At 70.8% G+C, this 107,159-nt stretch carries 110 protein-coding genes, 10 tRNA genes, 1 other RNA gene and 2 pseudogenes (1 of these 123 only partly in view); 41 read left to right on the top strand and 82 right to left on the bottom strand.

Going from position 1 to position 107,159, the window contains the following annotated elements:
• From AC07C1_RS08960 to AC07C1_RS09185, 46 genes are all read right to left on the bottom strand, one after another.
• On the bottom strand, positions 1-743 hold the 5' end (the start) of the coding sequence (locus AC07C1_RS08960) for a beta strand repeat-containing protein (protein ID WP_478937922.1). It extends 2,569 nt beyond the left edge of the window; only the first 743 of its 3,312 coding nucleotides appear in the window; it begins with the start codon at positions 741-743; its stop codon lies off the left edge, out of view.
• Positions 744-749: 6 nt separating this feature from the next.
• Complete coding sequence (locus AC07C1_RS08965) at positions 750-1,838, bottom strand: hypothetical protein (RefSeq protein WP_478937923.1); 1,089 nt, start codon at positions 1,836-1,838, stop codon at positions 750-752.
• 1 nt (position 1,839) lies between these two features.
• Positions 1,840-2,769: a hypothetical protein gene (locus AC07C1_RS08970; protein ID WP_478937925.1), complete on the bottom strand. Its 930-nt coding sequence runs from the start codon at positions 2,767-2,769 to the stop codon at positions 1,840-1,842.
• Between the two features lie 9 nt (positions 2,770-2,778).
• Positions 2,779-3,675 (bottom strand): phage distal tail protein, encoded by an 897-nt coding sequence (locus AC07C1_RS08975; RefSeq protein ID WP_478937926.1) that lies wholly within the window; start codon positions 3,673-3,675, stop codon positions 2,779-2,781.
• A complete protein-coding gene (locus AC07C1_RS08980) occupies positions 3,672-8,477 on the bottom strand; it encodes a phage tail tape measure protein (RefSeq protein WP_478937927.1) in 4,806 nt (1,601 codons plus the stop codon). The genes AC07C1_RS08975 and AC07C1_RS08980 overlap by 4 nt, the downstream gene beginning before the upstream one ends.
• Positions 8,478-8,759, bottom strand: a complete 282-nt coding sequence (locus AC07C1_RS08985; RefSeq protein WP_478937928.1) for a hypothetical protein — start codon at positions 8,757-8,759, stop codon at positions 8,478-8,480.
• A 50-nt stretch (positions 8,760-8,809) separates the two neighbouring features.
• Positions 8,810-9,421 carry a hypothetical protein gene (locus AC07C1_RS08990; RefSeq protein ID WP_478937929.1) on the bottom strand — a complete coding sequence of 204 codons (612 nt, stop codon included), beginning with the start codon at positions 9,419-9,421 and terminating at the stop codon, positions 8,810-8,812.
• 17 nt (positions 9,422-9,438) lie between these two features.
• Entirely contained in the window at positions 9,439-9,927 is a 489-nt protein-coding gene (locus AC07C1_RS08995) for a phage tail tube protein (RefSeq protein ID WP_478937930.1), read from the bottom strand.
• 146 nt (positions 9,928-10,073) lie between these two features.
• Complete coding sequence (locus AC07C1_RS09000; protein ID WP_478937931.1) at positions 10,074-10,517, bottom strand: hypothetical protein; 444 nt, start codon at positions 10,515-10,517, stop codon at positions 10,074-10,076.
• On the bottom strand, positions 10,518-10,772 hold the full coding sequence (locus AC07C1_RS09005; RefSeq protein WP_478937932.1) for a hypothetical protein: 255 nt from the start codon (positions 10,770-10,772) through the stop codon (positions 10,518-10,520).
• Complete coding sequence (locus AC07C1_RS09010; protein ID WP_478937933.1) at positions 10,769-11,209, bottom strand: HK97 gp10 family phage protein; 441 nt, start codon at positions 11,207-11,209, stop codon at positions 10,769-10,771. Before AC07C1_RS09010 ends, AC07C1_RS09005 begins: the two co-directional genes overlap by 4 nt.
• Entirely contained in the window at positions 11,209-11,592 is a 384-nt protein-coding gene (locus AC07C1_RS09015) for a hypothetical protein (protein WP_478937934.1), read from the bottom strand. The genes AC07C1_RS09010 and AC07C1_RS09015 overlap by 1 nt, the downstream gene beginning before the upstream one ends.
• Before the next feature lie 51 nt (positions 11,593-11,643).
• On the bottom strand, positions 11,644-12,093 hold the full coding sequence (locus AC07C1_RS09020) for a DUF6093 family protein (protein ID WP_478937936.1): 450 nt from the start codon (positions 12,091-12,093) through the stop codon (positions 11,644-11,646).
• 100 nt (positions 12,094-12,193) lie between these two features.
• Positions 12,194-12,511 (bottom strand): MazG-like family protein, encoded by a 318-nt coding sequence (locus AC07C1_RS09025; RefSeq protein ID WP_478937937.1) that lies wholly within the window; start codon positions 12,509-12,511, stop codon positions 12,194-12,196.
• A gap of 24 nt (positions 12,512-12,535) precedes the next feature.
• Positions 12,536-13,333 (bottom strand): endonuclease/exonuclease/phosphatase family protein, encoded by a 798-nt coding sequence (locus tag AC07C1_RS09030; protein WP_478938404.1) that lies wholly within the window; start codon positions 13,331-13,333, stop codon positions 12,536-12,538.
• The gene (gene tmk, locus AC07C1_RS09035) at positions 13,215-13,958 is read right to left on the bottom strand and encodes a dTMP kinase (RefSeq protein WP_478937938.1); all 744 of its coding nucleotides are present in this window, start codon (positions 13,956-13,958) and stop codon (positions 13,215-13,217) included. Before tmk ends, AC07C1_RS09030 begins: the two co-directional genes overlap by 119 nt.
• Positions 13,955-15,073: a radical SAM protein gene (locus AC07C1_RS09040; protein WP_478937940.1), complete on the bottom strand. Its 1,119-nt coding sequence runs from the start codon at positions 15,071-15,073 to the stop codon at positions 13,955-13,957. The genes tmk and AC07C1_RS09040 overlap by 4 nt, the downstream gene beginning before the upstream one ends.
• Before the next feature lie 120 nt (positions 15,074-15,193).
• Positions 15,194-15,568 (bottom strand): DUF6415 family natural product biosynthesis protein, encoded by a 375-nt coding sequence (locus AC07C1_RS09045; protein ID WP_478937941.1) that lies wholly within the window; start codon positions 15,566-15,568, stop codon positions 15,194-15,196.
• Complete coding sequence (locus tag AC07C1_RS09050) at positions 15,565-16,212, bottom strand: hypothetical protein (protein ID WP_478937942.1); 648 nt, start codon at positions 16,210-16,212, stop codon at positions 15,565-15,567. Before AC07C1_RS09050 ends, AC07C1_RS09045 begins: the two co-directional genes overlap by 4 nt.
• Before the next feature lie 80 nt (positions 16,213-16,292).
• Entirely contained in the window at positions 16,293-16,475 is a 183-nt protein-coding gene (locus AC07C1_RS09055; protein ID WP_478937943.1) for a hypothetical protein, read from the bottom strand.
• A complete protein-coding gene (locus AC07C1_RS09060; protein ID WP_478937944.1) occupies positions 16,472-16,870 on the bottom strand; it encodes a recombinase family protein in 399 nt (132 codons plus the stop codon). Before AC07C1_RS09060 ends, AC07C1_RS09055 begins: the two co-directional genes overlap by 4 nt.
• Before the next feature lie 97 nt (positions 16,871-16,967).
• The gene (locus AC07C1_RS09065; RefSeq protein WP_478937946.1) at positions 16,968-18,197 is read right to left on the bottom strand and encodes a helix-turn-helix domain-containing protein; all 1,230 of its coding nucleotides are present in this window, start codon (positions 18,195-18,197) and stop codon (positions 16,968-16,970) included.
• Positions 18,198-18,297: 100 nt separating this feature from the next.
• Positions 18,298-19,134 carry a hypothetical protein gene (locus tag AC07C1_RS09070; RefSeq protein WP_478937948.1) on the bottom strand — a complete coding sequence of 279 codons (837 nt, stop codon included), beginning with the start codon at positions 19,132-19,134 and terminating at the stop codon, positions 18,298-18,300.
• Positions 19,134-19,475, bottom strand: a complete 342-nt coding sequence (locus tag AC07C1_RS09075) for a hypothetical protein (RefSeq protein WP_478937949.1) — start codon at positions 19,473-19,475, stop codon at positions 19,134-19,136. Before AC07C1_RS09075 ends, AC07C1_RS09070 begins: the two co-directional genes overlap by 1 nt.
• A 78-nt stretch (positions 19,476-19,553) precedes the next feature.
• Positions 19,554-19,802 (bottom strand): hypothetical protein, encoded by a 249-nt coding sequence (locus tag AC07C1_RS09080; protein WP_478937951.1) that lies wholly within the window; start codon positions 19,800-19,802, stop codon positions 19,554-19,556.
• Between the two features lies 1 nt (position 19,803).
• A complete protein-coding gene (locus AC07C1_RS09085) occupies positions 19,804-20,853 on the bottom strand; it encodes a major capsid protein (protein ID WP_478937952.1) in 1,050 nt (349 codons plus the stop codon).
• A 13-nt stretch (positions 20,854-20,866) separates the two neighbouring features.
• Positions 20,867-21,277 (bottom strand): head decoration protein, encoded by a 411-nt coding sequence (locus AC07C1_RS09090; RefSeq protein WP_478937954.1) that lies wholly within the window; start codon positions 21,275-21,277, stop codon positions 20,867-20,869.
• Between the two features lie 115 nt (positions 21,278-21,392).
• Complete coding sequence (locus AC07C1_RS09095) at positions 21,393-22,148, bottom strand: hypothetical protein (RefSeq protein ID WP_478937956.1); 756 nt, start codon at positions 22,146-22,148, stop codon at positions 21,393-21,395.
• Between the two features lie 20 nt (positions 22,149-22,168).
• Positions 22,169-22,786: a hypothetical protein gene (locus tag AC07C1_RS09100; RefSeq protein WP_478937957.1), complete on the bottom strand. Its 618-nt coding sequence runs from the start codon at positions 22,784-22,786 to the stop codon at positions 22,169-22,171.
• Positions 22,787-22,793: 7 nt separating this feature from the next.
• Positions 22,794-24,728 carry a hypothetical protein gene (locus AC07C1_RS09105; RefSeq protein WP_478937958.1) on the bottom strand — a complete coding sequence of 645 codons (1,935 nt, stop codon included), beginning with the start codon at positions 24,726-24,728 and terminating at the stop codon, positions 22,794-22,796.
• Positions 24,729-24,784: 56 nt separating this feature from the next.
• A complete protein-coding gene (locus tag AC07C1_RS09110; protein WP_478937959.1) occupies positions 24,785-25,087 on the bottom strand; it encodes a hypothetical protein in 303 nt (100 codons plus the stop codon).
• 77 nt (positions 25,088-25,164) lie between these two features.
• Positions 25,165-26,718: a terminase large subunit domain-containing protein gene (locus AC07C1_RS09115; protein WP_478937960.1), complete on the bottom strand. Its 1,554-nt coding sequence runs from the start codon at positions 26,716-26,718 to the stop codon at positions 25,165-25,167.
• Positions 26,702-27,295: a hypothetical protein gene (locus AC07C1_RS09120; protein ID WP_478937961.1), complete on the bottom strand. Its 594-nt coding sequence runs from the start codon at positions 27,293-27,295 to the stop codon at positions 26,702-26,704. The genes AC07C1_RS09115 and AC07C1_RS09120 overlap by 17 nt, the downstream gene beginning before the upstream one ends.
• Positions 27,296-27,331: 36 nt before the next feature.
• Complete coding sequence (locus AC07C1_RS09125) at positions 27,332-27,676, bottom strand: hypothetical protein (RefSeq protein ID WP_478937962.1); 345 nt, start codon at positions 27,674-27,676, stop codon at positions 27,332-27,334.
• Between the two features lie 78 nt (positions 27,677-27,754).
• On the bottom strand, positions 27,755-28,195 hold the full coding sequence (locus AC07C1_RS09130; protein WP_478937963.1) for a hypothetical protein: 441 nt from the start codon (positions 28,193-28,195) through the stop codon (positions 27,755-27,757).
• Between the two features lie 105 nt (positions 28,196-28,300).
• Complete coding sequence (locus AC07C1_RS09135) at positions 28,301-29,746, bottom strand: ParB N-terminal domain-containing protein (protein WP_478937964.1); 1,446 nt, start codon at positions 29,744-29,746, stop codon at positions 28,301-28,303.
• Complete coding sequence (locus AC07C1_RS09140; protein WP_478937965.1) at positions 29,743-30,507, bottom strand: ParB/RepB/Spo0J family partition protein; 765 nt, start codon at positions 30,505-30,507, stop codon at positions 29,743-29,745. Before AC07C1_RS09140 ends, AC07C1_RS09135 begins: the two co-directional genes overlap by 4 nt.
• Before the next feature lie 59 nt (positions 30,508-30,566).
• A complete protein-coding gene (locus tag AC07C1_RS09145; RefSeq protein ID WP_478937966.1) occupies positions 30,567-31,481 on the bottom strand; it encodes a DUF2637 domain-containing protein in 915 nt (304 codons plus the stop codon).
• A gap of 247 nt (positions 31,482-31,728) precedes the next feature.
• Positions 31,729-32,133, bottom strand: coding sequence for a hypothetical protein (locus AC07C1_RS09150; RefSeq protein ID WP_478937967.1), 405 nt, complete (start codon positions 32,131-32,133; stop codon positions 31,729-31,731).
• Positions 32,130-32,471: a zinc finger domain-containing protein gene (locus AC07C1_RS09155; RefSeq protein WP_478937968.1), complete on the bottom strand. Its 342-nt coding sequence runs from the start codon at positions 32,469-32,471 to the stop codon at positions 32,130-32,132. Before AC07C1_RS09155 ends, AC07C1_RS09150 begins: the two co-directional genes overlap by 4 nt.
• Positions 32,468-32,944 carry a hypothetical protein gene (locus AC07C1_RS09160; RefSeq protein WP_478937970.1) on the bottom strand — a complete coding sequence of 159 codons (477 nt, stop codon included), beginning with the start codon at positions 32,942-32,944 and terminating at the stop codon, positions 32,468-32,470. The genes AC07C1_RS09155 and AC07C1_RS09160 overlap by 4 nt, the downstream gene beginning before the upstream one ends.
• Positions 32,893-33,237, bottom strand: coding sequence for a hypothetical protein (locus AC07C1_RS09165; protein ID WP_478937971.1), 345 nt, complete (start codon positions 33,235-33,237; stop codon positions 32,893-32,895). Before AC07C1_RS09165 ends, AC07C1_RS09160 begins: the two co-directional genes overlap by 52 nt.
• A gap of 261 nt (positions 33,238-33,498) precedes the next feature.
• The gene (locus AC07C1_RS09170; protein ID WP_478937973.1) at positions 33,499-33,849 is read right to left on the bottom strand and encodes a hypothetical protein; all 351 of its coding nucleotides are present in this window, start codon (positions 33,847-33,849) and stop codon (positions 33,499-33,501) included.
• 64 nt (positions 33,850-33,913) lie between these two features.
• Positions 33,914-35,008, bottom strand: coding sequence for a ParB/RepB/Spo0J family partition protein (locus AC07C1_RS09175; RefSeq protein WP_478937974.1), 1,095 nt, complete (start codon positions 35,006-35,008; stop codon positions 33,914-33,916).
• A gap of 166 nt (positions 35,009-35,174) precedes the next feature.
• Positions 35,175-35,348, bottom strand: a complete 174-nt coding sequence (locus tag AC07C1_RS09180; protein ID WP_478937976.1) for a hypothetical protein — start codon at positions 35,346-35,348, stop codon at positions 35,175-35,177.
• Positions 35,349-35,460: 112 nt separating this feature from the next.
• Positions 35,461-35,649, bottom strand: coding sequence for a hypothetical protein (locus AC07C1_RS09185; RefSeq protein ID WP_478937978.1), 189 nt, complete (start codon positions 35,647-35,649; stop codon positions 35,461-35,463).
• Between the two features lie 315 nt (positions 35,650-35,964).
• Between AC07C1_RS09185 and AC07C1_RS09190 the strand changes: the two genes are divergently transcribed.
• Entirely contained in the window at positions 35,965-36,810 is an 846-nt protein-coding gene (locus AC07C1_RS09190; RefSeq protein WP_478937980.1) for a hypothetical protein, read from the top strand.
• Here AC07C1_RS09190 and AC07C1_RS09195 read toward each other — a convergent pair.
• Together AC07C1_RS09195 and AC07C1_RS09200 are read right to left on the bottom strand one after the other, a co-directional pair.
• Positions 36,807-37,778 carry a recombinase zinc beta ribbon domain-containing protein gene (locus AC07C1_RS09195; RefSeq protein ID WP_478937981.1) on the bottom strand — a complete coding sequence of 324 codons (972 nt, stop codon included), beginning with the start codon at positions 37,776-37,778 and terminating at the stop codon, positions 36,807-36,809. The genes AC07C1_RS09190 and AC07C1_RS09195 overlap by 4 nt on opposite strands.
• Positions 37,779-37,811: 33 nt before the next feature.
• The gene (locus tag AC07C1_RS09200; protein ID WP_478937983.1) at positions 37,812-38,039 is read right to left on the bottom strand and encodes a DNA-binding protein; all 228 of its coding nucleotides are present in this window, start codon (positions 38,037-38,039) and stop codon (positions 37,812-37,814) included.
• 147 nt (positions 38,040-38,186) lie between these two features.
• Here AC07C1_RS09200 and AC07C1_RS09205 point away from each other — a divergent pair, with 147 nt between their 5' ends.
• On the top strand, positions 38,187-39,755 hold the full coding sequence (locus AC07C1_RS09205) for a tyrosine-type recombinase/integrase (protein ID WP_478937984.1): 1,569 nt from the start codon (positions 38,187-38,189) through the stop codon (positions 39,753-39,755).
• Between the two features lie 90 nt (positions 39,756-39,845).
• On the opposite strand, the gene AC07C1_RS09210 is transcribed toward AC07C1_RS09205, so the two are convergent.
• From AC07C1_RS09210 to AC07C1_RS09235, 6 genes are all read right to left on the bottom strand, one after another.
• A tRNA-Lys gene (locus AC07C1_RS09210) sits at positions 39,846-39,918 on the bottom strand.
• 99 nt (positions 39,919-40,017) lie between these two features.
• Positions 40,018-41,523, bottom strand: a complete 1,506-nt coding sequence (locus AC07C1_RS09215; RefSeq protein ID WP_478937985.1) for an amino acid permease — start codon at positions 41,521-41,523, stop codon at positions 40,018-40,020.
• 265 nt (positions 41,524-41,788) lie between these two features.
• On the bottom strand, positions 41,789-41,926 hold the full coding sequence (locus tag AC07C1_RS09220; protein WP_478937986.1) for a hypothetical protein: 138 nt from the start codon (positions 41,924-41,926) through the stop codon (positions 41,789-41,791).
• A gap of 140 nt (positions 41,927-42,066) precedes the next feature.
• Entirely contained in the window at positions 42,067-44,217 is a 2,151-nt protein-coding gene (locus tag AC07C1_RS09225) for a DEAD/DEAH box helicase (RefSeq protein ID WP_478937987.1), read from the bottom strand.
• Between the two features lie 245 nt (positions 44,218-44,462).
• Entirely contained in the window at positions 44,463-44,972 is a 510-nt protein-coding gene (locus tag AC07C1_RS09230; protein ID WP_478937988.1) for a hypothetical protein, read from the bottom strand.
• A gap of 89 nt (positions 44,973-45,061) precedes the next feature.
• Entirely contained in the window at positions 45,062-45,412 is a 351-nt protein-coding gene (locus AC07C1_RS09235; protein WP_478937989.1) for a metallopeptidase family protein, read from the bottom strand.
• A gap of 115 nt (positions 45,413-45,527) precedes the next feature.
• Here AC07C1_RS09235 and AC07C1_RS09240 point away from each other — a divergent pair, with 115 nt between their 5' ends.
• The 4 genes from AC07C1_RS09240 to AC07C1_RS09255 all read left to right on the top strand — a co-directional run bounded on the left by AC07C1_RS09240 (position 45,528) and on the right by AC07C1_RS09255 (position 47,485).
• Positions 45,528-47,123 (top strand): metallophosphoesterase family protein, encoded by a 1,596-nt coding sequence (locus tag AC07C1_RS09240; protein ID WP_478937990.1) that lies wholly within the window; start codon positions 45,528-45,530, stop codon positions 47,121-47,123.
• A gap of 80 nt (positions 47,124-47,203) precedes the next feature.
• Positions 47,204-47,276, top strand: a tRNA-Glu gene (locus AC07C1_RS09245).
• 36 nt (positions 47,277-47,312) lie between these two features.
• Positions 47,313-47,387, top strand: a tRNA-Asp gene (locus tag AC07C1_RS09250).
• Between the two features lie 24 nt (positions 47,388-47,411).
• Positions 47,412-47,485, top strand: a tRNA-Phe gene (locus AC07C1_RS09255).
• A 159-nt stretch (positions 47,486-47,644) separates the two neighbouring features.
• On the opposite strand, the gene AC07C1_RS09260 is transcribed toward AC07C1_RS09255, so the two are convergent.
• From AC07C1_RS09260 to AC07C1_RS09275, 4 genes and pseudogenes are all read right to left on the bottom strand, one after another.
• Positions 47,645-48,205, bottom strand: a complete 561-nt coding sequence (locus AC07C1_RS09260; RefSeq protein WP_478937991.1) for a VapC50 family PIN domain-containing toxin — start codon at positions 48,203-48,205, stop codon at positions 47,645-47,647.
• Positions 48,206-48,208: 3 nt separating this feature from the next.
• Positions 48,209-48,670: a helix-turn-helix domain-containing protein gene (locus AC07C1_RS09265; RefSeq protein WP_478937992.1), complete on the bottom strand. Its 462-nt coding sequence runs from the start codon at positions 48,668-48,670 to the stop codon at positions 48,209-48,211.
• A 404-nt stretch (positions 48,671-49,074) separates the two neighbouring features.
• Complete coding sequence (locus AC07C1_RS09270; RefSeq protein ID WP_478938405.1) at positions 49,075-49,347, bottom strand: tyrosine-type recombinase/integrase; 273 nt, start codon at positions 49,345-49,347, stop codon at positions 49,075-49,077.
• A gap of 41 nt (positions 49,348-49,388) precedes the next feature.
• Positions 49,389-49,998: pseudogene (locus tag AC07C1_RS09275) on the bottom strand (DUF3631 domain-containing protein); the annotation flags it as partial.
• A gap of 288 nt (positions 49,999-50,286) precedes the next feature.
• On the opposite strand from AC07C1_RS09275, the gene AC07C1_RS09280 reads away from it, so the two are divergent.
• Both AC07C1_RS09280 and AC07C1_RS09285 read left to right on the top strand, forming a co-directional pair.
• The gene (locus AC07C1_RS09280; RefSeq protein WP_478937993.1) at positions 50,287-50,421 is read left to right on the top strand and encodes a hypothetical protein; all 135 of its coding nucleotides are present in this window, start codon (positions 50,287-50,289) and stop codon (positions 50,419-50,421) included.
• A gap of 566 nt (positions 50,422-50,987) precedes the next feature.
• Positions 50,988-51,302, top strand: a complete 315-nt coding sequence (locus AC07C1_RS09285) for a hypothetical protein (protein ID WP_478937994.1) — start codon at positions 50,988-50,990, stop codon at positions 51,300-51,302.
• Between the two features lie 15 nt (positions 51,303-51,317).
• On the opposite strand, the pseudogene AC07C1_RS09290 reads toward AC07C1_RS09285, so the two are convergent.
• Positions 51,318-52,356: pseudogene (locus AC07C1_RS09290) on the bottom strand (ABC-2 transporter permease).
• A 145-nt stretch (positions 52,357-52,501) separates the two neighbouring features.
• Here AC07C1_RS09290 and hrpA point away from each other — a divergent pair.
• The 3 genes from hrpA (at position 52,502) to AC07C1_RS09305 (ending at position 56,955) form a co-directional block, all read left to right on the top strand.
• Positions 52,502-56,446 carry an ATP-dependent RNA helicase HrpA gene (gene hrpA / locus AC07C1_RS09295; RefSeq protein ID WP_478937995.1) on the top strand — a complete coding sequence of 1,315 codons (3,945 nt, stop codon included), beginning with the start codon at positions 52,502-52,504 and terminating at the stop codon, positions 56,444-56,446.
• 97 nt (positions 56,447-56,543) lie between these two features.
• Positions 56,544-56,618 (top strand) — tRNA-Asp (locus AC07C1_RS09300).
• Positions 56,619-56,763: 145 nt separating this feature from the next.
• A complete protein-coding gene (locus AC07C1_RS09305) occupies positions 56,764-56,955 on the top strand; it encodes a DUF6274 family protein (protein ID WP_478937996.1) in 192 nt (63 codons plus the stop codon).
• A gap of 459 nt (positions 56,956-57,414) precedes the next feature.
• On the opposite strand, the gene bldC is transcribed toward AC07C1_RS09305, so the two are convergent.
• Positions 57,415-57,621: a developmental transcriptional regulator BldC gene (gene bldC, locus AC07C1_RS09310; RefSeq protein ID WP_003949541.1), complete on the bottom strand. Its 207-nt coding sequence runs from the start codon at positions 57,619-57,621 to the stop codon at positions 57,415-57,417.
• 563 nt (positions 57,622-58,184) lie between these two features.
• Positions 58,185-59,027 (bottom strand): DUF8083 family protein, encoded by an 843-nt coding sequence (locus AC07C1_RS09315; RefSeq protein ID WP_478937997.1) that lies wholly within the window; start codon positions 59,025-59,027, stop codon positions 58,185-58,187.
• Positions 59,028-59,227: 200 nt separating this feature from the next.
• On the opposite strand from AC07C1_RS09315, the gene AC07C1_RS09320 reads away from it, so the two are divergent.
• Together AC07C1_RS09320 and AC07C1_RS09325 are read left to right on the top strand one after the other, a co-directional pair.
• Positions 59,228-60,334 carry a Leu/Phe/Val dehydrogenase gene (locus AC07C1_RS09320; RefSeq protein WP_478937998.1) on the top strand — a complete coding sequence of 369 codons (1,107 nt, stop codon included), beginning with the start codon at positions 59,228-59,230 and terminating at the stop codon, positions 60,332-60,334.
• A gap of 307 nt (positions 60,335-60,641) precedes the next feature.
• Positions 60,642-60,893, top strand: a complete 252-nt coding sequence (locus AC07C1_RS09325; RefSeq protein WP_478938000.1) for a DUF3073 domain-containing protein — start codon at positions 60,642-60,644, stop codon at positions 60,891-60,893.
• 66 nt (positions 60,894-60,959) lie between these two features.
• Here AC07C1_RS09325 and purM read toward each other — a convergent pair whose 3' ends face one another.
• The 8 genes from purM to purS all read right to left on the bottom strand — a co-directional run bounded on the left by purM (position 60,960) and on the right by purS (position 68,823).
• Entirely contained in the window at positions 60,960-62,030 is a 1,071-nt protein-coding gene (purM, locus tag AC07C1_RS09330) for a phosphoribosylformylglycinamidine cyclo-ligase (protein ID WP_478938001.1), read from the bottom strand.
• Positions 62,031-62,072: 42 nt separating this feature from the next.
• Complete coding sequence (purF, locus tag AC07C1_RS09335) at positions 62,073-63,602, bottom strand: amidophosphoribosyltransferase (protein WP_478938003.1); 1,530 nt, start codon at positions 63,600-63,602, stop codon at positions 62,073-62,075.
• 200 nt (positions 63,603-63,802) lie between these two features.
• Positions 63,803-64,258, bottom strand: coding sequence for an META domain-containing protein (locus tag AC07C1_RS09340; protein WP_478938005.1), 456 nt, complete (start codon positions 64,256-64,258; stop codon positions 63,803-63,805).
• A 35-nt stretch (positions 64,259-64,293) separates the two neighbouring features.
• Positions 64,294-65,091: a maleylpyruvate isomerase family mycothiol-dependent enzyme gene (locus tag AC07C1_RS09345; protein ID WP_478938006.1), complete on the bottom strand. Its 798-nt coding sequence runs from the start codon at positions 65,089-65,091 to the stop codon at positions 64,294-64,296.
• Positions 65,092-65,124: 33 nt separating this feature from the next.
• Complete coding sequence (locus AC07C1_RS09350; RefSeq protein WP_478938008.1) at positions 65,125-65,475, bottom strand: hypothetical protein; 351 nt, start codon at positions 65,473-65,475, stop codon at positions 65,125-65,127.
• A 143-nt stretch (positions 65,476-65,618) separates the two neighbouring features.
• Positions 65,619-67,877, bottom strand: a complete 2,259-nt coding sequence (purL, locus tag AC07C1_RS09355; protein ID WP_478938009.1) for a phosphoribosylformylglycinamidine synthase subunit PurL — start codon at positions 67,875-67,877, stop codon at positions 65,619-65,621.
• On the bottom strand, positions 67,874-68,554 hold the full coding sequence (gene purQ, locus AC07C1_RS09360) for a phosphoribosylformylglycinamidine synthase subunit PurQ (protein WP_478938010.1): 681 nt from the start codon (positions 68,552-68,554) through the stop codon (positions 67,874-67,876). The genes purL and purQ overlap by 4 nt, the downstream gene beginning before the upstream one ends.
• Complete coding sequence (gene purS, locus AC07C1_RS09365; RefSeq protein WP_478938011.1) at positions 68,551-68,823, bottom strand: phosphoribosylformylglycinamidine synthase subunit PurS; 273 nt, start codon at positions 68,821-68,823, stop codon at positions 68,551-68,553. The genes purQ and purS overlap by 4 nt, the downstream gene beginning before the upstream one ends.
• 311 nt (positions 68,824-69,134) lie before the next feature.
• Here purS and AC07C1_RS09370 point away from each other — a divergent pair, with 311 nt between their 5' ends.
• The 8 genes from AC07C1_RS09370 to AC07C1_RS09405 all read left to right on the top strand — a co-directional run bounded on the left by AC07C1_RS09370 (position 69,135) and on the right by AC07C1_RS09405 (position 73,814).
• Positions 69,135-69,452 carry a histone-like nucleoid-structuring protein Lsr2 gene (locus tag AC07C1_RS09370; RefSeq protein WP_031164632.1) on the top strand — a complete coding sequence of 106 codons (318 nt, stop codon included), beginning with the start codon at positions 69,135-69,137 and terminating at the stop codon, positions 69,450-69,452.
• A 169-nt stretch (positions 69,453-69,621) separates the two neighbouring features.
• Positions 69,622-69,693: transfer RNA gene (locus AC07C1_RS09375), tRNA-Gly, on the top strand.
• Between the two features lie 82 nt (positions 69,694-69,775).
• Positions 69,776-69,848: transfer RNA gene (locus AC07C1_RS09380), tRNA-Gly, on the top strand.
• A gap of 127 nt (positions 69,849-69,975) precedes the next feature.
• The gene (locus AC07C1_RS09385; protein WP_478938012.1) at positions 69,976-70,914 is read left to right on the top strand and encodes an ABC transporter ATP-binding protein; all 939 of its coding nucleotides are present in this window, start codon (positions 69,976-69,978) and stop codon (positions 70,912-70,914) included.
• Between the two features lie 32 nt (positions 70,915-70,946).
• The gene (locus AC07C1_RS09390) at positions 70,947-71,771 is read left to right on the top strand and encodes an ABC transporter permease (protein WP_478938013.1); all 825 of its coding nucleotides are present in this window, start codon (positions 70,947-70,949) and stop codon (positions 71,769-71,771) included.
• A gap of 22 nt (positions 71,772-71,793) precedes the next feature.
• A complete protein-coding gene (locus tag AC07C1_RS09395) occupies positions 71,794-73,104 on the top strand; it encodes a sensor histidine kinase (RefSeq protein ID WP_478938014.1) in 1,311 nt (436 codons plus the stop codon).
• Positions 73,101-73,715: a response regulator gene (locus AC07C1_RS09400; protein WP_478938015.1), complete on the top strand. Its 615-nt coding sequence runs from the start codon at positions 73,101-73,103 to the stop codon at positions 73,713-73,715. Before AC07C1_RS09395 ends, AC07C1_RS09400 begins: the two co-directional genes overlap by 4 nt.
• A gap of 23 nt (positions 73,716-73,738) precedes the next feature.
• Positions 73,739-73,814 (top strand) — tRNA-Gly (locus AC07C1_RS09405).
• Between the two features lie 45 nt (positions 73,815-73,859).
• Here AC07C1_RS09405 and AC07C1_RS09410 read toward each other — a convergent pair.
• From AC07C1_RS09410 to ffs, 6 genes are all read right to left on the bottom strand, one after another.
• Positions 73,860-74,759: a phosphoribosylaminoimidazolesuccinocarboxamide synthase gene (locus tag AC07C1_RS09410; protein ID WP_478938017.1), complete on the bottom strand. Its 900-nt coding sequence runs from the start codon at positions 74,757-74,759 to the stop codon at positions 73,860-73,862.
• A gap of 93 nt (positions 74,760-74,852) precedes the next feature.
• The gene (locus tag AC07C1_RS09415; RefSeq protein ID WP_478938018.1) at positions 74,853-76,355 is read right to left on the bottom strand and encodes a N,N-dimethylformamidase beta subunit family domain-containing protein; all 1,503 of its coding nucleotides are present in this window, start codon (positions 76,353-76,355) and stop codon (positions 74,853-74,855) included.
• A 221-nt stretch (positions 76,356-76,576) separates the two neighbouring features.
• Positions 76,577-78,487, bottom strand: coding sequence for a M48 family metalloprotease (locus AC07C1_RS09420; protein WP_478938019.1), 1,911 nt, complete (start codon positions 78,485-78,487; stop codon positions 76,577-76,579).
• Between the two features lie 303 nt (positions 78,488-78,790).
• Positions 78,791-80,074 (bottom strand): phosphoribosylamine--glycine ligase, encoded by a 1,284-nt coding sequence (gene purD / locus AC07C1_RS09425; protein ID WP_478938020.1) that lies wholly within the window; start codon positions 80,072-80,074, stop codon positions 78,791-78,793.
• Between the two features lie 177 nt (positions 80,075-80,251).
• Entirely contained in the window at positions 80,252-82,522 is a 2,271-nt protein-coding gene (locus AC07C1_RS09430; RefSeq protein WP_478938021.1) for a DNA polymerase III subunit gamma and tau, read from the bottom strand.
• A 54-nt stretch (positions 82,523-82,576) separates the two neighbouring features.
• Positions 82,577-82,675: signal recognition particle sRNA small type (ffs, locus tag AC07C1_RS09435), an RNA gene on the bottom strand.
• 72 nt (positions 82,676-82,747) lie between these two features.
• On the opposite strand from ffs, the gene AC07C1_RS09440 reads away from it, so the two are divergent.
• Together AC07C1_RS09440 and AC07C1_RS09445 are read left to right on the top strand one after the other, a co-directional pair.
• Positions 82,748-82,835, top strand: a tRNA-Ser gene (locus AC07C1_RS09440).
• Between the two features lie 365 nt (positions 82,836-83,200).
• Complete coding sequence (locus AC07C1_RS09445) at positions 83,201-85,633, top strand: helicase C-terminal domain-containing protein (RefSeq protein WP_478938022.1); 2,433 nt, start codon at positions 83,201-83,203, stop codon at positions 85,631-85,633.
• A 304-nt stretch (positions 85,634-85,937) separates the two neighbouring features.
• Here AC07C1_RS09445 and AC07C1_RS09450 read toward each other — a convergent pair whose 3' ends face one another.
• From AC07C1_RS09450 to AC07C1_RS09470, 5 genes are all read right to left on the bottom strand, one after another.
• Complete coding sequence (locus tag AC07C1_RS09450) at positions 85,938-87,806, bottom strand: copper resistance CopC/CopD family protein (protein WP_478938406.1); 1,869 nt, start codon at positions 87,804-87,806, stop codon at positions 85,938-85,940.
• A 26-nt stretch (positions 87,807-87,832) separates the two neighbouring features.
• Positions 87,833-88,594 (bottom strand): SDR family NAD(P)-dependent oxidoreductase, encoded by a 762-nt coding sequence (locus AC07C1_RS09455; protein WP_478938023.1) that lies wholly within the window; start codon positions 88,592-88,594, stop codon positions 87,833-87,835.
• The gene (locus AC07C1_RS09460; RefSeq protein ID WP_478938407.1) at positions 88,591-89,049 is read right to left on the bottom strand and encodes a cupin domain-containing protein; all 459 of its coding nucleotides are present in this window, start codon (positions 89,047-89,049) and stop codon (positions 88,591-88,593) included. Before AC07C1_RS09460 ends, AC07C1_RS09455 begins: the two co-directional genes overlap by 4 nt.
• Before the next feature lie 164 nt (positions 89,050-89,213).
• Positions 89,214-89,801, bottom strand: coding sequence for a GNAT family N-acetyltransferase (locus AC07C1_RS09465; RefSeq protein WP_478938025.1), 588 nt, complete (start codon positions 89,799-89,801; stop codon positions 89,214-89,216).
• Positions 89,794-92,055: a penicillin acylase family protein gene (locus tag AC07C1_RS09470; protein WP_478938026.1), complete on the bottom strand. Its 2,262-nt coding sequence runs from the start codon at positions 92,053-92,055 to the stop codon at positions 89,794-89,796. The genes AC07C1_RS09465 and AC07C1_RS09470 overlap by 8 nt, the downstream gene beginning before the upstream one ends.
• Positions 92,056-92,326: 271 nt before the next feature.
• On the opposite strand from AC07C1_RS09470, the gene AC07C1_RS09475 reads away from it, so the two are divergent.
• From AC07C1_RS09475 to AC07C1_RS09495, 5 genes are all read left to right on the top strand, one after another.
• A complete protein-coding gene (locus AC07C1_RS09475) occupies positions 92,327-92,920 on the top strand; it encodes an HhH-GPD-type base excision DNA repair protein (RefSeq protein ID WP_478938028.1) in 594 nt (197 codons plus the stop codon).
• Between the two features lie 97 nt (positions 92,921-93,017).
• Positions 93,018-93,689, top strand: coding sequence for an HdeD family acid-resistance protein (locus AC07C1_RS09480; protein WP_478938030.1), 672 nt, complete (start codon positions 93,018-93,020; stop codon positions 93,687-93,689).
• Positions 93,690-93,858: 169 nt separating this feature from the next.
• A complete protein-coding gene (locus tag AC07C1_RS09485; protein ID WP_478938426.1) occupies positions 93,859-94,341 on the top strand; it encodes a hypothetical protein in 483 nt (160 codons plus the stop codon).
• 321 nt (positions 94,342-94,662) lie between these two features.
• A complete protein-coding gene (locus AC07C1_RS09490) occupies positions 94,663-94,959 on the top strand; it encodes a type II toxin-antitoxin system VapB family antitoxin (RefSeq protein ID WP_004943146.1) in 297 nt (98 codons plus the stop codon).
• 98 nt (positions 94,960-95,057) lie between these two features.
• Positions 95,058-95,696: a LytR C-terminal domain-containing protein gene (locus AC07C1_RS09495; protein WP_478938031.1), complete on the top strand. Its 639-nt coding sequence runs from the start codon at positions 95,058-95,060 to the stop codon at positions 95,694-95,696.
• A 7-nt stretch (positions 95,697-95,703) separates the two neighbouring features.
• Here the strand turns inward: AC07C1_RS09495 and upp are convergent, their stop codons facing one another.
• Positions 95,704-96,339 carry a uracil phosphoribosyltransferase gene (gene upp / locus AC07C1_RS09500; protein ID WP_478938033.1) on the bottom strand — a complete coding sequence of 212 codons (636 nt, stop codon included), beginning with the start codon at positions 96,337-96,339 and terminating at the stop codon, positions 95,704-95,706.
• Positions 96,340-96,433: 94 nt separating this feature from the next.
• On the opposite strand from upp, the gene AC07C1_RS09505 reads away from it, so the two are divergent.
• The 9 genes from AC07C1_RS09505 (at position 96,434) to AC07C1_RS09545 (ending at position 102,052) form a co-directional block, all read left to right on the top strand.
• Positions 96,434-96,712 carry a hypothetical protein gene (locus AC07C1_RS09505; protein WP_478938034.1) on the top strand — a complete coding sequence of 93 codons (279 nt, stop codon included), beginning with the start codon at positions 96,434-96,436 and terminating at the stop codon, positions 96,710-96,712.
• Between the two features lie 324 nt (positions 96,713-97,036).
• Complete coding sequence (locus tag AC07C1_RS09510) at positions 97,037-97,576, top strand: tRNA adenosine deaminase-associated protein (RefSeq protein WP_478938408.1); 540 nt, start codon at positions 97,037-97,039, stop codon at positions 97,574-97,576.
• 65 nt (positions 97,577-97,641) lie between these two features.
• The gene (gene tadA, locus AC07C1_RS09515) at positions 97,642-98,073 is read left to right on the top strand and encodes a tRNA adenosine(34) deaminase TadA (RefSeq protein WP_478938035.1); all 432 of its coding nucleotides are present in this window, start codon (positions 97,642-97,644) and stop codon (positions 98,071-98,073) included.
• Positions 98,074-98,118: 45 nt separating this feature from the next.
• Positions 98,119-98,203 (top strand) — tRNA-Ser (locus AC07C1_RS09520).
• Between the two features lie 191 nt (positions 98,204-98,394).
• Positions 98,395-98,574: a hypothetical protein gene (locus AC07C1_RS09525; RefSeq protein WP_103817756.1), complete on the top strand. Its 180-nt coding sequence runs from the start codon at positions 98,395-98,397 to the stop codon at positions 98,572-98,574.
• A 10-nt stretch (positions 98,575-98,584) separates the two neighbouring features.
• Complete coding sequence (locus AC07C1_RS09530) at positions 98,585-98,878, top strand: Dabb family protein (RefSeq protein WP_478938038.1); 294 nt, start codon at positions 98,585-98,587, stop codon at positions 98,876-98,878.
• A 174-nt stretch (positions 98,879-99,052) separates the two neighbouring features.
• A complete protein-coding gene (locus AC07C1_RS09535; protein WP_478938409.1) occupies positions 99,053-99,889 on the top strand; it encodes an RNA polymerase sigma factor SigF in 837 nt (278 codons plus the stop codon).
• Positions 99,890-100,235: 346 nt separating this feature from the next.
• Positions 100,236-101,174 carry an RNA polymerase sigma factor SigF gene (locus AC07C1_RS09540; protein WP_478938039.1) on the top strand — a complete coding sequence of 313 codons (939 nt, stop codon included), beginning with the start codon at positions 100,236-100,238 and terminating at the stop codon, positions 101,172-101,174.
• 38 nt (positions 101,175-101,212) lie between these two features.
• Positions 101,213-102,052 (top strand): hypothetical protein, encoded by an 840-nt coding sequence (locus AC07C1_RS09545; RefSeq protein WP_478938040.1) that lies wholly within the window; start codon positions 101,213-101,215, stop codon positions 102,050-102,052.
• A 3-nt stretch (positions 102,053-102,055) separates the two neighbouring features.
• Here the strand turns inward: AC07C1_RS09545 and AC07C1_RS09550 are convergent, their stop codons facing one another.
• Positions 102,056-102,250, bottom strand: a complete 195-nt coding sequence (locus AC07C1_RS09550) for a hypothetical protein (RefSeq protein WP_478938041.1) — start codon at positions 102,248-102,250, stop codon at positions 102,056-102,058.
• Positions 102,251-102,456: 206 nt separating this feature from the next.
• On the opposite strand from AC07C1_RS09550, the gene AC07C1_RS09555 reads away from it, so the two are divergent.
• The 4 genes from AC07C1_RS09555 to AC07C1_RS09570 form a co-directional block, all read left to right on the top strand.
• The gene (locus AC07C1_RS09555; protein ID WP_478938042.1) at positions 102,457-102,948 is read left to right on the top strand and encodes a MarR family winged helix-turn-helix transcriptional regulator; all 492 of its coding nucleotides are present in this window, start codon (positions 102,457-102,459) and stop codon (positions 102,946-102,948) included.
• 85 nt (positions 102,949-103,033) lie between these two features.
• Positions 103,034-105,490, top strand: coding sequence for an MFS transporter (locus tag AC07C1_RS09560; RefSeq protein ID WP_478938410.1), 2,457 nt, complete (start codon positions 103,034-103,036; stop codon positions 105,488-105,490).
• A 101-nt stretch (positions 105,491-105,591) separates the two neighbouring features.
• Positions 105,592-106,413, top strand: a complete 822-nt coding sequence (locus tag AC07C1_RS09565) for a YceI family protein (RefSeq protein ID WP_478938043.1) — start codon at positions 105,592-105,594, stop codon at positions 106,411-106,413.
• Positions 106,414-106,780: 367 nt separating this feature from the next.
• Positions 106,781-107,159 (top strand): PPOX class F420-dependent oxidoreductase (locus tag AC07C1_RS09570; protein ID WP_478938045.1); only part of this gene is annotated, 379 nt, incomplete at its 3' end.

Below are 107,159 nucleotides of genomic sequence, written 5' to 3' on the forward strand. Positions count from 1 at the left end.
GCAGCGAGCTTCGCTTCGGTGACCGCCAAGTCGGCCAGCTTCAAGTCGGTGACCGCGCCGTCGGCGAGCTTGCCGACCGAGACAGCGGCCTGGGCCAGCTTCGCCTCAAGGACCGCGCCGTCAGCGAGCGCGACACTGCCCACCGCGCCCGTAGCGAGCTTCGCTTCGGTGACCGCACCGTCGGCCAGCGACAGGTCGGTGATGATGCCGTCCAGGACCTCGTCCGCGACGACCGGCGCGGATGAGGCAGGGCCCGCCACCCCGGACGGCGCGGAGGTGGCTCCGGACGTCGAGACGCACACCAGGCGCACCCACACCGGCACGTCAGCACCCGTGGGCACCGTCATGGAGCCGCCCGAGGCGGCGTAGAACCCGGAGAACAGGGAGTCGTCTGCGGTGAAGTCGGCGCTGGTGGAGTAGTGCACGCCGACGTAGGCGAAGTCCGTGGGGGCCGGACTGCCGTCCGTGAACGTGCCGTCCCAGGTGACGGCCACACCGCCCGTGACGGAAGCCACGGTGGGCGTGGACGGGACAGGCGGAGGCGGGCCGTTGACGGCGGCCATGCCCACCGTGCCGTCCTCCTGCAGGCCGATGCTGCCGCGCAGCAGGCCGTCGCCGTCGTAGATGCCTATGGAACCGTTCTCGATCGAGGAGTTTGCCAGACGACTCGACCGCGCCAGGTCGCGCACCAGGCGCTCCAGGTTGGCGATCCTGGCCGCCAGAACAGAAACCGTGTCAGCCAACGAGGTTCAGCCTCCGTAGATGAAGGAGTCGGCGGGCGCGAGACTCACCGCCATCCGCTCCTGCTGGTCCCCCTGTGCCGGCGTGAGCGTCCATCCGGTCACTCGCGCCCATCCGTCGTAGTCGGTCCACTCGTCGTGGACCTGCACCCACACGTCGTCACCCACCTGGAACGAGCCGAAGCGGGCCGCGGGGTGGTCGATGAGGTTGACCTGCTCGACCGAGCCGCGCTTCTGCCGGGCAACCCGCCCCTGCCGGGCCCTCGCCGCCAGCTGGTCCTTCCCCTTGATCGTCGGCAGGTCCAGCACCTCCTCAAGGCGCAGCCGGCCGTCCCGGACCGCATCCGTCGCCCGGCGCCGCGCCTGCCCCTCACCGGAGCCGAGAGCGGCAACGACCTGCGCGTAGGCGTCGCCGTCGTAGGTGACCGGCTGCGCGTCGACGATGTTCACGCCGGTCGAGAACGAGACGTCGCTGCGGCGGGCGCCCAGGCGGGGCCAGCCGAGCCGGATACGCCGCTCGGGCAGCCCGCCCGCCCACTTCACCTGCTCGGTCCACTCAGGGCCGCCGAAGACCGCTACGGCATCGGAGACGACGTCCGCGAGGGCGGGCGCTTCCCACCAGGTCGTCGCGTACGGCTCCTCCGGGGTGCCGATCTTCGCCTTCGAGGTGGTCGCGTCGACGACCACGCCCAAGTCGCCGTCCGGCTGGGACTGGCAGTACGCCCACACGTCCCGGATCACCTTGCATGGGTCGCCGTACGTGTACGGGCCGCGCCCGTTCAGGTTGCCGTGCATGTCGTGCCGCTTGTTCAGGTAGGAGCCGAACCCGGCGGCCTCGATCGGGTACTTGCCGCCCTCCGGCTCCGCCCGCCAGATCAGGCCGCCCCACATCAGCCGCGAGTCCCGCTCGGCGAAAACCAGCGTGTTGCCCGGGTCGACCATCGAGCCCAGCACGTGCGCCAGGTGCGGCTCCAGCGTGGCCTGCAGCGCGCCAGGCCCGTTCAGCTCGGGGCCGTAGGACACGTCGCTCAGCGGCAGATCCCACGCCAGGACGCTGCCGCTGACCGCATTGCACGTCAGGTACCGGTAGGCGGGCACCTCAGATCACGCCCTCTTCGAACTCGACGTCCGCGATCAGGGAGGTGCTGCCGTCCACACCGAGGTCGCCGGTCTCGCTCTTGGACATGTAGGTCTGCAGGGAGAGGGTGTGGGTGGTGCCCCGCATGTCCGCGGGGATGGTCATGCTGTCGGCGAGCACCACGGTGCTCCGGCGGGTGACGGTGCCCTGGTCGTCATCGATGGCGGTGTCCTGGCCCGTCGTTGACCCGAAGACCTGCTGCATGTGGGCGTACACGTCGGCCCTGGTGAGCCGCAGCCCGGCGATGGTGGTGACGATCTTCGCGCTGACCGCCCAGCTCGGCACGAGGATGGACCAGCTGGCCTGGGTCGGCCAGTTGTGCCACTTGTTGTCCGAGTAGGTCAGCGAGCTGAGGGCGCCGGGGAAAGCGGTGTACAGCTGTCGGTCCCGCCTCGGGTTCGCGATCCGCCGAAGGTCCGTGATCATCGCGTTCGTGACGGTCGCGCAGTTGGCGGGCAGCGCGATCCTGGCCAGCGGTATCGCGCTCATCCCCGCCGGCGGCAGCGTCGCCGTCGCCGACACGTTCGACACCACGTCGAAGAAGCCGATGTCGTCCGTGGCCGGGTTCAGACTGCCCTCGTACTCGGGGTCCAGGACCCGCAGCACCACCATGTCCGTGCGAGGCGTCGCCCCGGTCGGAGCGATGTCCACCAAGGCCGTGCCCACGTTGTACTGGGTGTAGGAGCCCTGGCCCCAGGCGGAGCCGCGCACGACCCCCGAGCCGTCGCCGACCGCCACCCCGGCACCGGGGGTGGTCTGCTGGGTCACCTTCAGGTCGTTGCCCTCGGTCACGCCCTGCGCGCCGCGCGACAGATCGCGGATCATCATGCGCATCGTGCGGGCCGGGTGCGTACCACCGTTGATCATCATCGGCGGCTGTATCAGCGTCATCTCATGTCCTCACAGGGCGGTGTAGGCGTCGCGCCACGACACAGTTAGGCGGCAGGTGTTCGTGTAGTCCGTGGCCGTCCAGCGGATCTCGCTCCTCCCCGACGGGATCTGGAACAGGTCCATGCGGGATCCGGCCGTGAGCGCCGGCGCCGCGTTCCCGGACCCGTTGCGCAGCACCCACCGCGTACCGGGCCGGGTGTCGATGTCGATCCGCTCCCCGGCAGCGAGGCTCGTCTGCAGCTGCAGGTAGCGGCCGGTCTCCACCACCCACACCTTCGGGTTGGTGACTGGGCCGTCGAAGCGCACCGTCGGCCACGCCGGCTGGTCGCCGCCGTTACTCACCCAGCCGGGCCGCTCCGATGGGTTGGACACGCCGGTGGTGATCGGGGCGACCACGGGCGCCGTGAACCCCTGGGAGTCGTCGGAGATGTCCAGCGGCAGCACCAGGGCCTGCAGGGTGTCGGCGTGCCAACGCGGGTCAGTCGCCGTGAACTCCAGCGTGAGCGGAATCCACCCGTACACGGCCTGCGACATCGACGCGGCCTCCACCCGACGCCACCGGCCGAACACGCACTTCGTGTCCCTCCCAGGCAGCTTGGCCCGCAGCATCGCCCGCGCGCCCGCCACCGTGCGGATGCTGTCGGCGCCGGTGACCTGCTGCAGCTGGGCCAGCAGGTCGAGAGCCGCTCCCGGGTCGTCGGGAGTACGGATACCGGCCTCGATCGACAGGGTGCGCATCCCGAACAGGTCCACACCCGGAAAGCCGCCGTCCCCGGTCGGGTTGTCGACGTCGGCCGTACGCCGGTCCGGGGCCGCCACCCCGCCCAGGTCACCGACCGGCACCAGTGTGCCCTTGCCGATGACCATGCCGCCCAGGTCCAACTGGTAGTCCTGCAGGACCGTCACAGCTTGCCTCCTCGCTGCGCGGCACGAAGGCGCCGCATCACCTCCGCGCCGATCTCCTGCGCCACGCCGCGCCCGTCCCCGCCGGCGGCGACGTGCACGGGCATGGTTCCGATCAGCGGCTTTGACGTCTCCCTGACGACCACCACCTGCACCCCGCCGGACGGCTTGGCGTCCACCCGCATGGGGCCGGTCACCCCCTGCGGGGTGAGGGCGTATCCGAAGCGGTGGGCGACGTCCTCGAGCACCTGTGTTGCCGAGGGCCGCTTGGTTTGCCCGAGCGGGATGTACGCCTCCCCGCCTGTGGACGGCTCCGCGAAGCGCACCAGGCCGTTGCTCGTCGCATACAGGCCCGGTGTCAGCACGCCGCCCATGTCGTACGACAGGCCCTTGTTGGCCCGCTTCAGGTCGGAGAGGAAGCCATCGGCCCGCTTCCCGAGCGCCTTAGTCAGCCGCGTCTTGCCCGCGTTGGCGACCTCGATGACGCGGTCCTCGCCGAGCTTGGTGGCGTCCGCCACCTCGTGGATGCCGGTCGTCGGCTTCTTGATCGCGGCAATGATCTTCAGCAGGTCGGCCAGGTCCTCGTCCGACAGCGTCGCCGACGCGTCCTTCGACGCCTTGTTGGCCTTCGTCGCCTTCTTCTTGCTCTTGACCGCCTCGGCCGCCAGGTCCTGCGCGGCCTGGTCGCCCTGCGCGGCGAGCCGAGACGCCAGGTCGCCGTACCCCTCCGCCGCGAGCTTCGTGAGGTTCGCCTGGAACTGGGAGGTCTGCTTCGTGGCGTTGCCGAGCTGGCCGGTGAAGTCCGCCAGGGACGCCTTCGCGGCGTCGGCCAGCTTCTTCAGGTCAGCCGACATGCTCTTGATGTACTTCGAGCTGCCCGTGGCCATCTTGTGGGTGAGGCTGATGCCGTCGGCGCCCATCGCCTCCAGGGCGTCCGCGACGTCCTGGCCGGCACGGTGGGCGACCGTCGACAGGTCCTTACGCCACCGCTCAGCCTCCTTCACCGACTGGTGCAGGTTCTTGGAGAACTTGCCCAGGTCGAGGCCGGTGCCCTTCTTGTTCATCGAGTCGGAGGCGATCGAGGACAGGGAGAACACGCCGTCCGAGCCGCCCGCCGGCGTGTACGTCCACCCCGACAGGCCACCGTCGGCGTGGTACTGCACGGTCGCCCCGAACCGGTGCGCCACCTCGTCCAGGATCTGCTTCGAGCGGGCCCGCTTGGACTGCGCCAGCGGGATGTACGCCTCCCCTGGGGCGGTCTCCGGCTCCGCCCACACCCGCCACGAGCCGGCGGGCGCGATCTGCGCGACGTGATTCTCCCGGCGGACTCCACCGTCGGCGTAGAACGACAGCAGACCACCATCGGCCTGCGGCAGCGGCTTGCTCGCCCACATGCCCGTGCCGCCAACCCGCGGGATCACCGTCACCGACACCGGCGCGGGCGGATTGATGCTGACGGAGATGTTCTTCGTGCCGGGGATCTCCCGCACGCTCGCGCCGATGTTGTCCAGCTGCGTCTCGACAGCCTTCATGTCCCCGGACAGCAGGGCGGAGGTCAGCGCGGACGCGGCCGCGGTGCCCTTCGTCTTGGCGACCTGCTGGATCAGGTCCAGCATCGCCGACCATTCGCTCTTGGCCTTGCCGCCCGTCGTGTGGAACGCGGACACCACGCCCCGCAGATCCTTTTCACTGATCGGCGGGTCCGCGCCCCAGATCGCGCGGATCTGGTCCATCGCCGAGGTCACGTCACCGGACATCAGCGCCTGGTGCAGGGCGTTCGCCGCGTCCGAGCCCTTCTCGGCGGCAACCTGCGCCAGCAGGTTCATGCCGCGCGACATCTGCGACCGAGCGGCCGTACTGCCCGCCCTGACGGCGCGGCTCATGTCGCTGACGGCCATCTTCTGCATGACCCGCGCGAACTTGCCGCTGTCGTTGGTCTCCGCCGCGTCCGCGAACTGCTTGGCGATCCTCTTGCCGTAGCGGGCGGCGATCGCAGGCAGCTGCGCCAGGGCCGCCCGGAACGCCGGCTGCGAGCGGGCCGCCGCCTCCGTGATGATCGACTCCAGCTCGTCGGCGACCTTCGTCTTGCCCTTGGCGAGCTGCCTCACGAGCTGGTCGAGGATCGGCGCCGACGACACACCCAGCTTCGCGAAGTGGTCGCTGAGGTCCCCGTACCCGGCCATGGCCAGCTTCGACAGGTTGCCCTGGAAGCCGCGCTGCGCCCTCAGCTGGGAGCGCAGCTCCCGCAGGTAGTCCTCCAAGGTGGCCTTGGCGTTCTTGTTGGACTTGGCGACCTTGTTCTGGGCGTCCTGCCACGCCTTCGCCGGGTCGACGATGGAGCCGAGGGCCTGCGCCATCGCCTTCATCTCGTCGGTGTACTGCGGTAGCCCGTCCTTCCCCGTCGGCACGAGCGTGTCGAGCGTCCACGCCTTCGCCCTGCCGACCTTGGCCTGCTGGATCTTCGCGTTGACGATCTCCATCGCCGCCGCGAGCTCGGCCTCCTTCTTGACCGCGCCCGACCAGATGCCGTGCTGCTTGTTCAGCACGTCCATCGCGTGCTGGCCGTCGGTGGTCAGGATCGAGCTGACCTGGCCGGACACGTCCGTCGAGGAGAAGGAGGCGTTCTTCCACACCTCCTTCTTCAGGTCGGCCAGCTTCTTACCGCCCGAGGTGATGGCGTCCAGGGCCTCCGACATGCCGATGCCGACCTTCTTCAGCTTCTCGGCGTCGTCGGAGTTGGTCAGCGACTCTGTCAGCGCCCGCAGGCCCGCGCCCTGGTCCCCTTGCTCCCGCTCGGCGCGCAGCGCCGTCACCAGGTCGTCGGTGGCCTGCTTGGCCTGCTCCTTGGACGCCGAGTACGCCGAGTAGGCGAGCACGCCCACCGTCAGCAGCGCGGTCAGCCCCGACACGGCCAGGCCCGCGCCCTTCAGCACCGCCGGCATGATGGCGCCGCCCGCCGACGCCTCCGCCTGCGCCACCCGGAACGCCGCCCACTGCGCCTGGATGCGGGTCAGCGCGGCCAAGGCCAGCGCCCCACCCGCCGAGATCGCCAGCAGGCTGGCACCGAGAGTCTTCAGCGGGCCCGGCGCGTCCGCGACCGCGCCGGCGAACACCGACAGGGCGTTGCCGAAGGTCTGCAGCACCGGCAGCAGCGCCCGACCGAGGTCGATCCCCAGCGCCTTCGAGCGGTTGACGAACATCTGCCACTGCCCCGAGGCGGTGTTCATCTGCATCTCGAACGCCTTGTGCGCGGCTCCCGCCCGCTCTACCTCGTTGGCGATGCCCTGGTAGGTGTCGGCGTAGTTCTTGCCGTCGTTCGCGGCGAGGGCGAGCATGGCCCGGGAGGCCCGCACATCGTGGAGCAGGCCAGTGATCGCCTCGGCGGAACCGTGCGTGGCCCTGGTGATCTTGCCCACCACGACGTAGAGGCCGTCCTGCTGCACCGCCGATGCCGCCGACTCGTAGCCGAGCTTGTGCATCATGTCGGCCAGCTCTTGTGTCGGCTGCATCATCCGCGTCATCAGCATGTTCAGGCCGGTCGCGGACTCCGCTGCGGGCACACCCGCCAGAGTCACCGCGGCGTACGCGGACGCCAGATCGTCGAAGGAGATCCCGGCGGCAGCGGCCATCGGCACGATGTCGCCCAGGTGCAGGGCCAGCTGCTCGAAGGAGATGACGCCCTTGTTGACGGTCTGGAACATGATGTCCATGACGTCGGACGCCTTCGACGCCGGCAGGCCGTACGCCTTCAGGACGCCCAGTAGAGCCGTCGCGGATATCTCCGTCGTCGTCAGGCCCGCGCTGGCGCCCTTCGCGGCCACGCCCAGGATCGTCATCGCGTCCGCGCCGTCGTAGCCGGTCGACACGACCTGGTACAGGCCCTCGGCGAGCTGGTCAGCGGACTGCGTCATCCCCTTCGACAGGGAGATGATCTGGTCGGTGAACCCGCCCACCGTGGACGCGTTGATCTGCTGGGAGATCGTCATGACGTTCGCCATGTGCTTCTCCAGCGACACCGCGCCGACGACGCCGGCGGCGAGGACGGCCGACAGCACCAGGCCCGTCTTCATGTAGCCGTCGACCCGGGCCTGGGAGGCGACGCGGGCCTCCGCCACCGCTGCCGCCTGCGCCTGCCGCACCGCGCGGGCGTTCGCCGAGGCGCGCGCCGCCGCGGCGGCCTCCGCCTCATCCCGTGCGGCCAGCGTCTGCGTGGCCCGGGCATCGGCAGCCGCCCGGGTCTGGGTGGCGCGCGTCGACAGGGCGGCCGCGCGCGCGGCCGCGGCCTGAGCGGCGGCGGCCCGCTCCTCCTGCAAGGTCTGTGCCTGCGCGGCCCGGGTCGCCGCGGCGGCGGCCGCGTTCGCGGTGGCCTGCGCCGCCGCCGCACCCTGACCGGTCGCCGCCTGCGCGCGGGCGGCCATCGTCGCGGCCACGGCTTGGGCGCGCAGCGTGCGCTCGCCGGCCGCGGCCGCCGCAGCGCGTTCCGTCTCCGCCCGGGCGGCCAGGTTCGCTGCCAGCACCGAGGCCCGCCCGGACCGTTCGGCCGCCGCGGCGGCCGCCGTCTGCGCGGCCCGCGTGCGCTCCACGGCCGCCGTGACCCGGGTCTGGGCGATCACCGCGTCAGCGGACGCCGACGCCTGCAGGCGGGCCAGGCGCTGCGTGGCCGTGCCGGTCTCCGCCAGCGTCCGGTTGACCTGCTGCAGCTGCCCGTCGAACTGGCGCAGCTGGTTCGCCGACTGGCGCAGACCGCCGGTCAGGCCACCGGTCCGCGCCGTCAGGTCGACGTACAGGTTGTAGGCGCTGCTCACCTACAGCTCCCGTCTGGGCCTCAGCCCGATCTTGACCCCGCGCCCCTCCGGACCGTCCGGTACCTGCTCCCGCTCCATGGCCAGCAGCTCGCACCCCGGACAGGTGGTGCTGTCGGCGACGTACGCGAACCGGTCCCCTCCCAGTTCGGGCCGCCACTCGTCCGCCCTGGTGCCGCAGCCCGCGCACACCACCCGCGTGTAGGCCAGCCACGCGAGGGCCTTCGCCCGGTCCAGCGCCGTCCACCGGCCGTCACCGGCTCCCGCGAACTGGCTGTGCGGCATTCCATAGGTGTGGCACAGCTCCATCTCCGCCCGGAACGCCGGGTCGGAGATCAGCCTTTTCCCAGGTCCGCCCGGATCGTCTGGTTGACGACGAGCGCCCCCGTGAACAGGGCCTTGGCTTCCGCGTCCGGCCAGGCGTCCAGCAGCTCCTGCGCGTCGGCGACGCTCATCCCGTCGACCTCGGCGCCGGTCTCGTCGCGTTCGACGTGGCAGGCGGAGATCACGGCGGCCGGGAACGTGTCGACGTTGTACTCCATGCCCTTGTCGGCCTGCGCCTCCGTCGGCGCGTGGTCACGCAGCAGTTGCTCCCACACTGGGCGTGGCAGCGCCCGGAACGTCAGCGTCACCGTCGCCTCCGCCAGCGCATCCTGAGCCCGCGTGAGGGCCGCGTCGGCGGCCAGCACAGCGGGGTTGGAGGCCACCCAGGCGTCCCGCTTGTCCTCCCCGATGCCCTGCTCGGTGCACTCGGCCATCGCCGCGGCGCGGGCCTTGGCCAGCTCCAGTGCCGCGTCGGTGACGGCCATCTTCGCGTCCTCGTCGTCACAGATCGACAGCGTCGACTCGGGCAGCTTCCTGGCCCGGAGCCGGGCCATCTTCGCGGCCCAGTGCGCGTCCTTGGCGACGGCGGTCGCCGGCGGCTGAGCCTTGCTTCGCGTGGTCATGCGGCATCCCCTTCAGATCAGGTCGCGGCCGGGATCGCGGCGTCGAGCGTCGGCTGGCCCGCGATGGCGAACGTGACGGTGAACTTCGCCGGGTCGTTGCCGGCGGTGTAGGCGGGGGCACGGCCCGCCACCCGGACCGGGAAGACGTCCATCGACTTCGAGGACGGCACGTCGCCCTTGCGCATGATGGCGATGTAGCCGACGGTGCCCTTCGACAGCAGCGTCTCGATCGTCTCGACGGCCTGGTCCTCGTAGAAGGTCAGGCTGGAGGAGTCCGCCTTGTCCTCACCCGGGATGTTCGTGGTGAGGGTCGAGCCCATGTCGGGGGTGTCGATGGGGCTGTTGGCCAGCGACCAGCCGGCGACGTCGGAGACGAACCCCGACAGGTCGGTGGCGTTGGTCGCGGCCAGCTCCGTACGGGTCGGCACGTTGCCCGCGTCGGCGATTGTCTTCAGGAAGTAGAACTTGGTGACGCCGCGGCGCATGAACCGCTGCTGGGTGGTCACGAGGGAACCTCTGCTCTCCGGGGACCCGAAGCCCCCGGCGAGTGGCGGAGGCCCGTCCCCAACAGGTCGCATCAGCGAGCCAGGGGGTCAGCCCGTGCCGGTCTGGCCGGGCGTCCGCGAAAGGGCCTCCGCGGTGAGGTGCGCTTCTAGCTGGCCGGCTGGGACACCGTCAGGGCGAAACGCTGCACGTAAGTGTAGGTGCCGGACGTGACAGTCGTACCGTCCTCCTGGTCCAGGGCACGGTCGATGACCCTCGCCCCCTTCACGTCGATCGGGTTGAGGAACGCGCCGCTGCCCGTCTTCCGCGCCAGGAACGCGGCCCGCACCTTGTCGGCGTGCAGCGACACCTGCTCGGCGGTCGTCCCCACCGAGGACACCTGCAGGTACACGCGGGCGTCCGCATCCGCGTCCCCGAACGGCGGCCCGAACCCGGCGACCTGCCCCAGCTCGTACAGCACGCTGTACGGGATCGTCGCCCCAGTCGGCTGCGCATCCGACGCCGGCGCGGTCCCGTACCCGCAGGAGCGGCCCGTCACCGAGGTCAGCATCGCCTGCACTGCCAAAGCCACCTGACGGCCCGACACGCTCATTTACTCGCCCTCCTCCTCGTCGCCTGCCAGCTTGGCGGCGTGGACGACCGCCTCGATGTCCGTGACCGCGTACCGGTGCAGGCCAAGTTCGTCCCACACCGGCATGCTCGTCGGGATGGAGCCCCGCAGCAGGCCAAGCTGCCCGGTGCCCTCCTCGACCAGCTCGACGGCGAACACCATCCGCGACACCAGCCCGTAGCCGTGCGCGCTCATCACACTGGAGACGGCCTGGTGCAGGTCCTCCGCCAGGCTCACGACAGGCCACCGTCGACAACCCGGCCGAGCGCCTGCAGGAACGCCGGCTCGATCGTGTGCACGGCAGGCCCCAGGTGCGGGTAGGGCGGCTGGTCGAAGATCCGGCCGAGGCTGTCGGGGCCGATGTACCCGTACTCTAGGCGGCGGCCCTGCGGCTTGTTCGTGCCGACCGTCCCCGACACCGTGCCGCCCCCGACGTGCACCTCGTGCGTCCACGACCGCCGGTAATCACCCGTGATCACGTTCGGGCCCGGCCTGCCGCTCGCATTCGCCTTCACCTGCGTCTCCAGCAGCATCGTGTAGTGCCGCACCACCGCGAGGGCCCGCGGCAGCACCTGCGCCGCCCGCTCATCGAGGAGCGCCGCCAGCTCGGCCGCATTGGTGTACGCACCCGATCGCGGGTGCGCGTTGGGGTGCGGGTTCGCACTGGACGCCATCAGCCAGACACCTCCTGCTGCCACTTCCCGGACGCCCACTCCACAAGGAGCTGCAGCAGCGCCCGGGTGTACTCGTTGGGCCCGCCGTCCATCAGGTCGTGGCGGGCCATTACCTGCCGCTCCAGCTCCCCGGCGTCCATCGCCTGCAGGAACGCCGCGGTGGCCGGGCCGGGGTCCGGCGGCACGCCGACCGTGACCCGGGCCAGGCCCTCGAAGTCGTCCTTCACCATCGGCGACAAGAACAGCACCAGCTCTGCCGCGCGGCCGGCAACCTGCCGCAACTGGTAGCCGCTGACGGCCTTGGAGATGTCGCGGCCGTCGAGGGCCACCGTGCCCGCAGCCTGGTCGGCGGTGATTCGCACCTGGTGCAGCTCGTCATCCATGCAGATCAGCGTACGGACCTGCGCCGACAGCCTGTTGGGGCCAGCGAGCGGCTAGAACGGCGGGGTCGGCCCGGACTGTGCGGCCTGCGTCGCCTGGGTGACCTCGTCCATCCAGGAGATCCGCACCACGCTCAGCGTGTTGGCCTGCGACAGGTCCAGCACCCGCCACACACGCCCCAGCAGGCCCTGGTCCTGCGTGGCCCGCGTGACCCGCACCAGGTCGTCACGGGAGGCCACGGGCGCCTCCAGCGGGGTCAGCAGCTGGTACCGGTTGCGGGTGTCGTCCTGGTACGCCTGGCCCGCCAGGGACATCACCATGCCGGGCCCGCCGGCGGCGAACACCGCACCCAGCCCCTGCCACAACACGGCGTCCGGGCCGGGCTCGTACACGCCGGTGTCCTCGTTCAGGACCTGCGGGCCGGGCCGGAAGATCTCCACGTCATCGACCATGATCCGCTTCAGGACCGGCTGCAGCGCGGCCAGCGAGATGGGGCTGCTCATGCCTTCGAGCGTAGGCGCCCGCGCGGACACCCTCAGGAGCACAGGGAAGCCCCACCCTCCCGGACGGGGGGCCGGGGGGGTGGGACAGTCTCAGCGGCCGTCAGCCCGCGTTCACGCGCTCCACGAGGTGCTGCAGACGGTCGTCGAGCAGCTTTTCCGCGTCCGGGTTGATGGTGGCCAGAGCCACCATGGCAGTCACGATGACGTCGCTCAACTCCTTCTCCACGTCTTCCCACGTGTGGGAGGAGCCCTTACGCGGATTCGCACCGAGTGCCCCGTGCAGGGCTTCGGCAACCTCCCCGTACTCCTCCCCGATCTTGAGCACTCTCAGCAGCCGGACGTCACCAGCTTCAGCGGGGACGGCCTCCGCATCCAGCCACCGCCGCAGCGACTCCACGCGGTCCCACGTGGTCTCCATGCGCTTCTCCTCGTCGTCGTACTGTCAGAACAGTGCCGGCGTCAGAGCGTCGGCCTGAGTCGGGTCAGTGATGTCCAGCGGGTCCACCGCAGCGAGCTGGAGGGCCACCGTCAGCGCCGAGTGGTCGGTGAGGCGGTCTGCTCCGGTGCGCGGCTCGTGCACGTACCGACAGGCGCCCACGCGGGCCGCAAGCAGGCGGGAGACGTGGGCGTGGTCGTAGCGGTAGCCGTCGCCGGTGCGCCCCACCCACGAATACTCGTGGGCTTCTGGCGCCAGCAGCCGGAAGGCGTCAATCCATCCAGTGCCGGCGAGCCCGGTGTAGAAGCCGTACTCCCATTCCTGGAAGGTCCGGTAGTGGGGCACGTGTGAGGGCTCCAGGAGGTTGAAGTCCCCGATCAGTAGCCGCTGCCCCACCTGGCCGGCGGGAAGCGCGGCGGCCAACTCCTCCAGGAACCGCCGCTTGCGGGTCACCTTGGCCTCGGTGGCGTCTCTGGAGGGCACGTAGGCCCCCACGACGTCCAGCGGCCCTGTTTCGGTCTGGACGGTCACAGCCGCCACCCGGTACGGCAGGTAGTCCACGGCCAGCCGCTGGGTTACGGCCGCCAGGCGGGACACGATCATCACACCACGCTCGCGTGTCCCCGCCTCAGGCCGATGGAAGACCACGTGGCACCCGGCCGCCTTGAACCGCTCGGCCAGCAGGTCACATCCTGAGCTGCGCGCCGTCTCGGTCAGCACGAGCACCGATTCCGGCCGCCCCGCCAGATAGCGGAGCTGTCTCTCCGCGCGCTCCCGGGAGGGATTGTTGAGGTTGAACGTCAGCACGTCCAGCGTCATCAGGCTGGTCCTTCAGCAGTCGGTTGACGGCCGCCACGACCGTACGGGCGATGGCGTCTGCATCATCGTGCGAGGCATCCACGTCCATGACGCGCAGCCCCTTGTTTCGCAGGAACCTACCGGCGTCAGAGAAGTGCGCGCACTCGATGTAGCTGGAGCCGTCCAGCCGTTCGTACCGGCTGTGCGCGCCACGGGCCGCGAGCCGGGCTGCGATCACCTCCGGCTGCCCGGACACCATGACGGTCAGGTCTGGCCAGATGACCCGCTCGTTGAGCAGCCACACGAACTCCGGGGCGACGCCGTCCATACCCTGCAGGGCCAGGCTGCTGGCGATGTAGCGGTCGCACAGGACGACCTCACCTCGTTCGAGCGCGGGCCGGATCTCCTCGCCGTGCTTGAAGCGGTCGGCAGCTATCAGGCAGGCCATCGCCTCGCCCTGAATCTCCTCGGTGCCGTGCCGGGCAAGGTCACCCATCGGGGTGTCGGTCGGCTCTCGGGTGGCCAGCACCTTCACTCCCTGCTGGCGTAACAGCCGTGCGACGGCGGCCGTCACCGTGCTCTTGCCGACCCCGCCCGGCCCCTCTACGGCGACGAACAGTCCGGCCGTCACGAGACGGCCACCACGGGCAGCATACGGCTCTGCTGGGGCACCACGGGGCACTGCTCGGTGTCCACGGCGCCGATCCTCTGCCCGGAGGCCACCACGGCGGCCGGGCAGCCCTTCCCGCACCCCTCGGACAGGGAGCAGCTGCCGCACGTCGGGTTGCCGCCCACGGACCACCGCTCGTGGAAACGGTAGGCGTCAAGGCGCGCGGCGATGTCGCCGTGCTTCCACACGTTGCCGACGATGAAGTCGCTGTCCGGGTGCTGGGAGACCTTCGTCCGGGCCGCGAACACGAGGTACGGGCACACGGTGACTTCACCCTTGGTGAAGACGTAGATGATGGTTCCGGCTTCGCAACCGGCCAGCGGCTTACCGTCGTTGGGGAAGCGGATGTGGACCATGTCCAAGCCCTCGTCAGCGAACGGCATGGTCAGGTGGTGGATCTCTCGCATGTGGTCGTCCGGGCGCCTGAGCTTCTTCTGCGAGTTGGCGCCGCGCCCCATCGGCCCGAGCGGGTTCATCAGCACGTACTTGGCGCCCTGGTCACGGGCAAACTCGCACAGCTGCCGGTACTCGTCGTCCTCGGCCAGGTTGTTCGGCGTGCACAGCAGGCCTTGCAGGATGCCGGCGGCAGCGAAGCGCCGTACGGTGCCCACGGTCTCCTCGAAGCCCTCCGGTCGGCCACGGAACCGGCCGTGGGAGTCGGCGGAGAACCCGTCCAGGGACACGTTCATGTGGGCGTCCAGGTCGGCCAGGGCATGGATCTGCTCGTCGGTGACCATGGTCGCGTTGGTGCACACACCCACGCCCATCCCGGCCTCGCGGAACGCGGCAGCGATCTCCAGCAGGTCCTGGTGCATGAAGGGCTCGCCACCGGTGAGGGTAATCCGCGTCACGCGGGCCTCGGCCAGCTGCGGGATGAGCCTGTTCTTCACCTGGTCGAGCGGCATGTAGTCCCCGCGCTTCGTGGCGGACACGAAGCAGTGAGCACACTTCTCGTTGCACGGCTCGCAGATCTGGATGAGCGCCTTGCGGTTGGGGTGGTCGACGGTCGTGCGGAAGTAGCAGGACGCCGCCTGCTCGATGCTGCGGATGGGGCGCGCCGTCGTCGGCGTTGCCATGGTGCCCTCCGAATTGGTCGGATTGCGTGGACCGGACGCCGGCTGGCGGCCGGGGCCTGCGCCGCGCCCTCAGGGCAGGAGCATGAGGCGAGCGCAGGTGATGGATCGCAGGAACGGCCGTCAGCCGCAGGACGTGCCCGGCGGCAGTGTGGGCTGCAGGTATTCGTGCAAGGCCAGCAGCGACCTGGACAGCACCGCCAGATCGAAGACGGCCTCGGCCGACAACTCCCCCCGCACGGGCACGTCCAGGACGTCTTTGGCACGTGCCGTGACGTGCCGGGCGGCGCTCCGGTTGAAGGTGTCCGGCGTGCGCGACACCCACTGCTCTACAGCAGGCATCAGTAGCCGCATCTGCCCGCGCAGCAGCCCGGCGAGGTGCGCGCGCTGCTCGGCGTCGGGCAGGCTCGGCGCCCCGGTCCGCACGTCACCCAGGACCGCCTTGTACGTGCGGCGTACCCGGTCGGCGCTAACGGCCGGCGCCCCGAGCGCGGTCATCGGCTTACCTCCGCTCGGGGCGCCGGGGTGTGGGTGCCCAGCTGGGGCACGTCCACGATCGTGACGTCCAGGAGAGTGGCCGCCACCTGCCCGCCGAGAATCCAACGCAGCCGCGGGTCGCCGGCGAACAGGACCGTCCTCCTGCCGGGGTCCGGGGTGCGGGAGGGGGCGTACAGCCGCCCATACACGCCGTCGATGAGGACCCGGCCGACGCGCACCGAGACGAAACGGCCCCGGTTCGGGACGCACTCGGTAGCGGCCACGGGCTGACACTCCGGGCACACCGGCGGATGCGTCGTCACCTCCCGCTCGGGCCAGTTCTGCTCCCCGCGGTGGTCCTCCAGCAGCCAAGGCCAGCCGAGCTTGTCGTCCCGCTCGACCTTGCGGCCGCACACCTGGCACAGCAGGTGCTGCATCGCCATGCGCTGTCGCGGCCCGTGGACGTCGGCGAACCCGGGCTCACCCGCCCCGGGCCGCTCCAGCCACGGCTTCCACGAGACGCCCGCCGCGTCGCGCGGATAGCCCTCCACAACGAGGCCGCCCCGGGTGCCGATCAGGCGCGGCAGCTCAATGCGCTCACCGCTCCACGCTGCGATGAAGGGGACGGGGTGGCCCTTGTAAGTCAGTGCTGTCGGTCCGGACATGGCTCTCTTCACGGTGGCGAGACGGAAGGGTGGAAGGCGCCGGCCGTGCGAGACGAGGGCACACGCACGGCCAGCGCCGGTCATGTGGCGCCCTGACCGGGAGGCAGGTCGGGCTGCGGGAGCGGCGTGTCGGGGGTGCTCGCGGTGGTGTCGGATCCCACGGTGTCGTCGTAGACAGCGATACCGAGGAGGGTGAAGGCGGCGAGGTGACACGCCACGAACATCCCGGTCCACATCACCTCTAACCGGTCCGAGCGCGTCATGCGATCACCGGCCCGGCAGCCAGTCGGCCGTCAGGGACCGCGCTCAGACGCACGCTCTGCCCGCCGAGCGTCTCCAGCCACGCGCCAGCCCCGAGGACGCGGTGAGAGAAGTGCTGCAGCTGCTCTTGGTCGTGGGACAGACGGCCCCAGTCATGCACCAGGCACACCCGCTCCACGCCACGCGGTGTCTCCTGCACCGCGTGCAGCAGCTTGTCGAACTCCGGCCGGACGTCGTTGGTGAGCGCGTCATCGCCGTAGTCGACGAACCAGCCAGCGAACTGCCAACCGCGCTCGGTGACGTACTCGCCGAGCGCGGCGAGACGTAACTCCAGGTTGACCAGGTTCTCCGTCACGCAACGGTCGTAGACGTACGCCTTGGGCGGCGCGGGACTCATGGGAAACCCCCTGGCCGGGAATCGGTGACGATTACGCAACCGAAGGTAATGACCAGGGGGTGACACAAGTGCTACAGAACGTATTACCTCTGCACGCTCAGACCACGCCGAGCCGGATGCCCAACTCGACCAGCTCGCCGCGCTTGCGCGTGCGGATCATCGTCCCAACGGTCTCGCGGACACCGGCGTGCATGCGGGTCGCCTGCGGGGCCAGCCGCTCCGCCTTCAGGAACGCGCCCAGGGCCTCCTCCCGCTGCCCGTTGTAGAAGTAGGCGCGGCCAACGTCGATGTAGTGGTGGCTGTGCCTCTCCGGGCTGAACTGCTTGGGCAGCCGCACCTGGCCGGCCCGGTCGACGGCGACACGGCCCCGGCCAAGCTCCACCGGCAGACTCACGCCCCAGATGGCGCAGTTGGTCGGGCCGAACTGCAGCTGGTAGTCGTTGCGGTCGTCACCCAGCTCCTCCGCCTCGGTGCACGCCTTCTCCCAGTGCTGCTCGGCCGTCTGCGGGTCTGCCGCGCGGGCCGAGTTCAGTGCGGCCTTCAGATGGAACGCACCCCGCAGCGACACGACTTCCGGCCGCCGTTCACGCACCGCGCCCAGCTCGGTGAGCGCGTCGTCGATGATGGCGCCGGCCTCGTCATGCTCCCCTATGGCCAGGAACTCGCCGGCGTCGTACCACTGCGCGGCCAAGATGCGCAGCGGGTCTCCGGTCTCCTGCGCCGACCACAGCACCCGCTCTGTCGCCAGGGTGGCGTCGGAGGTGTGGCCAAGCTTGTAGAGGTACTGCATGGCGCACTCGTAGCCCGAGCTGAGCAACCCGAAGGCTTCCCGCCGCTGGTCGCCCTCCAGCACTTCGGCGGCCACCTGCAGATCACGCAGCAGCGTCGGCAGGATCGGGCCGGACTTCGCCAGCGCGGCAGCCTGCCGTAGGGCGTTGGCCTCGGCGACACGGCGCCGCAGCTCGGGGAGATCCACCGAGGCGACCTCGTGCTCGGTCGGCCTGGTGGGTCGGCCGTGCCGCAGTAGCGCGCGGCGCACCGCGGCGACAGACGCGACCGCGGCCTGCCCCTCGGTGTCGGTGGAGACGGGCATGTAGGGGCCGCCGGTGATCTCGGTGGGATGGCAGTCCAGGGCGCGGGCGAAGGCCAGGACCACGGCGGACCGGTCCAGGCTGCGGCGCCCTTGTTCGAAGGCTCGCACGGTGGCGAGAGAGTACCCGGCTTCGGTGGCCAGGCGTTGCTGTGTCCATCGGCGGCGCGCACGGAGGCGGGCGAGACGCTGCCCGTTGCTCTCCGCGCCCCCGCCGGTGTCGGCGTAGTGGGGCATACTGGCTCCATTCTCAGCATCCACTGAGGACGGTACCCCTGTCCGGCCGGCGGGAGACCAGCAAAGCCCCTTACGTACCTGTGACGTGAGGGGCTTTTGCCTACCGCGAGTTGGCGGCCGCGGCCGGGGCGGTGACGTCCGGCCGTGCACCGAACGCACGCCTGCAGCGCGGATGGGAGATCGGCCACGCGGCCGCCTCCTCGACGGTGCGCAGCGTCCCGTTCGGCTTGTCGGTGTCCCGGTGGCTGGACCAGCCGCAGTCGGCGCCGTCGAACACCTCCATCCACTGAACGCCCGCCTCCCGGGCCCGGTTCAGGGTGCCCGCGTTGTAGGCGACCGCGCTCTTGGCGAGCGTCGCAGCCTCCGCCCACGCCCGTACCGGCATCCGGGCGCCGTTGCGGTAGATGACGTAGGCCAGCTGGTGTTCGGCGGCCAGCCGGTCGGCGAGGGCCTTGGCAGCCTGCAGGGCGGTGGTGTGGCCGGCGGCCAGCAGCGGCACCTCACGCCGTGCCGCGTCCCGTACGGCCCGGTAGAACACCTGGGCCATCCGCTGCGCCTCCTCGGACCGGCGCAGGAAGTCGGCGTAGGAGTCCGACGCCAGCGACTGCAGGGCCTCGGTGTGGATCAGCGTCCACGAGAAGTGCCCGCCGACCGCTTCGGCTGCGGCCCTCGCCCCCTGCTCGTACAGGTACGGGAGTTGACGGGCCACGAACGCGCGCGCCTCGGCGTCCACGCGCCCCCGGAAGTCGATGATCGCGGCCTGGAACTGGGCGATGCGGTCGGCCACCATCCGAGTGCGCTCATTGTCGCCGACCGCGGCGATCACGGCGGCTTGGTAGTCGGCGAGGCGCTGCCAGGCGTCATCGAGCACCGCGGCGACCCGCGCGGCCACGATCGCCGCATCCCCGGGCGTCAGCGGCGGGAACTCGTACGCCATCACGGGCACCAGGGCAGGCGGTGGTGACGCCGGCGGTGCGCCGACTCCAGCGGGGCTATGACCAGGGTGTCCCCGCCGTTCGGCTCGTCCGGGGCGGTCGCATCCTCCACGGAGGCGATCTGCCGTTCCAGGCCGGTGAGGTTGGCGGACTGGTCGAGGGTGGCGACACCGTTGACGGTCAGCTGCAGCGGCTCGGACAGCAGGTTGGCACGCCGCTCGTACAGCACTTCCAGTGCTACGGCCCGCGCGGTGCCGAGCCGGGCGTAGCGGGCCTGCAGGTCGGTCTGGTCGGTGGTGGGGCCGAGCTGCGCGAGGAGCCAGGCCAGAACGGCAGCATCCACGGGAGGGTCCTTCCGGGTAGCGGTACGGCCCGACACCCCTGGAGCGCCAACAGGGGTGCCGGGCCGAGCCTGGCTGGGTTACTCGTCGGCCGGCTTGCGGGCGCGCGGCTTGGTCTTCGGCTCGGCCTTGTCGCCGGCGTCCGGACCGCCGTCCTCTCCCCCGCCCTCTCCCTCGTCCTCGACCTCGACCTCGTCGGGCTCCCAGGCGTCCGGGTGAGTGATGGCCGCGGCCACAACCTCGTCCGGCTCGTCACCGGGCTGCAGGATCAGCGGCTCGTGCGTCTCCGGGTGCGTCAGGTGCACCGCTGCTGCCAGTCGTCGTCCCATGTCAGAGCACCTTCGCAGTGATGTGGCAGTCCGGGGAGTACAGGATCGGCATGGCCACGGCCGCGCCCTTGGTCCACAGCTGCACGGGGTCGTCCTGGCCGCCACGGGTGATGATCAGGCCCGGCGCGTCCTGGCGGGTGATCTGCGGGTTCCCGCCCTGCGACAGCACCAGCGACTCCGCCGTGGTGCCGTACAGGGTCTGCCCCCACTTCGACCGGTCCGGCGGCAGCATCACCCACCGGTCGTCGGGCAGGCACTTCGTGGAGGTGCCGTCGACGCGGACCTGCGCCCGGTACAGGGTGATCGGCGGCAGGCCGTAGTTGTCGCGGACCACGTTGATCTGCTGCGGCGTCAGCGAAGCAGTCGGCGTGGTCGACGGGTTCACCGATCCGTAGTAGGCCGCCCGGTAGGCGTTGTTGCCCGCCAGGTACGAGTAGACGCGCCGCGAGGTGAGGACCATCTCCGGCATGGGCGCGCTGATCGAGTCGAGGTAGGAGATCCAGCCCAGCTCGTCGGCGATCGGGTCCGAGGTGGGGTCAGACCACACCTTCGGCGCCGTCGGCATGTTCGCCGCTGGCACGCTGAAGTCGACGTCGAGGGTGAGCCCGTTCTCCGCCGACAGGGAGAACTTCCCGTCGGTGAGAACGTCACCGGCGGCCAGCTCCAGCCGGGAGTTGATCGCCTCGACGTGCCGCTCCACGTCGTCGTACAGCAGCTGCTCCAGCCGGGACGCGTCCTGGCCACGGGATGCCTCCTGCAGCAGCAGCTCCACCTCGCCGACCATCAGCTTCTGGCCGAGGGCGGGCAGCATGCCCTGCGTGGACGTCTGCCAGGCCTGCCGGTCCGCGAACGGCACCGAGGCGTCGAAGCTGCGGTACTTCGCGGCGTTGACGTAGCGGCCGGTCTGCTTGATTCGCCACATGACGTCCTGCACCGAGACCTTGGCGAACACGGTCTGGGTGAGCAGGAAGTCGGCGGGGGTGGGGATGTAGCGGGCGAACGTCGTCAGGTCCGCCGTGCTGATGTCCTTGATCAGGTCCTGAACAGTCATCTGCAGGCCCTCCTTACACGAAGCGGATCTGGCAGGTGGCGGACGGGGCGACCGGGGCGACGGTGACCGGCAGCTTCGCGGTGATCACCGAGCCGTGCCACAGCAGCGCGGCCGGGACCTTCGTCTGCGACGGCGCGAAAAGCACCTCCGCGAAGACGAACCCGGCCAGCGTCTGCCGGCCATCTGCGGCACCGGTCGAGTAGAGCCCGTACAGGCCAGAAGCGGTGATCTTCCCGACCGGGATGCCGGACAGGAACCGGCTGTAGGGGATGCTCGTGTCGGTGGACGGCTTGTAGTGCGTGCCCGACGTGAAGGTGGACATGTCGAGGGTGATCGAGTCGACCGAGTCGTGTCCGTGCCTGCTGTGCAGCCAGGACCGGTCGGCCGTCAGGTTCTGGGTGGTGGTGACCGGCTGAACGGTCATGAGTCCTCCCGTGGACGTGACGAAGCGGGTGATCGTCCGCTCACCGACTGGTGGCGTCGTCCACGGGATGGGGCGTGGTCCCCGTACGTCCGGCCTTGACCCGCCGGTGGGAAGCTCAGGAGCTGGCCAGGAATCCGCGCTGGCGGGCCATCTCGGCGCCGTGCGATCCGGGCTTGGGCATGTTCGCCCCACGCGGAGGCGGACCGCCCGCAGGGGAACCACCGGGCGCGGCCGGCGACACCGCGGCGGTGGACGACCCGAACAGCTCGGGCCTGCGCACCTTCAGCGCCTCGGCGGCCTCAGTGATGGCCGACTCGTCGGCGCCGTCCTCGACGGTGAGGAGCAGTTCGGCGTCGGCCAGATCCGCGCCCGTCGCACCGAGCCCCACCAGGACGGCGCGGCGAGCTGCAGCCCGCTCACGGGCGACGGCCTGCGCCTCACGCTGCGCCGCGTTGGCCTCCCGCTCGGCGGCGGCCTGCTCGCGGCGCTCCAGCTCGGACAGGGACGCCTGCTGCGCCTCGCGCTGCTGCTCCACGAACGCGGTCAGGTCGTCCGCCTTGGAGAAGCCCAGCTGCTCGATGAGCCGGCGCATCCCCGCGCGTTCGCCCTGCTGCTTCTCGCGGGCCAGCAGCCGGTTCAGCGCCTCCTGGTCCAGGCCCTGCCCAGGCGCCGGCGGCGCGGCCGGGTCAGCGGACGGGGTGGGCGGCAGCTGCAGGTTGGACGGGTCGGTGGGGTCCGCGCCCAGGATGGGGAAGATGGGGCGGCCGTCGCGCCGGTAACCGACGGGTGTACGGGGGTCGGGCAGCAGCCTGTCCATGCGGATCCAGTCCTCCAGCAGCAGCGCCCCCGCGCCGTCGATCAGTGTAGCCACAGCGCCCGATAGTGCCCCGCTCAATCGCCCTCTGGACTCTCCCGCAGCCGATACTCAAACGCCGTCAGCGCCTCCCACACGTTCACGGCGGCGTCTACATAGTCACGCCCTGCTTCCTCAGTCAGCGGCGCGACTTCCCCACGAGGATGAGCCACTTGGTTCCGCAGAGCGAGGAGACGGCGGATCGACCTAACCGTCGCGCCCGGCAAGCCCTCACCTTCTAGCACCTGAAGGGAGAACAACCCCGACCCGTCGTCAACCCATCCACGGTGCTTCACAACACTGGCCATGTTGATCAAGCGGCTCCGGATGTAATCCCAGCCGCTCACTACAGCGATGGCAGGACTTATGGACAGCATGTGCTCCAGCACCTCGTGAAGGGGCATCGTCACGGCGTCTTCGGAGCTGGGCAACTCACGGCCAACAAACGCCTGCTGCTCGGCCGCAGCGACTTCTGTCTCTACTCGAAGGTCTGCAGCCGCCTCTGCGAACTCTGCTTCGGCCACGCCTCCCCGCAGGATCCTGAGCCGCCCAAACAGCCCCCCGATCTGGGTCTTGAACGTCAGCGTCGCGAAGACGAACGCTGCGGGCCAGATCAGGGCTTTGACGTACTCAAGAACCAACTTGGCTATCTCCACCCCGGCATCATGGCGCACTGCGCTGGGTGGCGGCACCGACAGTTCTGGGTCCCTCGTGTCCGGGCACCTCAGGCTGCGGCCCGGCGGATGTCTGCGCGCCACTGGTCGGCGGCTTACCCGGATCCTGCGGGTTGACGAGGGGCACCTGCTGCACCGGGTCGGCTTCGGGCAGGCCCAGATACTCGCGGACGGCCCCGTTGTCGCCGGTGGCGTCGGCGAGGCGGGCGGCCTGGTCGAAGGCCCGCTTCTGGATGCGTTCGATCTCCTCGGCGATGTCCTCGATCGGGTACCCGGCCTCCTGCAGCATGCGGACCGCGGTCTCCAGGGAGAACACGCCCGCCTCGAAGCCCTGCACGACGTCGTTGAGGACGGTGGTCCGGTCGGTGGGGGTGTGCGCACCCCACACGATGCGGGCGGGCAGCGACTCGCCTGCGGGCCACTCCTGCCCGGCCTGGTGCAGGCGCTGCACCATGCGCAGCAGCAGCTGGTACTTGTGGTCGCGGGCCAGCCGCATCCCGGCGACGAGGGAGTCGAGCGGGCCGAGGGCGATCTGCAGCGAGTACCCGTTGGGCAGCTTCGCCGGGTCGAGACTGCCGAGCCCGGCCGCAGTCAGGCGCGTGTTGGAGGCCAGCCGGTCGAGTAGGTGGTCAACGCGCTGGCGGAGTTCGGCGAGCTGCGCTGAGGTGTCCAGGGTGTCCATGCGGCCGCTGTCGGACAGCTGCCACACCGTGCCCGCCTCGACCCGTACGGGCAGGGGCTGGCCGGTGGAGCGGTCGATTGGGAGCCGCGCCCCGGCGAGGGCCACGATCGGCGTGCCGGTGGTCGAGGAGGCGGACGCGCTGTCGGTGTCGGTGGCCTGCAGCTCGTCCAGCAGCTGCAGTACGGCCGCCAGTGTGGGCTTGCCCCAGTGCTCGCCGACGTCCGGGATCGAGTTCGGGATGTGGACCACGGGGATGAAGTCCACCATCAGGTCCAGGCGGTCGAGGACTTGGCCGTCGGAGCGCGCCCGGTAGGTGGCCTTGCCAAGGGGCAGGCTGAACACGTCGTGGGCGGGGCCGAGGTCTTCCAGCAGCCATTCGGCGTCGGTGAGGTAGCAGGTCGTCGCCGAGGGCTTGCCCGGCGCCCACGGGTAGGTGCGGGTGACGGTGCCGGTGAGCGGGTCGAGGGTGTCGCCGACGATCAGCGCCGGATCGCCGTCCGCGCCGGCGACCTGCTCACGGATCGCCAGTCCCTCAGGGGTGCGGCCGGGCGCTGTGGCGGGCCCGATCGGGCCCAGCTCGTAGGTGATGCGCCGTACCCGGTCCTTGAGGCCGCGTACCGGGTCGGCGGCCAGCTCCCACGCGAAGTGCACGCGCTGCGGGTACTCCTGCGCGTCCTGCTCGCCCTCGTCCCACTCGGGGAAGTACCAGCCGGGGTCGTAGGTGCGCAGCAGCACGCGCCGTTTCGCCGGCTCCCACGCCAGGGTGTAGACGCTGTCCCCGCAGCGCACCGCGCACCGTTCGGCCTGCTGCATGCGCAGCGGCAGCAGCTCCTTGCCCGCCCAGTCGCGCAGCTTGTCCTGCAGCTCGGCCGCCGCTCTGGCCTCGGCGCTGGGCGGCTTGCCCGCCTGGTCGAGGTGTTCGGCGCCGGGAACCACGATGGTCTGCTCCGGGCCCAGCAGGTAGCTGAGGGTGGTGTCGATGAGCTTGGAGGGGTCGCCCAGCTCGCGGCGCTCCACGCCGTGGTTGTCGTCGCCGGTGACGGAGGCGAGCTGCCCGGCCTGGTTGGAGTCGTACGCGGCGAGGAACTTGTAGGCGGCCAGGCGGCGCAGGTCCTCGGCCGGCACCCACGAGGTGTTCAGCTCGGGGAACGCGTGGTGGCCGGGCCTGCTCGGGTGGGCCATCGCCTGCTTGTAGTTGAGCCATGACCAGGCGTCGATCAGGAGTTCACGCAGGTGCCTCACGGCTGCCCCTCCAGGCGTGCAAGGCCCCGCGCCCGCGCCGACCAGAATACGCAGCCCTACGGAGCGGCAGGGTCCACGCAGGCGTGCATCCACGTCCCGTGCAGCAGCGGCTTCCGCTCGGAGGGCAGCAGGTTGTCCCACGCGGCCTGGCAGGTCTCCTCGCCGGGCGTCTTCGCGGTGGCCTTGAGGTTCGCCCGGGCCACGCGCCCCGCCTGCGTCGAGGCGTCCAGGCGGGCCTGCGCGGAGGCTTTGATCTGGTTCGAGGTGGGCGCTGCGGGCGCCGCCGAGCTGCAGCCGGCCAGCAGCAGGATCACGCCGGCGGTGACGGCTGCGGCCGCCACTTTCCCCCTGATCGACATGGCCCGGAAGGCTAGCAGCCGGGCCCGGATTCGGGACCCCGCTGTGCCGTTGGCCTTTATGGGGCCGTTTCCGGGGGTTATCGGCGCCCTCCGAGGCGGTCGTCGTGGATGTGCCCGGCGACGGCGGCGAGCTGGTCGGGGTCGGCGAGTTCGGTCAAGCCGTGCACCGCGGCGTCCATGCGGTCGGGGCTGTCCATGCCGACGACCCAGGTGACCATCTGGTCCTCCAGGGCGACGTGCGCGCCGACGTGGTGGACCAGGCCCTGCTCGTACAGCTGGGCGATCGGTTCGGCCCGCAGGCGTTTGCCGACCTTGGCGGTGACTTCGAGGACGCGGGGCATGAGGGCTCCGTTCGTGGAACCTTCGCGGCGCAGCTGCTCCCACGCCTGGGAGAGGACCTGTCTGGCCATGTCGCCGCCGTAGTTGGACTCGACCACGATCGCGTCGGCCTTCAGGGCGAGGGCGAGCATGCAGGCGGTGCGGCCCCAGTCGTTCGCGCCCATGCTCCCGGAGCGATCCTCGAGGACGTACAGGTGGCCGTCGTAGCCGCGTGCTGCGCCGATGATGCCGGTCTCGTCGCCGATCGCGGACTCTCCGCCGGCGGGGTCGACGGCGACGATGACGCGGGCCATGTCGAGGCCGCCGAACTCGATGGTGGTGAGCCGGTGGTCGGTGATCCAGGCCCGCTGCCACACGCCGCCCTCGGGCGGGCGGGGCTTTTGCTGGTAGAGCGCGGCCCAGACGCGTTCGCCGACGCGGCGGCGGGTGGTGGCGTGGTGCTCGGCGTCGAAGCGTTCGGGCCACAGCGGTTCGCCGAGTGTGCGCCCGAGCGGGTCGGTGTCGCTGTCGGCGAGCGCGGGCAGATCGATGATCTTCCACTCGTTGGCCTGCGCGTCGGCGAGGATGCGGCCGGCGAGGTCGTCTTCGTTCCAGCGGGTCTGGATGACGCAGATCGCGCCGTCCGGCTCCAGGCGGGTCTGTAGGACGCTCTGCCACCATTCCCAGGTCTTGCGGCGCATGCTCGGGGAGTCGGCGGAGGCCATGTCCTGCACGGGGTCGTCGACGAGTGCGATGGTGGCGCCCTTGCCGGTGAGGCTCCCGCCAATGCCGGCTGCGACGAGGCCGCCCTGGTGCCCGGCGATGTCGAAGCGCATCGCTGCCCGCGACGAGGGGTTGAGGTGGATGCCGAGGTCGTCGCCCCAGGTCTCGATGGCGTCGCGGATCCACCGGGAGTGCTCTTCGGCGAGGTCGCCGCTGTAGCTGGCGATCATGATGCGGCGGTCCGGGTGCTGGCGCAGGTACCACAGGGGTGCCCAGCGGGAGGCGCGGCGGGACTTGCCGTGCCGGGGCGGCATGGTGATCATCACGCGGTCGGCGCGGCCCTCGGCCATGTCGATCCATGCCTGGTCGATGAGGTGGAGGTGGCGGGCCTGCATCTCGCGGCGCTCGGTGAGGACGGCGGCGAGTGCGCCGGGTGAGGCGTCCATGGCGATGAGGCGTTCGATGCGGGCGAGCTGGCCGCGCAGCTCGGGGGATGCCTTCGCGGCGATGGCGCGGCGCTCGGCCGGCGCCTTGCCGCGGTAGGCGGCGAGCAGCGCGGCTTCGCGGTCGGCGCTACTCGTCCGAGCCATGCGCGGCCTCCTCCGAGATGCCGATGAGGGCTTCCAGCTCATCGAGGGCGACGGCGGTCAGCTCGCTGTCGGTGGCGGCCGGGGTGACGATCTCGGTCTTGGACGGCTTGTCGAGGCCGTTCATGCGGGCGCGGCGCTCCATGATCCGCAGCGCGCGGTCGATGGCGGGGAGGTCGCCGTCCTTGACGGCCTGCCGGTAGGCGACGAAGAACAGCCGGTCGAGGCGGAGATTCTCCACGGCGCGCAGCTCGTCGGCCTTCTCGTCCTGCTCGGTGGTGCGCTCCTTGAGGGCTTGGCGGACGTCCTTGCAGGCGGCGTTGATGAGCTGGTCGTCGCTGGGCGGTTCGAGGCCCTTGTTGTACCGGTCGATGCCGTAGCCCTGGGGGTAGGCGACGCGGTCACTGTTGACGGCTGGGTCGGCGGCGAGCTTGCGGCCGACGGTGAGCCAGTCCACACCGGCCAGGCGTAGGTCGATGGCGTCCGCTCGCCGCTGTGCGATGGCGGCGCGCGCGGCCTTGTCGGGGCGTCCCACCGGCAGGGTCCTCTCGCTGCTGCGCGCCCCCACGCCGCCACTCATGATGGCACTGCAAGATCCGGGCAGGGCCTGGCGAGGTCAGCGGGGTTCGGGCCGGCGGGACGGAGGGGTGGGCATGGTGTCGCCGCTGCCGGTACCGGCGGTGGGCTGCTGCGCGGCGCGCAGGCCGGGCTGGGGCCACTGGTAGAGGCGGATCGTGATGGCGGTCGACCCGGTGAGGTCGACGGCGACCTGGTAGAAGACGCGGCCGTCGTGCCAGTCCTGTCGTGCGAGGACGGTCGCCCATCGCCATTTCCCGGCCGACCACACCTTGAGGGCTGGGCCGCCGGTGCGCGGGTAGGTGTGCACCTTCGGCCGGGGCCCGTCTTCGGGCCGCCACGGGCGGGCCGGCTGCGGCTCGGGGATGCTGCTGGTGTCGCTCACGGGTTCGACGGTACGACGCGCCCGGGCGGCACAGCAGTGCGGCCCGGCGCCCCTGGGTGGGGCGCCGGGCCGTCTGGCCTACGGGAAGGTCAGCTGCTCGGGTGCGTTCGGGTCTTCCGGCGGCTGCCAGGCCACAGGCGGTGCGTCGGGTGCGCTGCGGTTGGTCCGCAGCCACCAGGCGAACTGCCAGTTGCGGCAGGTTCGGTACCTCCACGAGCCACGGTGGCGGGCCCAGACGGGTATCGAGTGCTCGCCCCATCCGGTGATCGGGCGGGCGTTTTCGAGGGTCACCTTCAGGCCCAGCACGAGGGCGGGGCCTTCCCACTGGTGGCCTTCGGCGTACTCGAAGGCCAGGTGTGCGTTCTTCGTCCAGTCCCACGGGTGGGGAAGGGCGCACACGTACCAGGCCAGCGGAGGGTTCTCCGCTGGCAGGGTGACGCTCTGTCGGGGCGCCCGCGAGTCGACCTTGTGACGGTCGGAGACGCCGAAGCATTCCAGACAGTGGCGGTCGAGGTTCACGTTGCGAATCCCGGCCAGCCACATGATCAGGTAAGGCGCGGCGCTTTCGAGACCGACCCGAACGGGCGGTTGCGGCATTACTTGAATCCCCCCTCTTGGTGAATGCTAGGGACTTTCCCTTTCTTTCACCAATTTTACCAAATTTTCCACGAGCCGCTTATGGCGGCCGTGGCGGAATTCGTTGGGGTAAGGCATATTGAATTCCTCGTCCAGGGCCCTTTCGTAATCGAGGTCGGAAAGCCTGAGCGGGTTCCGGCAGACGGCCCGGAGCGTGGCGTTGGACCGGCCGGCGACCTTGACCTCTCCGAAGTACGCCTCCAGCAGTTCCTGCAGCGTCTCGGGGGTGTGGTAGCGGATCCGCATCCACTTGCCCTGCATGAACCGCATGTCCACGTTCTCCTTGTCCAGGAAGGACAGGCGGGTGGAGTCGTGCCGGCTGGTGGAGTGCTGCTTCTTCTCGAAGTTCAGCTCGGCGAGCAGATTGCGGGTGCCGATGCATACCGTGCCGTCGGCCGCGCACAGCGCATTCACGGTGGTGAGCACCCAGTGCTGGTAGTCCAGCGAAGTGGTGGCGTTGATGACGGAGTCGAGGACCACCATGTCGTACAGGCCGTGCTCGGCGAGTCGCTTTTCGATGGTGCGGATCATGCCGACGACGCCCTGAATGTCGACGGCGTATTTGCCGGGTGTGGTGCGGTACGGCTCGTAGTCGTCGATCAGGTAGCCCTCGGGGCGCAGGTTCTTGGCGTAGTCGCCGTGCCCGGCGCCGAAGTCGACCACCCGCATGTCGGGCCGCTTGCGCAGCCGGGGCAGGGCCAGCTTCTCCCACGTCTCGCTCTTGTAGGCGAGCTGCCCGGCCTTCTTCAGCGAGCTGTACTTGCGCAGCCGCTTGGGCTGCACGATGTGCTGGTTGTAGACCGGGGCCTGGTCCTCCAGGCCGGACCAGTCGTAGACGCCGTACTCGCCGGTGAGGTCGGCGACGAGCTCGGCGGCGTCCAGGCTGGCGCAGGTCCAGGCGAGGACGTCGAAGTGGTTCGCGGCTGCCACCACGGCGTACTCGGCGTTGAGGGCGATCTGCCCCTGGTCGTCGATGACGACGCTCCCCCACGCGCCGTGCCCGCCGGTCATGTAGGAGATGGCTTGCTGGAACGGCTTGTTGCGGGAGTTGGCGACGTTGATGGTCTCCCAGGGGATCCAGCACCACTGCCCGATCGGGCCGGGCTGGGCGTACACGATGCTCGCCTCGGTCTCGACTCGGTTGTGCAGGAGGTTGAACTGGATTTCGTCGGTGAGGCGGACCTTCGTGCCCAGCATGACGGCCGGCGTGTGCGTGATGCCGAGGGCCTTCATCGCCTTGGTTCTCTGGTGGCCTGCGACCAGAGTGCCGTCCGCGTTGAGGATGACCGGCTTGACGATGCCGTGGCGTCCGATGGACTTCTGGAGCCGCGCGAAGGCTTCCTCGCTCAGCAGACGCGGGTTGTAGTCGGCGGGCTGCAGGTCGGCGAGCGGGTACGCCTCGTAGAACGTGGTCTGGGGTGCGACGGTCCTCATGCGTCCTCGTCCTCGTCCTCGTACTCGTCGGCCTCGTCGTCGTCGCCCTCGTCGCCGGCGGGCTGGTCCGTGCCGGGCCCGGGCTTCACCTCGACGTCGGGGGCCTCGGCGGTGTCGGTGTGGGCCTCCTGCAGCAGGTGCCAGCCGAACCCGAGGTCGCCGCGGTTCTCGGTGGTGTACCGCTCGTAGATCTGGTTGAGGGTTTCCACCTCGGCGGCGGTGATCTGCACGCGCATGTTGGACCACTGCAGGTAGCCCCACTGCAGGTACTCCAGCTTGGCCATCGCGCCGGTGCCCTGGCCGTCGGAGGGCAGGTCGATCGTCGCGGGCAGGGCCCGGTGGTCGAGCAGCTTGTCCAGGGCGTCCTGGTCGTAGCCGGTGCCGTCGAGGTTGGGCAGTTCCTCGAGGAGGTCGGCCAGCAGCTCGCTGTCATAGCCGGCGAGGTCGGAGGTGCGGTTGTCGACCACGACAATGCGGGCCGCGTCCTCGTCGCCGACGTCGATGAAGGTCGCGGCGATCTGCTCCCAGCCGAGCTGCTTGGCGGCGGCCCAGGTGTGGTTGCCGGCCAGGATCTCGTTGGGGCGGCCGGTGTGGGTGCCGCGGTTGACGACGATGGCCTTGTACTGGCCGTTGACGCGCAGCGACTCGGCGATGGCGTCGACGTCGCCGCTGCGCGGGTTGCGGTGGTACTCGGCCAGGTCGTCGATCGGGACGGCCAGCGGCAGCAGCGACTCGGGAATGCGGGCGGGCGCAGCACTCACAGCAGGAGCCCTTCATGTAGGAGCGTGCCCCCGCGCCCTACGCCCGCCAGAGTAGAGGATCAGGCGCTCAGCAGCTCCAGCTGCGCCTGCGGCTCGACGTCGGCGGCCGGCTTGCGGGCCGCGCGCAACAGGTCTCGTGCCCGGGTCTCGCCCTTGCCGATGTCGACCGCCCACTGCGGTGCTGTCAGCTTGGGCCGGTCCCGAAGCGCGTCGCGGGTGAGGGCGATGCGCTCCTCCTCGGTGCTGCACGCCTCGTACAGCACCGGCCAGGCGCTGCTGGTGTCCGGCTGCAGCGGGGACCGCTGGCGCTGCTGGCGCTGCGGCCCGTCGTCACCGCCCGGCTTCTCCTGTTGTTCCGGCCCCGGCTTGTGCTGCTCGTCGTCGTCGGACCGCTGCTCGTCGTCGTCGGACTGCTGATCGGTGCTGTCTTCTGCTGCCTCGGGTGCTGGCGCTGGCGTCGGCTGGGGTGCTGGTGCTGCCTGGGGCGCTGGTGCTGGTGCTGCTTCGGGTGCTGGTGCTGCCTCTACCTGCGGTGCTGGCGCTGGGGCAGCGGCCAGCAGCGGTGCTGGCGCTGGCGTCGGTTCGGCGTCGGGCTGCAGCAGCAGTGCGCGCAGCTCCTGCATGCCCATCTCCAAGGCGACCATCTGCGCGAGCGGCGCGACGGTGGCGACCGCCCACCCACCGGCCGTGCGGGGCGCGTTGGAGACGTTGAAGGCCCAGCTGACCAGGGTGAAGCCGACCGTGACCACCCAGTACGGCCTGGTGGGGCGGTGGGCGGCCAGGGCGCGGACCACGCCGATGGAGCCCAGGACGATCCCGCCGTCGACCAGGACGGGGAACATCCACGCGCTGTTCTCGGGGACGGCGTTGTCGACGGCGACGCGGTGCAGGGCCTCGTACGACAGGCGGAAGCCCACGGATTCGAACGCGGCGACCGCGGCGAGGAAGACGGCGGTGACCAGCACTCTGGTCATCCTCGTGCGGCTGGGTGGTGCCAGCACGGTACGGTACGGGTCAGGCACGGGAGGCTCGCTCTCCTGCTGCTCAGGCCCCCGCTGGTGTGTCCTCACCGTCGGGGGCCGTCTCGTTGTTGGGTTGTGCTGCCTACCGTAGCGGTGCTGTTCGGGTGCTGCAGGAGCAACAGCAGCGCCACCGGCCGCTGTTGCTGCTGGCGGCGGCGGCGGTGCTGGTGCTGGCGGCGGTGCTGCTGCTGGCCGCACGTCAGGTGCTGGTGTCGCCGTCCATGCCCAGCACTGCTGTGTGGGTGCGGATGCGCAGGTACTTCTGAGGGTTGGTGTGCCCGTCCCAGCGGGCGCGGACATCGCCGGCGGGAACCCGCTTCACAGGGTCGAACAGCGGCAGGTCGGCGGGCGGGATGGGCCAGGTGAACTGCCAGCCCCCGGCGCGCAGGAACAGCCGGTGCCAGCCGTCGCCGGCGTCGGGTACGGGCGCGAGGACGCTGGGGTGGAGCGCGGCCAGCCACGCGGCGAGGTGGTTGCGTTCGCGGTGCGCGGCGGCCATGGCCTCGGCGTGCTCGTCGGCGAGACGCCGCACCATCGACTCGGCCGCGTCGAGGACTTCACGCGGGGCGTCTGCCCGCGGCTCGTCCAGCGGGGAGGCGGTCATGGGGACTTCCTGTCATCGGTGGGGAGCGCGGCGCAGGCCAGGCGCAAGCTGTGCGGGGCGCTGGTGGGCTGGCCGTAGCGGTTGACGCACGGGGAACCGGTGATCGCGCTGCAGGTGGGGCAGTCGACGTCGAGGACGGGGCGGGCGCCGGCGGCGAGCAGGCTGGTGAGCCGGCCGACCTGCGCGGCCAGGCCCGCCTGGCTGGCGAGGAGGTGCTCGACGCCGGCGCGCAGCCTGTCGGCCTCTTCGGGGCTGAGCAGGCGGCGTTCGGCGCGGCCGATCAGGTTGCGTACCTGGTCGGCGGTCGGCCGGTCCTTGCCGGGGTGGGCGGGGGTCACCGGCCACGCGCCCTGTCGGCTGCGGTCCAGCGGCGCAGCAGGGTGCGGCGCTGGTGGGGAGTGAGCTGCACGGCCCGGGTGTAGACGGACACGACGCGGGCGGCGGGTACGCACCAGGTGGGCCAGGGGTCCTCTGTGGAGGGCTCCAACTCGCCGACCGGCTCGACGGTGTAGAGGTCGCCGTACCAGTAGCGGGAGGCGTAGAACCGCGCGTACTCGCGGTCGGTGGTGATGTAGACGCGGTCGGGGCGGCCGGTGGGCGGGTCGACGGCGTGGCCGTCGCCCGTCGTGGCGGTCAAGCCCTGGGCGCGGGCCTCGCAGACCTGGCAGCCGGCGACGACGTGCGGAGGGTGCGGGGTGATGAGGCCCCCGGGCTTCAGCCCGGGGACGCCACCGTGGAAGTAGCGCAACGTCGCCTCGCCTAGACGTTGTTGCAGCCGCAGATGCCCTGCGGTGTGCACCAGCCGTCGCACGAGTTGCACCAGACCATGCCCGGGGCGGGCGGGGTGCGCTGGCCGGTGGCGGCCGGGGTGGGGCGGGGGATCGGCGCGCCTACCGCCTCCGACAGGGCGGCGAGGTGCTTAGCCGCGTCGGGGTCAGGCTTGGTCGCGTAGGGCATGGCGGGTCGTCTCCGGGGTGGGGGCGGGGGCGGGCACGGGCGCGTACGTTCGGCCAGGATCTCGGACAGCGGTCCGTACCGTTCCCTCATCAGCCGTTCGAAAAGGGCGGGATCTGCAGCGTGGTCGCTGCGATAGGTGGCGGTCATCTGGGTTCTCCCTGAGGACGCGGGGACCCGCCCGGCCTGGTGGCCTGGGCGGGTCCATTCGCGGCGGCGTGGTGCGGCGTCCCCTTGCGGCGCCGCATGGGCGGTGCCGGCGTCTGGCGGGTAGGGCGCGGGGGGGTTGCCACCCGCCAGACACCGTTAGGGGATGCCGCGTGCCACGGCAGTGCTGAGGGGCCGGTCCCGCGGCTGCAGCCGTTCCCGTTCAGCGAGCAGAACATAACACGCTCCACTGTTGTGGCACATCTATTGGAGGCAGTTTCTGCAGGTGACTTCCCGGTCGCTGCTGCGCTCCAGACGGTCGGCGACCGGGGCCGGGTAGACGGCGCAGGCCGTGATGAACGTGCGGCGCCCGGTGAAGCGGGCCGCGTGCACGGTGCCGTCGGGCTCGATCGCACGGCGCGGGTACTTGGCGAGCCGGCCGGTGCCGGACTGGTCTCCGAACAGGTGGGCGCCGAAGCCGAAGCCGTCGAGGGTGTCGGTGCCGCAGCGGTCGGGCTCGTCGGTCAGGAACAGCGCGTCCTGGCTGGGCTTGGTCGGGCGGCCGAACTCGTCGGGCGTCATGCTCTTCCAGTCGCGGCTGGGGGTGTCGCTCACGGTGGGTCCCTTCGGTGATCGGAAACAGGTCCGGCCCGCCCCGGGCGGGGCGGGCCGGTTCGGGTCAGGCCGAGGCGGCGGCGCGCTTGGCCGGCGCCTTCGGCCGGGGCGTGGCGGCCTTGGCCGGGGCCTTCGGCTTGGGGGCGGCCGCCTTCGCCGGGGCCTTCGGCTTCGAGGCGGCCGTCTCGGCGGGCGCCGTCTCGGACGCGGCCTTCGCCTTGGCTGCGGCCGCCTTGGCGGCAAGACTCTCGTGCTCGGCGTCGGGGTTCAGCCGGGCGATCTCGCGGGCGTCGGCGTGGGCCTTGGCCTGCCGCATGTTGAACCGCGCCTTGGCGACGGCGTCGGCGACGCGGTCCATCTGCTCCAGCCGCTTGGTGACTTCGCCCTCCAGGGCCAGGGCGAGCTTCATCGGGTCGGCCTTGGCCAGCTCCTCCAGCAGGACCAGCGTCCGCTCGATGCGGTCGATGTTGCTGCGGGCCTGGGTGCGCTCACGCTGCCGCTCCTCGCGCTCCTCGGGGGTCATGTCCTCCACGATCATGGCGACGACCTGGTTCTGCTGCTGCTTGAGCGCGTAGGCGAAGTGAACCAGCTCGTTGTCGCCGGCGAAGGCGCCGCCCGCCCACTTCTTGAGGACGGCGGCCTGGTTGCCGGGTGTGAGCGCGGCGATCTGGACGGCGGCCTGGGTGCCGATCGCCCCGGAGTTGACGTGCTGCTGGACCTCTTCGGTCAGGTCAAGGAGCGCCAGGCGGAGCATCACGTACTGCGTGGACTTGCCGAACTCCTTGGCGACGTCCTTGGCTTCGGCGCCGTCCTGCTCGTCGAGGATCCGGCGGAACGCCTTGGCCTCCTCCATCGGGGTCATGTCGGCGCGGTTGATGTTCTCGGCCACTGACCGCTTGAATCGCTCCATCTCGGTCAGGTCGTCGTCGGTGACGATGACCTTGATCTCGGTGAGCTCGGCGAGCTGGTGTGCGCGCCAGCGGCGCTCGCCGGCGACGATCTCGTACTTGTCGCCGTCGCGGCGGACCTCGATCGGCTGCATGAGGCCGAACCGCTTGATGGAGTCGGCGAGTTCCTGCAGGGCGGTCGGCTCGAAGAACTCGCGCGGCTGGCGCTCGTTGCGGTGGATCTGGTCGATCGGGAGGGTCCTGATCGTCATGGCTCGCTCCAAGAGGCCTCGGTCGAGGCGGGCCTAGTTCCCGCCCACTTCCTCTTATTCTAGCGGCAAAGCTGATCTTGGGCCAGATTTTTCGGCCTGATTTTCCCAGGTCAGGGGCATGCGAAGGGCGGGCACCGGCAGGTGCCCGCCCTGTGCGGATGTGGGTTCAGCTTGCCTGCAGAGCCACGGGATCACCAGTCGGCTGCTCCTGCGTTTCCCCGTCGATCACCACGGCCAGCGCGCGCAGAGCCTCTTCAGCCTCGCCGACGCTCAGAGGGCGCCGGCCGGACTGCTCGGCTTCTCTAGCACGTTTCCGTATCCGGGCCGGATCGATCGCCACTGCACTATTCCTCCCGTACGGCGGGACCCCCCGCCTTCGATCTCAGCCACATCCACCAACCCCGCGAATCCCCCTCATGTGCGGACGGTCCCCACCGTCCGCACATGAGCAACTACCAGGTGGTGTCGAGTGGCTTGATCTGGGCACCCCCGTCGGCAACACTGCCGTCCTCGGCGACTACCCAAGTGGTGTCCTCTGCCGTGACCTGTTGCGGTGCCGCATGATGCACCTCCACGCCGACGACGGCCAGACCTGCGAGGGCGGTGATCGTGAGTGCGCAAAGCGCGCGTTTGATGAGCATGGCTCCCCTGATGTTTCAAAGCGTGATCGGAGCGGGCAGCACGGGGTAGCGGCGTCGTTCGAACGGATGAGCCGATAAGTTCGCGCCATGCATCCGACGAACCACACCTTGTTATGGAGCATGAGGCATATGCAAGGGACATCTACACCGTAGTTTCACCAGACCTACAACTCAGGGGAGGGGAAAGTGCCGCAAGTTCCGGACCTGCCGGATCTGTCCGATGACATGGTCGTTGTGTACCAGCGCATACTAGATGGGGAGTCAGTAGCGCCCGGAACTCCGGGCCTGGCAGAACTGCTCTCCACGGGTCTGGTGGTGAGTAACCCTCACGCGGGCAGTGACACCTACAGCCCGATAGAGCCGAAATATTCCGCGCTGGTGATGTACGAGCAGATACACGCCCACCTGAAGGCGTTGACCGCGTACGTAGGAACGATGCCGGGGTTCCTGGCCATCCTCCGCGACCAGTTCCAGTCCTCCCGGCTGCCGAGCGAAGCGATCTTGCACCTCAAGGGCCGTGATCTGATCAACGACCACATCGCCCGCGAGCACGCCAGTGCCCGCAGCGAAATCATCTCCGCGCAGCCGGGCCACCGCACCCCCGAAGACCTGGCGTTCTCCTACGACCGCGACCTAGGCGCCCTCCAGCAGGGCCTGTCCATGCGGACGATGTACCACAGCTCAGTGCGCCGCGTCGCCACGGTCGGCGACTGGGCGAAGGCCATGACCGCTGCCGGCGCGGAGATCCGCACGCTCAACGGCCGGTTCCCCCGGAGCATCATCTTCGACCGCCGCGTGGCCTTCATCCCGGTGCACACCGACGACGATGAGCCTCCCGCCGACGAGGCCGTGATGATCCTCGCCCCGCTAGTCGTGGCACGGATCGCCCACAGCTTCGAGCTGTTCTGGGAGCGCGCCGACCCGTGGTTCAGCGGGCACCGCGGCGAGGAGGACGGCCTGTCGACCACGCCCCAGCAGCGGGCGATTTTGCGCGAGCTGTGCGTCGGCCGGACGCAGGCGCAGGCCGCGAAGAACCTCGGCATCAGCCCGGCGTGGATCAACGAACAGCTCAGCCAGCTCCGCAAGAAGGTCAGCGTGCAGAGCCTGAATGAGCTGATCTACTGGTGGGCGAAGTCACCCGACCACGAGGTGGCGGACTAAGAGGCCTGGGAGGCGGCCTCGTTGCGCCAGCGCAGCGTGACCCGGTCGTCCACATCTCGCACCCCGCGCGCCCGCGCGGGATGGACGATGACCTTGTCCACCAGGAGAACTACCAGGCTCCGCTTGGAGCGGTGCGGCGCGTGCTCCCACCAACGGGCCAGGTCCTCGACCCCACCGATCGGCACGTCCACGACCTGCTCCAGGAACCGCAGCCGGGCGCGCTCCTTCTTCAGACTGTCCCCGATGCGCCGGTCGGCAGCGTCGAAGGCGGCCCGCGACAACTGACGTCCCTCGTACGGCTCGGCCAACTCCGTCCGGGACTTCTCCAACTCGGCGATCCGCACGCGCACCTCTTTGGCCTCGGCGTCCAGGCTCGCGCGGGCCTTCTCCAGCGCCTCCTGGGCTCCAGGCCGCGCCAACTCACCAAGGACGTGCTCAGCGACGTAATCCTCGAGCAACGACGCGGTGATGCGGACCTTCCCGCACCCGCCACGACCCTCGAAGGTCGTGGGGCAGCGGTAGGACGGCGTGCGCGCGCTGGTGCGGCCGCCGGTCATCTGCTGCCCGCACGCGCCACACACCGCGAGCCCGCCGGCCAGCAGGTATTCGTGGTCGTCTTCACGGCGCTCACCGCTTCGGACACTGCCGCGCCGGCTGGGGCGGTTCTCCTGCAGCCACCGGAACTCGTCCGGGGTGATCAGGGCCTCCCGGCCGGTCTCCTGCAGCTCACCCGTCTCGGAGTCACGCTCCAGGCCGGCGATCGCCGGATTGTCGAGCAGGCGGCCGAGCGTCATGGTCGTCCAGGCGCCGCCCAGCGTGCCTCGGTGGCCCTCGGCCGTCATCCAGGCCGCAACCTGGGCTTGCGACTGGCCGGCACGCAGCCGGCTCACAGCCTCTCGAACGACCTGGCGTTCCTCGGCGCGGACACGGGTCAGCGCCTGGTTGTCGAAGCCGTACAGGCGTGGCATGCACGCTCCCAATTAGTTCCCAGCGGCCCGCGGTCATTCGCGCCGCAGAGAGCCGACCCCAAGCGCCTCCCACAAGGCGGCTGTCGGCACGCGGACCGTACCGCCCAGCGTCAGCGTCCGCACAGGAAACTGCCCAGCCTTGATCAGGTCATACGCCTTGTTGTGACCGATGCCCAAGGCACGAGCCGCAGTCACGACATTGACCGTCGCGGGCAGAGCCAGAACCTCCTGCAGGCTCATCCCGCGCTGGTCGGCGGCCAAGGTGTTGCTCGTTGTCGCCATATCAGCTGTCGCGTTCTCCCCCGCGCCAACCTGCGCACACCATACACGGGTAAAGACGGGGGTGTCCTAGGCCAGATAGGTAACAATGAGCGTCGAAACAGGTAAGCACGCGGCGGGGGTGGCCCGGTGTTTGAGGACAAGACGTACAAACGGTGCTCCTGCAGGGGTCCGCTGGTTAAGGACGGTAAGCCAGTCCTGGACAGCGACGGAAACCAGAAGATCGGCTACCTGGAGAAGTCCTGCCCCCAGCTGCGCAAGCGCGACCACGGCACCTGGTACTACAGCTTCGAGCTGCCGGCGGGGGCCGACGGCAAGCGGCGGCGGGCGAAGAAGGGCGGGTTCCGCACCCAAGAGGAAGCGGCGAGGAAGGCCAAGGAGGTCTTCGACGCCGCCGAGAAAGGCGTCAACGTCCTGTCCGGGGAAACCGTCGCCGAGTACCTGGAACGCTGGATCAAGTCCAAGCGCGCCCTCAAGCGCACCACCGTGTACGGGTACAGGAGCCACCTCGACTGCCACCTCATCCCCCACCTCGGCCACATTCAGCTGCTGAACCTGCGCGTCCACCACATTGACGAACTGTTCGAGCACATCGAACAGGAGAACGAGCGGCGCGCCAGCCACGCCGTGCAGGTGCAGCTGCTGCAGGCCGAATGCGACAAGGCACACGACGCCTGGCGCAACCGAGTCAAGGCCGACGACGAGAACCGCACCGAATGGCTCGCCGCTCGCGGGAAGCTGCGCGCGGTCTGGAACCAGCGGCGCGAAGAACTCGCCGAGGCTCGCCGCAACCAGCGGCGCATCACCTCGGCCGCCACCCAGCACCGGATCAAGGACACGCTGTCCTCCGCCCTGGAAGACGCCGTGAAGGGGCAACTCATCACCACCAACTGGGCGCAGCTGGTGTCCCTGCCCTCAGGCAAGCGCCCCAAGGCCCAGGTGTGGACCGACGAGCGGATCCGCCGCTGGCGGCGCACCGGCCACAAGCCCTCCGCGGTCATGGTGTGGACACCCACGCTCACAGGCCAGTTCCTCGACTTCACATCCGATGACCGGCTGCACCCCCTGTGGCACCTGATCACCTTCCGGGGCCTGCGCCGCGGTGAGGCGTGCGCCCTGTCCTGGGACGAGGTGGACCTCGACCACAGCGTCATCCACATCACCGAGCAGATCGTCGCCGTGGCCTACGAGCCGATGCAGGACACGCCGAAGGCCGACAGCGTCCGCGACATCACCCTCGACTCTGAGACCACCAGGCTCCTGCGGGAGTGGCGAAAGAAGCAGGACGCCGAGCGCGCCGAGTGGTCCGGCCAGAGGGCCTGGGTGGAGAGCGGGCGAGTGTTCACCCGCGAGAACGGCGAGGGCTACCACCCCCAGTACTTCTCCGACAGGTTCGAGCGGCTGTGGAAGAAGGCAGACCTGCCGCCGATCCGTCTGCATGACCTGCGGCACGGAGCGGCCACCCTGGCGCTCGCCGCCGGCGTGGGCACGAAGGTCGTCCAAGAGATGCTGGGCCACTCCTCGTACCACCTGACGATGGACACCTACACCAGCGTCCTGCCGGAACTGGACCGCATGGCGGCGGAAGCCTCGGTGTCGATCGTGCCGCGCGCCAACAAGCCGAAGAAGAACACCTCCAAGAAGCCCAGCGATGGCACCGCGAAGGGCAAGGGCGGCGAGGGGCTGGAGGCGGCGTAGCCGCACTCTGGGAACGCCACGTTCCCAGAGCGTTCCCAGAGAGCCAAAAACGGGCCTCCTCCCGACCGGGAAGAGGCCCGTTTCTGCAGGTAGGCCCTGTGGGACTCGAACCCACAACCAATGGATTAAAAGTCCACTGCTCTGCCAATTGAGCTAAGGGCCCAGGCGATGTTGCCTGTCCGAGCATAGCCGGACGAGGCCGTGTCTCCGATCGGGTATCGGGGACCGGCCGCGTCGGACCGGGGACGGAGCGGGGTGTTGGTCACCTTTTGGCCGGCTCCGGGCTGGGGGTGGGGGTTCGGTTGAGGAACCAGTGGCGAGCCGAGGCCAGCCACCAGGTCGCGGCGAAACCCAGGACGACCAGGACGGCGACCGGGGCGTAGTTGAAGGTCTTCCAGGTGACCGGGGAGACCTGGGGAAGCATGAAGAGGATCGTGATCGCGGCGACCCAGAGGACCGAGACGACACCGACCGGCCCCGACCAGCGGCCCAGATGCCATGGCCCGCGTTCGAAGGCGGCGCCCTTGCGGACCCGCAGGAAGGTCGGGATGACGTACGCGATGTAGAGGCCGATGACCGCGATCGAGGTCACCGCCGCGTACGCCGTCGAGTTGATGAGGTAGGGCAGGCCCAGGGCGAGGGCGGCCAGCGCGGCCAGCCAGACCGCCGCCACGGGGGTGCGGGTGCGCGGGCTGACGGTGTGCCAGACCCGGGAGAAGGGCAGCGCGCCGTCACGCGAAAAGGCGTAGATCATGCGGCTGTTGGCGGTGACGGAGGCCATGCCGCAGAAGAGCTGCGCGCCGATCACCACCAGGAGCAGGAGCTTGCCGGTCGTGGCGCCGAGGGCGTCCAGGAGGATCTGGGCGGGTGGGGCGCCCGTGGGGGACGCGAGTTCCCTGTCGTAGGACTGGATCGCGAAGGTGAAGCCCAGGAGGAGGACGAAGCCGGCTATCCAGGACGTCCAGATGGAGCGGACGATGCCCTGGGGGCCCGCCGTGGACGCGTCGTGGGTCTCCTCCGTCATATGGGCGGAGGCGTCGTAGCCGGTGAAGGTGTACTGGGCCATCAGCAGACCGAGCAGGACGACGTACGTGCCGCTGCCCCAGCCCGTCCCGTTGACGAAGTGCGTGAAGACGAAGGACGCCGACTGGTGGTGGTCGGGTACGAAGGTGAGCGCGCCGACGATGACCGCGACGCCGAGGACGTGCCACCACACGCTCACGCTGTTCAGGAGGGCGACGATCCGGACGCCGAAGGTGTTCAGCAGGCCGTGCAGGACCAGGATCGCCGCGAACAGCAGCACCGTGCGGCCCGGGGTCACCTCGAAGCCGAACTGGAGGTTCAGGTAGGCGCCCAGGAAGGAGGCCGCGCCGAAGTCGATGCCCGCGGTCACCGCCACCTGGCCCAGCACGTTGAACCAGCCCGTGAACCACGCCCAGGCCGCCGCCGAGCGCGGGGGCGCCAGGCGGTGGGCCCAGAAGTACAGGCCGGCCGACGTCGGGTAGGCGGAGCAGATTTCGGCCATCGACAGGCCGACGAACAGGGTCATCAGGCCCACCGCGACCCAGCCCCAGGTGATCACCGCGGGGCCGCCGGTGGTCATCCCGAAGAGGTACAGGGTGAGGCAGCCGGACAGCACCGAGATGATCGTGAAGGAGACGGCGTAGTTCGAGAACGCCGACATACGGCGGGCGAGGACCTGGGTGTAACCGAGCTGGGCCAGCCGTTCCTCGTCCGACAGCCCACTCGCTTCCGCGTCATCTGTCATGCCCCCAGCAATTCCCTCGCCGAGGGCGTGACATGCGTCACCCGAGGACTCAGTGTGGCTAGAAGACGCCCTTGTAGCCCTGCCAGCCGCTGCCGATCTTCACCCGGGCACCGAACGAACCCTTGCCGTCACCGGCATTGCGGTACAGATCGCCCGCCGTGTCCCGCTCGACCAGGTCGCTCCGGCCGTCCCCGGTGATGTCACCGACGCCGACGAAGACGTTGTACGACGCGCCCCACCTGGGTGAACACCTTCACCCGGTCCTTCAGCAGCCCGTTTGGAAGGTCAGCGCACCCGGGGAGTTGAGGGTGAGCAGGTCGGCGGCGCCGTCCGGGAGCCCGTCGGAGCCCACGTGGTCGTGGCGCGCCGGGTCGCCGTGCAGCAGCCGGACCGTGCCGCACACCTCCAGGGGACGTACTGGTGGGTCCGGCCCGTGTATACATGCGCTTCACAGGTACTTGGGGAGCTTTTGAACAACGGCCGGCCAAGCGAAAGGGCCCGTACGACCGAAGTCGTACGGGCCCTTCCTCACCTCACTGGGTGTCAGCCGTTGCGCTTCCAGCGCGGCTTGTCCTCGCGGCGGCCGAAGGAGCCGGTGCCGCGGTGGTCGTCACGCCGGCCGTTGGGGCGGTCGTGGCCGGCGGAGCGGAAGCCCGGACGGTCGTCACGGCGGTCGCGGTTGAACGGACGGTCACTGCCCCGGTGCCCGCCGCGCTCGTCCCGGCGGAAGCCGCCACGGTCGTCACGACGCTCGAAGGAACGGCCACCACGGTCGCGGTCGGCCGGACGGCGCTCGTCACGGCGCTCGAAGGAGCGGCCACCACGGTCACCACGGTCGTCACGACGCTCGAAGGAGCGGCCACCACGGTCACCGCGGTCGTCACGGCGCTCGAAACCGCGGTCGCGGTCACGGTCGACCGGACGACGGTCGTCACGGCGCTCGAAGGAGCGGCCACCACGGTCTCCACGGTCGTCACGACGCTCGAAGCCCCGCTCACCGCGGTCGCGGTCCCGGTCGAACGGGCGACGGTCGTCGCGGCGCTCGAAGGAGCGGCCACCACGGTCACCACGGTCGTCACGACGCTCGAAGCCCCGCTCGCCGCGGTCGTCCCGGCGGTCGAAGCCGCGGCGCTCCTTGCGCTCGTACGGCGCCGAGGCGGCCGGACGCTCCTCGCGCGCGGTCTCGCGCTCCGCCGGCTTCTCGGCGGCTTCGGCCACGGCCTCGGCGGCGGTCGCCTGAGCCTCGGCCACCGCGGTCTCCGGGTCCTCGCCGCGCTCACGGGCGACCCGGGCGACCAGGCGGTCCGCCTCCTCGCGCAGTTCGGCCGCGCGGCGCTGGGCGCGCTCCAGCTCCTTGGTGAGCTGGGCGACCTCGCGCTCGGCCTGCTGGGCGGCGTTGCCCGCGGACTCGGCCTGGACCTCGGTCATGGAACGGGCGCCGGTGATCTCGGCGACCTCCGGGTCGAAGGCGCCGGCGCCCTGGATGATGTGGCGGGCCGCGTCGACGCCGGCGTCCTCCATGAGGCGGAAGATCTGGCGCCGCTGGTGCGGCAGCGACAGGGAGACGACCGTGCCGGTGCGGCCCGCGCGGGCGGTACGGCCGGCGCGGTGCAGGTAGTCCTTGTGGTCACCGGCCGGGTCCACGTTCAGGACCAGGTCGATGCCGTCGACGTGGATACCGCGCGCGGCGACGTCGGTGGCGACCAGGACGTTGACGTAGCCGTCCTTGAAGTCGGCCAGCGTGCGGGTACGGGCGCCCTGGGTCATGCCGCCGTGCAGCGCGTCGGCCGTCACGCCGGAATCGCGCAGCTGCTCGGCGACGCGGTCGGCGCCCAGCTGGGTGCGGACGAAGATGATCGTGCGGCCCTTGCGGGAGGCGATCGCGGCCGTGACCGGCGCCTTGTCCTTGGGCTTCACGATGAGGATGTGGTGCGACATGGTCGTCACCGCGCCCTGGGCCGCGTCCACCTCGTGCAGGACGGGCTCGTTCAGGTAGCGGTCGACGAGGGTCTTGATCTCGTTCTCCATGGTGGCGGAGAAGAGCATGCGCTGGCCGCCGGCCGGGACCTGGTCGAGCAGCTCGGTGACCTCGGGCAGGAAGCCCAGGTCGGACATCTGGTCGGCCTCGTCGAGGACGGTGATCTGCACGTCCTCCAGGGAGCAGGCGCCGCGGTTGATGATGTCGCGCAGGCGGCCCGGGGTGGCGACGAGGACGTCGACGCCGCGCTCCAGGGCGTAGATCTGGTTGCCCATCGAGGTGCCGCCGCAGACGACCTTCATCTTCAGGCCGAGGACGTCACCGTACGGCTGGAGGGCGTCGGCGACCTGCATGGCCAGCTCGCGGGTCGGGGTGAGGATGACCGCGCGGGGCCTGTGCTTCTGGGTGCGGCCGCCGGCCAGGCTGGCCAGGGTCGGCAGACCGAAGGAGAGGGTCTTGCCGGAGCCGGTGCGGCCTCGGCCCAGGATGTCCTTGCCGGTCAGGGCGTCCGGGATGGTCGCGGCCTGGATCGGGAAGGGGGTGGTGACGCCGTTCTGTGCGAGCTTGCGCACGATGCCCTCGGGGAGGCCGAGGTCGGCAAAGGTGGTCTGGGGGGTGTCAGCGGCCTCGGGGGCCTCGATGACCTCGGTCGTCACGTCGGTGAGTTCGTTCTCGTTCTCGGACACGACGATCTGGTCAGTACTGGACACGGACATGCGAATGGGAAACCTTCCGGAGTCTCTTCGGCACGCGCCCGTCAACTCCGTGTTTCGCTCACGACCGCCTCAATGCGGTCCGCCACGGCAAAGGAGAGTACGCGCCACACGGCGCGCTCTGCGTTGGCGCCGGGCAAAGGGGATCAAACGATCTACCACCATACGCACCCACCACCTCTGAAGGCAAACGGGACCTCATAGTCGCAGCTCATGACACTTTCCGGGGACCCACCGCACCCCGGGGATCACGCCGCCACGCCCGCAGCGGGCGCCGGCTCCCGCTGGACCAGCTGCGGCCCCGTCTCCTCGTGCGCCGACGAGGACGGCTCGGCCGACGGCGGTTCCGAGGCGGGCGGCGGCGGGGTGGAGGCCGGCGGCTCGGGCGGGGCGGAGGTGGGCGGGGGCGTCGGCTGTTCCTCCGTCGGCGCCGGATCACCCGGCTTGACGGTCTTCCCCGGCTTCGCCGACGCCGTGGACGCGCTGCCCTCACCGGACGGCGTGGCCGACGCCGAGGCCGACTTCCCCGGCTTCGCCTTGCCGCGGTGCCCGTGCTTGCCGTCGGCCGCCGCACCGTCGTGCCCGACGCCGGCGCCGCCGCCCACCGGGCCACCGTCCGGTGCCTCACCGCCGCGCTGCCCCGCCGAGTGCGCGGGCCTGGCCCGGCCCGCGTCGTCCCCCACGTTCACACAGCCGGCGGCAGCGGCGACGGCCAGCACCGTGACGGCCAGACGGACGGATACGTACAAGGGGCGCACGGCGGCCACCTCCGGGGACAAGGAAAGGAGTCAACCTCCCCAACTCCCGCCGCCCGCAAGAGGACACGCGCCGCGTTCGAATCGAACGCTCAACCGTAGCCGAGGGCATGCAGCCGGGCGTCGTCGATACCGAAGTGGTGGGCGATCTCGTGCACCACGGTCACCTCGGTTTCCGCGACGACGTCCGCACGGGTCTCGCACATCCTGAGCGTCGGCCCCCGGTAGACGGTGATCCGGTCCGGCAGGACACCGGCGTACCACTCGCCCCGGTCGGTCAGCGGAGTCCCCTCGTAGAGCCCGAGCAGCTCGGGATCGTCGGCGGGCGGTTCGTCCTCGACGAACACCGCCACGTTGTCCATGAGCCGCGTCAGCTCCGGCGGGATCCGGTCGAGCGCCTCGGCGACCAGCTCCTCGAACTCCTCGCGCGTCATCTCCAGCACAGGGTCATTGTCCGGTACGAGAGGCCGGCACGGGGTCCGGTGCGCGCGGGGACGAGGCGGCGGTGCGCGCGCGTGCGGTCGCATATCCGCGCCGGGACATGGGCATACGGGACCAATGGCCCGCGTCCCCGTCGCAGCCCTGAACCGCATGCTGAACCGGAACCCGAACCGCACACGCCGCACCCGCGGAACCACACTGCCCACCCTGGAACTCACCGCGCGCCCCCGCCCGTGGCTCCGCGCCCTCGGCCTCACGGCGGTCGTCCTGGCCGGCGCCTGGCTGGGCCTGCTGGTCGTCGGCGACGTGCGGGCCCCGGTCGGCCCGATGAACACGACGATGGCGCTGCGCCCCTCCCTCACCGGCGGCACGAAGATCAACATCTCCCCGCTGGGCGCGCTGACCCTGGACAGCCATGTCGCCCCCGTCCGCCTGGACGTCAACGTCGACCAGCTGGACCCGCTCCGCTCACAGGCCCTGGTCGACCACCCCGAGCGGCTCTCCGGCCTCCAGGACGAGGTCGCCCACGACGTCGAGCACGGCACTCTCGACCTGGCCGTACGCTCGGGCGTCGCCGTGGTCTCCGGCGCCACGGCCCTCGGCCTCGCCGTCTACCGCCGCCCGCGCCGGGCCCTCGCGGCCGGCGGCCTGGCCCTCACCCTGCTGGCCGCCTCGGGCGCGACGGCGTACGCCACCTGGAACCCGAAGTCCGTCCTGGAACCGAAGTTCTCCGGGCTGCTCAGCTCGGCGCCCTCCGTGGTCGGCAACGCGCGCAGCATCGTGACCGAATTCGACGTCTACCAGCGGGAGTTGGCTCGCCTGGTGACGAACGTGACCAAGCTCTACGACGTCACGTCCACGCTCCCGGCCTACCAGCCCGACCCCTCCACCATCCGGGTCCTGCATGTGTCGGACATCCACCTCAACCCGGCGAGCTGGAAGATCGTCGCCTCGCTGGTGAAGCAGTACAAGGTGGACGTGATCGTCGACACGGGCGACACGATGGATCACGGCACGGCGGCGGAGAACGGGTTCCTGGACCCGATCGGCGATCTGGGCGTGCCGTACGTCTGGGTGCGGGGCAACCACGACTCCGGGAGCACCCAGCGCTACCTGGAGCGCATGAAGAACGTGCACGTCCTGGACGACGGCCGGGCGGAGACGGTCGGCGGCCTGCGCTTCGCGGGGACGGGCGACCCCCAGTTCACCCCCGACCGCTCGGCGGTGCCCGGCGGCAACGCCTCCGAGGAACTGGCGGGCGCTCGGCTCGCCAGCGCCCTGCACGACCAGCGGGCGGCCGGCAGGCCGGTGGACGTGGCGCTGGCCCACGAGCCGTCCGCGGCCCGGGAGACGGACGGCGAGGTCCCCCTGGTGCTGTGCGGCCACCTGCACCACGAGGGCACCGAGATGCTGAAGTACGGCACCCGGCTGCGCATGGAGGGCTCGACCGGCGGCAGCGGCCTGCGCGCGGTGGAGCGCCAGTACCCCGCCCCCATCCAGGCCTCGATCCTCTACTTCGACCGCGACAGCCGCCGTCTCCAGGCCTGGGACGCCATCGAGCTGGGCGGTCTGGGCCTGACAACGGCCGAGGTCAGCCGTCATCTGGCAGACGAGAACGGTCCCGAGCGGACCCCGGGCCCGACGCCGTCTGCCACCCGGTCCGCCGGGCGGTCCGCCACCCCGTCCCGGCCGCCGTCCCACGGCTCTCCGTAAACCGTTTTGGCGATACTCCCCGCCATCCCATATGCTTCTCACGTCCCCGACGCGCTGAGAAGCGCCCAGGCGGGCCGATAGCCCTCATCGTCTAGCGGCCTAGGACGCCGCCCTTTCAAGGCGGTAGCACGGGTTCGAATCCCGTTGGGGGCACGCAAGATCGTGTGCGACACTGTTGCACACAAGCTTGGTCCTGTGGAGCAGCTTGGAGTGCTCGCCACCCTGTCAAGGTGGAGGCCGCGGGTTCAAATCCCGTCAGGACCGCTGGTGTTTCACGTGAAACACCGTGGCTGGGTAGCTCAGTTGGTACGAGCGTCCGCCTGAAAAGCGGAAGGTCGCCGGTTCGACCCCGGCCCCAGCCACCGCAGCCCTGACCAGGGCATGAGCCCCTCTCCAACATCACTGGAGAGGGGCTCTTTCGTGCCGCTACGCCAACCGGTACGCCAACGCGCTAATCAAACGGTCTGACACGGCTGTGCCCCAGCCAACGTCTGACTGGGGCACAGCATGCTCGTAGCCGCCTAGGTCAAGACTCGCAGCGCCGCTGCCGACGCCACGAGGCCCTCCCTCTCCAACGAGGCGATCACATCTGCGACCACCGCGTTCGGGGGGGTCTTCCACGCATCGGCTATCTGCGTCAGAGCCCCGTACACCTGCTGGGGCGACAGACCCACCTGCGCCTCGATGAAGGCATCAGGATGAACAGCCTGAACGTCCCACGGAGAGAGCTTGTCCGTGGGGAAGTCCCTCAGGTTGAAAGTGACGATGACCTGCGCTTTTGCCCGGATTGCGGCTGCAAGGACATGGCGATCATCGCGGTCCGGTAGGTCGAGAACGTCGATCAGTGGCTCATGCCCCTTGATCAGCACGTCCCGAATCGAGCCAGCCATCAGCTCCCGCGTCCGATCTAGCTTGCTCGGGTCCAGGTCAGGTCGCTTCTCCTTCAGATTACGGAAGGTCTCGTCGAGGATCTGGTCCGTCCACTTCGCCTGCACCAAGCCAACCTGCGCCACGCGGATCAAGACGTCACGCAAGGTGCTTGGGTACAGAACGTTGGCGTCGTAGACGGCGATGAAAGCCATGTCCTAGCTCATTCCCATCTCCTGGCCGAGCTGGGTTAGCTCATCAGCCACCAGTCGGCGACGGTGGTCGTCGTTGCGCTGGTAAGCCAGCAGAGACGACGCAGTGATCCTGCGGTGAGTGCCAACGGTCCTGTACTCAATCTCGCCGGCATCTAGTAGGCCGATGAGGAACGGGCGGGACACATTGAGCATGTCGGCGGCTTGCTGGGTCGTGAGTTCGGCGTCGGACGGGACGATGGAGACGGCCCGACCGGCACCGAGGTGTGCGAGAAGTGTCGCGAGGAGTTCTACAACCTCACGAGGCAGGTCCAGGGGCTCACGCTCACCTCCGTCTTGAACGTTGACTCGAATCTGCGATGCGTTCTGGTGCTCAGCCAGGTACGTCCGAACCCGCTCTAGGGCGTGGTTCGCCGTTTCCTGCTTGTCATCCGGCAGCTTCACCGGACGAAGATCAATCTTGGTCATTGCGCGCCCCTAGCTGCGAGTGTCGGGCGCCAAGAGTCCGCCACCGTTGGCGCGGTGGCGGGCTGGCGACGAGAGCGGGTGCCGTAGCCATGGCGGCGGCGACGGGAGGGACCCACTTTCGTTAGGGCAGTAACAGCCCGGTCATCGTTGGCGCGATGGCCGGCTGGGGACGACAGGGCCCTGGTCGTTGGCGGCGACATCAGGCTCCTCCGTCGTGAGGTGGTGGTAGGTGGCGGATTCCTTTAGTGATGATCAGCGCTGTCTCACTAGTAGAAGTATCCGCAATAATCGCAACAATCGCAACCAACGAAGCGTGCGTTTGGCTCGAACCACACGGCTGGTCTAATGGAACGCGAGGGAGACTCCAGCGGGATGCGGCCCTCTGCATCGGCAGCACGCGCCTCCTAAGCCAGGCTGTCCCCGAGCTTCCGGAGCGCCTTGCGCTGTTCGTGCAGGGAGGCGTGTGCACAGACCTTCATGGTCACTCCGATGTCGCTGTGCCCCACGATCTGCCGGACGATGTGGGGCGGCACTCCCAGGCCAAGCAGAAGTGAGACGGCCGAGTGACGTAGATCATGGAAGCGGATCTCCAGCCCGAGTCGCTTGCGGAGCGGGTCCCAGTTCCGCCGCAGATTGTCCGGCTCCAGCGGGGTACCAATTCGGGAGGTGAAGACCAGCCCCTGTTCCTTCCAGCCGGCGGCGGCCCGCGCCTGTGCCTGTCCTCCGCGTAGTAACCCTTGGGGTGCCGGCCGGGGTGCGGATGCCGCGCGGGTAGATCGGCTTGTCGGCCGGGGTGACGTACTGGCTGAGCATGCGGGCGAGGGTGCGGGAGTTGATCGGCTTGTCGTCCAGGTCGCCCCATGGGGCGTCGTCCATGGCGAGCAGGCATTCGAGGATGGCGGCGGTGGGCATGCGCTCCTCACCGCAGAACACCTTGTCGCGCAGGGTCGGTCAGCAGCTGGACTCCGAGGGATGCTTCATCCTTGTCGTGGGCTGCGTTGACCAGTTCCAGGCAGGCGGCACGGGCCCGTCCGGGCCAGGGGCCGCCAGCCGCGTCGGTGACGGCCAGCAGGGGCCCATACGTCCGCTGGCCGGTCGGTGACGCCGTCGGGCATCTCGGGCCAGGCGCCCACGACGCGGTCGCGGACGGTGTCGCCCCACTTGGCCAGGCGGTCACGCAGGGCGTGTCCTTGCTTCTCGTGGATGCGCTGGCGATAGGGCTCGGCCTTCTCGTTGGGGGCGCGCTTGCGCATGCGCACGATGACCGAGCGGGTCAGAACGATGTCGGGCAGGGAGCCGAGTCCCGCCTTGGCGCAGTAGGAGTTGAAGGCCGTCGTGAAGCGTGGTGACCAACGAGCGACTACCGGCCACCCGGCGTAGCGCCCTTACACGCATAACTTCTCTTAAATTACGGCAGTATGATCCGGCTTTAGGTGATTTGCAGACCCCCCAAGTTGTGGCGGGCTCAGCCTCTACCGCCCTCGACCGGCCCCAACGCGCCTATGCTTGTTGCCAGTTCCTCTCCAGAGGTCCCACTGAGTCGTTCGTCTCGGTGAGAGGCGAACTCCTGGGCCATGCTCAGGACCACCTTCTGGGTCCGAAAGGAGGGGCACTAGGTGACCGAGGAGACTCCTTCCGGCAATCACTGCATGCGGTGCGAACGCCGTCTGTCACTCAAGCAGGCGCTGATCGACTGGATGCCAGTGATGGCCGTGGTCATCAAGGAAGTGGTGCGGAACCTCTGGTCTTGATCAGAGGCACAGCGAACCCGTCGGTGGGCTCAGCAAAGAGCCCGACCGCGATGGAATCGGCCGGGCTCGTGACTTGCACCCCACCGGGGCCTGACGCTGCTGCAACAGCGTTGGGCCCCTCGTTGCCTCTCAAGACTTACGGGGTCCCCTGCATCGTAAGCCATTGGCATTGCAATGCAATGCGTTGGTGCGTACGGTGCCGCGACCTGCGAGCGGCCTCAGTCAAGGCAGCGTGAAACGACTGACGCTGCCTGGTGGCAGCCCTCGGCGGGACAGAAGCGTCGGGGCGCACTCCTACTGGAAGATGCGTGAAACGACTCACGCTCGCTGCCAGCATCGATCGGAGAGAGCGAAGGGCCAGGCGTACGCCAACCCGTACGCCAACACCAGCACACAACCCCAGCTAGCCCAGGGTGCCGCTGGCCCGTACGATCAGGCGACGCCCCGTCAGGACACGGCCTGAAAAGCGGAAGGTCGCCGGTTCGACCCCGGCCCCAGCCACAGCCAGAAGGCCCCGTTCGACGAACGGGGCCTTCGTCGTATGGAGCGGCTTCAGGGGGGCAGCGGTGGAGGCTTGGGACACCGAACTGGAGAAGAAGCGAGCGCGGTACGGCCTGCTCGCGGTCGTCATCAGCAATCTCGCCATCGCCGGAGTCGCGATCTTCGGGGTATGGCGACTCGACGGTGACAAGGCCGTGATCGTCGGTGTGCTCACCGCCGCCTTCACCGCGGTCAGCGGCATGACCACCGCCTACCTCGGCATCAAGGCCGTCTCCAACACCGCGAAGTCGATCGCCTTGGGCGACGGCTTCGCCCGGCAGCGCACCGCGTCCCCCACAGCGCCCGCTGCCGCGGCGCCGCCCGCCCAGCGCAGCTCATAGGGCCTCTCGTTTGGATCATGCCGGGCGGCCGCCCGCGTGCCGGTGCCGCCAGATCAGGAAGCGCGCAGGAGACGATCGCCCAGCCCGCCAGCACCAGGAACGGAAAGGCGTGCTGGTGGCCCCGGAAGTACACCGCGGTGTGCTGGGCGTTGACCGAGGCGCCGGGCGGCAGCCAGCGGCCGATCGTGCCGAGCGGGGACGGCAGCAGTGGCCAGGAGACGGCACCGCCGGACGAGGGGTTGCCCAGCAGCACCATCAGGCCCCACGTCGGCAGCATGGCCCAGCGTCCGACGAGGGTGTTGAACATCGTGAACACCATGCCGGAGGTGAACATCGTCAGGGCGAGGATCAGCCAGGACTCCACGAACGGCAGCGTGAGCGCCCCCAGCAGCCAGTCCACCACCGCGGCGATCACGAACCCGCCGAGCAGGGCGTAGGCGGCGGTGAAGGCGATGCGTTCCAGGGGGTTCAGCGCCCGCGCGTGAACGCTGAGCTGGATGGCTCCGACGAAGCCGATGATCACGGCCGCGAGTGAGATGTAGAAGATGGCCAGGCCTCGCGGGTCGCCCTTCTGCAGCGGCTTGAGGTCGTGGACCACCACGGGTGTGCCCGTGGCCTTGCTCACCTTCACCGCCGCCTCGCCGAGCACCTGGGCGACCGTCGCCCCGGACGCCCCGGACACGTCCAGGGTGATCACCCGGCCGTCGGCAGGCGCCTCGAACACCGCGAACTCCCTCTGTTCGTCCACCGCGCGCACCGCCGCCCGACGGCTGCCGTACGGGTGCAGCTTGAGTGAGGCGTCCAGGGCCTGCTCCATCCCCCCGATGAAGCGCCGCGCGGTCGGCTCGTCGTAGGCGCCGGTCACGGCGGTGGGAATGCTGTGCGGGGTCGGGTTGGCCATGGCGTACGTGTAGGAACCGGCGAAGAGACCGGCAGCGGCGGCGAGGATCAGCAGCAGGACCGTCGCGGGGAAGAAGGGGGAGTCCCGGAACGCCGCGAAGCGCTCCGCCCGGGTCGGGGGCCGGCCGTGTTCTCCGTGCGGCAAATCGGACATAGGGTGCACGTTAGGTCATTCAACGTGTACCCCTCTCGCTGAGCGACGCGGCGGAGCCGCACATCGGCACGGCTGCGCGCCCCTTCGGGTCGGCCGGTCAAATCGTTCGCGTGTTTTTCGAAGGGGGTGAGATCCTGGACCGCGTATGTCTACGCATCCCGCCCCCGCCCTCGGCACCCTCGCCCCCCGACTGACCGAGCTGTCGCTGCGCGACGCGCATCGGCTCGGCCGGCGGCTCGAGGGCGCGCGCAAGATCCGTAAGCCGGAAGCCCGCGCCGCCGTCCTCGCCGAGATCGACGCCGAGGTCGCCAAGGCCGAGGCCCGCATGGCCGAGCGGCGCTCCGTCGTGCCCTCGATCACGTACCCCGAGCAGCTGCCCGTCAGCCAGAAGAAGGACGAGATCGCGGCCGCCATCCGCGATCACCAGGTCGTCATCGTCGCCGGTGAGACCGGTTCCGGAAAGACGACACAGATCCCGAAGATCTGCCTGGAGCTGGGGCGCGGCGTCCGGGGCATGATCGGCCACACCCAGCCCCGCCGTATCGCCGCCCGTACCGTCGCCGAGCGGGTCGCGGAGGAGATGAAGACCCCGCTCGGCGAGGCCGTCGGCTGGAAGGTCCGCTTCACCGACCAGGTGAACCAGGACGCGACCTTCATCAAGCTGATGACGGACGGCATCCTGCTCGCCGAGATCCAGACCGACCGCGAGCTGCGCGCCTACGACACGATCATCATCGACGAGGCCCACGAGCGGTCCCTCAACATCGACTTCCTGCTCGGTTATCTCGCCCAGCTGCTCCCGAAGCGGCCGGACCTGAAGGTCGTCATCACCTCGGCGACCATCGACCCCGAGCGCTTCTCCCGGCACTTCGGCGACGCCCCGATCGTCGAGGTCAGCGGCCGGACGTATCCGGTGGAGGTGCGCTACCGGCCCCTCCTGGAGGAGGACACCGAGGACGCCGACCGTGACCAGATCACCGCCATCACCGACGCCGTCGAGGAGCTGATGGCGGAGGGCAAGGGCGACATCCTCGTCTTCCTCTCCGGCGAGCGGGAGATCCGGGACACCGCGGACGCCCTGGAGAAGAAGAAGTACAGATTCACCGAGGTGCTCCCCCTGTACGCCCGGCTCTCGCACGCCGAGCAGCACCGGGTGTTCCAGCCGCACACCGGGCGCAGGATCGTGCTGGCGACCAACGTCGCCGAGACCTCGCTGACCGTCCCCGGCATCAAGTACGTGATCGACCCCGGCTTCGCCCGGATCAGCCGCTACAGCCACCGCACCAAGGTCCAGCGGCTGCCCATCGAACCGATCTCCCAGGCCAGCGCCAACCAGCGCAAGGGCCGCTGCGGCCGTACGTCCGACGGCATCTGCGTCCGCCTCTACAGCGAGGACGACTTCCTCGCCCGCCCGGAGTTCACGGACGCGGAGATCCTCCGGACGAACCTCGCCTCCGTCATCCTGCAGATGACCGCCGCCGGCCTCGGTGACATCGAGAAGTTCCCCTTCATCGACCCGCCGGACCACCGCAACATCCGCGACGGCGTGCAACTGCTCCAGGAACTGGGCGCGCTGGACCCCACGCAGACGGACGTCCGCAAGCGGCTCACCGACACCGGCCGGAAGCTCGCCCAGCTGCCCGTCGACCCGCGCCTGGCCCGTATGGTCCTGGAAGCCGACAAGAACGGCTGCGTCCGCGAGGTCATGGTGATCGCCGCCGCGCTGTCCATCCAGGACCCGCGCGAGCGCCCGGCGGAGAAGCAGGCCCAGGCCGACCAGCAGCACGCCCGCTTCAAGGACGAGACCAGCGACTTCCTGGCGTACCTGAACATGTGGCGGTACATCCGCGAGCAGCAGAAGGAGCGCGGCTCCAGCTCCTTCCGCCGGATGTGCAAGCAGGAGTACCTGAACTTCCTGCGCATCCGCGAGTGGCAGGACATCTACAGCCAGTTGCGCACGGTCGCCAAGCAGATGGGCATCCATCTCGACGAGAACGACGCCCCCGCCGACCGCATCCACGTCTCCCTCCTCGCCGGCCTGCTCTCCCACATCGGGATGAAGGACGTGAAGGAGGGCAACAAGAACGAGTACCTGGGCGCCCGCAACGCCAAGTTCGCGATCTTCCCGGGCTCGGCGCTGTTCAGGAAGCAGCCGAAGTTCGTCATGTCGGCGGAGCTGGTGGAGACGAGCCGTCTCTGGGCCCGGGTCAACGCCAAGATCGAACCCGAGTGGGTCGAGCCGCTCGCCGGTCACCTCCTCAAGCGGACGTACAGCGAGCCGCACTGGGAGAAGGACCAGGCGGCCGTGATGGCGTACGAGAGGGTCACGCTGTACGGCGTCCCGATCGTCGCCCAGCGGAAGGTGAACTACGGCCGTATCGATCCCGAGGTCAGCCGGGAGCTGTTCATCCGCAACGCGCTGGTCGAGGGCGACTGGCGCACGCACCACAAGTTCTTCGCCGACAACCGCAGACTCCTCAGCGAGGTCGAGGAGCTGGAGCACCGGGCCCGGCGCCGGGACATCGTGGTCGACGACGACACGCTGTTCGACTTCTACGACCAGCGGGTGCCCGAACACGTCGTCTCGGGTGCGCACTTCGACTCCTGGTGGAAGCGGAAGCGGCAGGAGCAGCCGGACTTCCTGGACTTCGAGCGGGAGATGCTCATCCGGGAGTCGGCGGAGGCGGTCACCAAGGCCGACTACCCGGACACCTGGCGGCAGGGTCCGCTGAAGTTCCGCGTGACGTACCAGTTCGAGCCGGGCGCGGACGCCGACGGCGTGACCGTGCACATCCCCCTCCAGGTCCTCAACCAGGTCACGGACGAGGGCTTCGACTGGCAGATCCCGGGCCTGCGCGAGGAGGTGGTGACGGAGCTGATCCGCACCCTCCCGAAGCCGGTCCGCCGCAACTACGTGCCCGCGCCGAACTACGCGAAGGCGTTCCTGGAGAAGGCGGTGCCCCTCCAGGAACCGCTCACCGTGACGATGGCCCGCGAGCTGAAGCGCATGGTCGGCGTCCCCTTCGAGGCGGACGACTTCGACTGGGCCAAGGTCCCCGACCATCTGAAGATCACCTTCCGCATCGTTGACGAGCGGCGCCGCAAGCTGGCCGAGGACAAGGACCTCCAGGTGCTGAAACTGCGCCTGAAGCCCAAGGCGCGCGAGGCCCTCTCCCAGGCGGCGGCCGCGACCGCGTCCCGGGAGGGCGGCGAGTCGCTGGAACGCGAGGGCCTGACCGACTGGACGATCGGCACGCTCACCCGCGTCTTCGAGACCCGCCGGGCCGGCCAGCCGGTCAAGGCGTACCCGGCGCTGGTGGACGACGGTGACACGGTCTCGGTCCGACTCTTCGACACCGAACCGGAACAGGCCGAGGCCATGTGGAAGGGCACCCGTCGCCTGATCCTGCGGAACATCCCGGTGAACCCGGCGAAGTTCGCCTCGGAGAAGCTGACGAACGCCCAGAAGCTCGCCCTGTCGGCCAACCCGCACGGCTCCGTGCAGGCCCTGTTCGACGACTGCGCGATGGCCGCGGCCGACAAGCTGATCGGGGACTTCGGCGGGCCGGCCTGGGACGAGGAGTCGTACCGGAAGCTGTACGACAAGGTGCGCGCGGAGATCGTGGACACGACGGTCCGTACGGTCGGCCAGGTACAGCAGGTCCTGGCGGCCTGGCAGGCCTGTGAGCGCCGTCTGAAGGCCGTGCGCAGCCCGGTGCTGCTCGCGAACCTGACGGACGTCCGCAAGCAGCTGGACGCCCTGGTGAAGCCCGGTTTCGTGACCTGGGCCGGCATACGGCGCCTCCCCGACCTCATGCGCTACCTGGTGGCCGCCGACCGGCGGCTGCAGCAGATGCCGACGAGCGTCCAGCGGGACACCACGCGCATGGAGAAGGTCCACGAGATGCAGGACGAGTACGCCTGGCTCCTGGAACAACTCCCCCAGGGCCGGCCGGTCCCCGCCCCGGTCCTGGACATCCGCTGGATGATCGAGGAGCTGCGGGTCAGCTATTTCGCCCACGCGCTGGGCACGGCGTACCCGGTCTCCGACAAGCGGATCGTGAAGGCGATCGACGCGGCGGTCCCGTAACCATTCGTGTACGGGGGGTGAGTTCGACCAGGCGGCCCACCCTCCTGTACAGTCTCTTCTCGCAGCGCCACACAGCAAGTCGAGCGCCGCGAAACCTGGTCCTGTGGAGCAGTTTGGAGTGCTCGCCACCCTGTCAAGGTGGAGGCCGCGGGTTCAAATCCCGTCAGGACCGCAGAAAGAGAAGGGCCCCCGCATGGGGGCCCTTCTGCTGTTGCCGCCACAGCCCCGCACCGCCGATCGCGGCCTTGACGACGCCCCATTCCGTCGGTACCCAGAAGACAGGGCCCTTCCTCCTGTGCGGCCCCTGGAGGTGGCGTATGGCGGCAACGGCCAGGCACGAGACGCGGGCGCTCCTGAGGGCGCATCTTGCGGCCGCCTCGTCCTTCGGGCACCTCACCCGCCACTGTCCCGTCTGCCATCGCCTGCTGCGGCTGGCGATGGACGCCGGCACCCAGCCCCAGGACGCCGACGAGGAGACCGTCGAGGACGAAAGTTCCCCGAGCAGGTGATCCATGCCGACGCCAACCCCCGTCGGGGCACGGGACGCTGGAACACATGCCTCCTCTAGCGCACCGGAGCCACGGGCAACAAGCGCCCGAGTGTGTGACGGGAGTCACTGCATGACTTTTTGCAGGGGTGGCATTTACCCTCGTCATACAACTGGTCAATTTAATATGTGCAATTGCACCTCGTTCAGAGGTCACGCACAAAGCTTCCGACACCCCTCCCCAGACTCCGACAAGCCCGCTCACAGAGGGCCCGCACAGCCCCGGCCGGCGCACAAAAAAGATCGCGCTGGACTCGGCGGAGTCCAGCGCGATCTACGACGCACCCTGTGTCGCTGCCTACAACGTTCTCTTCGGCCTGGGCGAGGGGCCTGTTGGGGCAGGTCCCGCGTCGCTTGGAGCTAGGGTTCCGGGCGCCTCGACAGGTTGGGGGACCAGCCGTATCGCCCGATATTCAGTTGTTCAGGCCTCGCTGCGCTGCTGCGGGATGCCCGCGAGCAGAGCGCGGACCTCGGCCTCGCGGTAGCGGCGGTGCCCGCCGAGCGTACGGATGGAAGTGAGCTTGCCGGCCTTCGCCCACCGCGTGACCGTCTTGGGGTCGACGCGGAACATGGTGGCGACCTCAGCCGGGGTCAGCAGCGGCTCGGCATCAGGGGTGCGAGCGGTCATGAGCGGCCTCCTCGGGAGAACCGAACCTTCTCGGTTCTTTCCTCTAAATTCTGCACCTTGACCCGCGTTGCCCGAAATGGCGGACGCGAGTCGAGTCGGTTATAGGACGAACGGCTTGTCCTCGGCACTACAACTACACCATCTGTCCAGCCGCGTCGGCCAAACCGATGGAATTGCCCTCCCAGGTGTTCATCAGCGACGGAAGCCGATGGACCATGCCATAGCGGACAGTCACGCCAGTGTGACGATCAGTCACAGCGGCGATCAGGAGTCACCAGACCCCCCAAAGCGTGCAATGCTGAGATTCCGCCCACAACGGAGCATAGTTGGGCGGATGGAGTCCTCCCCCGGACTCCTTGTCCTATTTTGGCATGAGGAGGGGGAAGAGGCGCAAGGGCCCAGTACGTGCGGTCCGTCACGCTTCAGCCACCCCTGACGCAAAAGCCCGGATCGGGGCCAACGCCCCGTCAGCTGGTGAAGTGCCCTTGACCGTACGCTGTTCGACGCCGTCTCAGCCGTGACCCAGGTCACTATTTCGGCGTTTCTGTTGAAACGTCAGTTCGTCAGTTGGCCGAACGACGGTCCCGTGCCGCCCGCCACCGCTCCACGAGCCGCCCGTAGGCCTCTCCGGCCGCCGCTCCGTCGCCCTGGCGCAGCGCCTCGACGCCCTCGGCCACATCCGCCGCCGAGTGATCGCCCTCCAGCTCACCGGCCGGCAGCACATGCACCAGGCCGCCGTAGTCCAGCTCCACCAGCGAGCGCGGGTGGAACTCCTCCAGCCAGCGGCCGACGTCCACCAGCCCGTCGATCAGCGGGCCCTCCTCGACGGTCTCCTTCAGTGTGCGCAGCGCCCGCGCCACCCGGCGGCGGGCCTGCACCATGGGCGTGCGGTAGCGCAGCACGGGGGGCACCTCGGCGGTCCCCTTGTCGTACCGGCGCTCCTCGTCGGAGACCAGCACGAACCAGTTCAGCGGCACCTGCCAGGTCGCCGTGCGGATCCAGGGGCGGGCATCGGGGTTGCGGGCCAGCCAGCGCTCGTAGTCCTGGGCGGCCTGGCGGCGCACCACCGGCGGCAGCACCGCGTCCAGCACCGGCTCGGGCAGTTCCTCCTCGAGCGCGTCGAGGGCCTGCCAGCCGCGCAGCCGCGTCCGCCAGGGGCACACACAGGTCACGCCGTCGACCTCCAGCACGAAGGCGTCCCCGCTCTCGTGCACCGGTACCGCGATCGGCGGGATGGGCAGCAGGTCGGCGAGCGAACGGCGCAGTTCGTCCTGGTAGGAGGGGCGGTCGGGGCGGCGGGCGTAGCGCGCCCAGTGGCCGCGCTCCGGCTCCGGGAAGGCGCCCAGCGGCTCGTACACGCGCAGGTACGCCGCATAAGGGACGACCACGGAGGACACCTTGGGCACGCCTGCTCCCTCCCCATCGGATCCGCCTCGAAACCACTGCAAATCGTGCCACGATCATGCGTGCGCGGACGGCGCGCAAGAGTGATCCTGAACACTGCGCGGATGGTGGTCATGCCGAGGCTCTACGCTCATGCCACGGCACCCGCCACCCGCACGGGCGCTGAGCCCCACCCGCCGCTATTTACACAGGAGTCACCACAGTGACCGACGTAACCGGCGCACCTGCTGATGTCCTGCACACCCTGTTCCACTCGGACCAGGGCGGCCATGAGCAGGTCGTGCTCTGCCAGGACCGCGCAACCGGCCTGAAGGCCGTGATCGCCATCCACTCCACCGCCCTGGGCCCGGCCCTCGGCGGCACCCGCTTCTACCCGTACGCGAACGAGGCCGAGGCCGTCGCCGACGCCCTCAACCTCGCGCGCGGGATGTCGTACAAGAACGCCATGGCCGGGCTGGACCACGGCGGCGGCAAGGCCGTGATCATCGGCGACCCGGAGCGCGACAAGACCGAGGAACTGCTCCTCGCCTACGGGCGCATGGTCGCCTCCCTCGGCGGGCGCTACGTCACCGCGTGCGACGTCGGCACCTACGTCGCCGACATGGACGTGGTGGCCCGCGAGTGCCGCTGGACCACCGGCCGCTCCCCCGAGAACGGCGGGGCCGGCGACTCCTCCGTGCTCACCGCCTTCGGCGTCTACCAGGGCATGCGCGCCTCCGCCCAGCACCTGTGGGGCGACCCGTCGCTGCGCGGGCGCAAGGTCGGCATCGCCGGTGTCGGCAAGGTCGGCCACCACCTGGTCCGGCATCTGCGCGAGGAGGGCGCCGAGGTCGTCGTCACGGACGTGCGCGCGGACGCCGTCCAGCGGATCGTCGACCAGTACCCCGAAGGTGTCACGGCCGTCGCCGACACCGAGGCGCTGATCCGTGGCGCCCACGTCGGCGGTCTCGACATCTACGCCCCGTGCGCCCTCGGCGGCGCCCTGAACGACCACACCGTGCCGGTGCTCACCGCGCAGGTGGTGTGCGGCGCGGCCAACAACCAGCTCGCCCACCCGGGCGTGGAGAAGGACCTCGCCGACCGCGGGATCCTCTACGCGCCGGACTACGTGGTGAACGCCGGCGGGGTCATCCAGGTGGCCGACGAACTGCACGGGTTCGACTTCGACCGGTGCAAGCTGAAGGCGGCGAAGATCTTCGACACCACGCTGGCCATATTCGCACGTGCGAAGGATGACGGGATTCCGCCGGCCGCCGCGGCCGACCGGATCGCCGAACAGCGGATGGCAGACGCCCGCGCGGCACGCTGAGGAACGGCGATCGGACGTCCGATCGCACAGGTGAGCGGTACCCGCCGGCGGGAACTTCGAGAGAACTCTCACTTCCTCCGGCGGGTCGTACCCCGATAAGTGGTTAAAATCGCCATTGACCAGCGAGGACAGGGCGCCTCGAGGGTCCTGTGCACACGCGCGTGCTGCGGGCGACGTACCGTATGGGCGCGGGCTCAGGTACCGTGGAAGCCCTACGGACCGGCCTCTCTGCGGAGGGTCCGTTCCGGATCATGAACGCGTGTCAGACTCTGGGGCCGTCGAGCCCCGTCACCGAGGGGGTCGAGCCATGGGGCGCGGCCGGGCCAAGGCCAAGCAGACGAAGGTCGCCCGCCAGCTGAAGTACAACAGCGGTGGGACTGATCTGTCGCGTCTGGCCAGTGAACTGGGCGCATCTACTTCGAGCCAGCCGCCGAACGGCGAGCCGTTCGAGGACGATGAGCATGACGAGGACGATCTCTACTCTCGGTACGCCGACCTCTATGAGGACGACGACGAGGACGAGGACGAAGGTCGGTCACAACACCGTCGCGGCGCTTGACCTCGCACTGAGCACTCACCCGGTCGGTGGCACAGCCACCGACCGGGTTCTGTGCTACCCGCAGGTTCAGACGGAGTAGTCACCGACCAGCTCGGCGCCGGTCTCCTTGTCGCCCCGGTCCGTGATCTCGCCCGCTACCCATGCCTCGACACCGCGGTCGGCCAGGGTCGCGAGGGCCACCTCGGTGGACTCCTCGGGGACGACCGCGATCATGCCGACGCCCATGTTGAGGGTCTTCTCCAGCTCCAGGCGCTCGACGTTCCCGGTCTTCCCGACCAGCTCGAAGATCGCGCCCGGCGTCCAGGTGGTGCGGTCGACCACGGCGTGCAGGCCGTCCGGGATCACCCGGGCCAGGTTGGCCGCGAGTCCGCCGCCGGTGATGTGACTGAAGGCGTGCACCTCGGCGGTCCGGGTGAGCGCCAGGCAGTCCAGCGAGTAGATCTTCGTGGGCTCCAGCAGCTCCTCGCCGAGGGTGCGGCCCAGCTCCGCGATCTCCGTCTCCAGGGCGAGGCCCGCGCGGTCCAGCAGGACGTGGCGGACCAGGGAGTATCCGTTCGAGTGAAGACCGGAGGCCGCCATGGCGATCACCGCGTCACCCCTGCGGATACGATCCGCGCCCAGCAGCCGGTCGGCCTCCACGACGCCCGTACCGGCGCCGGCGACGTCGAAGTCGTCCTCGCCCAGCAGGCCGGGGTGTTCGGCCGTCTCGCCGCCCACCAGGGCGCAGCCGGCCAGCACACAGCCCTCCGCGATGCCCTTCACGATGGCGGCGACCCGCTCGGGGTGGACCTTGCCGACGCAGATGTAGTCGGTCATGAACAGCGGCTCGGCACCGCACACCACGATGTCGTCCATGACCATGGCGACCAGGTCGTGGCCGATGGAGTCGTAGACGCCCATCCGGCGCGCGATGTCGACCTTCGTGCCGACGCCGTCCGTGGCGGAGGCGAGCAGCGGGCGCTCGTAGCGCTTGAGGGCGGAGGCGTCGAAAAGCCCGGCGAAGCCGCCGAGGCCGCCCAGGACCTCGGGCCGCTGGGTCTTCTTCACCCACTCCTTCATCAGCTCGACGGCGCGGTCGCCCGCCTCGATGTCGACGCCCGCGCTCGCGTAGCTGGCACCAGTGGTCTCGGAAGACATGATCTTGAGAACTTTCGTGTCGTACCGCGTGAACAGCGGACTTTACGGGCGACGGATCGCGTCGGAGGCGGCCGTGGCGGCGGGCCCGGCGGCCAGCTCGGTCTCCAGAAGCTGCTTGCCCAGCAGTTCGGGGTCCGGCAGCTCCATCGGGTACTCGCCGTCGAAGCAGGCGCGGCACAGGTTCGGCTTGGCGATCGTGGTCGCCTCGATCATGCCGTCGATGGAGATGTAGGCCAGGGAGTCGGCGCCGAGGCTGGTGCCGATCTCCTCGATGGACATGCCGTTGGCGATCAGCTCCGCGCGGGTGGCGAAGTCGATGCCGAAGAAGCAGGGCCACTTGACGGGCGGGGAGGAGATCCGGATGTGGACCTCGGCGGCGCCCGCCTCGCGCAGCATGCGGACCAGGGCCCGCTGGGTGTTGCCGCGCACGATCGAGTCGTCGACGACGACCAGGCGCTTGCCCTTGATGACTTCCTTCAGCGGGTTCAGCTTCAGGCGGATGCCCAGCTGGCGGATGGTCTGCGAGGGCTGGATGAAGGTGCGGCCGACGTAGGCGTTCTTCACGAGACCCGCACCGAAGGGGATGCCGGAGGCCTCCGCGTAGCCGATGGCGGCCGGGGTACCGGACTCCGGGGTCGCTATGACCAGGTCCGCCTCGACCGGGGCCTCCTTGGCCAGGCGGCGGCCCATCTCCACGCGGGAGAGGTACACGTTCCGGCCGGCGATGTCGGTGTCCGGGCGGGCCAGGTACACGTACTCGAAGACACAGCCCTTGGGCTTCGCTTCCGCGAATCGCGAGCTGCGCAGGCCGTTCTCGTCGATGGCGACGAACTCGCCCGGCTCGATCTCGCGCACATAGCTGGCGCCGCAGATGTCCAGGGCGGCGGACTCGGAGGCGACCACCCAGCCGCGCTCCAGCCGGCCGAGGACCAGCGGGCGGATGCCCTGCGGGTCGCGGCCGGCGTAGAGGGTGTGCTCGTCCATGAAGACGAGGGAGAACGCGCCCCGCACCTTCGGGAGCACCACGTGCGCGGCCTCCTCGATGGTCAGCGGCTTGCCGTCCGCGTCGACCTGGGCGGCGAGCAGCGCCGTCAGCAGGTCGGTGTCGTTGGTGGCCGCGACCCGGGTGGAGCGGCTGTTGTTGTCGTTCGGCAGGTCGGCGACCATCTCGGCGAGCTGCGCCGTGTTGACCAGGTTGCCGTTGTGGCCGAGCGCGATCGAGCCGTGCGCGGTGGCACGGAACGTCGGCTGGGCGTTTTCCCACACGGAGGCTCCGGTGGTCGAGTAGCGGGCGTGTCCGACCGCGATATGACCCTGGAGCGAACCGAGCGAGGTCTCGTCGAAGACCTGGGAGACCAGGCCCATGTCCTTGAAGACGAGGATCTGGGAGCCGTTGCTGACCGCGATTCCCGCGGATTCCTGACCCCGGTGCTGGAGGGCGTAGAGCCCGAAGTACGTGAGCTTTGCGACCTCTTCACCCGGAGCCCAGACGCCGAAGACGCCGCAAGCGTCCTGGGGGCCCTTTTCGCCGGGAAGCAGATCGTGATTGAGTCGACCGTCACCACGTGGCACGTTTCCGAGTGTAGGCGAGGTCGACCACTGGTCCGAATTGGGGATACGCGCCCGTCCCGGACCGAGCGTTGTGGATCACCTTGGGGGATTCCTCGTTTTGCCTGGTCAGGGCGGGTTTCAGTGGCTGTTCCGGGTGCCGGGCGGGCCGGCCGGCGCGGTTGCGGATCTCTTCGCCGTACGCGTGAGTGAGGTGTCGCACATCATTCGGGTGCCCTGCGGCTGAGGTGGACGCGGTCGCCGTCGCCGTCGGTGAGCGTCAGCTTCCTGTCGTCGGCCTTGGCCGTGAGCGTGCCGGTGGTGAGGGTATGGGCGAGGGCGCGCTCGAAGTCCATCCGGGCCGGGGCGCAGGCCATCCTGGTCGTCCGCAGGTCGCCGAAGGTGATCCGGTCGCCGTGCACGGTGGCCCGGGCGCTGAACTGGTTGCAGCCGAGGTTGCCGGCCGCCTTGCCGTCCTCGTCGATGCGCAGCCGGGCGGAGGCGGGCGCGTGCCGGGTCGTACCGCCGATGGTGACCCCGTCGACCCGCCAGTCGATCCCGGTCACCGGCTGCTGAACGCTCACCGCACCACTGTCCGCCTTTCCGTTGCCACAGGCCATCGCGAGCGGGACGAGCACGACGGCCGCCATCAGGGTCATGCGCTGCTTGTGCCGGTTCATACGGATTCGACGGGCCGCCGGTACGACCGGTTCCGCTATGCCATGAGCGGCAGCAGCTCCCCGATGTCCGCCCGCTCCCCGCTCGCGCTGACCTTCGCCTGCGCGACGGCGTCCTTCCAGGTCACGCGCCCGGTGGCGAGCCGGACCCAGGTCAGCGGGTCGGTCTCCACGACGTTGGGCGGGGTGCCGCGGGTGTGCCGGGGCCCCTCGACGCACTGCACGACGGCGTACGGCGGCACGCGCACCTCGGTGGAGCCGCCGGGCGCCTTCACCGCGAGGGCGTCGGCGAGCAGCCGGGTGGCGGCGGCCAGGGCCTGGCGGTCGTACGGCACCTCGAGACCCTCGACGGCGGCGGTGAGGTCGTCGGTGTGGACGACGAGTTCGACGGTGCGGGTGACGAGGTAGTCGTCCAGGGGCAGTGCGCCCGCGTTGGTCGCCAGCAGCCGGCTGCCGGGGTGCTCGGCGAGCAGGGTGCGCAGGGTCTCGTCGATGCCGGTGAGGTAGGCGTCGAGGTCGGAGTGCCGGGCCGAGAGGCCGCGGGTGAACTCGTCGATGGCGCTGGAGCTGGCGGCGGTGGCGAAGGGCCACTCGACCACCGTGACGTCCTGCCGCGGCGGGGCGGGCTGGTCCAGGGCCCGGTGCACGGCCGTGAGGGCCATCCCGATGTGCGCGACCAGCTCGCGCACGGTCCATTCGCCGAGCCGCGTCGGCCGTGCGAGCTGCTCGGGGGTCAGGCCGCGTACGGCCTCTCGTACGTGTCCGAACTGGGCGAGGACCGCCGCGCGGGTCCTGGCGGGGTCGTAGCTGCGGGCGCGCTTCCTGGCCGGAGACATGACAGTGACCCTATGCCTTGACCGCGTAGCCCTTCAGGCCGTTTTCCACCAGGTCGAAGGCGATCCGGGCGCGTTCGGCGGCGTCGGCGGCGACCTGTTCATGGCTCTCGCCGTCGGCGATACGGCGGTGGTGCTCCTCGATGAGGGGGCGGCGCTGAGCGTGGCGGCCACGATCGTGGCCTGCGTCAGGTCCCCGGTCTCGGCGGCCAGCGGGCCGGCCAGCTCCCGGGTGCCCTTCTGGGCGGCGACGAAGACACGCTCCATCAGCACCGGGGTCTCCCTCACGAGCCGGCGCACCTGGCCGGTGACGGCCTCGGGGTGCAGCCCGACCGAGGCGTCCCGGTTGTCGACCGTCTCCAGGAACTGCCGGCGTACGGCGGCCACGGGGGACTCCCCCGGCCGGCGCGGGCGGCACAGGAGCCACGCGCGTCGGTCCCGGTGTGAGCACGCCCGGTGCCGGCCGGGGCCGGGCACGAGCGAAGGCCCCGCCCGGCTGCGCGGACAGGGCCTTCACACGGCGGTGGTGACTACGCCAGCAGCGCCGGGATCGTCCCCTCGTGGGTCTCGCGCAGCTCGGCGAGGGAGAGGGCGAACTCGCCCTGGATCTCCACGGCCTCCCCGTCCACGACACCGATGCGGGTGGCCGGCAGGCCGCGCGCGCCGCACATGTCGTTGAAGCGCACCTCCTCCGAGCGCGGCACCGCGACGACCGCGCGGCCGGCGGACTCGGAGAACAGGAACGTGAAGGCGTCGAGGCCGTCCGGGACGATCAGCCGCGCGCCCTTGCCGCCGAGCAGCGCGGACTCGACGACCGCCTGGATCAGACCGCCGTCGGACAGGTCGTGCGCGGAGTCGATCATGCCGTCGCGGGAGGCGGAGATCAGGATCTCGGCCAGCAGCCGCTCACGCTCCAGGTCGACCTTCGGCGGCAGACCGCCGAGGTGGTCGTGGATCACCTGGGACCAGGCCGAGCCGCCGAACTCCTCGCGGGTGTCGCCGAGGAGGTAGATCAGCTGGCCCTCCTCCTGGAAGGCGACCGGGGTGCGGCGGGCGACGTCGTCGATGACACCGAGGACGGCGACCACCGGCGTGGGGTGGATGGCCGCCTCGCCCGTCTGGTTGTAGAGCGAGACGTTGCCGCCGGTCACCGGGGTGCCGAGCTGCTGACAGCCGTCCGCAAGACCGCGCACGGCCTCGGCGAACTGCCACATCACCGCCGGGTCCTCGGGCGAGCCGAAGTTCAGGCAGTCGGAGACGGCGAGCGGCTTGGCGCCGGTGGTCGCCACGTTCCGGTAGGCCTCGGCCAGGGCCAGCTGGGCGCCGCTGTACGGGTCGAGCTTGGCGTAGCGGCCGTTGCCGTCCGTCGCGATGGCGACGCCGAGACCGGTCTCCTCGTCCACGCGGATCATGCCGGAGTCCTCCGGCTGGGCGAGGACGGTGTTGCCCTGCACGAAGTGGTCGTACTGGGAGGTGATCCACTTCTTGGAGGCCTGGTTGGGGGAGCCCACCAGCTTCAGGACCTGGTCCTTGAGCTCGTCGCTCGTCGCCGGGCGGGGCAGCTTGTTCGCGTCGTCCGCCTGAAGGGCGTCCTGCCACTCGGGGCGGGCGTACGGGCGCTCGTACGTCGGGCCCTCGTGGGCGACCGTGCGCGGGTCGACGTCGACGATCTTCTCGCCGTGCCAGAAGATCTCCAGCCGGTCGCCGTCGGTCACCTCACCGATGACGGTGGCGATGACGTCCCACTTCCCGCAGATCTCCAGGAAGCGGTCGACCTTGTCCGGCTCCACGACCGCGCACATGCGCTCCTGCGACTCGCTCATGAGGATCTCCTCAGGAGACAGGGTCGAGTCGCGCAGCGGGACGTCGTCCAGGGTGACGCGCATGCCGCCGGAGCCGTTGGAGGCGAGTTCACTCGTCGCACACGACAGTCCGGCCGCACCGAGGTCCTGGATGCCGACGACCAGCTTCTCCTTGAAGGCCTCCAGGGTGCACTCGATGAGGAGTTTCTCCTGGAAGGGGTCGCCGACCTGGACCGCGGGACGCTTCGACGGCTTGGCGTCGTCGAAGGTCTCGGACGCGAGGATCGAGGCGCCGCCGATGCCGTCGCCACCGGTCCGGGCGCCGTACAGGATGACCTTGTTGCCCGCGCCGGAGGCCTTGGCGAGGTGGATGTCCTCGTGCCGCATGACACCGATGGCACCGGCGTTGACCAGCGGGTTTCCCTGGTAGCAGGCGTCGAAGACGACCTCGCCGCCGATGTTGGGCAGACCCAGGCAGTTGCCGTAGCCGCCGATGCCGGCGACGACACCCGGCAGGACGCGCTTGGTGTCGGGGTGGTCGGCCGCGCCGAAGCGCAGCGGGTCCACGACCGCGACCGGGCGCGCACCCATCGCGATGATGTCGCGGACGATGCCGCCGACACCCGTGGCCGCGCCCTGGTAGGGCTCCACGTAGGAGGGGTGGTTGTGCGACTCGACCTTGAAGGTGACCGCGTAACCCTGGCCGACGTCCACCACACCGGCGTTCTCGCCGATGCCGACGAGCAGCGCGTCCGACTGGGGCGCCTTCTCGCCGAACTGGCGCAGGTGGACCTTGGAGGACTTGTACGAGCAGTGCTCGGACCACATGACCGAGTACATGGCGAGTTCGGCGCCGGTCGGGCGGCGGCCGAGGATCTCCAGCACCCGCTCGTACTCGTCCTTCTTCAGGCCGAGTTCGGCCCAGGGCAGCGCGACGTCGGGGGTCGCGGTCGCGTGCTCGACCGTGTCCAGAGGCGTCCGGCTCATGCGTTGACCAGCTTCTTGAGGATCGAGGTGAAGAAGGGGAGGCCGTCGGTACGGCCCGTACCGATCAGTGGCTCGACGGCGTGCTCGGGGTGCGGCATGAGGCCGACGACGTTCCCGGCCTCGTTGGTGATGCCGGCGATGTCCCGGAGCGAACCGTTGGGGTTGAAGTCGACGTACCGGAAGGCCACCCGGCCCTCCGCCTCCAGCTTGTCGAGCGTGTACTCGTCGGCGACGTACCGGCCGTCCATGTTCTTGAGCGGGATGTGGATCTCCTGGCCCGCGCGGTAGTCGCCGGTCCAGGAGGTCTCCGCGTTCTCCACCCGCAGCCTCTGGTCGCGGCAGATGAAGTGGAGGTGGTCGTTGCCGAGCATCGCGCCCGGGAGGAGATGGGCCTCGGTGAGGATCTGGAAACCGTTGCAGATGCCGAGGACCGGAAGGCCGGCCTTCGCCTGCTCGATGAGGGGTTCCATCACCGGCGAGAAACGGGCGATGGCCCCGGCCCGCAGATAGTCGCCGTAGGAGAAACCGCCGCACAGCACCACGGCGTCGACCTGCCTGAGGTCCTTGTCCTTGTGCCACAGGGCGACCGGCTCGGCGCCCGCCAGGCGGATCGCACGCTGCGTGTCCCGGTCGTCGAGGCTGCCCGGGAAAGTGACGACGCCAATACGAGCGGTCACTTCGCCGCCTCCGCGACTTCCGCCGTGTCTTCCACCTTGACGATGAAGTCCTCGATCACGGTGTTGGCGAGGAAGGATTCCGCAAGATCGTGGATGCGGGCGAGTGCGGCCTCGTCGACCGGCCCGTCAACTTCCAGTTCGAAACGCTTTCCCTGACGTACGTCCGAGATCCCCTCGAATCCCAGGCGCGGCAGCGCACGCTGGACCGCCTGGCCCTGGGGGTCGAGGATCTCCGGCTTGAGCATGACGTCGACTACGACGCGTGCCACTGGCACTCCCGGTGTGTGGTGCTGAGCAGGTTCCTTCAGACTACCCGCACAAAATTTCTACGCGAGTAGAGTTGTAGGAAACTACGTGAGGCGCATCACGATCGGGTGTCGAAGCCACGCGGCCGTGAAAAGTTCTGGGAAAGTTCGGGAGTCCCGTCGGCGGCACCTATTGTGCTCGGACACGCGGACGGATTTAGTCGGGCTTCACAATGCATTGCCGGGCACTGTACAAATGAATTGGCAATAGCCGACACTCGGCACGTCATCGCCGTTGAGCTGTATCGACGTGCCGCACGAAGGGACCGATATTCGTGGCGCAAAAGGTCGTGGTCACTCTCTTTGACGACATCGACGGCTCGGAAGCGGCGGAAACGATCGCCTTCGGCCTCGACGGCAAGTCGTACGAGATCGACCTGAACGAAACCAACGCCAAGAAACTGCGCAAGGCGCTCGCGCCCTACGTCGAGGCCGGCCGTAAGCGGTCGCGGTCCGGCAAGGCGTACAAGCAGACGGAGGTCGCCCCCGACCCGGCGGCCGTCCGCGCCTGGGCCCAGGCCAACAAGATGGACGTCCCGGCACGCGGACGCATCCCCAAGAAGGTCTACGAGGCGTTCAGCGCCGCGCAGTGAGTGCCCGCGAAGGGGCGAGTCCTCAGGGTCCGTCAGCGGGCCCTGAGGACCGTGCACTTGGCGCATCCGGGACCGCAGGAGGGACCGACTTGCGCTACCCCCCTGCCGATCAGCTAATGTCTGGGACACGCCGAGGGGCGAGGCCGAGAGGCCGGATCCCGAGGACGATGCGGGTGTAGTTCAGTAGTAGAACATCCCCCTTCCAGGGGGAAGGCGCAGTGTGCGATCCCTGTCACCCGCTCTGGCATCGGCCGTCACGACCACATCTGTGGATCAGGTAGGCTGGTGCTCGCACCGATCGGTGGAAGCCGGTCGGGAGCAGTGCGGACGTAGCTCAGTTGGTAGAGCGCAACCTTGCCAAGGTTGAGGTCGCGAGTTCGAGCCTCGTCGTCCGCTCGGGAATGAGACCCCGGTCCACTGGACCGGGGTCTTTTCGTGTGCGCTGCGGTTCTCTGACATTTGTCATGCCGACCCATGACACCGCGCACTGCCGGGCCGCCCCCGCCGCCGGGACGCTGGCGTCATGGACAAGGACGAACACGAGCACGTGATCGAGGTCACCGACCTCAGGCGGGTCTACGGGGGCGGGTTCGAGGCGGTACGCGGAATCACCTTCTCCGTGGCGCGCGGGGAGGTCTTCGCTTTGCTGGGCACCAACGGCGCCGGCAAGACCTCCACGGTGGAACTGCTGGAAGGGCTCGCCCCACCGGCCGGGGGCCGGGTCCGGATCCTCGGCCACGACCCCTACCGCGAGCGGGCCGCCGTGCGCCCCCGCACCGGCGTGATGCTCCAGGAAGGCGGCTTCCCCTCCGAGCTGACCGTCGCCGAGACCGCCCGCATGTGGGCCGGCTGCACCAGCGGCGCCCGGCCGGAGCGGGAGGTGCTGGAACTGGTGGGGCTCGCGGACAAGCGCGGGGTACGGGTCAAGCAGCTGTCCGGCGGCGAGCGGCGCCGCCTGGACCTGGCGCTCGCCCTGCTCGGCGAGCCGGAGGTGCTCTTCCTCGACGAGCCGACCACCGGGCTCGACGCGGAAGGCCGCCGGGCCACCTGGGAGTTGGTGCGGAGCCTGCGCGACGCCGGTACGACCGTGCTGCTCACCACGCACTACCTGGAGGAGGCCGAGGGCCTCGCCGACCGGCTCGCCATCCTGCACGACGGCCGCATCGCCGTCTCCGGAACCCCGGCCGAGGTCACCGCCGGCCGCCCCTCCCGGATGTCCTTCGAGCTGCCCGACGGCTACTTCCTCGGCGATCTGCCGCCCCTCGCCGACCTCGGCGTCTGCGCGCACGAGAGCGACGGCAGGGTCGTACGACTGCGCACCACCCAACTCCAGCGGACCGCCACCGGGGTACTGGCCTGGGCCGATCGGGCCGGCGTCGAACTACGCGGGCTGGACGTGCGATCAGCCTCCCTGGAGGAGGCGTTCCTCGGCATCGCACGGGATCGGGAGGTGGCGGTATGAGCGGGAGTGGTGCGGAAACGGGGGATCGCGGCATGAGCGGTGGCGGTGCGCGGGTGGCAGGTGGCGGCAGGAGCGAGGTGGCCCAGGGGGCTTTCGGTGTGACGGGGCGGCGGTTGCGGGCGTTGGCCCGTGCCGAGGTCGCCCTTCTCGGCCGTAACCGAGGTGTCGTGTTCACCGCACTGGTCGTCCCGCTCACCCTGCCGGTCGCCGTGCGGCCGGCCCTCGACGAGCTGGAACTGACGAAGGCGGGCCTGAACATCGGCACCGTGATGGTGACCAGCGCGATCGGCATGGCCTTCCTCTTCGCCGTCTACACCTCCCTGGTCAGCTCCTACGTCGCCCGCCGCGAGGAACTCGTCCTCAAACGGCTGCGCACCGGCGAGCTGTCCGACACCGAGATCCTCACCGGCACCGCCCTGCCCGCGATGCTCCTCGGCCTCGCCCAGGCCGCCGTGCTGTGCGCCGGCTGCGCCGCGCTGCTGCACACCGGGGCACCGAAGGCGCCGTATCTGCTCCTGCCCGGGGTGCTCGCCGGACTCGTGGTCAGCGCAGCGCTCGCCGCGCTCACCGCGTCCTTCACCCGGACCGCCGAGAGCGCCCAGGTGACCGCCCTGCCCCTGGTGTTCCTGTCCATGGTCGGCTCCGGGATCACGGTCCCCACCGAGGTCATGCCCGACCGGTTCGCCTCCGTCTGCGCACTCCTCCCGCTGTCGCCGGCGATCCGCCTGTTCCGCGCGGGCTGGAGCGGCCAGTTGAGCGCGTACGAGACGCTGGGCGCCCTCGCGACCGCGCTGGCCTGGACGATCGTGGCGGTGTTTGCTGTACGACGGTGGTTCCGCTGGGAGCCGCGGCGGTGAGGCGGGGGGGGGGGGAGCACACATGCTGGGGCGGATACGGCGGTTGCAGCAGCGGCACTGGCGTGAGCGCAGCAAGGCCGAGCGGGTGGAGCTGCACAGCGTCGTCACCTGGTACCTCACCACGTGGTTCTTCTCGCTCAGCTGGCTGCTGTTGCCGCTGGTCGGCGGCCTCGACCACCGCCCGGTGCCGCTCGTCCTCGGGGGGCTGCTCCTCGTCGTCGCGGCACTCCAGTGCGCGGACGCCAACCGGCTCACCCGGCCCGTGCTCGACCACTACCTCGGCCGCGCCGAGCTGCCCGCCCGGGCGCTGCGCGGCTCCTCCGCCCTGCTCGGCCTCGCGCTGACGCTGGTCGTGGCGCTGGCCATGACGAGCGGCGCCGACGCGGTGACGACCAGGCTCGCCATCGGTGCCTCACTCCTGCCGTTCGGCCTGCTGTACGGCCTCGTGGTGCCCATCCCGGTGTTCCTGCGCCGGTCGGCCCTGCTCGCGGTGCTGCTCATGGCCGCCCTCGGGCTCACCCACCCGGACGGGCTCGGCATCCTCATGACCGGCGTCATCACCGCCTTCGGCACGCTCTTCTCGCTGCTCGCCTGCCGCTGCGGCGCCTGGACCCTGTCCGTGCTCTGGGAGGCGGAACGGGCCCGCGAGGTCGAGGCCCGGCTGGCCGTCGCCGAGGAGCGGCTGCGGTTCGGGCGGGATCTGCACGACGTGCTGGGACGGAACCTCTCCGTCATCGCCCTCAAGAGTGAGCTGGCCGTGCAGCTGGCCCGGCGGGAGCGGCCGGAGGCGGTGGAACAGATGATCGAGGTGCAGCGCATCGCGCAGGAGTCCCAGCGCGAGGTCCGGGACGTCGTACGCGGCTACCGTGAGGCCGATCTCGAAGTCGAACTCGCGGGCGCGCAGGGGGTGCTGACGGCCGCCGGGATCGACTGCGAGGTGCGCGTGGAGACCGGGAAGCTGCCCGCCGAGGTGCAGTCCGCGCTCGGCTGGGTGGTGCGCGAGGCGACCACCAACGTGCTGCGGCACGGGGACGCGAGCCGGTGCGGTGTGGGATTGCGGATGCAGGAGGGGCATGTGGTGCTGACGGTGGAGAACGACGGGGTGGCCGGACCGAGCGGCAGCGCCGGCCCCCGAACCGACCGGCGCGGGGGCGCGAGTGGCGGCGGCTCGGGGCTGCCCGGGCTGCGGGAACGGCTGGCCGCGGTGGACGGGAGCCTGACGGCGGGGGCCGTCGGCGAAGACCGGTTCCGGCTGGTGGCGGAGGTGCCGGTGGGCGGCAGCGAGGCATCCGCAGGGTCCGCGAGGGAGAAAGTGAGCGAAGCCACGTCATGAGCGATCCCGTACGGCTGTTGCTCGCCGACGACGAGCATCTGATCCGGGGTGCGCTGGCCGCCCTGCTCTCCCTGGAGGACGATCTGCAGGTCGTCGCGGAGGCCGCGAGCGGGCCCGAGGCACTGGCGATGGCCCGGGCGCACGAACCCGATGTGGCGGTGCTCGACCTTCAGATGCCGGGCGCCGACGGTGTGAAGGTCGCCACATCCCTGCGTGCCGAACTGCCCCGCTGCCAGGTGCTGATCGTCACCGGGCACGGACGTCCCGGACATCTGAAGCGAGCCCTCGCGGCCGGTGTGCGGGGATTCGTCCCGAAGACCGTCAGCGCCCGGCGGCTCGCCGAGATCATCCGGACCGTCTACGCCGGAAGCCGTTACGTCGACCCGGAGTTGGCCGCCGACGCGATCTCCGCCGGGGACTCCCCGCTGACCGCGCGGGAGACCGAGGTGCTGGAGCTGGCCGCCGACGGCGCGCCGGTCGCGGAGATCGCCGAGCGGGCCGCGCTGTCGCCGGGGACCGTGCGGAACTACCTCTCCTCGGCCGTCACGAAGCTCGGTGCGGAGAACCGTCATACGGCAGTGCGTCTCGCACGCGAGCGAGGTTGGGTATAGTTGCTCTCGCGCCACGGCGCAACGCGGACGTAGCTCAGTTGGTAGAGCGCAACCTTGCCAAGGTTGAGGTCGCGAGTTCGAGCCTCGTCGTCCGCTCCAGTAAGGCCCCCGGTTCCCCGGGGGCCTTTCGCGTTACCGCCCGGTTTACGACCAGCTCGTGCCCGTCAGCCGCTCGTACGCCTCCACGTACTTCGCCCGGGTCGCCTCCACCACCTCCTGCGGCAGCGGCGGCGGCGGCTGCTCGCTGCGCCGGTCCCAGCCGGACTCGGCGGAGGTCAGCCAGTTCCGGACGTACTGCTTGTCGTACGACGGCTGCGCATGGCCCGGCTGCCACCGGTCGGCCGGCCAGAAGCGGGAGGAGTCCGGGGTGAGGACCTCGTCGGCGAGGACGAGGGTGTCGCCGTCGAAGCCGAACTCGAACTTGGTGTCGGCCAGGATGATCCCCCGGTCACGGGCGATGTCCCGGGCGCGGGAGTAGACGGCGAGGGTGGCCTGGCGCAGCTGGGCGGCGGTCTCCGCGCCGACCTGCCGGGCGACCTCCTCGTAGGAGACGTTCTCGTCGTGCTCGCCGACCTCGGCCTTGGTGGCCGGGGTGAAGATGGGGGCCGGCAGCTCGGAGCCGTCGACCAGGCCCTCGGGGAGGGCGAGGCCGCAGACCGTGCGGGCCTCGTTGTACTCGAGCAGGCCGGAGCCGGTGAGGTAGCCGCGGGCCACGCACTCCACCGGGACCATCTTCAGCGACTTGCAGACGAGCGTGCGGCCCGCCCAGTCGGCCGGGGCGCCCGCGGGCAGCTCGGTGCTGAGCACGTGGTTGGGCGCCAGGTCACGCAGCTGGTCGAACCACCACAGGGAGAGCCGGGTGAGGACGCGGCCCTTGTCGGGGATCTCCGTGGGCAGCACCCAGTCGTAGGCGGACATGCGGTCGCTGGCGACCATCACGAGGTCGCCCGCCTCGTTCCGGTACAGCTCGCGCACCTTGCCGGTGTGCAGGTGCACCAGGCCCGGAACCTGGATGGGCTCGGGCTTTTCTACGAATCCGGACACGGTTCCTCCCCGTGGTTCTGTCCAAGTGCCTCGATTCTCCCTTATCGGGGCGATCGGTTTCGGCCAGGGGGTCGGCCGCGCCCCGCGGAAGGATCAGTCGCGCTTGCAGATGCGGTCCAGCAGGTTCGCCGTGGCCCGCTGGATACGGGAGTCCACATGGCCGGGACGGTCCAGGGCCGGGGACCAGGCGAAGGTGCCGGAGGCGAACACCCAGGCGCCGGAAGGGGCGCGGTACAGGGAGGTCTCCTGGTGACGCAGGGCGCCGTCGTTGTCGGTGTAGGGGGAGTGGGCGAGCAGGATGCGCTCGTCGTGCTCGGGCAGCGGGGTGCGCGGGAAGTACCGGTCCGCCTCGCCGGCGACGAGGCCCTCGATCCCGTCGCCCTCGTGCGCCCCGGTCGCCTCCCACAGCCAGTGGCCGGCGTTGCGGACGATCAGCGGGTGCGGCTCGGGCACCCGGCCCGCGTACTGGATGCCGACCAGCTGCTGCTCGGGCCGGTCGATCTCCCGCCAGAGCACCGGCTTTCCGGGGCCCTTGCGCTTGCGGCAGGTCAGCAGCCGGTCCGGGACACCCGACGGGGAGGGCGCCAACTCCACCTGCCAGTACATGGTGTTGGCGGAGAGGAAGACCAGCGAGGTGCCGCGGTCCCGGGCGTCCTCGACGGCGCGGCGCATCGGCACCGACCAGTACTCGTCGTGCCCGGGGAAGACCAGGCCCCGGTAGCGGGTGGGGTCGACACGGCCGGCGTGCAGGTCGCGGGCGTCGGCGTAGGCGAGGTCGTAGCCGTAGCGCTCGGCCCAGCGGATGAAGTCGTAGGCATGACCCACGTGCAGGGGCAGGCCCGCGCCCGCGTAGGGGCGGTCGAAGGAGACGGTGGTCGCCGCGTCGGCCTCACCGAGCAGCCGGCCCCGCTCGTCCCAGGCGTGGTAGAGGCTGGCGCCGGTGTGGCCGTCCTCCGGGAAGAGGTTGTACGCCTGCCAGGTGATGTCCGGCAGCAGCAGGAGCAGATCGGCGGGATGGTCGTCGCGGACCGTGAACGGCACGTGGGAGCGGTAGCCGCCGGCGGTGGTGAGGACGGCCACATAGGCGCCGATGCTCCAGTGGGAGGGCACCTGGAGGCGCCAGGACAGCCACCAGTGGTGACAGGAGACCGTGCGGTCGGCGGTCAGCGGCGGGAGCTGGACGATGCCGGACAGGCGCGGGCTGGTGGTGATCTTGGCCGCGCCGTCGCCCCCGTAGTGGCCGATCCGGTAGATGTCGACGCTGAACTCCTGCGGCGGGTCGACCGTGATGTGGAAGTCGATCGCCTCGCCGGGCGTGACCGCGCCGGTGGAGGTGAAGCCCTTGATCTGGCGGTGCACGTCGTCCGCCGAGCGGGGCCCGGAACCGGCCGAGCGCGGGGCGGGCACGCGCGGGCGCCCGTCGGTGCGGGCGAACGGCTGCGGGCTCGGGTCGACATACCAGGGCACCACATGGCCCGTGTCGTCGAAATAGGTCTCACTGCCGCGCAGCCAGGGCACCGGGCCCAGGCCGAAGGGGTCCGTGACGGCGTGCGCGAGTGCTCCGGACTCCCAGCGGCGGATGTGGTCCGAGGCCATGATCGCTCCCCTCCCTCGTGCCCCCGTGTCCCTGTCTCGGCGGTGTTCGGTGTGCCCGGTCGTCGTGTCGTATGTCGCAAGCCTTTGCCAAAGGCGTGGTCGGTCCCAGCACATCACATAACGCACGGGCTCGGTCACTACTCGTTGCGAATTGACCTGAAGTGGAAGTCGCTTTTCCATTACGGCGGTTGCGACGGCGGCGTACTGCGGTGTCCCGCGGGTCAGACGAGGCGTACGGGCTTCTCCGGCCGTATCCCCAACGTGCTCAGCCAGTCGCGCAGCGGGCCGGGGTCGCCCTGCTCGATCAGGCTGCGGACCTTGGGCGTCAGGTCGGCGGCCCGTTCACCGCCCAGCAGCAGGGACGGACCGTCCAGCCAGTCCAGGGCGGGGACCGCGCCGGCGGTGTCGACGGCCGCGCAGCACACCATCGCCGTGACGTGATCGGCGAGAAGTTCACGGCCGGTGCGCGCGGGCTGCAGGGGGAACAGCGGCAGGCCGCCGTCGTCCCACAGGGCGCTCGGGGGGCTCTGCCCGGCAGCGCTCGCGCCGCTCGGCACGCCGGCTTCCTCCCGGGCCACCGCGGCGCTCAGTCCGGCGGCGAGAGCGGCACTGCGCTCGGTCCCGGGGTCGGCGTCTTCTTCGTCGTCGTAGGCGGGGGAGTTGGGGGGCGCGGGGGCGGCCTGGGACGCGGGGAAGGTGCCGGCGGAGGCGTCGGAGGCCTTGGGGGCGCCGGATGCCTCGGCGGCGTCGGACACGTCGAGGGCGTCCAAGGCGTACTGGGGGTCGGCGGCGTCGGCTCCGGGATTCGCCGCTCCGGGGTGGCCGGTCACGGTGTCGTCCGTCGTGGTGGGCACCGTGAGGTGGTCCAGGACGCGGGCCAGGGTGGGGCCGCCGGGGTCGGGGGCCGTGGGGTCGAAGGAGGGGCGGACGCCGAGGGAGTCCAGGACGCGGTGCAGGCGGGCCGCGTCGGCGCGCCAGGTGCGGTCCACGACCTCTTCCGGATACGCCTGCCAGTCCACCGGCGCCCAGTCGGGACCGGACTCGGCGGGGCCGCCGTGGAAGAGGCGTGCGGCGAGCAGCGAGGCCGCCTCGTCCACCGCACCGGGCTCCTCCAGCAGGTCACAGGCGGGCCGCTCGCCGAGGCGCGAGGTGAAGCCCTCGGCGAGACGGTCGCGCCGGGACAGCTCGGTGAGCGCCGCCACCACGCCCGCGTCCAGCCGGGCGGGCCAGCGGCCCATGCGCCAGGCGGGCAGCGCGACCCTGGTCAGCAGCCGGTCCCAGCCGGCGTAGGCGAGGCCTACCTGCTCCTGGGCGACGATCCGCAGGCCGTAGTCCACCGCCTGCGCCCGCTCGGCCGCCGCCGCGGCGACCCCGCGCTCCATCAGCGTCGCGTGCTCCCGGCAGCCGTGCAGCAGAAGCCGGGCCACCCAGCCCAGGGCCGCGCAGACCCCGCGGGTCGGCAGGCACCGGCCGGGCGTCGAGGCCACGGCCACCGCCGCGTCCAGCCCGCGGACGAAGCGACGGGCAGCCGCTATGTCCGGTTGCGCCGAGGGGCCCGTACCGGCGATGACCGGGGCGAGGACCGCGCGCAGCTCGCCCACCCGCATCCACCACAGGAACGGGGAGCCGATGACGAGGACCGGCGCGACGGGGGTGCGGCGGTGGGCGCGGTGGCCCGGGCCGGCTATCTCGTCGGCCGCCGGACGCGGGGGCGGGCCGTGGGCCGAATGGGTGCGGTCCTCCAGCCAGCTGTCGCAGTCCGGGGTGAGCGCTATGGCCGACGGCGCCGGCACGTCCAGGCGGTCGGCCAGGTCGCGCACCATCCGGTACAGGTCCGGGGCGGACTTCTCCGGGACCGGCACCGTGGGGCTCACGGCGGGGCGGGCCCGGGCCACGACCAGCGCGATACCGGCGGCGGCCAGCAGCACCAGCACGGCGAGCACGCCCACGCCCCAGCGGGCGGCGTCCCAGCCCGGGCCGACGAGGTGGCCGGTCGGACCGCCGGCCAGCAGGATCACCGCGGCGCCCGCGGGCAGCAGGGCCACGGCCAGTGCCCGGCCCCGGACCCGCAGCACGGCCAGGGCCCGGGAGCGCGCGGCCTGCGCGCCCATCTCCACACCGATTCCGGTCACGTGCCGACCTCACCCCCTCCCTGTCGATGCCGTGCTGTCCTGGTCCTGCTCACTCCCCCACTGTGGCACCCGCCACTGACATCGCAATGCCGGAGGGCCAAGTGCCGGAACGCTTGCGCGGCACCCTAGTTGGGGCCTCGGCCCTCGTCAGCCGGATAGGCGATCGCTCACTCGATGGAATGGCTTTGGTCAGAGGTGGGTGACAGAAAGCAAAGATCGGGCCCCGGATTCCGTCCGGGGCCCGATGGGGTACGAGAATGCGCGCGACCAGCGCGTCCAGGCGTGTGTCCTGCTGTCGCCCGCCTACGCCTGCGCCGCCTTCGCCGCGATGTCCGTGCGGTGCTGCGAGCCGTCCAGGCCGATCCGGCCCACGGCCCGGTACGCCCGCTCGCGCGCCTCTTCGAGATCCTTGCCGGTGGCGGTGACGGACAGAACCCGCCCGCCGGCGCTCACGATCGCGTCGCCGTCCCGCTTGGTCCCGGCGTGCAGCACGTACGCGTGCGGGGCGTCCTCGGCGGCCACCTCGTCCAGGCCGGTGATCGGGTCGCCGGTGCGGGGCGTGCCGGGGTAGTTGTGCGAGGCGACGACGACGGTGACGGCCGCGTCCTCGCTCCAGCGCAGGGGCGCCAGATCGGCGAGGTTGCCGGTGGCGGCGGCCATCAGGACACCGGCCAGCGGCGTCTTCAGGCGGGCCAGCACGACCTGGGTCTCCGGGTCGCCGAAGCGGGCGTTGAACTCGATGACCCGGACACCGCGCGAGGTGATCGCAAGCCCGGCGTAGAGCAGCCCGGAGAAGGGCGTGCCGCGGCGGCGCATCTCGTCCACGGTCGGCTGCAGCACCGTCTGCCGTACCTCGTCGACCAGCTTCGGGTCGGCCCACGGCAGCGGCGAGTACGCGCCCATGCCGCCGGTGTTCGGGCCCTCGTCGCCGTCCAGGGCCCGCTTGAAGTCCTGGGCCGGCTGCAGCGGGACGACCGTCACGCCGTCGGTGATCGCGAACAGGGACACCTCGGGGCCGTCGAGGAACTCCTCGATGACCACGCTCCCCCGCTGCCCGGAACGCGTGGTGGGTGCCCCCACGCAGGCGGCGGCGTGCGCCTTGGCGGCCTCGATGTCGGAGGTCACCACGACGCCCTTGCCGGCGGCGAGTCCGTCGTCCTTGACGACGTAGGGGGCGCCGAAGGCGTCCAGCGCCCCGGCGACCTCCTCGGCGGTGGCGCAGACGTAGGAGCGGGCGGTCGGCACCCCGGCCGCGGCCATGACGTCCTTGGCGAAGGCCTTGGAGCCCTCGAGCTGGGCGGCCTCCCCGGAGGGGCCGAACACGGGGATGCCCGCCGCGCGGACGGCGTCGGCGACACCGGCGACCAGCGGGGCCTCCGGGCCGACGACGACCAGATCGGCGCCGAGGCCGGTGGCCAGCTCGGCCACCGCGGCGCCGTCGAGCGCGTCGACCGGGTGCAGCTCGGCGACCTCGGCGATGCCGGCGTTGCCGGGGGCGCAGTGCAGCGCGGTGACGTCGGGGTCGAGGGACATGGAGTGGCACAGGGCGTGTTCGCGGGCGCCGCTGCCGATGACGAGGACCTTCACGGGGTCAGCCTAATGGCAAGGTCGCCGAAGGTCGGGGGCCGGGGAAGCTGTACGTTCCTACCAAAGGCGCACGGTGCGGGTGTGACCGTCCCTGGGGGCCGCCGCCCGCGCACCCCCTCCGCGGCCTGCCGGACACCTCGTCCGCGAACGCCGGACAGGCTGTTCGCATCCCCGGTGCTACTCGTTGGAGAGCTCCTCCACCACCGTCGCCCCCAGCTCGCGCACGATCAGTTCGTGGCCGGACAGGGCGGACTCGTCCAGGTCCGGGTCGTCGTCCTCCGGGATGTCGTCCTCGGGGGCGATCGGTGGCGGCTGGGGGGCCGCTGCGGGCCGGGGGGCGGGGGCGGGGGCCGCCGGTGCGGAAGCCGGGCCGCCCTGCGCGGAGGCCGACGTCTGCCGGGCCGGCGGGGAAGTCATGGGGGAAGGTGCGGGCGGGGCGCCGTAGCCACCCCCGCCGGCCGGAGCGCCGCCGTAGCCACCGCCTCCGCCTCCGCCGAAGCCCGACGAGCCGCCGGCCGCGGGGGCGGAACCGCCGCCGGACGGGTCGACGACCGCCTCGATCTTCCACTGCACCTGGAACTGCTCGGCCAGCGCCTGCCGCAGCACGTCCTCGCTGCCGCTGCTTGTGAAGTTGTCACGCGCGCCGGCGTTGACGAAGCCGACCTGGAGGGTGGTGCCGTCGAAGCCGGCCACCTGGGCGTTCTGGCTGAGCAGGATCCAGGTGAAGCGACGGCGGTTCTTGACGGCCTCCAGGATGTTCGGCCAGAGCACGCGGGGGTCGAGGCCACCGGCGGGAGCAGCCGGGGCCACGGGCGCCGTAGGGGCGGCGGGCGGCTGGTGCTGCGGCTGAGCCGGGGCCGGGCCGGTGGCCTGGCCCTGCTGGGCACCTGTGGGAGCGGCGGCCGTGGGCCAGCCACCGGGACGCCGTCCGCCACCGGCGGAAGCGGCGGTGGGCCAGGCACCGGGGGCCGGGCCCGCAGGGGCCGCGGGGGCAGCTGGGGCGGCCGCAGGCGGCACCGGGGCCTGCGCGGCCGGAGCGGGAGCCGACGGGGCTGCCAGGGCGGGAGCAGACGCCGGCGGTACCGGGGCCGCCGGAGCCGGCTGGGCCGCCGGAGCGGCAGGGCCGGCCGGCAGGGCCGGACCGCCGGCTCCGCTGCCCGGGCCACCCACGGCGCGCACCGCCGCGCGCGCCGCGGCCGGGCCGGCGCTGGTGGGCACCGGCGCGCCGCTGTGGGCCTCGGGACCGGGGACGTAGCCCATGGCGGGCGCGCCGCCACCGGCCGAGAAGCCGACGCCGCGCTCGAGACGGTCGAGGCGGGCCATCACCGACCGCTCGTCGCCGTAGGCGGCGGGGAGCAGAACGCGCGCGCAGATCAGTTCCAGCTGGAGGCGGGGCGAGGTGGCACCGCGCATCTCGGTCAGGCCCTCGTTGACGAGGTCGGCGGCGCGGGTCAGGTCGGCCGCACCGAAGGTGGAGGCCTGGGCCTGCATGCGCTCCAGGACGTCGGCGGGGGCGTCGATGAGCCCCTTCTCGAGGGCGTCCGGGACGGCCGCGATGATCACCAGGTCCCGCAACCGCTCCAGCAGGTCGGCGACGAACCGACGCGGATCGTTACCGCCCTCGATGACCCGGTCGACGACCTCGAAGGCCGCGGCCCCGTCACCGGTGGCGAACGCCTCGACCACGGAGTCGAGGAGGGAGCCGTCGGTGTACCCGAGGAGAGAGGTGGACATGGCATACGTCACACCCTCCTCTCCGGCGCCGGCGAGGAGCTGGTCCATGACGGACATGGAGTCACGCACGGACCCGGCGCCCGCACGCACGACGAGCGGAAGCACACCCTCCGCGACCGGGATGTCCTCCTGCCGGCACACCTCGGCGAGGTAGTCCCGCAGGGTGCCCGGCGGCACCAGCCGGAAGGGGTAGTGGTGGGTCCGCGACCGGATGGTCCCGATGACCTTCTCGGGCTCGGTGGTCGCGAAGATGAACTTCAGATGCTCGGGCGGCTCCTCGACGACCTTGAGCAGCGCGTTGAAGCCGGCCGACGTGACCATGTGGGCCTCGTCGATGATGTAGATCTTGTACCGGCTGCCCGCGGGCCCGAAGAAGGCCTTCTCGCGCAGCTCACGGGCGTCGTCCACGCCACCGTGGGAGGCGGCGTCGATCTCGATGACGTCGATCGAGCCCGGCCCGTTCCTGGCCAGGTCCTGGCACGACTGGCACTCCCCGCACGGCGTCGGAGTGGGACCTTGCTCACAGTTCAGGCAGCGGGCCAGGATGCGCGCGCTGGTGGTCTTCCCGCACCCACGCGGCCCGCTGAACAGGTACGCGTGATTGACCCGGTTGTTCCGCAGCGCCTGCTGCAGCGGGTCGGTGACATGCTCCTGCCCGATGACCTCGGCAAAGGTCTCCGGGCGATAGCGGCGGTACAGCGCGAGAGACGACACGCATACGAGGTTAATGGCGCCCACTGACAACGGGCTCCGCCCACGGCCCCCGGGAACGCAAGCGCCCCCCACGCACCCGCCAGAGCCAACCTACCCTTGCTGCCTTCCGGCCCTGGGGGAGTTCAGTCAGATAGCGCCGCGTGAGGGGCTGCGCCCACAGTACCCGATGGCGGCCTGCGGGAACGAGTTCGCGAGCACTCCCCTCGGTCATGTAATGTTTCCGGCGGAGGATTCGCCTAGAGGCCTAGGGCGCACGCTTGGAAAGCGTGTTGGGGGCAACCCCTCACGAGTTCGAATCTCGTATCCTCCGCCAGTGCCTCACCGGGCACGATGTCGAAGGGCCCCACCGCTTGCGGTGGGGCCCTTCGACGGTGCTAGCCCTCGTTGTCCTGGTTTTGTCCACAAGGGGTGTGTCCGGGGGGCGCAGATGGCATCGGCGATCTTCCGGGCCCGTCCTTGAGCATGGCGTCCGGCATGTGCAGGTACGCAGGGAGTCAGGGCGCGGGATCCGGTCGGGCCTCTCGCGCAGCAGTTGAGGTGAACCACAAGCCGCCAACGCTCGCCGGGGGGAACCTGCCCCCCATGCGCACCCCCTGATCATGGCGAGACGCCATTCTTGAACCCGGCGCCGAGACTCCGGCCCCGCTGCGACTCCTGCTCTGACGAGGTGCATCCCACGTGAAGTCCCGATCAACGCTGACGACGTGGCTCGGCAGCCTCGACAACTCTCGTCTGACACGCGTGCTCGGAGCGCGAAAGGATGCCCTGTCCCCTCCGGAGCCACGCTCAGTGGGGGAATTGGCGGACCGTCTTCAGCGTCCGGGATCGGTGGCACTGGCCCTGCCGCTGCTCGCGCTGCCGCACCTCCAGGTGGCCGAGGCGCTGGCGGCGCTGGGTGTGCCCGCGTCGCGTGATGCCCTGGCGAAGCTGCTGGGGGCGGCGGACGACGAACCCACTCGCGAACTGGACGCCGCGCTGGAAGTGCTGGCCGATCATGCTCTGGTCTGGCCGGACGGCGCGGGGAAGCTCCGCATGGCCGGACCGCTGCGGCAGGCGTGGGACGCGCCCCTGGGGCTGGATGCTCCGCTGGAGCAACTGCTCGCGGGCGCGACCTCCGACGAGCTGCGCGGCATGCTGGCGGCACTGGGCGTCAAGCCACCGGGGACCAAGCCGCAGCGACTGGCCGCACTGGTGGAACACCACAGCAACGCGGAACAGGTTGTCTCGGTGGTCGCGAAAGCCCCTGCGACGGCCCGGAAGCTGCTCGAACGCCGCGCGGAGGGTGGGCCAGGGCAGCCGGACATCGTGTTCGGCGCTCCCGGTCCCGGCCTCGAACCGGGTGCCCGGTGGGCGCTGGACCGGGGGCTCCTGATCCAAGACCGTCACGGCTACGGTCCGGCCCGTATGCCGGCCGAGGTGGCGCTCGCGCTGCGCGGGCCCGGCTGGCACGCTCCGTTTGAGCCCGTCCCGCCTTCCGTGCGATCGGCGTCCGTCACCCCGGCGGAGGTGGACCGCGAGGCATCAGCTGCAGCCACGGCGTTCGCGTCCCATGCCGCCTCGGTCCTGTCGGCCTGCTCGGCGACCGCGCCGGCCCGGTTGAAGTCCGGCGGGATCGGTGCGCGTGAACTGGCCCGCATCGGCAAGGCCGCGCAGGCCGACGATGCCGTCGTACGCCTTGCCCTCGAGACCGCGTACGCCGCCGGGCTCCTGGGCTGGGACGGCAGTCGCGTGGCGCCCACCGAGGCGTACGACGCCTGGGCGGAACAGGAACCTCCGGAGCGGTTCGCCGTGCTGCTTCAGGCGTGGCGGAACCTGCCGCTCACCCCGACACAAGCGCGTGACGGGGACAACAAGGCCCTTCCCGCTCTCGCGGGTGCACCGCCCTGCAATGGCTGCGTGCAGGCCCGCCACGGGCTGCTGGCCGCAGCCGCACGGCTTGCGGCAGGGCAGGGCATGACGGTCACCTCGGATCTGGGCCCCCTGATCGCCTGGCACCGCCCGCTCGCCCACTCATCCCCCTCGGACGGAACCCCGTTCGCCCCGGTGATCCGTGAAGCCGAGATCCTGGGCGTGCTCGCTCGCGGCGCCCTGTCCGCCTTCGGCATCCATCTGCAATCCGGCGACACCGAGGGGCTGGGCATCGAGTGCCGGCGGCTGCTGCCCTCGGCCACCACGACGGCCCGGATCGGCGCCGACCTCACCGCCGTCGTCACCGGCACACCGTCCGCGCGACTGGCCTCGCTCCTGGACTCCCTCGCCGACCGCGAGAGCACCGGCACGGCATCGGTGTGGCGGTTCAGTCCTGGCAGCATCCGCCGGGCCCTTGATGCGGGGCACTCGCCGGACGGCCTCGCCGCCGACCTGGCCGCTGTCGCCGCCGGGCCGCTGCCGCAGCCGTTGTCGTATCTGATCGCCGACACCGCACGCGGCCACGGACGCGTGCGCATCGCCCCCGCCGCCTGCGTCCTCCACTGCGACGAGCCCGCACTCTTGGCGGAACTCGCTGCTCACCGCAAGCTCGCCAAGCTTGGGCTACGGCAGCTGGCGCCGACGGTGCTGATCAGCCGCAGCCCGATCGACACGACTCTCGCCGCGCTCCGGGACGAGGGGTACGCCCCCGTCGTCGAGACTGCCGAGGGCGCGGTACGGATCGAGAGAACCCGGCCTCAGCGGGCCCCCGCTCCCGTGCCGGCTCCGCGCGGCATCGCCGCGAGGGACAGTGGCCGGATCGTTGCCACAGGCGTGGCGAAGGCACCCGCCCGAGTGGACCCGAACATCTTGGCGGACCAGCTACTCAAGGCGCCTTTGACCCCTGCCGAACCCGCGCCGTTCGACGGAGGAACGGCCTTCGCCACGGACACCGAGGAGATCGTCGCAGGGTGGGCGAAGCGCCTGCCCTACAGCGACGTCCGTCAGCTCGCCCATGCCATCGATACCGGTGAACCCATCACCGTCGAGTACGTCGCCACCTCGGGGAACCGGACGGTGCGCACTCTCAGCCGCCTCATGCTCGACCCGCCCTACCTCGAAGCCTGGTGCCACCTGCGAGACGACGAGCGCGTTTTCACCCTCTCCCGTATCCACAGCGTCATGAGCCTCATGCCCGAATGAGAGCGAATGGCAACAATGGCGACGCACCGTCCACTACTTGCCCTCAGCTCCATTCCGCCAGGCCCCGCTGCTTGCAGCGGGGCCCTTCGTCGTGGTCCGCACAGATCTCTCCGCGAGGTTCTTACGGGACTCTGACGCGGCAGCCGGAGCACTTCTCCCCCACCGGCCTCATGGGTGACTCTGGTCCCGCGGTCACCGACCCCGGTGATGGCGTCGCCGCGGTGCAGGGAAGCGGCCGCCGCGGTCCGGTGCCCCGGAGTCCCTCCGGGGCACCACGCCGAGCGGGACCCGCGCGGGGGTGGGGCTACCGCGTCACCCGTACCGGCCGGGACACCGTCACCTGGTCCACCTCCGACACCCGCACCGTCGCCTTCACCGTCCAGGTCCCCGGGATGGGCAGGTCGAAGGAGTCGGTGGCCCAGTAGCCGCCGTGGTCCGTGACCTTGGTGTCCAGGGGGCCGAGCCGCTGGGCGGGGAGGGTGAGGGCTATGCGGAGTTCGGGGACCGTGGCCAGGCCGCCGTCGGGGCCGTAGACCACCGCCTGGACGGAGTTCCGGCCGACCCGGCCCGGGTCCAGGGTGATCTGGACCGTGCCGCGGCCGCCGGGTGTGCCGACGTCGAACGGGATCGTGGTGACGGACGCCGTCGGGATGCCGGCCGTCGGCGCGCCGGAGTCCGCTGCCTCGGTGGCCGCACGGCCGGGCAGCGTGCTGGTGAGGAGGGTCGTCAGGACCAGGACCAGCACGCCCACCGCCGCTTCGGCCAGCACCGAGCGGCGCAGGAGGTGCAGGGCGGTCGCGGGGAGCGGGACGGGAGGGGAGGGAGGCCGGAGAGGATCGGACCGGGGCGGGACGGGCGCGGACGGCTCCGGCGGGAGAGGGGGTCCGGTGGCCGGCTCGGGGACGCGGACGGGGGCTGTCGTCCTTGGCGCGGTCGCCCGGACCAGGCGGGTCGTCCAGGTGCGGGAGCAGGCCGCCGCCAGGAGCAGCGCGGTCACCGCCGCCAGTTTGGCCAGCAGGGTACGGCCGTACGCCGTGTCCGTGAGCGCCTGCCAGGAGCCGAGGCCCCGCCAGGACTGGTAGACGCCGGTCAGGGCCAGGACCGTCACCGAGGTGAAGGCCAGGCGGGAGAAGCGGGTGAGGACCGTGCCGGGCACCGGTGAGGTGCGGTGCAGCGTGCGCAGGAGGGCGGCCAGGCCGCCGAGCCAGGCCGCCATGGCCAGCAGGTGCAGGGTGGCCGAGGTGATCGCCAGGGGCACCTGGATGCCCGCCGAGGCGTGCTCGGCCGCCGCCCAGGTCAGGGAGAGGGCCAGGGAGAAGACCGCGGCCGCCGCCAGGGCCGCGGGGCGCGGGAGCCTGGTGCGGCGGGTCCTCCTGAGCACCGCGAGGGCTCCGGCCAGCAGCAGCAACCCCGTCCGGACGAGGAGGAGTTCGCCGGGACGGGTCGTCGCCGTGTGGGTGAGCGAGGAGACGGAGAGGGCGTCCGCCGGGGAGGTGCCCTCCTCATACGGGGCGCGCAGCAGGAGGAGAGCCGTCGTCGAGGCGAGCAGCGTGCCCGCGGCGGCCAGGACGGGGGTGCGCAGCGGGGCCGTCGTGGGTGGGCGGCAGTACGCCGCGAACGCCTCCGCCCCCAGCAGGAGGGCCACGGAGAGGTAGGCGAGGTAGCGCGCGATGTTGTACAGAGCCGTCGTGGCGGGGTTCTCCGTGCGGTCCGGCGCCGGGCTCGCCGTCATCGTGCGGGTGCCGACCGAGAAGGTGAGCGCGCCGGACACCGGGTGGCTGTCCGCCGACACCACCCGCCAGGCGACCGTGTAGGTGCCCTCGGCCGGCTTGGCGGGGAGGGCCACGCGGGCCGTGTCGGAGCGGCCGGGGGCGTGGTCGGCGGGGCCGGTGCGGACGCGGTGGTTCCCGGGGTCGTAGACCCGGAAGGAGTCGGTGAGCAGGCCGACCGACTCGGTGAAGGTGAGGGTCAGGTACCGGGGTGCCGTCCTGAGGACCGTCCCGTCGGCGGGGTCGGTCCCGCGCAGGGCCGCGTGGGCGGAGGCGGGGGCCGCCGCGCCGAGCAGTACCAGCAACAGGCCCGTGCAGAGCAGTGTCAGCCGCCGCAGCCATCGGTGTCCGTCGCGCACCTCGCCCCTCCCGTCGTCGCCGTTCGCCGGCGGGCCCTTCCGCATACGTACGGAGAGATCGGCCGCCGTGCTCACCACGTCGGCCGGGCCGTCACCCCGCCGTCCACCACGAGGTCGTGGCCGGTGATCCAGGAGGCCAGCGGTGAGGCCAGGAAGACGCAGGCGTCGGCCACGTCCTCGGGGCGGCCGAGGCGGCCGGTGGGCGCGGCGGCGAGCCAGCGGCGCACGCCGTCCGGCCAGGCCTCCGCCAGGCCCTCCCGCTCGACGAGGCCGGGCGAGACCGTGTTGACGCGGATGCCGGCCGGGCCGTACTCCAGGGCCGCCGCGCGGGCGTGCGTCACCACCGCCGCCTTGGCCGCGCCGTAGTGGGCGTGGCCGGGGGCGGGGTGGCCGGCCTCGATGGAGGCGATGTGGGTGATGGTGCCACCGCCGTGTGCGCGCATATGAGCGGCGGCGGCCTGGGTGCACGCGAACACGCTGGTGAGGTCGGTGTCGACCACTGCACGCCACTCGGCCGCCGTCATGCCGGGCAGGGGCTGGACGGGCTGGACGGCGGCATTGTTGACGAGGGCGGTGAGGCGGCCGCCGGACCAGTCCGTGGTCGCGCGGACCAGGCGGTGGCAGGCGTCCTCGTCGGTCAGGTCCGCCCGGAGTACGACCGCCTCGCCGCCCATGTCCCGGATGCGCGCGGCCACTTCGCCGGCCGCGGCGGACGCCGTACGGCAGTGGAGGGCCACCGCCGCGCCCTCCTGGGCGAAGCGCAGGGCGATGGCGCGGCCGATGCCACCACCAGCGCCGGTCACCAGCGCGGCCTGTCCGTCGAGCAGGCTCATGGGCGGCACAGTGCCCTGATCGAGGCAGCCTCGGAGGGGTAACGCGCCGTGAGGTCCGCAGCGTTCCCGTGTTCGTAGTCCCCGTAGGTGAATCCGGGCGCCATCGTGCAGCCGAAGAAGGTCCACGCGCCGCCCGGGGCGACACGCGCGCCCATCCAGGTGCGGGCCGGCACGGTCAGCTGGACGTGCTGTCCGGACCGTGGTGCGGGGCCCAGGACGGCGGTCCGGGTGGTGCCGTCGGGGGCGAGGAGAAGGAGGTGGAGCGGGTCGCCCAGGTAGTGGTGCCACACCTCGTCGGTGGGCAGGCGGTGCAGGGCGGAGAAGTCGTCCGCGGTGAGCAGCGCGACGATGGCCGAGCCTTCGGGCCGGCCGTCCGGCCGCTCGGGACCCGCCCACGTGCGCAGGAACAGGCCGCCCTCGCGCGGAATGGGTTCGAGCCCGTAGTGAGCGACCAGCTCCTGCGGTGTCGTCCCGCCAGGCTGTGCCTCGCCAGGCGATGTCTGGTCAGGCTGTACCTCGCCAGGCGATGTCTGGTCAGGCTGTACCTCGCCAGGCGGTGTCTGGTCAGGCGATGCCTGGTCAGGCGGTGTCTGGTCAGGCGTCGATTCGTCGGGCCTCGTCACCCGGGGAAGGCTACCTCCCGGTCCAAGAAGGCCAGTTGAGCGTGCTTTGCGGGCAGGTGGACGTCGGGGAGGTCCACCTCGGGGAGGACGACCGCCGGCCCGCGCCGGAAGCCCTGGCGTTCGAATCGGGCGATCGCCTTGGTGTTGCGGACGTCCGGGTCGACCACGATCCGGCGCCGGTCCAGGGCCAGCAGTGCGTACGACGTGATCACGGTCAGCAGGGCCGTGGTCCAGCCCGGCCGGGGGCCCTCGGCTCCGGCGGGGGCGAGGAGGAGGTGGATGCCGAGGTCGCCGGGGCGTACGTCGTAGCACTCGCCCACCCGGTCGGCGGCGGGTTCGTACGTCTGGAGCAGAGCGGCCGGTTCCCGGTCCTTGGTGACCAAGTAGGCGTGGTGGGTGTCGAGCGTGGCCAGGTGGGCGTAGATCTCGGTGACTTGGGCCCTGGTGAGGCCGTTCATGCCCCAGAAGACGGCGCGTTCCTCGCTCACCCAGGCATGGATCACGTCCGCGTCCGCCTCCGGGCCGAGGGGTCGGACGCGGACGGTGCCGTAGCCGTCGACGGGCTGTTCGTACAGGTCAGTCATGGGTTTCCTCGATGCGTTCCAGCAGGGTCCAGTCGGTGACGACGGGGGCCAGTCCTCCCTCGAGCCACAAGGGGAGTTGGTCGTGGTGGTGGGGGGCGCCGGGGACGCCGTCGGCGCCGAAGGGGACCGCCCAGCGGCTGCGGGCGCGGTCGGCCAGGTCCCAGACGTAGCGGGCGGCCGGGCCACGGGCGGCGCGGTCGGTGAGGCCGGGGACGGCCGAGGTGCACAGCACGCAGTCGTGGTCGCCGGCCAGGCCGGGCCCGGCGTACGGCTCCCCCGGCTCGTCCGGGAGGGCCCGCCAGGGGGCCAGGCGATGGGTGTCGGACCAGGTGCCGGTGGGCGGCTCGGTGGCCACTTCCTCCAGGGCCGTACGGACGATCGCCGGGCGGTCGATGCCGTACAACTCTTCGGCGCGCAGCAGGTGTTCGAGGGCGTAGCCGATGCGCGGGACAAGGGCCAGCCACGGGAGCAGGACCGCCGGGTAGGCCGGGGGCTCGGTGAGCGGGGCGAACACCGGGTGGGCGGCGAGATGGCGTACGACCGCGCCGCGCACCGCCGCGTAGGCCGCCGCGCCGGTGCTGTCGGCGTCCATGCGGCGGTTCCAGGCGAACAGGCGGTCGCGCAGGCGGGAGGCCGCCGGGGTGAGGCCGTCGAGGACGGCGAGGTGGTCGAGCAGGGGGCCCGCGGAGGCGAGGTGTGTGTCGGTGTGGATCGCGGGCATGCCGTCGGCGGTCCAGGTGCGGCGCGCGTCGAGGAGGGCGCGGATGCGGGCGGCGCGGTGCGGTGGGGCGAACTCGACGCCCAGGGATGCGGCGGGGCCGCGCTGGTTGGCCATCACGGCGATGCCGTCGGTCAGGCCGGCGTACGGCGTCTCGTGCGCGCCGTGCCAGTCGTGGCCGGGTTCCCAGGCGGGGACCGGGTGGACGCGGTTGGCTTCCGCGCGGACCGGTACGTAGCCGGCGACGCGGTGCAGGGTGCCTCCGGCGGTGTCGGCCGCCTGTACGACGTTGACGGGCTCGGCCCAGCGGTCGAGGGCACGGTCCACGTCGGCGACCGTGCGGGCGCGGAGGAGGGGAAGGAGGGCGCTGAAGCCGAGGTCTTCCGTGACGCGGGGTGGGTAGCGCAGGGCGAGGGCCCCGGGAACGGCGGTGCCGGGATGCCGGTCGTCCCCGGCCTCCGGCCCTGCCGGTTCCGCCGGTCCCTGCAGCCCTACCGACTCCTCCAGCCCCACCAGCCCTACCGGTCCCTCCACCCCTGTCGGCTCCTCCAGTCCCGCCGGTCCCTCCACCCCTGTCGGCTCCTCCAGTCCCGCCGGTTCCTCCACCCCTGCCGGCTCCTCCGGGCCGCCGGCGATCACCGGGCCCCGCCGCGTTTCGATGACCTCGATCTCGGTGGCGGGCTCTCCCGCCGTCTCCACGGTCTCGGTGTGCCGGGTGGCCCGCTGCCAGGTGCCGTCCGGGTCGAGGGCCTCGACGCCGGCGCCGGTGCGGCGGAGACGCTCGCGGTAGAGGTCCTGGTAGTCGGCCATGGCGTTGGTGATGGCCCAGGCGACCGTGCCGGTGTGGCCGAAGTGGGCGATACCGGGGACGCCGGGCACGGCGAGGCCGACGACGTCGAACTCGGGGCAGGAGAGGCGGATCTGCTGGTAGACGCCCGGGTCCTCGATGAAGCGGTGCGGGTCGCCCGCGATGAGGGCGTGCCCGGTGCCGGTGCGGTCGCCGGAGACGAGCCAGCCGTTGCTGCCGGCGGTGCCGGGGCCGTCGGTGGCGAACAGGCGGACGGCGTCGGGGCCGAGATGCCGTATCGCCTGCTCGCGCCAGAGCTTGGCGGGGAAACCGGCGAAGAGGAGGTGGGTGGAGAGCCAGACGCCGAGCGGCGTCCAGGGCTGCCAGCGGCCGGGGGCGAGGCCGGTGCGGGCGAATTCCGGGGCGCGCCGGGCACCGGCGGGCAGGCCCTCGTTGACGCCGTCGACGTAGGCACGGACCCAGTCGGCCGTTTCGGGGTCCCGGCGTTCCAGCGCGGCGAAGCAGCGGCGGGCGGTGTCGTCGAGGCGGGCCCGGCGGACGAGGACGTCCCAGGAGAGGGCGCCGCCGAGGAAGGAGGCCGAGGTGCCCTGCGCGCGGTGACGTTCGACCTCCAGTTGCCAGGCCCGGTCATGGGCGGTCACCCGGCCCTGGGCGTGGGCGAGTTCCCGGGCGCCGGACGCGCGCAGATGGGGGATGCCCCAGGCGTCACGATAGGTCTCGGTGGTCACCCGGGACACCCCTTTGCTTAGGTTAGCCTTGCCTAATTCTCTGGAGGGATCGTACGCCAGGGCGGAGCAGCCGTGGGGCGAGGCCGGTCGCCGGGAGGGCGAGGCCGGCTGGGCGAGGCGGGGCAGGGCGAGGCCGGCAGGCACGCGGGCCGAGCGAGCGGGGACCGAGCGAGCGGGGACCGGGCGAGTGTGCGACCCGTCGGCGCGCGGGGCGAACGGGCGTGGACGGAGCGGGCGCGCGGAGCGAGGCGGGGCGCGGGATCATCGACGCATGGACGTCACCCTGCATCTCGCCCAGGACCCGGAGGCCGACGCGCTGCTCGGGCGCTCCCCGCTCGCCGCGCTGGTGGGGATGCTGCTCGACCAGCAGGTGCCGATGGAGTGGGCGTTCAAGGGCCCCCGGACCATCGCGGACCGGCTCGGCGGCGCGGACCTGGACGCGCACGAGATCGCCGCGACGGACCCCGAGGCCTTCGCCGCGCTGCTCTCCGAGAAGCCCGCCGTGCACCGCTACCCGGGCTCCATGGCCAAACGCATCCAGCAGCTGTGCCAGTACCTGGTCGAGCACTACGACGGGGACGCGGAGGGCGTCTGGCGGGGCGCCGGCAGCGGGGCCGAACTGCTGAAACGGCTGGAGGACCTGCCGGGGTTCGGAAGGCAGAAGGCGCAGATCTTCCTCGCGCTGCTCGGCAAGCAGCTCGGGGTCGCGCCCCGGGGGTGGCGGGAGGCCGCGGGTGCGTACGGCGAGGCGAATTCCTTCCGGTCCGTCGCCGACATCACCGGGCCGGAGTCCCTGACCAAGGTGCGTGCCCACAAGCAGGAGATGAAGGCGGCGGCGAAGACCGCCAAGGCCGCCGGCAGGTAAGGGACATGCCGGGTGCGCCGGATGCGTCACCCGTAAGGGATACGCCGGTCGGCCCACCCGGGTGGCGGGGCCCGCTCCCGCGTTCCCAGCATGGACCATGACCGAGGCACCGAACAGCGGCCCGGAATGGGGCCGCGAGTACGACGACCGGCACGTCCACGCCGCCCACCCGCCGGGCGGCGGACACCACGAGCCCGAGCCGCCGCTCGAGGGCCCCCTGCACGCCCTCTCCCAGGCCGCCTGGCAGGTCGTCCTGGTCACCGGGATCGCCTCGCTGATCCTCGGGATCCTGGTACTGATCTGGCCCGGCGCCTCCCTGCTCGCGGCCGGTGTCCTCTTCGGCCTCTATCTCGTGATCAGCGGCGTCTTCCAGCTGGTGTCCGCGTTCGGCACGCACAAGGCGACCTCGCTGCGCGTGCTGGCCTTCATCAGCGGTGCCGTGTCGATCCTGCTCGGCCTGTTCTGCTTCCGCGGGCCCATGCAGTCGATCCTGCTGCTCGCCCTGTGGATCGGCATCGGCTGGCTGATCCGCGGCGTCACCCAGACGCTGGCCGCCGCCTCCGACTCCCGGATTCCCGCCCGGGGCTGGCAGATCTTTCTCGGAATCCTCACCTTCATCGCCGGCATCGTGCTCATCGACTCGCCCTTCGAATCCGTTGCCGTGCTGACCCTCGTCGGCGGCATCTGGCTGGTGGCGGTGGGGATCGTGGAGACCATCACCGCGTTCCGCATCCGCGGCCGGGCGAAGCGGGTACCGCAGACGGTGTGACCGCCGGGCGGACACAGATCCCGCGTCCCCCGAACGCCGTGACTCCGGCAACTGCCGTAACCCGCAACCGCCGTAGCCGCGTCAACCGCACGGCCCCCGGCTACGCCGAGCAAGCGAATCTCGCGCCCCGGGTGCTGCACTCCCCGCCCGCCCCGGGCAGACACCTGCCGTGAGCAGGACCACGAGCATCCCCCGGAGCCGTACCTGGCTGCGGGTGCTCGTGCTGTTCCTCGCCCTGTGGGTGCCCGGCGCCCATGTCCAGGCCCAGGCGGCCCCCGCACTCGGCGCGACCGCCGAGACCGCCGAGCACGACGTCCTCGGCACCGTCCCGCGGCCGTCCGCCCGCGCCGTGCACCGGGCCGACGTACCCGAGCGCCCCGCTCCGCTGCCCGACCCGGCGGCCGCCCGGCTCGCGGCGCCCCGTCACCCCGCGGGGGCCGTACGCCCCGCCCCTGCCGCGCACGGTGGTCCTGCGCTGCTGACAGACCCGCGCCCCCGCACAGGTCAGTCGGCTCGACGCAAGGAGCACAGCCATGCCCAGGGACCCGTACGCCGTCCTGCGCGCCCTCCTGCGCGCGGAGGCCCGTCGCGGTACGGCAGCCAAGCCGGACCAGCGGCGACCGGAGCCGCAGCGGTCACCCGAGGAACGTGACCGCTGAATCTGAACCGGAACCGGAACCGGAACCGGCGGGGGCGGGCTACCGCCTCCGCCGGGCGGTGCCGCACAGCAAGCGGGGGTTCTCGCGGCCGATCCGGATTCCGGCCGAGGGGCCAGGAACCTGAACATCCCGCTGCTCACGACTCGCGGTCCACAGCCTGTGCACAACGGTCGTGGAGCGAGGACCCGCGGGCTCCTCCAGGTCGTACGCCACCCCCGGTAGTAGCCCATATGACTGTTTTGTGGCACCTTTTCAAGCGGTGCACTCCGCCACCATGGCTGCGCCCGGAACGTCTGGGCCGGTAGGCTTTCCGTGTGATCTTCAAGCGCATCGGAAACGGCCGGCCGTACCCCGACCATGGCCGGGAAAGCACCCGGCAGTGGGCGGACGTCGCGCCGCGCCCGGTCCGCCTCGATCAGCTCGTGACCACCAAGCAGCAGCTCGATCTGGAGACACTGCTGGCGGAGGACTCGACGTTCTACGGGGATCTCTTCGCGCACGTCGTGAAGTGGCAGGGCGACCTGTATCTGGAGGACGGTCTGCACCGTGCGGTCCGCGCGGCCCTCCAGCAGCGCCAGGTGCTGCACGCGCGCGTGCTCGAGCTCGACTGACGCGGCGCGACACGACGGTTGACCCTTTCGGGTTCCGCTGAGCGGCATCGACTGATCATCAGATAGGCATCGCCGCTCGGGCGCACTACGCTGCGCCCATGAGCATGCTGACTCCCCGGGGCATGGGCGGCAAGTACCGGATCACGGGGGACAAATACCCTCGGATGCGACCGCCCCGGCGCCGCGGCAGGCTCATGGGCGCCGTGGTGGCGTCCGTCGCCGTACTCGGTCTCATCGGCTGGGGCACTCTGCAGCTCATCGACGTCTTCACGGGCGGCGGCAAGAAGTCCTCGGCGTCCGGCTCCACGCTGAACTGCCGCACCGAGGCCGCCCACGTCGTGCGGGCCGAGGCGCTGCCCGAGCCCGGCACGATCACCGTGAACGTCTACAACGCCACCAAGCGCGGCGGGCTGGCCAAGGACACCGCGGACGAGCTGAAGAAGCGCGGCTTCAAGATCGGTGACGTGGGCAACGCCAGCAAGGAGTTCGACAAGAAGGTCAAGGGCCCCGGGGTACTCCTCGGCCCCGCCTCCGCCGCACACACCTCGCTGCCGGTGCTCGCCACCCAGCTCGCCGGCGCCGAGCGCCGCACCGCCGCCGGCCGCACGGGCGCCGACCTCGACCTGATCCTCGGCGACGGGTTCCGGAACCTCACGCGGCGGACGGCCGCCGACCAGGCGCTGGCCGAGCTGACCGCACCCGAGCGGACGCCCGCCACGAAGAAGAAGAGCTGCTGAGAGAGAGTTACTCCGCCGCGCCGTACAGCCGGTCGCCCGCGTCGCCGAGGCCGGGGACGATGTAGCCGAGTTCGTTGAGGTGGTCGTCCACCGCCGCCGTCACGACCGTCACCGGGGTGCCCGCCAGCTCGCGTTCCATGATCTCGACGCCCTCGGGGGCGGCCAGCAGGACCACGGCCGTCACGTCGTCGGCACCCCGCTTGATCAGCTCCAGGATCGCCGCGACCAGCGTGCCGCCGGTGGCCAGCATCGGATCCAGGACGTACACCTGGCGGCCCGAGAGGTCCTCCGGCATGCGCGTGGCATACGTGGAGGCCTGCAGGGTCTCCTCGTTGCGGATCATGCCCAGGAAGCCGACCTCGGCCGTCGGCAGCAGCCGCATCATGCCGTCCAGCATGCCGAGACCGGCCCGCAGGATGGGCACGACCAGCGGGCGGGGCCGGGCGAGCTTGACGCCGGTGGTGGCGGCCACCGGCGTCTGGATGTCGACCGCTTCGGTGCGCACGTCCCGTGTGGCCTCGTAGGCGAGCAGGGTGACCAGTTCGTCGGCGAGCCTGCGGAAGGTGGGGGAGTCCGTGCGCCGGTCGCGCAGCGTGGTGAGCTTGTGAGCGACCAGGGGGTGGTCGACGACGTGGAGACGCATGCCCATAACGGTACCTGCGCTCCGCACTCCATGACGCTGGCGTCAAACCGTCCGTCCGAGGGAAGGTGGGAGGGACGGACTGGGGTGGTGAGACGTGCCTGACCTGCCTGATCTTCCTGAGAACGCGCCCGACGACACCGGGGACGCGGCCGCGCCCACGACCGCCGGCTCGGTGCTGCCCGAGGCCGGGCGGCACGATTCCGCGGCACCTGGCCCCCCGCATCCCGAGACGGACGCCGAGCGCCGGCGCCGGCGCGCCCAGTTCCTGCGCGACCTCGCCGAGGCCCGCGCGCTGCGCGCCCGCGTCCAGCCGCGACGCGCCAAGGCCGCACGGCTGCGCCAGGCGATGCGGATGCGGACGTTCCGCCGGTAGGGAGGGAAGCCGTGAGCTAGGCCCGCTAAGGAAGTTGGCGATCCGGAAGATCCACGCCCGCACCGGTGTTGCCGAGGTGGGGGTGCGTGAGCGACGGGAAAAGCCGCGTACGATCCGCAGGTGGCGGCAACGAGTGCGCTGCTGGGTCGATGACGGATCCGCGATCGAAACAGCCAGACACAGGGAGCCGAAGACGTCCCCTGGACGCCTTGTTTCTGCCACGATTCCGAGTGGGTGGGGCTCGGAGCCCGAGCTCTCCCCGCTCATGTACCTCCGCCGGGGGGACCCCCAACCGGCACGCCTATGACCAGTGGGAGAGTCACGGTGTACTTCGCCGCACTGCTCGCGCGCACCGAAGACGGGTGGGAAGCGAGCGACACAGAGCTCGACGATGTGGAGACCCTGTCGGATCTGGCCGACCTGGCCCGGGAAGCCTCTCCCGACGAGGACACGGTGCTCGTTCTGATCGAGCAGGAGGACGCCTGGTTCGGCGTCGTCCGCGTGGACGGCGAGGACGACCCTCGCATCTACGTCTCGGACGCCGCCGCCGCCCAGCGCAGCTCCTACGGTGAGCTGCTGCTCACCGACGAACTGCTCGGCCGGGAGCCCGGCGCCGACGACGGCCCGGACCTGGACGCCCTCGACCTCGACGGCACGGAGGACGGTGAGTCCGAGGAGGACGAGGAGGAGGAGGAGGAGAGCGGCTCCGCCGACGCGGTGCCGCACAGCCCGGTGGGCGACAGCGAGATCCTCGACGACCTGGGCATCGGCGAGAAGCAGCTGCGCGCCCTGGACGCCGTGGACGCGCTGAACACGATCGCCGAGGCCCTGGGCGCCTCGGAGGTGCTGGAGACCGTCCGCTGACCGCCCAGGACACCGGCGGCACGGCCGGCTTCCCGGACCCGGTACGCGACCGCTGGCGGGCGGCGATGCGGCTCGCCCTGGACGAGGCCGGGCGGGCCGCCGGGGGCGGGGACGTCCCCGTCGGCGCCGTCCTGCTGTCCCCGGACGGTACGACGGTGCTCGGAGCCGGGCACAACGAGCGCGAGGCCACCGGTGATCCCACGGCCCACGCGGAGGTCCTCGCGATCCGGCGGGCCGCCGCGAGGCTCGGGGAGTGGCGGCTGACCGGCTGCACGCTGGTGGTCACCCTGGAGCCGTGCACGATGTGCGCGGGCGCGATCGTGCAGTCACGGGTGGACCGGGTCGTCTACGGCGCCCGGGACGACAAGGCGGGCGCGGCCGGCTCCCTGTGGGACGTGATCCGTGACCGCCGGCTCAACCACCGGCCGGAGGTCATCGAGGGCGTTCTCGCGGCGGACTGCGCCCATCTGCTCACGGATTTTTTCCGGGACCGCTGAATACCGATTTCAAACCATGCTCCACCGTGCTGTAAGGTCTCCCTCGGTAGCGTGTCCGAGCGGCCGAAGGAGCTCGCCTCGAAAGCGAGTGTGGCGCAAGTCACCGAGGGTTCAAATCCCTCCGCTACCGCTCGAAAAGGGGCCCCGTCGCGAGACGGGGCCCCTTTCGCTGCCCGCACCGCCCGCGGGGGCCCGGCAAAGGGCACGGCAAAGAGCCCGGGGCAGCGGACCGTTGGTCCCCGGAAGAGACGGAAGAGACGTGAAGGTTACACTCGCCGCCGGCAGCAGGGCCCACGGGACAGAGGCACAGGGGAGGCCGCGGTGGCGGTGAACGCCAAGAAGATCGCCGTGTACGTGCTCGTGGTCTTCGCGCTGTACGTGATCATCACGGACCCGGCCAAGGCGGCCGACTACGTCCAGATAGGCTTCGAGGGCATATCGGACGCCGCCAAGGCGATCGGCGACTTCATGACCTGGGTCGCCCACGGAGGAAAGAGCTGAGGCACCCCCCATGATCCGCCACCTGGTCCTCTTCAAGCTCAACGAGGGCGTCGAGCGCGACGATCCGCGGGTCGTGGCGGGCGTGGAGGCCTTCAGGGCCCTCGGCGGCCGGATCGAGGAACTGCGCTTCTGGGAGTGTGCCTGGAACATCAGCGAGCGGCCGATCGCCTACGACTTCGCGATCAACTCGGCCGTCGAGGACACGGACGCCCTCAAGCGCTACCTGGAGCACCCGGCGCACCAGGCCGGCGTGGCGCTGTGGCGCGGGTTCGCCACGTGGGTGATCGCCGACTACGAGTTCTGAGCCCTTCCGCCCGGAAGCCCCCCGCTGGCACGGCGGGGGGCTTTCGTGCGTCTCAGGCCCCAACTTGTCGGAATATGAACCCAACACGGCGTTATGCGGTGCTTGCACACAGTGCACATGTCTTGTGATGCTATGACCGCTTTTGACGGATGATTGATCGAAGAAGAGGTGGCGTTGACCGTGTCGGCCAGTACTGCGCCGCCCCAGGAGGAGGCGCCCGCCCCGGCCCCTCCGGCTCCGGAGAAGCGCCGCGGCGCCGACACCCGGGCCCTGACCCAGGTGCTCTTCGCCGAGCTGAAGCAGCTCGAGCCGGGCACGCCGGAGCACAACCGGGTACGGGGAGCGCTGATCGAGGCGAACCTCCCGCTCGTGCGCTACGCCGCCGCCCGCTTCCGCTCCCGCAACGAGCCGATGGAGGACGTGGTCCAGGTCGGCACCATCGGCCTGATCAACGCCATCGACCGCTTCGACCCCGACCGGGGCGTACAGTTCCCGACCTTCGCGATGCCGACCGTGGTCGGCGAGATCAAGCGGTACTTCCGGGACAACGTCCGCACGGTCCACGTGCCGCGCCGGCTGCACGAGCTGTGGGTGCAGGTCAACAGCGCGACCGAGGACCTCACCACGGCCTTCGGGCGCTCGCCGTCGACCGCGGAGATCGCCGAGCGGCTCCGGATCGGCGAGGACGAGGTGCTGTCCTGCATCGAGGCGGGGCGCTCGTACCACGCCACCTCACTGGAGGCCGCGCAGGAGGGCGACGGACTGCCCGGACTGCTGGACCGGATCGGTTACGAGGACCCGGCCCTGGACGGCGTGGAACACCGCGACCTGGTCCGCCATCTCCTCGTCCAACTCCCCGAGCGGGAACAGCGAATCCTTCTGCTGCGCTACTACAGCAATCTCACCCAGTCTCAGATCAGCGCGGAACTCGGCGTCTCCCAGATGCATGTCTCGCGCCTGCTCGCCCGTAGCTTCCAGCGACTGCGTTCCGCAAATCGGATCGACGCATAGCGGCCGTCGGACCGATGCACAGCCGGCGTCCGGCCGGTGCATAGCGGGCGCACGGAAGCACGACCCGAACAGCACTGCATCGCAAACCCGAGCGATCGGTAACCGGCACGAGCGAATCGCTCACCAGGGCGCTTCCCGACAGTTGCGGCCCGAAATACCGTCAGACCCCTTCTTTCCAGGGCGGATTCGCACCCCACGTGTCGACATGTCACTACAGCGTGTTGCCGACATGTGACATTCTGCGGGAAGCGCGTTTGCCGTGGCTCCGGCTCCGGTATTCAGGTGGAGGCTGCGTTGCTCGAATGGCAGCACCGCCGCGACCGTCCCGCGACCCAAAGGGGGTGGCATGTCCGCAGACCAGGGCAGCTCGAAGGTGCTGACGCCCACGCACAGCGAGGCAGCACCCAAGAAGCTCGACGCTCTCGACGTCCTCGACGTCGTCACGGCCCTCGACGCCGTGCCGGCCCCGGCCGACCCCGCCGCCGTGCCCACGGAGGCTGTCCCGGCCGTGCAGGCCTCGGGGGACATCGACACCCGCACCCTGTCCCGCTCCCTCTTCCTGCGGCTCGCCGCCCTCGACGAGAACAGCCCCGAGCGGGCCTACGTCCGGGACACACTGATCGAGCTGAACCTGCCGCTGGTCCGCTACGCGGCCGCGCGCTTCCGCTCCCGCAACGAGCCGATGGAGGACATCGTCCAGGTCGGCACCATCGGCCTGATCAAGGCGATCGACCGCTTCGACTGCGAACGGGGCGTGGAGTTCCCGACTTTCGCGATGCCGACGGTCGTCGGCGAGATCAAGCGGTTCTTCCGTGACACCTCCTGGTCGGTGCGCGTCCCGCGCCGGCTCCAGGAGCTGCGCCTGGCCCTCACCAAGGCCAGCGACGAACTCTCCCAGAGGCTGGACCGCTCGCCGACGGTGACGGAACTGGCCGCGGTGCTCGGTGTCTCCGAGGAGGACGTGGTCGACGGCCTCGCGGTCGGCAACGCCTACACCGCCTCCTCGCTCGACTCCCCGGCCCCCGAGGACGACGGCGGCGAGGGCTCGCTGGCCGACCGGCTCGGCTACGAGGACAGCGCGCTGGAGGGTGTGGAGTACCGCGAGTCCCTCAAGCCGCTGCTGGCCAAGCTTCCGCCGCGCGAGCGCCGGATCATCATGCTGCGCTTCTTCGCCAACATGACCCAGTCGCAGATCGGCGAGGAGGTCGGCATCTCCCAGATGCACGTCTCCCGGCTGCTCACCCGGACCCTGTCCCAGCTGCGGGACGGCCTGATCGCCGACTGAGACTTCTGTTCTGACGGTCCGTCAGCCACACTGGCCCGATGCCGCGAGCGACAGGGTCGAGCAGGGCCGCAGGGGCGACGCGTACGACATGGACTCGTGGCCGCCGAGGCGCCGTTACGGCAGCGTCGGCGGCCGTCGTCTGTCTGGGCGGGGTACTGGCCGCGTGCGGTGGCGGCGGCCCGGGCGGCGGTTACGTCGCGGTCGGCGCGGGAGGCGGGCCGCAGCGCGGTCCGGGCGCCGTCACTCCGACCGGGCCGGTGTCGCTGGTTCCGCTCGACGGGCGCGAGGGCGCGGGCCGGGACGGCGACTCCGCGCCCGCCACGACGGGTCCCGGCGGCGTCGGCGCCCGGGAAGGAGCCGGCGACTCCGCCCGGGAAGGGGCGGGCGTAACGGAGCGGACCGGCGGCCGGCAGCGGACCACGCGGGACCGCACGTCCGGCCCGGGCGAGGGCACCTCCACCGGCACCTCGGCCCCGGCCGGTGACACGGATGACGGCGGGCCCGGTCGTACGACGCCGGCGCCCGCCTCGCCCACCCCGGCTCCCGGCCCTGCCACCACCCCGCCCGCGGCACCGGCCGACCTCTCCTGGGGAGATCCGGCGACGGCGAACACGGACCGGCGCTGGTGTCAGCGGGTGACCGTCGCCTTCCACAACGCCGGTGGTACGGCGGTGCGTTCGGGCACGGTGACGTTCGGGACGCACATCATCGGCGCGCTCGGCATCGACTGGGGGACGGTCGAGTCGACCGAGGACCTGCCGGTGCCGATCGGGCCGGGGGCACACCCGGACCATACCTGGACGGTGTGCGTCGACGCCTGGCGTGTGCCGCTGGGCATGCGTGTCGAGACGCGGGACGTGTCCGTCCGGTGGGAGTAGCTCCTACTTGAGCGCCAGCCAGGCGACGCCCGCCACCACGACGAGGGCGACGACGATGCCGACGATCAGGCCGATACGGGGGCCCGAGGAAGCCGCCTGCTGCTGCCGTCCCTGGGGAGTCTCGTCGACGAACGCGCGGAACATCTGGGTGCTGCCGGCGGGGTCGTAATTGCCCTGGGGGCCCTGGGTGTTAGCCATGCCCCGAGACCCTAGCGAATCACGGCGACCGACCCAAGTGCGGGGCCACCGGGACAGACGGGGGCACGCCACCCGCGACCCACCTGCATATTTACACTCGCAATACTTACCTTTGCCAAGTTTTTGCGTCACTGGAGGCCGATTTGTTTGCCTGCAGCAACCAAACATATCTATGGTTGCCCCAAGCAACGACTACGGGAGGTGTGATGGCCGAGCAGGCGCAGTTCGAAGAGCTGGCGCGTCAGCTCAGTGCCGTCGGAGCCGTGAAGCGGGACATGGGGCGGATCCTGCCGCCCGACTGCCCGGCCGGCTCGGCCGCCGTGCTGACGCTGCTCGGCCGCCACGGCGACATGCGCATGAGCAAGCTCGCGGAGCTGCTCGCCGTGGACATGTCGGTGACCAGCCGGCACGTCGCGCACGTCGCCGCACGCGGCTGGATCGAGCGGTCCCCGGACCCCGCGGACAAGCGCTCGCGCATCCTGCGCCTGACGCCCGAGGGGCTTGAGCAGCTCGACGAGCTGTCCCGGCGGACCACACATCTGCTCGCCGAGCGGCTCGCCGACTGGACCGACGAGGAGGTCGGCCAGCTGATCCGGCTGATGACGCGCCTGCGCGCGTCCTTCGGTGACTGCCGGTCCGTTCCGCGGCTACCCGCACCCGTAATCGAAGAGACCACCCGTACACCCGCAAGCACGTAAGAAAAGGAAGCCCATGGCAACGACCACACCAGCCGGTGTGCGGGCTCACGCCAAGCACGGGGGAGGCTCCCACGGCGATGCCCCGATGACCCACCGGCAGATCATGGAGGCCCTGTCCGGGCTGCTGCTCGGCATGTTCGTGGCGATCCTGTCGTCCACGATCGTCTCCAACGCCCTGCCGCAGATCATCGGGGACCTCGGCGGCGGTCAGTCCGCCTACACCTGGGTGGTCACCGCCGCCCTGCTGTCGATGACCGCGGCCACTCCCCTGTGGGGCAAGCTCGCCGACCTGTACAGCAAGAAGGCGCTCGTCCAGATAGCGCTGATCATCTACGTGGTCGCCTCGATGGCGGCCGGTCTGTCGCAGAACCCGGGCATGCTGATCACCTTCCGGGTGTTCCAGGGCATCGGCGTCGGCGGTCTGTCCGCCCTGGCGCAGATCGTCATGGCGGCGATGATCTCCCCGCGCGAGCGCGGCCGGTACTCCGGCTACCTCGGCGCCACGTTCGCCGTCGCCACCGTCGGCGGCCCGCTGCTCGGCGGTGTCATCACCGACACCTCCTGGCTGGGCTGGCGCTGGTGCTTCTACGTCGGCGTCCCCTTCGCGATCATCGCGCTGATCGTGCTGCAGAAGACCCTGCACCTGCCCGTGGTCAAGCGGGAGGTCAAGGTCGACTGGGGCGGCGCGAGCCTCATCTCCGCCGCCGTCTCCCTGCTGCTGGTCTGGGTCACCTTCGCCGGTGACAAGTACGACTGGATCTCCTGGCAGACCTACGCGATGGTCGGCGGTTCGATCGTCCTCGGCGCGCTGTTCGTGCTCGTCGAGGCCAAGGCGAGCGAGCCGATCATCCCGCTGCGCCTGTTCAGGAACCGCACGATCACGCTGGCGTCGCTCGCCTCGCTGTTCGTCGGTGTCGCGATGTTCACCGGCACGGTCTTCTTCAGCCAGTACTTCCAGCTGGCCCGTGACAAGTCCCCGACCATGTCGGGCGTCATGACCATCCCGATGATCGGCGGTCTGTTCGTCTCCTCGACCGTCTCCGGTCAGTTCATCACCCGCACCGGCCGCTGGAAGGCGTGGCTGGTCAGCGGTGGCGTCCTGGTCACGGCCGGTCTGCTGCTGCTCGGCGGCATCCGGTACGACACCGACTACTGGAAGATGGCCATCTACATGGCCCTGCTGGGTCTCGGCATCGGCATGATGATGCAGAACCTGGTGCTCGCCACGCAGAACCAGGTGGCGCCCTCCGACCTCGGTTCGGCCAGCTCCACGGTGACCTTCTTCCGTTCCCTCGGTGGTGCGGTCGGCGTCTCCGCGCTGGGTGCCGTGATGGCGAACAAGATCACCGACTACGTCAAGGACGGCGTCTCCGACCTCAGCCCCAAGTACCAGGCCGCCCTGGCCGGGGGTTCCGGTTCCACCGACACCATCCCGGACATGGACAAGCTGCCGGCCCCGATCCGGACGCTGCTGGAGAGCGCCTACGGCCACGGCATCGCCGACGTCTTCCTGATCGCCGGCTGCCTCGCCGCCGTCGCCTTCCTGATCACGCTGTTCATCAAGGAGGTCCCGCTGAAGACCAAGGGCGCGCTCGCGCAGACCGCCCACGCCGAGGCCCCCGTGACCGACCCGGCCGCCGCCCCCGTCGTCGCCGAGGCCCAGGCCGCCGAGCCGGTCCCGGCCGCTGTCACCGCCACCCCGGTGTCCGACGGAACGGCCACGGGGACCGCCACCCGGCAGCTGACGGCCGTCGCCACCGTGGCGGAGCCCGGCACCGGTGGCGGTACCCCGGTGCACGGCTTCGTCCGCGGCGCCGAGAGCGCCCCCGTCCCGCAGGCCGCGATCACCCTGATCTCGCTGTCCGGCCGCCAGCTCGGCCGCTCGGTCGCCCAGGCCGACGGCTCCTACCGCCTGTCCGCCCCGGGCGCGGGCAGTTACGTCCTGATCGCCTCCGCCGACGGCTACCAGCCACAGGCCTCCACCATCGTGGTGGGCGAGGAACCGCTGTCGTACGACATCCTGCTCAGCGGCACCAGCGGACTGACCGGCGTGGTCCGGGCCGCCGAAAGCGCGCTGCCGGTCAAGGACGCGATGGTGATCGTCACCGATGTGCGCGGTGACCTGCTGGCCACCGCCGCCACCGGGGAGCAGGGCGAGTTCGCCTTCGGCGAGCTGGTGCCGGGCGTGGTGACCGTCGCGGTCAACGCGATCGGGTTCCGGCCGCGCGCGCTGCCGGTCGAGGTCGGCGCCACCGGGGTCACCCGGATCGAGGTCGACCTGGACGCCGGTGCCCGGCTGCAGGGTGTCGTGAAGGCCCCGCACGGACCGCTGGCCGACGCCCGCGTGACGCTGGTCGACCAGGCCGGCAACGTGGTCGGCACGGCCACCACCGGCTCGGACGGGGCGTACGCCTTCACCGACCTGGACAGCGGCGAGTACACCGTCATCGCGACGGGCTACCCGCCGGTGGCCACGGCCCTGACCGTCTCCGGCGTCGGAGCCGACGGCCACGACATCGAACTCGCCCACCCCGGCGAGTAGTTCGGCCACGGCCCGTGGCGCGCGCCGCTCCTCAGGTGCGGCGTGTGCCACGGGCCGGTTTCATACGACCATTTTGTACTGTTTTGCAGGGAGAAAACGGGATGGGACTGACCGCGAAGATCCGTACGCGGGACGGGTGGGCCGTGTCGCACGCGGTCGTCACGGTGACCGACATGACCGGTACGCAGGTGCTGCGGGCCGAGGCGGACGCCGAGGGGGCCGTACGGGATGTCACCGAGCTGGCACCGGGGCCGTACACCGTGATCGTGACGGCCGTCGGGTACGCGCCCGCCGCCTCCAGCGCGATCGTCACCGCGAGCGGCCGGGCCGAGGTCGGCACGGTCACGCTGGCCCGGCAGGGCGGCACCGAGCTGCCGCCGCCCGGCCCGTGGACCATCGACCCGGTGCACTCCTCCGTCGTCGCGGTCGCCCAGCACCTGGGCATCTCCAGCGTGCACGGCCGGTTCACCGAGTTCGGCGGCACGATCGAGATCGCGCCCGACGACGTCACCAAGTCCCGGGTGGAGGCGGTGGTCCGGGCCGCGTCCATCGACACCGGCAACGGAATGCGTGACACCCACCTGAAGTCCGCGGACTTCCTCGACGTGGAGCGGCATCCGGAGATCACCTACCGCTCGACGGGTCTGACGCAGGCCGGTCCGGACCGCTGGACGGTGCACGGCGAGCTGTCGATGCACGGAGTGGTGCGGCAGGTCGGCCTGGATCTGGCGTACCTCGGCAGTGGCGCCGACCCGTGGGGCGGCACCCGGGCCGCCTTCCGGGCCACCGCCGAGCTGCACCGTGAGGACTTCGCGATGAACTACAACCAGGTCCTCCAGGCGGGCATCGCCGCCATCGGCACGACCCTGAGGGTCGAGCTGGACATCCAGGCGGTGCAGGGGGACTCACTGCCGACGGTCTAGTGCCGCGGCAGGCAACGTTTGCCCATCAAGAAGCGGCGTCCGGTGCGTGCTCTGGGGGTCCCCCCGGCCGGAGGCTGGGGGAGTGCCGGCCGGAAGTCCTCGTACTGGATGTACTTGGGCTTTCGGCCGGTGCGGCGAGTGGAGGGTCCCCCCTGCTCGAAGAGCTTGGGGGAGCGTGCCGGGCGTCGCGACGGGGCGAACGTTGCCTGCCGCGGCACTAGTTCCTCGGCTGCCAGGAAACCCGAGGGGCCTCGGGGCGTGCGGCCGCGCGTGCGCCGTGGGGCCGGCCGCGCGGTTCCCCGGCCCCTCGGCCGACTGTCCCCAGCAGGGTCAGGACGGCCGACCCCACTCCCCCTAGGCTGCGGTCATGGCACCGAACATCGCGACCAACACCCGTGTATCGCTGGACGAGCTGCTGGACTTCGTACGCCCCCGCCACCGCGCCCTGCTGATCACCCGCCGCGCCGACGGCAGCCCGCAGGCCTCCCCCCTGACCTGCGGCGTGGACGACTCGGGCCGGATCGTGGTCTCCACCTACCCCGAGCGCGCCAAGACCCGCAACGCCAAGCGGGACTCACGGGTCGCCCTGGTCGTCCTGAGCGACGAGTGGAACGGACCCTGGGTGCAGATCGACGGCACGGCCGAGGTCATCGACACGCCCGACTCCGTGGAACCCCTGGTGGAGTACTACCGCAACATCGCCGGCGAGCACTCCGACTGGAACGAGTACCGGGAGGCGATGCTCA

This window comes from Streptomyces sp. NPDC045022 (genome assembly GCF_056432605.1).

What these genes read in the sequence shown, in the direction of transcription:
- AC07C1_RS08970 (WP_478937925.1), bottom strand. Translation starts at nt 2,769, where the DNA reads ATGACGCTGATACAGCCGCCGATGATGATCAACGGTGGTACGCACCCG.
- AC07C1_RS08985 (WP_478937928.1), bottom strand. Translation starts at nt 8,759, where the DNA reads ATGCCGCACAGCCAGTTCGCGGGAGCCGGTGACGGCCGGTGGACGGCG.
- AC07C1_RS08990 (WP_478937929.1), bottom strand. Translation starts at nt 9,421, where the DNA reads ATGACCACGCGAAGCAAGGCTCAGCCGCCGGCGACCGCCGTCGCCAAG.
- AC07C1_RS09000 (WP_478937931.1), bottom strand. Translation starts at nt 10,517, where the DNA reads ATGAGCGTGTCGGGCCGTCAGGTGGCTTTGGCAGTGCAGGCGATGCTG.
- AC07C1_RS09010 (WP_478937933.1), bottom strand. Translation starts at nt 11,209, where the DNA reads ATGGCGTCCAGTGCGAACCCGCACCCCAACGCGCACCCGCGATCGGGT.
- AC07C1_RS09015 (WP_478937934.1), bottom strand. Translation starts at nt 11,592, where the DNA reads ATGGATGACGAGCTGCACCAGGTGCGAATCACCGCCGACCAGGCTGCG.
- AC07C1_RS09020 (WP_478937936.1), bottom strand. Translation starts at nt 12,093, where the DNA reads ATGAGCAGCCCCATCTCGCTGGCCGCGCTGCAGCCGGTCCTGAAGCGG.
- AC07C1_RS09025 (WP_478937937.1), bottom strand. Translation starts at nt 12,511, where the DNA reads ATGGAGACCACGTGGGACCGCGTGGAGTCGCTGCGGCGGTGGCTGGAT.
- AC07C1_RS09040 (WP_478937940.1), bottom strand. Translation starts at nt 15,073, where the DNA reads ATGGCAACGCCGACGACGGCGCGCCCCATCCGCAGCATCGAGCAGGCG.
- AC07C1_RS09045 (WP_478937941.1), bottom strand. Translation starts at nt 15,568, where the DNA reads ATGACCGCGCTCGGGGCGCCGGCCGTTAGCGCCGACCGGGTACGCCGC.
- AC07C1_RS09050 (WP_478937942.1), bottom strand. Translation starts at nt 16,212, where the DNA reads ATGTCCGGACCGACAGCACTGACTTACAAGGGCCACCCCGTCCCCTTC.
- AC07C1_RS09055 (WP_478937943.1), bottom strand. Translation starts at nt 16,475, where the DNA reads ATGACGCGCTCGGACCGGTTAGAGGTGATGTGGACCGGGATGTTCGTG.
- AC07C1_RS09060 (WP_478937944.1), bottom strand. Translation starts at nt 16,870, where the DNA reads ATGAGTCCCGCGCCGCCCAAGGCGTACGTCTACGACCGTTGCGTGACG.
- AC07C1_RS09065 (WP_478937946.1), bottom strand. Translation starts at nt 18,197, where the DNA reads ATGCCCCACTACGCCGACACCGGCGGGGGCGCGGAGAGCAACGGGCAG.
- AC07C1_RS09070 (WP_478937948.1), bottom strand. Translation starts at nt 19,134, where the DNA reads ATGGCGTACGAGTTCCCGCCGCTGACGCCCGGGGATGCGGCGATCGTG.
- AC07C1_RS09080 (WP_478937951.1), bottom strand. Translation starts at nt 19,802, where the DNA reads ATGGGACGACGACTGGCAGCAGCGGTGCACCTGACGCACCCGGAGACG.
- AC07C1_RS09085 (WP_478937952.1), bottom strand. Translation starts at nt 20,853, where the DNA reads ATGACTGTTCAGGACCTGATCAAGGACATCAGCACGGCGGACCTGACG.
- AC07C1_RS09090 (WP_478937954.1), bottom strand. Translation starts at nt 21,277, where the DNA reads ATGACCGTTCAGCCGGTCACCACCACCCAGAACCTGACGGCCGACCGG.
- AC07C1_RS09110 (WP_478937959.1), bottom strand. Translation starts at nt 25,087, where the DNA reads ATGTCGATCAGGGGGAAAGTGGCGGCCGCAGCCGTCACCGCCGGCGTG.
- AC07C1_RS09115 (WP_478937960.1), bottom strand. Translation starts at nt 26,718, where the DNA reads ATGGCTCGGACGAGTAGCGCCGACCGCGAAGCCGCGCTGCTCGCCGCC.
- AC07C1_RS09120 (WP_478937961.1), bottom strand. Translation starts at nt 27,295, where the DNA reads ATGAGTGGCGGCGTGGGGGCGCGCAGCAGCGAGAGGACCCTGCCGGTG.
- AC07C1_RS09135 (WP_478937964.1), bottom strand. Translation starts at nt 29,746, where the DNA reads ATGAGGACCGTCGCACCCCAGACCACGTTCTACGAGGCGTACCCGCTC.
- AC07C1_RS09145 (WP_478937966.1), bottom strand. Translation starts at nt 31,481, where the DNA reads ATGACCAGAGTGCTGGTCACCGCCGTCTTCCTCGCCGCGGTCGCCGCG.
- AC07C1_RS09150 (WP_478937967.1), bottom strand. Translation starts at nt 32,133, where the DNA reads ATGACCGCCTCCCCGCTGGACGAGCCGCGGGCAGACGCCCCGCGTGAA.
- AC07C1_RS09165 (WP_478937971.1), bottom strand. Translation starts at nt 33,237, where the DNA reads ATGACCGCCACCTATCGCAGCGACCACGCTGCAGATCCCGCCCTTTTC.
- AC07C1_RS09175 (WP_478937974.1), bottom strand. Translation starts at nt 35,008, where the DNA reads ATGACGATCAGGACCCTCCCGATCGACCAGATCCACCGCAACGAGCGC.
- AC07C1_RS09185 (WP_478937978.1), bottom strand. Translation starts at nt 35,649, where the DNA reads ATGCTCATCAAACGCGCGCTTTGCGCACTCACGATCACCGCCCTCGCA.
- AC07C1_RS09195 (WP_478937981.1), bottom strand. Translation starts at nt 37,778, where the DNA reads ATGCCACGCCTGTACGGCTTCGACAACCAGGCGCTGACCCGTGTCCGC.
- AC07C1_RS09215 (WP_478937985.1), bottom strand. Translation starts at nt 41,523, where the DNA reads ATGACAGATGACGCGGAAGCGAGTGGGCTGTCGGACGAGGAACGGCTG.
- AC07C1_RS09225 (WP_478937987.1), bottom strand. Translation starts at nt 44,217, where the DNA reads ATGTCCGTGTCCAGTACTGACCAGATCGTCGTGTCCGAGAACGAGAAC.
- AC07C1_RS09240 (WP_478937990.1), top strand. Translation starts at nt 45,528, where the DNA reads ATGGCCCGCGTCCCCGTCGCAGCCCTGAACCGCATGCTGAACCGGAAC.
- AC07C1_RS09260 (WP_478937991.1), bottom strand. Translation starts at nt 48,205, where the DNA reads ATGGCTTTCATCGCCGTCTACGACGCCAACGTTCTGTACCCAAGCACC.
- AC07C1_RS09265 (WP_478937992.1), bottom strand. Translation starts at nt 48,670, where the DNA reads ATGACCAAGATTGATCTTCGTCCGGTGAAGCTGCCGGATGACAAGCAG.
- hrpA (WP_478937995.1), top strand. Translation starts at nt 52,502, where the DNA reads ATGTCTACGCATCCCGCCCCCGCCCTCGGCACCCTCGCCCCCCGACTG.
- AC07C1_RS09305 (WP_478937996.1), top strand. Translation starts at nt 56,764, where the DNA reads ATGGCGGCAACGGCCAGGCACGAGACGCGGGCGCTCCTGAGGGCGCAT.
- bldC (WP_003949541.1), bottom strand. Translation starts at nt 57,621, where the DNA reads ATGACCGCTCGCACCCCTGATGCCGAGCCGCTGCTGACCCCGGCTGAG.
- AC07C1_RS09325 (WP_478938000.1), top strand. Translation starts at nt 60,642, where the DNA reads ATGGGGCGCGGCCGGGCCAAGGCCAAGCAGACGAAGGTCGCCCGCCAG.
- purM (WP_478938001.1), bottom strand. Translation starts at nt 62,030, where the DNA reads ATGTCTTCCGAGACCACTGGTGCCAGCTACGCGAGCGCGGGCGTCGAC.
- AC07C1_RS09340 (WP_478938005.1), bottom strand. Translation starts at nt 64,258, where the DNA reads ATGAACCGGCACAAGCAGCGCATGACCCTGATGGCGGCCGTCGTGCTC.
- AC07C1_RS09345 (WP_478938006.1), bottom strand. Translation starts at nt 65,091, where the DNA reads ATGTCTCCGGCCAGGAAGCGCGCCCGCAGCTACGACCCCGCCAGGACC.
- purL (WP_478938009.1), bottom strand. Translation starts at nt 67,877, where the DNA reads ATGAGCCGGACGCCTCTGGACACGGTCGAGCACGCGACCGCGACCCCC.
- AC07C1_RS09385 (WP_478938012.1), top strand. Translation starts at nt 69,976, where the DNA reads ATGGACAAGGACGAACACGAGCACGTGATCGAGGTCACCGACCTCAGG.
- AC07C1_RS09390 (WP_478938013.1), top strand. Translation starts at nt 70,947, where the DNA reads ATGAGCGGTGGCGGTGCGCGGGTGGCAGGTGGCGGCAGGAGCGAGGTG.
- AC07C1_RS09395 (WP_478938014.1), top strand. Translation starts at nt 71,794, where the DNA reads ATGCTGGGGCGGATACGGCGGTTGCAGCAGCGGCACTGGCGTGAGCGC.
- AC07C1_RS09400 (WP_478938015.1), top strand. Translation starts at nt 73,101, where the DNA reads ATGAGCGATCCCGTACGGCTGTTGCTCGCCGACGACGAGCATCTGATC.
- AC07C1_RS09415 (WP_478938018.1), bottom strand. Translation starts at nt 76,355, where the DNA reads ATGGCCTCGGACCACATCCGCCGCTGGGAGTCCGGAGCACTCGCGCAC.
- AC07C1_RS09450 (WP_478938406.1), bottom strand. Translation starts at nt 87,806, where the DNA reads ATGCGGAAGGGCCCGCCGGCGAACGGCGACGACGGGAGGGGCGAGGTG.
- AC07C1_RS09455 (WP_478938023.1), bottom strand. Translation starts at nt 88,594, where the DNA reads ATGAGCCTGCTCGACGGACAGGCCGCGCTGGTGACCGGCGCTGGTGGT.
- AC07C1_RS09465 (WP_478938025.1), bottom strand. Translation starts at nt 89,801, where the DNA reads ATGACTGACCTGTACGAACAGCCCGTCGACGGCTACGGCACCGTCCGC.
- AC07C1_RS09475 (WP_478938028.1), top strand. Translation starts at nt 92,327, where the DNA reads ATGGACGTCACCCTGCATCTCGCCCAGGACCCGGAGGCCGACGCGCTG.
- AC07C1_RS09480 (WP_478938030.1), top strand. Translation starts at nt 93,018, where the DNA reads ATGACCGAGGCACCGAACAGCGGCCCGGAATGGGGCCGCGAGTACGAC.
- AC07C1_RS09495 (WP_478938031.1), top strand. Translation starts at nt 95,058, where the DNA reads ATGAGCATGCTGACTCCCCGGGGCATGGGCGGCAAGTACCGGATCACG.
- upp (WP_478938033.1), bottom strand. Translation starts at nt 96,339, where the DNA reads ATGCGTCTCCACGTCGTCGACCACCCCCTGGTCGCTCACAAGCTCACC.
- tadA (WP_478938035.1), top strand. Translation starts at nt 97,642, where the DNA reads ATGCGGCTCGCCCTGGACGAGGCCGGGCGGGCCGCCGGGGGCGGGGAC.
- AC07C1_RS09530 (WP_478938038.1), top strand. Translation starts at nt 98,585, where the DNA reads ATGATCCGCCACCTGGTCCTCTTCAAGCTCAACGAGGGCGTCGAGCGC.
- AC07C1_RS09540 (WP_478938039.1), top strand. Translation starts at nt 100,236, where the DNA reads ATGTCCGCAGACCAGGGCAGCTCGAAGGTGCTGACGCCCACGCACAGC.
- AC07C1_RS09545 (WP_478938040.1), top strand. Translation starts at nt 101,213, where the DNA reads ATGCCGCGAGCGACAGGGTCGAGCAGGGCCGCAGGGGCGACGCGTACG.
- AC07C1_RS09550 (WP_478938041.1), bottom strand. Translation starts at nt 102,250, where the DNA reads ATGGCTAACACCCAGGGCCCCCAGGGCAATTACGACCCCGCCGGCAGC.
- AC07C1_RS09555 (WP_478938042.1), top strand. Translation starts at nt 102,457, where the DNA reads ATGGCCGAGCAGGCGCAGTTCGAAGAGCTGGCGCGTCAGCTCAGTGCC.
- AC07C1_RS09560 (WP_478938410.1), top strand. Translation starts at nt 103,034, where the DNA reads ATGACCCACCGGCAGATCATGGAGGCCCTGTCCGGGCTGCTGCTCGGC.
- AC07C1_RS09565 (WP_478938043.1), top strand. Translation starts at nt 105,592, where the DNA reads ATGGGACTGACCGCGAAGATCCGTACGCGGGACGGGTGGGCCGTGTCG.